Origin of the sequence: Neorhizobium sp. R1-B, from assembly GCF_004368875.1 — a bacterium.
GTDB lineage: Bacteria > Pseudomonadota > Alphaproteobacteria > Rhizobiales > Rhizobiaceae > Neorhizobium > Neorhizobium huautlense.
Map to the genome: position 1 here is coordinate 1 of NZ_SOEM01000019.1, position 96,209 is coordinate 96,209.

92 protein-coding genes and 1 pseudogene are annotated in these 96,209 nt (G+C 60.4%); 30 read left to right on the plus strand and 63 right to left on the minus strand.

The features are described from left to right. Positions 1-176: pseudogene (locus EDE05_RS27330) on the plus strand (IS110 family transposase); the annotation flags it as partial. Between the two features lie 37 nt (positions 177-213). Here the strand turns inward: EDE05_RS27330 and EDE05_RS20820 are convergent. The 4 genes from EDE05_RS20820 to EDE05_RS20835 form a co-directional block, all read right to left on the minus strand. Beyond that, positions 214-864, minus strand: coding sequence for a glutathione S-transferase family protein (locus EDE05_RS20820; RefSeq protein ID WP_112798215.1), 651 nt, complete (start codon positions 862-864; stop codon positions 214-216). A 326-nt stretch (positions 865-1,190) separates the two neighbouring features. Next, positions 1,191-1,514 (minus strand): MmcQ/YjbR family DNA-binding protein, encoded by a 324-nt coding sequence (locus tag EDE05_RS20825; RefSeq protein ID WP_112798217.1) that lies wholly within the window; start codon positions 1,512-1,514, stop codon positions 1,191-1,193. Positions 1,515-1,521: 7 nt separating this feature from the next. Further along, complete coding sequence (locus EDE05_RS20830) at positions 1,522-2,946, minus strand: extensin family protein (protein WP_132413030.1); 1,425 nt, start codon at positions 2,944-2,946, stop codon at positions 1,522-1,524. Positions 2,947-3,177: 231 nt separating this feature from the next. Further along, positions 3,178-5,013 carry a methyl-accepting chemotaxis protein gene (locus EDE05_RS20835; RefSeq protein WP_112798368.1) on the minus strand — a complete coding sequence of 612 codons (1,836 nt, stop codon included), beginning with the start codon at positions 5,011-5,013 and terminating at the stop codon, positions 3,178-3,180. Between the two features lie 193 nt (positions 5,014-5,206). Between EDE05_RS20835 and EDE05_RS20840 the strand changes: the two genes are divergently transcribed. Both EDE05_RS20840 and EDE05_RS20845 read left to right on the plus strand, forming a co-directional pair. Then, positions 5,207-5,596, plus strand: a complete 390-nt coding sequence (locus EDE05_RS20840; protein ID WP_105372563.1) for an acyl-CoA thioesterase — start codon at positions 5,207-5,209, stop codon at positions 5,594-5,596. Between the two features lie 3 nt (positions 5,597-5,599). After that, positions 5,600-6,187 (plus strand): hypothetical protein, encoded by a 588-nt coding sequence (locus EDE05_RS20845; protein WP_112798221.1) that lies wholly within the window; start codon positions 5,600-5,602, stop codon positions 6,185-6,187. A gap of 6 nt (positions 6,188-6,193) precedes the next feature. Here the strand turns inward: EDE05_RS20845 and EDE05_RS20850 are convergent, their stop codons facing one another. Continuing rightward, entirely contained in the window at positions 6,194-7,372 is a 1,179-nt protein-coding gene (locus EDE05_RS20850) for a DUF1501 domain-containing protein (protein WP_112798223.1), read from the minus strand. Positions 7,373-7,374: 2 nt separating this feature from the next. After that, positions 7,375-8,841: a DUF1800 domain-containing protein gene (locus tag EDE05_RS20855; protein ID WP_112798225.1), complete on the minus strand. Its 1,467-nt coding sequence runs from the start codon at positions 8,839-8,841 to the stop codon at positions 7,375-7,377. A 216-nt stretch (positions 8,842-9,057) separates the two neighbouring features. On the opposite strand from EDE05_RS20855, the gene EDE05_RS20860 reads away from it, so the two are divergent. Together EDE05_RS20860 and EDE05_RS20865 are read left to right on the plus strand one after the other, a co-directional pair. Further along, a complete protein-coding gene (locus EDE05_RS20860) occupies positions 9,058-9,915 on the plus strand; it encodes a hypothetical protein (RefSeq protein ID WP_132413028.1) in 858 nt (285 codons plus the stop codon). 52 nt (positions 9,916-9,967) lie between these two features. After that, a complete protein-coding gene (locus EDE05_RS20865) occupies positions 9,968-10,171 on the plus strand; it encodes a hypothetical protein (protein ID WP_112798229.1) in 204 nt (67 codons plus the stop codon). 133 nt (positions 10,172-10,304) lie between these two features. Here the strand turns inward: EDE05_RS20865 and EDE05_RS20870 are convergent, their stop codons facing one another. After that, entirely contained in the window at positions 10,305-11,036 is a 732-nt protein-coding gene (locus EDE05_RS20870; protein ID WP_112798231.1) for an SDR family oxidoreductase, read from the minus strand. Between the two features lie 81 nt (positions 11,037-11,117). Between EDE05_RS20870 and EDE05_RS20875 the strand changes: the two genes are divergently transcribed. The 3 genes from EDE05_RS20875 to uvrB all read left to right on the plus strand — a co-directional run bounded on the left by EDE05_RS20875 (position 11,118) and on the right by uvrB (position 16,892). Continuing rightward, the gene (locus EDE05_RS20875) at positions 11,118-11,510 is read left to right on the plus strand and encodes a helix-turn-helix domain-containing protein (protein WP_132413026.1); all 393 of its coding nucleotides are present in this window, start codon (positions 11,118-11,120) and stop codon (positions 11,508-11,510) included. 255 nt (positions 11,511-11,765) lie between these two features. Continuing rightward, a complete protein-coding gene (locus EDE05_RS20880) occupies positions 11,766-13,760 on the plus strand; it encodes an EAL domain-containing protein (protein ID WP_112798234.1) in 1,995 nt (664 codons plus the stop codon). Positions 13,761-13,841: 81 nt separating this feature from the next. Beyond that, positions 13,842-16,892 carry an excinuclease ABC subunit UvrB gene (gene uvrB, locus EDE05_RS20885; protein ID WP_132413024.1) on the plus strand — a complete coding sequence of 1,017 codons (3,051 nt, stop codon included), beginning with the start codon at positions 13,842-13,844 and terminating at the stop codon, positions 16,890-16,892. A gap of 178 nt (positions 16,893-17,070) precedes the next feature. Here the strand turns inward: uvrB and EDE05_RS20890 are convergent, their stop codons facing one another. From EDE05_RS20890 to EDE05_RS20900, 3 genes are all read right to left on the minus strand, one after another. After that, complete coding sequence (locus EDE05_RS20890) at positions 17,071-17,382, minus strand: antibiotic biosynthesis monooxygenase family protein (RefSeq protein ID WP_112798236.1); 312 nt, start codon at positions 17,380-17,382, stop codon at positions 17,071-17,073. Positions 17,383-17,667: 285 nt separating this feature from the next. Next, a complete protein-coding gene (locus EDE05_RS20895; RefSeq protein ID WP_134102882.1) occupies positions 17,668-19,353 on the minus strand; it encodes an NACHT domain-containing protein in 1,686 nt (561 codons plus the stop codon). Next, entirely contained in the window at positions 19,334-19,564 is a 231-nt protein-coding gene (locus tag EDE05_RS20900; protein WP_134102885.1) for a hypothetical protein, read from the minus strand. Before EDE05_RS20900 ends, EDE05_RS20895 begins: the two co-directional genes overlap by 20 nt. Before the next feature lie 206 nt (positions 19,565-19,770). On the opposite strand from EDE05_RS20900, the gene EDE05_RS20905 reads away from it, so the two are divergent. Together EDE05_RS20905 and EDE05_RS20910 are read left to right on the plus strand one after the other, a co-directional pair. Continuing rightward, positions 19,771-19,974, plus strand: coding sequence for a hypothetical protein (locus tag EDE05_RS20905; protein WP_112798240.1), 204 nt, complete (start codon positions 19,771-19,773; stop codon positions 19,972-19,974). Positions 19,975-20,666: 692 nt separating this feature from the next. Next, positions 20,667-21,053, plus strand: a complete 387-nt coding sequence (locus tag EDE05_RS20910) for a hypothetical protein (protein WP_132413020.1) — start codon at positions 20,667-20,669, stop codon at positions 21,051-21,053. Between the two features lie 106 nt (positions 21,054-21,159). On the opposite strand, the gene EDE05_RS20915 is transcribed toward EDE05_RS20910, so the two are convergent. From EDE05_RS20915 to cysG, 5 genes are all read right to left on the minus strand, one after another. Next, on the minus strand, positions 21,160-21,996 hold the full coding sequence (locus EDE05_RS20915; RefSeq protein WP_112798244.1) for a ferredoxin--NADP reductase: 837 nt from the start codon (positions 21,994-21,996) through the stop codon (positions 21,160-21,162). A 141-nt stretch (positions 21,997-22,137) separates the two neighbouring features. Continuing rightward, the gene (locus EDE05_RS20920; protein WP_105372552.1) at positions 22,138-22,641 is read right to left on the minus strand and encodes a DUF934 domain-containing protein; all 504 of its coding nucleotides are present in this window, start codon (positions 22,639-22,641) and stop codon (positions 22,138-22,140) included. Further along, positions 22,641-24,314: a nitrite/sulfite reductase gene (locus EDE05_RS20925; RefSeq protein ID WP_134102888.1), complete on the minus strand. Its 1,674-nt coding sequence runs from the start codon at positions 24,312-24,314 to the stop codon at positions 22,641-22,643. The genes EDE05_RS20920 and EDE05_RS20925 overlap by 1 nt, the downstream gene beginning before the upstream one ends. Positions 24,315-24,321: 7 nt before the next feature. Further along, on the minus strand, positions 24,322-24,636 hold the full coding sequence (locus EDE05_RS20930) for a DUF2849 domain-containing protein (RefSeq protein WP_112798248.1): 315 nt from the start codon (positions 24,634-24,636) through the stop codon (positions 24,322-24,324). 3 nt (positions 24,637-24,639) lie between these two features. Further along, positions 24,640-26,088: a siroheme synthase CysG gene (gene cysG, locus EDE05_RS20935; protein ID WP_112798250.1), complete on the minus strand. Its 1,449-nt coding sequence runs from the start codon at positions 26,086-26,088 to the stop codon at positions 24,640-24,642. Positions 26,089-26,321: 233 nt separating this feature from the next. Here cysG and EDE05_RS20940 point away from each other — a divergent pair, with 233 nt between their 5' ends. The 3 genes from EDE05_RS20940 to EDE05_RS20950 all read left to right on the plus strand — a co-directional run bounded on the left by EDE05_RS20940 (position 26,322) and on the right by EDE05_RS20950 (position 28,643). Next, a complete protein-coding gene (locus tag EDE05_RS20940) occupies positions 26,322-26,900 on the plus strand; it encodes a nucleoside deaminase (RefSeq protein WP_132413016.1) in 579 nt (192 codons plus the stop codon). A 19-nt stretch (positions 26,901-26,919) separates the two neighbouring features. After that, the gene (gene mazG / locus EDE05_RS20945; protein ID WP_112798254.1) at positions 26,920-27,804 is read left to right on the plus strand and encodes a nucleoside triphosphate pyrophosphohydrolase; all 885 of its coding nucleotides are present in this window, start codon (positions 26,920-26,922) and stop codon (positions 27,802-27,804) included. 179 nt (positions 27,805-27,983) lie between these two features. Beyond that, positions 27,984-28,643, plus strand: coding sequence for a hypothetical protein (locus EDE05_RS20950; protein WP_132413014.1), 660 nt, complete (start codon positions 27,984-27,986; stop codon positions 28,641-28,643). Positions 28,644-28,723: 80 nt separating this feature from the next. Here EDE05_RS20950 and hflX read toward each other — a convergent pair whose 3' ends face one another. From hflX to dusB, 9 genes are all read right to left on the minus strand, one after another. Further along, a complete protein-coding gene (hflX, locus tag EDE05_RS20955) occupies positions 28,724-30,064 on the minus strand; it encodes a GTPase HflX (protein ID WP_105372546.1) in 1,341 nt (446 codons plus the stop codon). A gap of 74 nt (positions 30,065-30,138) precedes the next feature. Continuing rightward, entirely contained in the window at positions 30,139-30,381 is a 243-nt protein-coding gene (gene hfq, locus EDE05_RS20960; RefSeq protein WP_056335505.1) for an RNA chaperone Hfq, read from the minus strand. A gap of 107 nt (positions 30,382-30,488) precedes the next feature. Next, positions 30,489-31,352 (minus strand): D-amino-acid transaminase, encoded by an 864-nt coding sequence (locus EDE05_RS20965; RefSeq protein WP_112798260.1) that lies wholly within the window; start codon positions 31,350-31,352, stop codon positions 30,489-30,491. A gap of 19 nt (positions 31,353-31,371) precedes the next feature. Next, the gene (gene trkA / locus EDE05_RS20970; RefSeq protein ID WP_105372544.1) at positions 31,372-32,748 is read right to left on the minus strand and encodes a Trk system potassium transporter TrkA; all 1,377 of its coding nucleotides are present in this window, start codon (positions 32,746-32,748) and stop codon (positions 31,372-31,374) included. 33 nt (positions 32,749-32,781) lie between these two features. Further along, positions 32,782-34,146: a sigma-54 dependent transcriptional regulator gene (locus EDE05_RS20975; RefSeq protein ID WP_105372543.1), complete on the minus strand. Its 1,365-nt coding sequence runs from the start codon at positions 34,144-34,146 to the stop codon at positions 32,782-32,784. Beyond that, positions 34,136-36,409, minus strand: a complete 2,274-nt coding sequence (locus tag EDE05_RS20980) for a PAS domain-containing sensor histidine kinase (RefSeq protein ID WP_112798262.1) — start codon at positions 36,407-36,409, stop codon at positions 34,136-34,138. Before EDE05_RS20980 ends, EDE05_RS20975 begins: the two co-directional genes overlap by 11 nt. A gap of 231 nt (positions 36,410-36,640) precedes the next feature. After that, positions 36,641-38,092 (minus strand): nitrogen regulation protein NR(I), encoded by a 1,452-nt coding sequence (ntrC, locus tag EDE05_RS20985; protein WP_112798264.1) that lies wholly within the window; start codon positions 38,090-38,092, stop codon positions 36,641-36,643. Beyond that, complete coding sequence (locus tag EDE05_RS20990; protein ID WP_112798266.1) at positions 38,089-39,234, minus strand: nitrogen regulation protein NR(II); 1,146 nt, start codon at positions 39,232-39,234, stop codon at positions 38,089-38,091. Before EDE05_RS20990 ends, ntrC begins: the two co-directional genes overlap by 4 nt. Further along, a complete protein-coding gene (dusB, locus tag EDE05_RS20995; RefSeq protein ID WP_112798268.1) occupies positions 39,231-40,250 on the minus strand; it encodes a tRNA dihydrouridine synthase DusB in 1,020 nt (339 codons plus the stop codon). The genes EDE05_RS20990 and dusB overlap by 4 nt, the downstream gene beginning before the upstream one ends. A gap of 168 nt (positions 40,251-40,418) precedes the next feature. Here dusB and EDE05_RS21000 point away from each other — a divergent pair, with 168 nt between their 5' ends. Both EDE05_RS21000 and EDE05_RS21005 read left to right on the plus strand, forming a co-directional pair. Next, positions 40,419-41,612, plus strand: a complete 1,194-nt coding sequence (locus EDE05_RS21000) for a bifunctional 2-C-methyl-D-erythritol 4-phosphate cytidylyltransferase/2-C-methyl-D-erythritol 2,4-cyclodiphosphate synthase (protein ID WP_112798270.1) — start codon at positions 40,419-40,421, stop codon at positions 41,610-41,612. Continuing rightward, positions 41,609-42,127: a CinA family protein gene (locus tag EDE05_RS21005; protein ID WP_105372537.1), complete on the plus strand. Its 519-nt coding sequence runs from the start codon at positions 41,609-41,611 to the stop codon at positions 42,125-42,127. Before EDE05_RS21000 ends, EDE05_RS21005 begins: the two co-directional genes overlap by 4 nt. Here EDE05_RS21005 and EDE05_RS21010 read toward each other — a convergent pair. Continuing rightward, positions 42,118-42,573, minus strand: a complete 456-nt coding sequence (locus EDE05_RS21010; protein ID WP_112798272.1) for a type II toxin-antitoxin system RatA family toxin — start codon at positions 42,571-42,573, stop codon at positions 42,118-42,120. The genes EDE05_RS21005 and EDE05_RS21010 overlap by 10 nt on opposite strands. Positions 42,574-42,582: 9 nt before the next feature. Next, positions 42,583-43,176, minus strand: a complete 594-nt coding sequence (locus tag EDE05_RS21015) for an AAA family ATPase (protein WP_112798274.1) — start codon at positions 43,174-43,176, stop codon at positions 42,583-42,585. A gap of 170 nt (positions 43,177-43,346) precedes the next feature. Here EDE05_RS21015 and EDE05_RS21020 point away from each other — a divergent pair, with 170 nt between their 5' ends. Further along, positions 43,347-43,532 carry a hypothetical protein gene (locus EDE05_RS21020; protein WP_105372534.1) on the plus strand — a complete coding sequence of 62 codons (186 nt, stop codon included), beginning with the start codon at positions 43,347-43,349 and terminating at the stop codon, positions 43,530-43,532. A 12-nt stretch (positions 43,533-43,544) separates the two neighbouring features. On the opposite strand, the gene lipA is transcribed toward EDE05_RS21020, so the two are convergent. The 9 genes from lipA to eno form a co-directional block, all read right to left on the minus strand. Then, complete coding sequence (gene lipA / locus EDE05_RS21025; RefSeq protein WP_105372533.1) at positions 43,545-44,519, minus strand: lipoyl synthase; 975 nt, start codon at positions 44,517-44,519, stop codon at positions 43,545-43,547. 38 nt (positions 44,520-44,557) lie between these two features. Further along, on the minus strand, positions 44,558-44,803 hold the full coding sequence (locus EDE05_RS21030; protein ID WP_112798276.1) for a GlsB/YeaQ/YmgE family stress response membrane protein: 246 nt from the start codon (positions 44,801-44,803) through the stop codon (positions 44,558-44,560). A gap of 73 nt (positions 44,804-44,876) precedes the next feature. Beyond that, positions 44,877-46,322: a dihydrolipoyl dehydrogenase gene (lpdA, locus tag EDE05_RS21035; RefSeq protein WP_112798278.1), complete on the minus strand. Its 1,446-nt coding sequence runs from the start codon at positions 46,320-46,322 to the stop codon at positions 44,877-44,879. A gap of 60 nt (positions 46,323-46,382) precedes the next feature. Then, positions 46,383-47,021 carry an SGNH/GDSL hydrolase family protein gene (locus EDE05_RS21040; protein ID WP_112798280.1) on the minus strand — a complete coding sequence of 213 codons (639 nt, stop codon included), beginning with the start codon at positions 47,019-47,021 and terminating at the stop codon, positions 46,383-46,385. Positions 47,022-47,037: 16 nt separating this feature from the next. Then, the gene (locus tag EDE05_RS21045; protein WP_112798282.1) at positions 47,038-48,393 is read right to left on the minus strand and encodes a pyruvate dehydrogenase complex dihydrolipoamide acetyltransferase; all 1,356 of its coding nucleotides are present in this window, start codon (positions 48,391-48,393) and stop codon (positions 47,038-47,040) included. Between the two features lie 15 nt (positions 48,394-48,408). Beyond that, positions 48,409-49,830 (minus strand): pyruvate dehydrogenase complex E1 component subunit beta, encoded by a 1,422-nt coding sequence (locus EDE05_RS21050; RefSeq protein WP_112798285.1) that lies wholly within the window; start codon positions 49,828-49,830, stop codon positions 48,409-48,411. A gap of 18 nt (positions 49,831-49,848) precedes the next feature. Beyond that, entirely contained in the window at positions 49,849-50,919 is a 1,071-nt protein-coding gene (pdhA, locus tag EDE05_RS21055; protein ID WP_105372527.1) for a pyruvate dehydrogenase (acetyl-transferring) E1 component subunit alpha, read from the minus strand. A gap of 195 nt (positions 50,920-51,114) precedes the next feature. Continuing rightward, positions 51,115-51,432, minus strand: coding sequence for a septum formation initiator family protein (locus tag EDE05_RS21060; protein ID WP_105372526.1), 318 nt, complete (start codon positions 51,430-51,432; stop codon positions 51,115-51,117). A gap of 156 nt (positions 51,433-51,588) precedes the next feature. Then, entirely contained in the window at positions 51,589-52,863 is a 1,275-nt protein-coding gene (gene eno / locus EDE05_RS21065; RefSeq protein ID WP_112798288.1) for a phosphopyruvate hydratase, read from the minus strand. A gap of 317 nt (positions 52,864-53,180) precedes the next feature. Between eno and EDE05_RS21070 the strand changes: the two genes are divergently transcribed. Then, the gene (locus EDE05_RS21070; RefSeq protein WP_112798290.1) at positions 53,181-55,016 is read left to right on the plus strand and encodes a methyl-accepting chemotaxis protein; all 1,836 of its coding nucleotides are present in this window, start codon (positions 53,181-53,183) and stop codon (positions 55,014-55,016) included. Between the two features lie 8 nt (positions 55,017-55,024). Here EDE05_RS21070 and kdsA read toward each other — a convergent pair whose 3' ends face one another. Beyond that, entirely contained in the window at positions 55,025-55,873 is an 849-nt protein-coding gene (kdsA, locus tag EDE05_RS21075; protein WP_112798292.1) for a 3-deoxy-8-phosphooctulonate synthase, read from the minus strand. 4 nt (positions 55,874-55,877) lie between these two features. Next, positions 55,878-56,750, minus strand: a complete 873-nt coding sequence (locus EDE05_RS21080; RefSeq protein WP_112798294.1) for a VOC family protein — start codon at positions 56,748-56,750, stop codon at positions 55,878-55,880. A 202-nt stretch (positions 56,751-56,952) separates the two neighbouring features. Between EDE05_RS21080 and lexA the strand changes: the two genes are divergently transcribed. Next, on the plus strand, positions 56,953-57,672 hold the full coding sequence (lexA, locus tag EDE05_RS21085) for a transcriptional repressor LexA (protein WP_112798296.1): 720 nt from the start codon (positions 56,953-56,955) through the stop codon (positions 57,670-57,672). Here lexA and EDE05_RS27335 read toward each other — a convergent pair. Together EDE05_RS27335 and EDE05_RS21095 are read right to left on the minus strand one after the other, a co-directional pair. After that, entirely contained in the window at positions 57,653-58,045 is a 393-nt protein-coding gene (locus EDE05_RS27335; protein WP_134102891.1) for a hypothetical protein, read from the minus strand. The genes lexA and EDE05_RS27335 overlap by 20 nt on opposite strands. 32 nt (positions 58,046-58,077) lie before the next feature. Next, positions 58,078-60,183, minus strand: a complete 2,106-nt coding sequence (locus tag EDE05_RS21095; RefSeq protein ID WP_134102894.1) for a ComEC/Rec2 family competence protein — start codon at positions 60,181-60,183, stop codon at positions 58,078-58,080. A 286-nt stretch (positions 60,184-60,469) separates the two neighbouring features. Between EDE05_RS21095 and gltA the strand changes: the two genes are divergently transcribed. Further along, positions 60,470-61,759 (plus strand): citrate synthase, encoded by a 1,290-nt coding sequence (gltA, locus tag EDE05_RS21100; protein ID WP_105372519.1) that lies wholly within the window; start codon positions 60,470-60,472, stop codon positions 61,757-61,759. Positions 61,760-61,787: 28 nt separating this feature from the next. Here gltA and lpxB read toward each other — a convergent pair whose 3' ends face one another. From lpxB to EDE05_RS21170, 14 genes are all read right to left on the minus strand, one after another. Then, positions 61,788-62,966 (minus strand): lipid-A-disaccharide synthase, encoded by a 1,179-nt coding sequence (gene lpxB, locus EDE05_RS21105; protein ID WP_112798300.1) that lies wholly within the window; start codon positions 62,964-62,966, stop codon positions 61,788-61,790. After that, positions 62,966-63,847, minus strand: coding sequence for an LpxI family protein (locus tag EDE05_RS21110; RefSeq protein WP_112798302.1), 882 nt, complete (start codon positions 63,845-63,847; stop codon positions 62,966-62,968). The genes lpxB and EDE05_RS21110 overlap by 1 nt, the downstream gene beginning before the upstream one ends. Positions 63,848-63,853: 6 nt before the next feature. Continuing rightward, positions 63,854-64,669: an acyl-ACP--UDP-N-acetylglucosamine O-acyltransferase gene (lpxA, locus tag EDE05_RS21115; protein WP_112798304.1), complete on the minus strand. Its 816-nt coding sequence runs from the start codon at positions 64,667-64,669 to the stop codon at positions 63,854-63,856. After that, on the minus strand, positions 64,666-65,133 hold the full coding sequence (gene fabZ / locus EDE05_RS21120) for a 3-hydroxyacyl-ACP dehydratase FabZ (protein ID WP_105372515.1): 468 nt from the start codon (positions 65,131-65,133) through the stop codon (positions 64,666-64,668). Before fabZ ends, lpxA begins: the two co-directional genes overlap by 4 nt. Next, a complete protein-coding gene (lpxD, locus tag EDE05_RS21125) occupies positions 65,126-66,193 on the minus strand; it encodes a UDP-3-O-(3-hydroxymyristoyl)glucosamine N-acyltransferase (protein ID WP_112798306.1) in 1,068 nt (355 codons plus the stop codon). Before lpxD ends, fabZ begins: the two co-directional genes overlap by 8 nt. A gap of 51 nt (positions 66,194-66,244) precedes the next feature. Next, positions 66,245-68,608, minus strand: coding sequence for an outer membrane protein assembly factor BamA (gene bamA / locus EDE05_RS21130; protein ID WP_112798308.1), 2,364 nt, complete (start codon positions 68,606-68,608; stop codon positions 66,245-66,247). Positions 68,609-68,806: 198 nt separating this feature from the next. Beyond that, the gene (gene rseP / locus EDE05_RS21135) at positions 68,807-69,928 is read right to left on the minus strand and encodes an RIP metalloprotease RseP (RefSeq protein WP_105372512.1); all 1,122 of its coding nucleotides are present in this window, start codon (positions 69,926-69,928) and stop codon (positions 68,807-68,809) included. Between the two features lie 36 nt (positions 69,929-69,964). Further along, a complete protein-coding gene (locus EDE05_RS21140) occupies positions 69,965-70,798 on the minus strand; it encodes a phosphatidate cytidylyltransferase (protein WP_105372511.1) in 834 nt (277 codons plus the stop codon). Then, complete coding sequence (locus EDE05_RS21145; RefSeq protein ID WP_105372510.1) at positions 70,798-71,541, minus strand: isoprenyl transferase; 744 nt, start codon at positions 71,539-71,541, stop codon at positions 70,798-70,800. The genes EDE05_RS21140 and EDE05_RS21145 overlap by 1 nt, the downstream gene beginning before the upstream one ends. A gap of 51 nt (positions 71,542-71,592) precedes the next feature. Then, positions 71,593-72,153 carry a ribosome recycling factor gene (frr, locus tag EDE05_RS21150; RefSeq protein WP_105372509.1) on the minus strand — a complete coding sequence of 187 codons (561 nt, stop codon included), beginning with the start codon at positions 72,151-72,153 and terminating at the stop codon, positions 71,593-71,595. A gap of 45 nt (positions 72,154-72,198) precedes the next feature. Then, on the minus strand, positions 72,199-72,921 hold the full coding sequence (gene pyrH / locus EDE05_RS21155; protein WP_105372508.1) for a UMP kinase: 723 nt from the start codon (positions 72,919-72,921) through the stop codon (positions 72,199-72,201). 212 nt (positions 72,922-73,133) lie between these two features. Further along, complete coding sequence (tsf, locus tag EDE05_RS21160; protein ID WP_105372507.1) at positions 73,134-74,060, minus strand: translation elongation factor Ts; 927 nt, start codon at positions 74,058-74,060, stop codon at positions 73,134-73,136. Positions 74,061-74,311: 251 nt separating this feature from the next. Continuing rightward, positions 74,312-75,079, minus strand: a complete 768-nt coding sequence (gene rpsB, locus EDE05_RS21165) for a 30S ribosomal protein S2 (RefSeq protein WP_105372505.1) — start codon at positions 75,077-75,079, stop codon at positions 74,312-74,314. 212 nt (positions 75,080-75,291) lie between these two features. Continuing rightward, positions 75,292-76,137, minus strand: a complete 846-nt coding sequence (locus tag EDE05_RS21170) for a cell envelope integrity EipB family protein (protein WP_112798310.1) — start codon at positions 76,135-76,137, stop codon at positions 75,292-75,294. Positions 76,138-76,246: 109 nt separating this feature from the next. Here EDE05_RS21170 and EDE05_RS21175 point away from each other — a divergent pair, with 109 nt between their 5' ends. The 4 genes from EDE05_RS21175 to EDE05_RS21190 are packed head-to-tail and all read left to right on the plus strand — an operon-like array spanning position 76,247 to position 79,106. Next, positions 76,247-76,717, plus strand: coding sequence for a RidA family protein (locus EDE05_RS21175; RefSeq protein WP_112798312.1), 471 nt, complete (start codon positions 76,247-76,249; stop codon positions 76,715-76,717). Next, positions 76,714-77,445, plus strand: coding sequence for a glycerophosphodiester phosphodiesterase (locus tag EDE05_RS21180; RefSeq protein WP_162712315.1), 732 nt, complete (start codon positions 76,714-76,716; stop codon positions 77,443-77,445). The genes EDE05_RS21175 and EDE05_RS21180 overlap by 4 nt, the downstream gene beginning before the upstream one ends. A 10-nt stretch (positions 77,446-77,455) precedes the next feature. Then, positions 77,456-78,649, plus strand: coding sequence for a GNAT family N-acetyltransferase (locus tag EDE05_RS21185; RefSeq protein ID WP_112798314.1), 1,194 nt, complete (start codon positions 77,456-77,458; stop codon positions 78,647-78,649). Between the two features lie 25 nt (positions 78,650-78,674). Continuing rightward, positions 78,675-79,106, plus strand: coding sequence for an HIT family protein (locus EDE05_RS21190; RefSeq protein ID WP_132413008.1), 432 nt, complete (start codon positions 78,675-78,677; stop codon positions 79,104-79,106). On the opposite strand, the gene EDE05_RS21195 is transcribed toward EDE05_RS21190, so the two are convergent. The 8 genes from EDE05_RS21195 to EDE05_RS21230 all read right to left on the minus strand — a co-directional run bounded on the left by EDE05_RS21195 (position 79,103) and on the right by EDE05_RS21230 (position 86,110). Further along, on the minus strand, positions 79,103-79,450 hold the full coding sequence (locus EDE05_RS21195; RefSeq protein WP_112798319.1) for an AzlD domain-containing protein: 348 nt from the start codon (positions 79,448-79,450) through the stop codon (positions 79,103-79,105). The two genes, EDE05_RS21190 and EDE05_RS21195, sit on opposite strands and share 4 nt — an antisense overlap. Further along, positions 79,447-80,196 (minus strand): AzlC family ABC transporter permease, encoded by a 750-nt coding sequence (locus EDE05_RS21200; protein ID WP_112798321.1) that lies wholly within the window; start codon positions 80,194-80,196, stop codon positions 79,447-79,449. Before EDE05_RS21200 ends, EDE05_RS21195 begins: the two co-directional genes overlap by 4 nt. A gap of 84 nt (positions 80,197-80,280) precedes the next feature. Next, complete coding sequence (gene clpA / locus EDE05_RS21205; RefSeq protein ID WP_112798324.1) at positions 80,281-82,818, minus strand: ATP-dependent Clp protease ATP-binding subunit ClpA; 2,538 nt, start codon at positions 82,816-82,818, stop codon at positions 80,281-80,283. 10 nt (positions 82,819-82,828) lie between these two features. Then, complete coding sequence (gene clpS, locus EDE05_RS21210; RefSeq protein ID WP_105372613.1) at positions 82,829-83,182, minus strand: ATP-dependent Clp protease adapter ClpS; 354 nt, start codon at positions 83,180-83,182, stop codon at positions 82,829-82,831. Positions 83,183-83,439: 257 nt separating this feature from the next. After that, positions 83,440-83,790 carry a phasin family protein gene (locus EDE05_RS21215; RefSeq protein ID WP_112798326.1) on the minus strand — a complete coding sequence of 117 codons (351 nt, stop codon included), beginning with the start codon at positions 83,788-83,790 and terminating at the stop codon, positions 83,440-83,442. A 262-nt stretch (positions 83,791-84,052) separates the two neighbouring features. Then, positions 84,053-84,256, minus strand: coding sequence for a DUF3126 family protein (locus EDE05_RS21220; protein WP_105372612.1), 204 nt, complete (start codon positions 84,254-84,256; stop codon positions 84,053-84,055). 116 nt (positions 84,257-84,372) lie between these two features. Then, complete coding sequence (gene cysE, locus EDE05_RS21225) at positions 84,373-85,197, minus strand: serine O-acetyltransferase (RefSeq protein WP_112798328.1); 825 nt, start codon at positions 85,195-85,197, stop codon at positions 84,373-84,375. 127 nt (positions 85,198-85,324) lie between these two features. Continuing rightward, a complete protein-coding gene (locus EDE05_RS21230; protein WP_112798375.1) occupies positions 85,325-86,110 on the minus strand; it encodes an alpha/beta hydrolase in 786 nt (261 codons plus the stop codon). Positions 86,111-86,278: 168 nt separating this feature from the next. Here EDE05_RS21230 and EDE05_RS21235 point away from each other — a divergent pair, with 168 nt between their 5' ends. Further along, positions 86,279-86,524: a zinc-finger domain-containing protein gene (locus EDE05_RS21235; protein WP_105372495.1), complete on the plus strand. Its 246-nt coding sequence runs from the start codon at positions 86,279-86,281 to the stop codon at positions 86,522-86,524. A gap of 16 nt (positions 86,525-86,540) precedes the next feature. After that, positions 86,541-87,704 (plus strand): FAD-dependent monooxygenase, encoded by a 1,164-nt coding sequence (locus EDE05_RS21240; protein ID WP_112798330.1) that lies wholly within the window; start codon positions 86,541-86,543, stop codon positions 87,702-87,704. Here the strand turns inward: EDE05_RS21240 and EDE05_RS21245 are convergent, their stop codons facing one another. After that, positions 87,705-88,892, minus strand: a complete 1,188-nt coding sequence (locus tag EDE05_RS21245; protein WP_112798377.1) for a cystathionine beta-lyase — start codon at positions 88,890-88,892, stop codon at positions 87,705-87,707. A gap of 363 nt (positions 88,893-89,255) precedes the next feature. On the opposite strand from EDE05_RS21245, the gene EDE05_RS21250 reads away from it, so the two are divergent. From EDE05_RS21250 to EDE05_RS21265, 4 genes are all read left to right on the plus strand, one after another. Then, entirely contained in the window at positions 89,256-90,278 is a 1,023-nt protein-coding gene (locus EDE05_RS21250) for an amino acid ABC transporter substrate-binding protein (protein WP_105372493.1), read from the plus strand. 100 nt (positions 90,279-90,378) lie between these two features. Continuing rightward, positions 90,379-91,572 (plus strand): amino acid ABC transporter permease, encoded by a 1,194-nt coding sequence (locus EDE05_RS21255; protein WP_112798332.1) that lies wholly within the window; start codon positions 90,379-90,381, stop codon positions 91,570-91,572. A 4-nt stretch (positions 91,573-91,576) separates the two neighbouring features. Continuing rightward, positions 91,577-92,734 (plus strand): amino acid ABC transporter permease, encoded by a 1,158-nt coding sequence (locus tag EDE05_RS21260; RefSeq protein WP_112798334.1) that lies wholly within the window; start codon positions 91,577-91,579, stop codon positions 92,732-92,734. A gap of 31 nt (positions 92,735-92,765) precedes the next feature. Continuing rightward, positions 92,766-93,539 carry an amino acid ABC transporter ATP-binding protein gene (locus tag EDE05_RS21265; protein WP_105372490.1) on the plus strand — a complete coding sequence of 258 codons (774 nt, stop codon included), beginning with the start codon at positions 92,766-92,768 and terminating at the stop codon, positions 93,537-93,539. 51 nt (positions 93,540-93,590) lie between these two features. On the opposite strand, the gene EDE05_RS21270 is transcribed toward EDE05_RS21265, so the two are convergent. Beyond that, entirely contained in the window at positions 93,591-94,247 is a 657-nt protein-coding gene (locus EDE05_RS21270) for a hypothetical protein (RefSeq protein ID WP_132413006.1), read from the minus strand. A 429-nt stretch (positions 94,248-94,676) separates the two neighbouring features. Here EDE05_RS21270 and EDE05_RS21275 point away from each other — a divergent pair, with 429 nt between their 5' ends. Next, positions 94,677-95,819 (plus strand): glycosyltransferase, encoded by a 1,143-nt coding sequence (locus tag EDE05_RS21275; RefSeq protein WP_132413004.1) that lies wholly within the window; start codon positions 94,677-94,679, stop codon positions 95,817-95,819. Positions 95,820-96,209 lie beyond the last annotated feature (390 nt).

The following is a 96,209-nucleotide window of genomic DNA, read 5'->3' on the forward strand; positions in this document are numbered from 1 at the left end:
TCTACATCGCAGCCCTGCCGGCAATCCGCTTCGATCCCGGCATCAGAGCTTTCTTCGAAAAGCTGAAATCGAAAGGAAAACCCGGCAAAGTCGCGCTCGTCGCCGTCATGCGAAAGATGATCATCATCCTCAACGCAAGAATGCGGGAACACCACGCTAACGCGATTGACACCTAACACCGTTGCTTCTTTTTTTGCCTGGAACGGATCCTCGTCAGCCGGAGGATGCGCCGGTGAAAACCGCCAGCTGAGCGTCGAAAGCACGCCTGTAGGCGGGCCGCGCTTCACCGCGCGCCACATAGGCGGAGAGGTTTGGATATTCCTGCAGTATATCCGATCCCTTCAGCCTGAGCAGCACTGATACCATCAGCAGGTCGCCGGCGCTGAAGGCGCCATCGAGCCACTCGGCATCGCCAAGGCGGCCGGAAAGTCCGTCGAGCCGGTCGCGGATGCTTTCCCCGAGGACGCGCAGGCGCTGCTCGTACCAAGGCTGGTCGCGCTCGAGGATTGTCGCGAGAGCGCGTTCGAAGATCGGCGGCTCTACAGTGTTGAGCGCTGCAAACATCCATGTGATGGCGCGCGCCCGCGCATTGGCATCGTCCGGCAGCAGGCCCGCATGGCGCTCGGCGATATGGAAGACGATCGCCCCCGACTCGAACAGGGCGAGATCACCTTCCTCATAGGTCGGTATCTGTCCGAAAGGATGAAGCGCGAGATGCGCCGGCTCCTTCATCGCCTTGAACGAAAGAAGACGAACGTCGTAGGGCTGGCCCACTTCTTCCAGCGCCCAGCGGACGCGCATGTCACGCGCCAGCCCCTTGCCTCGATCGGGCGACCGCTCAAAGGCGGTAATGGTAATCGTCATTTGTGCTCTCCCTAGCCTGTCTCCCTTGAAGACGACCGGCCAAACGGGGTTCCGACACGAATGGCCGAGATAATCTCCGCGTCCACTCTCGCACGGAGAACTTCGCCTCATGGATGCCGCGACCCTAAACCATTTGATTGAGTTGACTTGCAATCCCCCTGATGACCTCCTGTCGCGGCAGGAAGAGACTGGTTCCGACTCGGGCGAGATTCCGATCTCTTTTCGATGAAGCCGGCTGGTCTTGCGTATGGTGGGGACTCGCGTCTCGGCGGACCAGCGCGAGCCCCCGTCCTTCCGAAGGCGAAAGCCTATCCCGATTGGCGGCCCTAAGACCTGCGCTTTACCGGCAGCGCATGTTTCCAGGCCGTCTCCAGCGCATTGAGAAGATCGGCCTCGTTCAGTTCGGAAAGAATGGCCGTCGTCCAGCCCTGCCGCCCCCAGGCGTTGCCGACGGGAGAAAAGGCGGTTGGCAGGACCGTGCATTTCAGGCTTTGTTCGTCAGGTTTGAACTTGAAATTCGCCGTCAGGCCGTCTCCGGCGAGCGTCACGTAGATGCGTGCCACCTTGAAGGCCGCCCTGTCGAAATGTGGCGCCTCGACGGTTCCATCGAGAGAAAGGGCAAGGCGGCGGAGCATCTCGGCGTCTGCCATGGCAGTATCAGCTGCAGAAGCGCCGGCCGCTCTTGCGCGAGCGGAGATCGAAGTGGAAATGGTTCCAGTGTTCGGCATTGCTGCCGGGACCGAGAACCGTGCTGAAATATTTGCAGCTGTCGCTACGTACCGATTTCAGCAACCCGCCTTCGCGGAAGGAGAAAAGCCCCTTCTTCCGCACATCGATTTCGTGGCCGTTCTTCAGCACGATCTGGCCAATGTCGATGGCATTGCCGCGCGCATGTTCCGACATCGGGTTGTAGCGCTGGCGGCTGTTGTTCATACGACGGCAGGAATAACCTCCCATGGGCACGATTTTGCGCACACCCGTCAGGTAACGAGTGCGAGCCGAAACGGCGAGCTCGTTCTTCACCCATTTCGCAAAGGCAAGCGTCGTCTGGCAGTTCAGGGTAACGGCGGGTTTTACGTCGATATTGCCGGACAGTCCGGCAAGCTTGACAGGGTAGTTGATGCCGCAGCTCGGGCCGTTGGAAATGCGCGGCAGGTCGTTGAATTCCACGCCAAGGCGGCGCAGCTCCGTCCGGCAGCTGACTTCCGACTGCGGCATGGCGCCTCTGAGCCACGGCTGATCGCGCTGGCTCATCGGCCCGCTGTCGTTCATCGGGTTGTTGGGGCGCAGCATCGCCACTTCCTGGGTATCGGCGGCGGGCGCGCGGCTTGGCGGAACGATGCGGGATCCGTCGCCCCAGACCATGCCGCCGTTTGCGCCATCTCTCTGCAGTCCGGCCCCCTGGCGCTTCGGCGGAACGACGACACGATCATCCGACATCGGCTGGGAGATCGGCTGGCGGCGCGGCTGCAACGCCACCGGCTCGTCAGTGCCGATCCCGTCGACCACGGGCTGATCGCCGACGCCTTCGGCGATGTCGGTATCCTGTTCTTCGGCAAGGCCGGTGATATCGCTTTCGTCCGGTCCAAAACCCAGTTCGGCGTCCATGTTGACGCCTTCTTCCGGAATGACGTTCGACCCGCCGGACGGATAGGTGTTTTGCGCGGCGGATGCCTGCTGCAATGCCTCATCGCTGTCGATCATCGGCAAACGGCCCTGCCGCGGCGGAGAGCCGCTATGAGAGCCTGACCATGCCGGATTGAGAGGCGCCGACTGCACCTGGTCAGGCACCCGCAGATAATTGCCGCTGTCGCCGGTATAAGCATCCCCCGGCCCGGATGCACCGCGCGACGAATATCCGTAATCGACGGAACTGACCTGCGAAACCGGCGCCCGGCTCATCTGGTAGGCCTGCTGCGACATCGGCTCGGGCGGAAGGGATCGCGTCGGCTGGATCGCGCCGACGCTGGTAGCGCTGTCGATCGATGCCGGCGGCACTAGATCCCCGGAGGAACAGGCGACCAGCATCGACGACATCATCAGCGAGGTTACGACCCGCCGGGAAAGGGAAGCATACGCCATACCAGTTGCCACTCTTCCGGTGCCGAAATGACACACATGACGAGTTTAGGCAGTGTCGGTAAACGAAGGCTTGAGAGATCAAGGCCTTTTCAAGGCTTTTAACGGTCGGAGCGGTTCTCGGCCACCGTCTGAATGATGACCTTCCTGTCGGCAGGCGGCGCTCACCGTTTGATCGGCGTCAAAAAGCCGCCGGACTTTCATCCGGCGGCTCGGTTGATGATGGCGCGGCTGTCAGGCAGCGCGATAACGGGTGGTCGAGCCGTAGGCAGCGCCCCGACCGGCATTGTTGTCCAGCGTGAAGGCCGCGAGCAGATCCTGCAGGTGAAGGCTCTGGTCCGCAAGCGTCTGGCTCGCCGCCGTGGTCTCTTCCACCATGGCCGCATTCTGCTGGGTCATCTGGTCCATATGGTTGACGGAGGAATTGATCTCCTGCAGCCCGGTCGCCTGTTCGCGGGCGGCGGTGGCGATCGTGTCGACATGCGCGTTGACGCGCTCGACAAGCGTGGCGATCTCGACCAGCGCGTCGCCGGTCGAGCGCACCAGCGAAACACCGCCTTCGACCTCGCGTGCCGAATTGCTGATCAGCGTCTTGATCTCCTTCGCCGCATTTGCGGAGCGTTGCGCAAGCTCGCGCACTTCCTGGGCAACGACTGCAAAGCCCCTGCCCGCTTCCCCCGCACGCGCCGCCTCAACGCCGGCGTTCAGCGCCAGCAGGTTGGTCTGGAAGGCAATCTCGTCGATGACAGAGATGATCTGGTTGATACGGTTCGAGGATTCCTCGATACGGCCCATGGCGTCGATCGCGTTGCGGACGATCTGGCCCGAACGGCCGGCGCTTTCCTTCGTCTCGCTCACCATCTCGCGCGCCTCGTGCGCACGTTCCGATGCGGTACGCACCGTTGCGGTGATCTCGTCGAGCGCGGCGGCGGTTTCCTCAAGGGCCGCTGCCTGCTGTTCGGTGCGCTTGGAGAGATTGCCGGTGGCGCTCGAGATATCGGCCGCACTGTCGCGCACCACGAGGCTCGTCTCGGTGATCGCGCCGATCGCACGGTGCAGCGAGCCCACGGCGGCGTTGAAGTCGTCGCGAAGCTTTGCGTAGTCTTCGCCGATATCGCCGAGCGATACGGAAAGATCGCCGCCGGCTAGGCTTTCCAGGGCACGGCCGAGTTCGCCCATGGCACGCGCCTGACGCTCGGCCGAAGCCGAAAGCACACGCTCCCTGCCGGACCGCTCCTCGGCAAGCGCACGGCTCTGGTCTGCTTCGCGAGCCTGCAGCTGGCTGCGCTCCTCGACCGAGTTTCTGAGAACCACGACGGCGCGAGCGATGTCGCCGATTTCGTTCTTCTGTTCGGTACAGGGAACGGAGACGCCCACCTCGCCGGCCGCGATCGACTGCAGCACCTGCTTGACCTGGCCGATCGGCCTGGTGACGCTTCTGACCACGAAAGCTGCGCCGCCGATCAGGACCAATGCGCCGACGGCGAAGATCGCGCCGAAATTGATCGCGTCACGGCGGAACATGGCGTGCAGATCGTCCACATAAACGCCGGTACCGATGATCCAGCCCCAGGGCGCGAAGCCGGCCACGTGCGAATATTTCTCCTGCGGCTGCTCAAAGCCCGGCTTCGGCCAATAGTAGTCCACGAAACCCTTGCCCTGGGCCTTCACCGTGTTGGCGAACTCGACAAACAGGAACTTGCCGTTCGGGTCTTTGTCGCCGGTAAGATCCTTGCCGTTCATTTCCGGCTTGATCGGATGCATCACCATGCGCGGCGTCATGTCGTTGATCCAGAAATAGCCGGTCCCTTCGCCGTAACGCATGCCGGCGATGATGGCCTTGGCTTCGGTCTGGGCCTGCTCGCGTGTCATCGTGCCGGCGGCTTCCAGCCCCTGATATTTCTTCAGCACCGTGAGCGCGGCATCGTTCATCTGCGCAAGGCCCGCCTTGCGCTCCCGCTCCGACGAGGCATAGCTCTGGAACAGGCTGAATGTCATCGCCCCCCCGAGGATGACAAGCGACAACAGCACAAGACAGTAAAGCCGCCAGGAAATTGTAAGACGTTGCATGAGGTCCCCCTCCATTTGAAGTTCGTCAAATTCTAATGACCACTGGTTACTAGGGGGTGAAGGACGGGAAACCTTGCCGAGGGCGCGAATTGAGGAGCCGATAATTGCCTGCTGAACCGGATAGGCTTCCGGCCGCATCCGCCCTAATCTCTGCATGGAGGAATCAGAACGGACAAGAAAGGGAACAACAATCATGACCGACAATGCCAGGCCCACCGGGGAGCTGACGCTCCGCACTCTCGCCATGCCTGCGGACGCCAATGCGGCGGGGGATATCTTCGGCGGCTGGGTCATGGCGCAGATGGACTTGGCGAGCGGCATCCGCGCGGCCGAGCGCGCCCGCGGCAGGGTCGTGACTGCGGCGGTGAAGGAGATGGCGTTCCAGCTGCCGGTGAAGATCGGCGACACGCTCAACGTCTATACCGAGATCACCCGCGTCGGCCGCACATCGATTACGCTGAATGTCGAGGCATGGGCGCACAGGGCGCGCTATCGATTCCTGGAAAAGGTGACGGCCGGCACCTTCATCATGGTGGCGCTCGACGAAGACGGCAAACCGACGCCGGTTCCTGAGGAGGAATAAGCCATGGATGCCGCGACCACTGCCGAAACCTTCACGCATATCCGCGTGGTGATGGGCATGGTGGTCAGCCTTGGCCTGGCACGGCTGCTGAACGGTCTCGCCGGCATCGTGCAACATCCGAAAGCCGCCCGCGTCTACCTCATCCATCTCGGATGGGTGGCGTTCATGTTCCTCTTTCTGGTCCATTTCTGGTGGTGGGAACACCGGCTGCACGCCCTGCCCGTGATCGGCTTCGCGGCCTATCTGTTCCTGATCGGCTTCTGTGCGCTCTTCTTCTTCCTCTGTGCGCTACTCTTCCCCACCTCCATGCAGGACTATGACAGCTACGAAGACTATTTTCTTTCGCGGCGGAAATGGTTCTTCGGTTTCCTCGCCGGGTTGCTGATCACCGATATCGTCGACACCCTGATCAAGGGCCGCGACTATTTCCTGTCGCTCGGCTTCGAATATCCGGCACGCACCGCGCTCTATGTGGCGTTGAGTGCGATCGCGATCGCCACCGCGAACCGCCGTTTCCACGCGGCCTTCGTGGCGTTCGCGCTCGCCTACCAGCTCTACTGGATCTTCCGGGTCTACGATCTCCTCACCTGAGGGAGATCACCCTTTGAGATAGATCGAGGACCGGTCGAAGGCGAGGCCGGGAAAGACCTTGCCGGTCAGATTGTCCGGATCGATGCCGAACTGCCTGTAGAGCATGGCGGCGGCTATCTCCCGCACGTCGCCGGTCGGCATCAGGTCGCGCCGGTCGAGCAGATGATCGTCGCCAAGGCCCGGCCATTGGCCAAGAACCTTACCGCCCGAGATGGCGCCGCCGGCCAGCACCGCAAGCCCGCCGGTGCCGTGATCGGTGCCGTTGGTGCCGTTTTCGCGCACCGTGCGGCCGAATTCGGTGATCGCCAGCACGACCGTCTTTCCCCATGCCTCGTCGCCCAAAGAGGCTTTCAGCGTGGTTATCGCGGTCGAGAGATCGCCGGCGGCTTTTCTAAATTGCGCCTTCTGGCCGACATGGGTGTCCCAGCCGTTGATCGAGAAGCTGGCGATCCGGTAGTCCTCGCGAAGCATGCCGCCGGCAAGTCGAGCCATTTCGGCAATCCCTGACCCGCGCTTGGCGTCGCCATAAAGGGCATCCGCCGACATGTCGGTCTTCTTTGCCTCCTGCATCGCCCTGGCGAAGGCCTCGTCCCCTTCATAGAGGCGATCGAGAAAGGCGATCTCGTCTTCGGCAAGTGCGAAATTGCTCTGGGTCGACCAGGAGTCCACGTCGCTCGGACCGCTCAGGATGAGCTCCATCGAAGTGTTGATGTCGATCGCCTTGCGGGCGTCGGAGCGGGGGATCGCAGAAAGCGCGCGGTTCAGCCATCCGGTCCGCTCCGCCTTGTCGCTGCCGCCGGTCTCCAGCATGTCCTGCCCGTCGAAATGGCTGCGCTGGTCCCGATAGGGCGTCGAGACCGCGTGAACGAAAGACAGTTCCCCCGCCTGCCAGAGCGGCATCAGCGCGGAGGCGGCCGGGTTGAGGCCGAAGAAACCGTCGAGATCGAGAAGGCCGGTCTGGGGTGTCAGGCCGAGCTTCGGCCTCAGTGTCGCAAAAGCGGGATCGCCGTAGGGCTGCACGAGATCGAGCCCGTCCATTGCACCTCGCAGGACGATCGTCACGAACCGGTTGTCGCCCGGCGTGGCGGCCAGGGTAACCGGGGTCAGGATGGGCGCGGCGGCGGCGCAGCAGGCGCCTGCGAGAAAACCGCGCCGCGACAACAGGAAATTCTGCTGCAAGGTCATTTTCATCTCCTGTTGAATTCGGGTGAGGCGAGAACCATGGTGATGCCGTGCACCTTGTTCGGCGCCTGCGAGACGATCCTCTGGGTTTCGGGGCGGACGGCATCTCCCAGCGCGGCGGCGAGAAATTCGGACGGCTCCATCTTCTGCCCGAGGATCCGGGCGACCATCCGCGACCAGGTGATCCGCTCGCTCAGCTGGCTCGGTGACAGCCACACGCCGGCCTCGTCGGCAAAGCCCGCCGGGCTCGGCGGCTGCCAGACCGGCTGACCCATGCGCTGCAGCGCGCCGAACGTCAGCGCGTTTGCCCGCCCCGCTTTTCGCTTTGCGTTCTCCTTCGCCCTCACCCCCGCCATCTCCATGGCTTTTTCCACCGGCCCCTCGTCCTCGCCCTCCATATCGCGCAGAAGTTCGGCAAAATTCTTTTCCGGCAGGTCGAACGCCCGGAAACCGGAGACGAGAAACTCGAAGGGCTGCTTGATCTTCTGCCCGGGATCCGACCAGGCGCGCGGATGGGTCAGCATGGCGCGATAGACTTCGGTCAGGTTGCCCTGGCTCTTCGTCCAGGCGTCCACCATGGACGAGACCACCTCTTCCGGTGGATCGTCGGCGATGAAGTGGCGGGCAAGCTTGCGGGAGACGTGCAGGGCGGTCTTCGGATTGGCAGCGAGGTCTTCCAGCATCAGGATATGATCCTGACCGTCGCCTTCATCGTCTTCGTAGGAACGGCCGAGAAGCGAAACAGGGCCGGCTTCAGCCAGCCGCGGACGATAGACGACTTCCAGAGCCCGATTGTCGACCGAAAGGCCGGTGAGGATCAGCGCGGCAGCGCGAACGTCGTCCTGGGTATAGCCACTGCCGGCGCCGAGCGTGTGGAGTTCGAGCAGCTCGCGCCCCAGATTCTCGTTGAGCCCGCGGCTGTTCTTGCGGCCGGCGACCGAATCCGGCCCGACGCTCTGGTTCTGGTCGAGATAGATCAGCATTGCCGGATGCAGGATCGCGGCCTGGAGTAGCCCTGAGAAGGAACCGCCGATATTCGGACGGATCGACTGCGCCTCGTAAAGCGGCACGATCATGCGCATCGGCAGCGACTTCAGGACGCTCGTGGAGAAATGATCCACCCAGAAGGTCGCAAGCCTTTCATAAAATCCGAGCGGGGAATGGATGGCCTGGGCAATGCGGCCCATGGCGTCCTGTCGATAGATGCGTTGGGCCTGGCGCTGCGTCTCCTTGCGCAGATCCGCATTCGGATTCCCGGCCTTGGCGGCCTTCGCCTCCGCCGCCCTGACCGAAAGCACCCGGGTAGCGGTCTCGATCCGCCCCGTCAGCCCCTCGCGGGGGAAACGCGGCTTTTCCGCCACGCCTTCCTCGATCTGTGCCAGCAGCGCATCGGCGTCGGCGGGCAGTTCTTCCCCCGGGCGAAGACCATAACCGAAGCGGATGGCGGCCAAGGTCGGGATAGAAGGATTCATTCGATCATTTCCTCGTTGGACCATGATCAGGGTCCCCGACAATTGTGGTGGAAAGGTTCATAAATTGCGGCCATTTCGCGACATGGAGAATTTGTAATGCTGCGGACGGCATGTCGCCTTCAAACATCTACAACCCCCAACTCCCCTTTTGGTTGCAGGCGGTGCGTTTTCAATCGGCAATACCTGTGGTCTTATGTATTTCTCGGGGGAACTTGAATGATACGAAGAACTTGTCGTGCCGTTGTGATGATGACTGCAGCAACGGTTGCGCTTACTGGCTGCACTCCATCGATCGCCGGAGGCCCAAACCTCGCGCAACACAACAGGGTCACCGCAACTTATTTCGCTGGCGGCTACGCGCCGTCGCGCCTGGCGGCCTATCATTCCGCTGGTGATTTCGACAAAAAGGCGCTTCGCAATTCGATCGTCCTCAGCGCCATGGGTTCGATCGATGTGGAGTATGCGCGCTTCTCTTCCGAACTGACGCAGGAAGGCCAGGGCGTTCCCTTCGCCGCGACCATTGCCAGCCTGTCACTGAGTGGTGCGGGAACCCTCGCTGCAGCAAAGGCCACCAAGACCGCGCTGGCTGCCGTGGACACCGGCCTCAAGGGCGCGCATGCCGCCTATGACAAGAGCATCCTCTCGGAGAAGACGATCCAGTTCCTGCAGAAGCAGATGCGCGCCAACCGGAACCGGGTGCGCTCGTCGATCATCGACAAGCTGCAGCTGGATACTGCGGCCTATCCGCTCGAACTTGCGCTGATGGATGTCAATGACTACGCCTCGGCGGGTACGATTACTGCGGGATTGATCGGTATCGACGAGCAGACCTCGCAGGTTCTGGCCCTCACCGAGGCCACCAGGACCGAGGCCATCTACCCCTATGCCGCAGATGACGCGAGCGCCCTCATCAACAGCTATATCGACCGCAATCCTGACGACGCCCCCCGGACGCTCAAGAACTGGGTCGCCCGACACAACATAGCCAGGGTGACGGATTTCCTGAACGACGCGCGTTTTGCCGCGGCGCGCCGCCAGTTCGTCCGCGAATACGGGCTGAAAGCACCGGGCTGAGTCTTGGCTATCTCGAATGCCGCCCTCAACCGATTCCTGGGAGGAGAATCAGATGATAACGATCACGGGCGTGCCAGAACGGGAGCTGCCCAACGTCCTCCGCAGCATTTCGATCGACGGCCTGACCGTCATCTCGATCGAAAAGACCGCGGACGGCACCTACACCATCATCTATGGTCCGGACGCAGCTGCGACCCCATCCAATCCCACGGGGTCACCTCGCCAGGGAGCCGGGGCCAGGGGGATGAAGAAATAACCTGTTCGCTATCGGGAAGGACGATCCGGCGTAGAGCCCGGGCTGAGCGGCTTCAACTTAATTTCGGCCCGTCATCGAGCGCGTTTGCTGTACCCGACCTGCTCCGAGCGGGTACAGCATTTCGACCTAAACCTTAGACCTGCCGCAAGCCGCCGTCGACGCAGAGTTCGGCACCAGCGATGTAACTCGCGTCATCGCTCAACAGGAACAAGGCGGCCGCAGCCACTTCTGAAGGCCGCGCCATTCGCCCCATCGGGATGGGAGCGACAATGGCCGCACGCATGTCTTCCTGAACCGAAGCCATCATCTCCGTATCGGTTGGACCGGGTGCGACGACGTTGACGCGTATACCTCTGGGTGCGAGTTCCCCCGTCCAGGTTCGGGCATAGGAGCGCACGGCTGCCTTGGTAGCGCAATAGGTTCCGTATGACGCGTAGCCCGCGCTACCGGCGATGGAGCCGACGAGGACGACCGACCCACCTTCCGTCATAACGGGTAGCGCCGCCTGCAAGCCGAAAACCATTCCGCGGACGTTGACGTCGAAGTGGCGGTCGAAATGTTCAGGCGTTATGTCGGCAATCTGGGCAGGCTCGGAGAGGCCTGCATTCAGGACAAGCGCGTCGATACGCCCACAGGCTTGGCGCACCTGTTCGACGGTCTTCACCATATCTTCAGGCACACTGGCATCGGCGGCAATGCCAACCGCGTCATTGCCGATGCCCTTGGCCGCCTTCTCAGCATCGCCGCTTCTGCGACTGGTTATGAAGACCTTTGCCCCTTCAGCCGAAAGCCGCTCTGCAATTGCCAAGCCGATACCCTTCGCGCCCCCGACGACGAGGGCAACCTTGTTACTCATTCGAGCCATCGTAAATCCTTTCAAGTGATGGTCTCGCCATGATATACGTCAGATATCTGGTATCAATTACGCACCTTAAGTAGCCTAGATATGGACGAGTATACCGACCTGGAAGCACTTTCTCACCGCGCCTTGTGCGACATGGCGCAGGTTCGCCCCGTGCTCGACAAGATCGCTGACAAATGGACGATCCTGATCCTGACAGTGATCTGTCCCAAACCCTCGCGCTTCAACGAGATCAAACGGCGTCTCGACGGGATCACGCACAAGGCTCTTGCCGACGCTTTGAAGAGGCTTGAGCGGAACGGTCTTGTGACGAGAACCGTACTGCCAACGCAGCCGATCGGCGTGGAGTATGCAATTACTCCACTGGGTCATTCACTGCGGGAGCCGTTTGAAGCACTATGTTCATGGGCAGCCGCCAATGGCGACAAGGTCGAGGCAGCCACGCTGCGCTATGACAACACGGGAAATCGTCGCTGACGATGTTGCTATGACCTCATCTGGCGCGCGATTCAGCCACGATCTGCCGGCCGGCGGTACCGCTATCGAATTCCGTAGGAACGTCCAAATTCGTCGGTCGGGATTGCACCGATATGCCGGGCATCGGGAGATTCCTTTTTAAATGCGGGAACACTGATAAGTTTTATCGGGTTGGGGGTTACGGATCGCCTTTAAAGGAATCTTATAGGTGATCGGTGATCTTGCGATGTTGCCTGCGATTATCCGACGGAGCTTATGGAAGAGGATCTGAAAAACGACGGGGCTGACCGGTCTCTGGACATGGACGTCCGGCGGGCCCAGGCTTTCACGATCCTCGAGCGCCTGCGCTCGACACTCACGACCAATGCCGTGATCTCCGCTTCCGCGCTGTTCGTCTCGACACTCGGCCATGGTCTGGTGTTTTCCACAACCGTGTGGTTCGCCTCCGTCATCGGCGGGCTCTTCCTGCGCGCATTCCTGGGAGCGATCCTCAAACGTTGGCAGACGGCCGAACACGACCCCCAGCAGGCGCTCGACGTGCTGACGGTGGGGGCGCTGACTAGCGGCACCACCTGGGCCATGCTTCCGCTTTCGGTGCCCGACTTCAATCCCGTGGGCGGGGATAGCGGGCTCTATCTCATCATGTGCGGCATGGCGACCGGTGCCGTCATGATGGGCGTGGGATATAGTCCTGTATCGCTGGCATTCGCTTTGCCTCCCCTCGCCGCCGTCGTAATGTCGCTTGCAGCCCACGGCGATGCGAGCGGCTGGCTGGTTGCCCTCAACGTCGTGGCGCTGACGTTGGTTCTGATCCGCAGCAGCCGCATGAGCCAGGCCATCTTCGTCGATAACGTACGGGCCAAGCTCAAGGCGACGGCCCTGGCCGACTCCCTCTCCTCCGCCAATTCGGACATCCTGCGCGCCAATTACCGGCTGGAGGTGCTTGCCAATTGCGACCCCCTCACCGGCCTTGCCAATCGCGCCGCCTTCAACGCAGCCCTTTCCAACGGAATCTCCTCGGCGGCCGAAGACGGCACCCAGCTTGCTCTCCTCATTCTCGATCTTGACCGCTTCAAGTCCATCAACGATACGCTCGGCCATAGCGCCGGCGATACGCTGCTTGTGGAAGTGAGCGACCGGCTACGTTCGACGATCGACGGCAAAAGCATCATCGCGCGGCTCGGCGGCGACGAATTCGCCATGATCATCGGCGGAGCGGACGCAGCCGCCCAGGCGCGCGGCCAGGCGGAACGAATTTTGGAGCGGAGCCGTCAGCCTGTCATGCTCGACGGAAAGGCGACCGTCGTCGGCACCTCGATCGGCCTCGCCGTCTTTCCCGATCATGCAGACACAGCCGAGGATCTGTTCATCTGCGCAGACATGGCCCTCTATCGGGCAAAGGACGGGGGACGCCGCCAATGGCGTGAATTCGAACCCACCTTCCGCTCGCAGGCCGACCGCCAGCACCAGATCGAACAGGAACTCCGCGAGGCGCTGGCGAGCGGCGACATCCACGCCTGGTTCCAGCCGCAGGTCAACCTCGCATCCCAGGAGATTACCGGTTTCGAGGCGCTGGTGCGCTGGCACCACCCCTATCTCGGGCCGATCGCGCCGCCGGAGATCGTTCATGCGGCGCAGGCCACCAACCTCTGCGACAAGCTCACCGCCGCGGTTGCCGGGGCGGCCTGCCGGCTGCTGAACAGCCTGCCGGCGCTTGGCCTGCCGAAAGCCACGGTGGCGATCAACGTCTCGCCGCGCGAATTTGACCTCTACAGCGTCGCAGACGTGCTGGACCGCATCACCACGGCGCACCGGATCGACCCGACCCTGTTCGAGATCGAGATCACCGAGGAGGCGATTCTCGACACCCTGGTCGCCGGCGAGCAGCTGAAACGGATCGAGCGCTCCGGCTACAAGCTGGCGGTCGACGATTTCGGCGCCGGCCATTCCTCGCTCGCCTATCTGGTGCAGCTCAAGGTCGACCGGCTGAAGCTCGACCGCCGCTTCGTCACCGGCATTCACCGGAGCCGCCAGAACCAGGAGATCGTCGGTGCCATGATCGGGCTCGGCCGGGCGCTGTCCATGGACGTGGTGATCGAGGGCGTCGAAACCGAGGAGGAGGCGGATGCCCTGAAATGCCTCGGCTGCTCCTGCGCCCAGGGCTATTTCTTCGGCCGGCCGATGCCTGCCGACCGGATCGCCGGCTGGATCGAAAGACGACGCACGCTCGGCAACCGCGCCGTCGCCTGAAGGCCGCACCGTTTCCCTTTTGTACTCGTTTTGTGGCCGCGCCCCCTTTTCTTCGGCGCGATTCCTCTCCATATTCGCCGCATGGCCAGATCCCCGAAAAAGTCGCCCGCCTCGCCCCGTGAAAACAACGCAGGTTTCGAGGAAGCCCCGCACTCGTCCTTCGAAGGCGCTCCGCTGTCCGGCAGCGTTTCCGACTGGGTGAAGCAGCTCGAGGCGGAGGCGGAGGCCTCCTCCGTCGAAACGCAGCGCGAGATCGCCTCAAAGGCCGGCAAGCACCGCAAGAAGATCGAAATCGCGGCCCGCGAGGAAGCCATCCGGCAGGCCGCCAAAGACGCGCCGAAAACAGCCAAAAACACCACCGCGTCGAAGACCGCCCGCGGCGTGTCGATCGGCGCCTCCTCCGATCCGAAGACCCGCGCCGCAGCCGGCCTCAATCCGGTCGCAGGCCTTGACGTGTCGCTGGAGGAGGCCAGGAACTTGGCTCCGGGCGCCGTCACCGCCACGGTTGAGGCGCTGTCGAAGCTGATCGAGAGCGGCAATCCGCTGTTCAAGGACGGCAAGATGTGGACGCCGCACCGCCCTGCCCGGCCGGAAAAGTCCGAAGGCGGCATTCCGATCCGCATGGCGTCGGAATACCAGCCCGCCGGCGACCAGCCGACCGCCATCCGCGATCTCGTCGAGGGCATATCGTCGGGCGAGCGGTCCCAGGTGCTGCTCGGCGTCACCGGCTCGGGCAAGACCTTCACCATGGCCAAGGTGATCGAGGAAACCCAGCGCCCCGCCGTCATCCTGGCGCCCAACAAGACGCTCGCGGCGCAGCTCTATTCGGAGTTCAAGAACTTCTTCCCCGACAATGCGGTGGAATATTTCGTCTCCTATTACGACTATTACCAGCCGGAGGCCTACGTCCCCCGCTCCGACACCTATATCGAGAAGGAATCGTCGATCAACGAGCAGATCGACCGGATGCGCCACGCGGCCACCCGCGCCATCCTGGAGCGCGACGACTGCATCATCGTCGCCTCGGTCTCCTGCATCTACGGTATCGGCTCGGTCGAGACCTATACGGCGATGACCTTCCAGATGTCGGTCGGCGACCGGCTCGACCAGCGCCAGCTCCTGGCCGACCTCGTCGCCCAGCAATACAAGCGCCGCGACATGGATTTCCAGCGCGGTTCGTTCCGCGTCCGCGGCGATACGATCGAAATCTTCCCGGCCCACCTGGAGGATGCGGCCTGGCGCATCTCGATGTTCGGCGACGAGATCGACGCGATCACCGAATTCGACCCGCTGACCGGCCAGAAGACCGGCGACCTGAAATCGGTAAAGATCTACGCCAATTCGCACTACGTCACCCCGCGCCCCACCCTCAACGCCGCGATCAAGTCGATCAAGGAGGAGCTGAAGCACCGGCTCGCCGAGCTCGAAGCCGCCGGCCGGCTGCTGGAGGCCCAGCGGCTGGAACAGCGCACCCGCTACGATGTCGAGATGATGGAGGCGACCGGCTCCTGCGCCGGCATCGAGAACTATTCGCGCTATCTCACCGGCCGCCGCCCCGGCGAGCCGCCGCCGACCCTGTTCGAATACATCCCGGACAATGCGCTGATCTTCATCGACGAAAGCCATGTCACCATTCCGCAGATCGGCGGCATGTATCGCGGCGACTTCCGCCGCAAGGCGACGCTTGCCGAATACGGTTTCCGCCTGCCGTCCTGCATGGACAACCGGCCGCTGCGCTTCGAGGAATGGGACGCGATGCGCCCGCCGACCGTCGCCGTCTCGGCCACCCCCGGCGCCTGGGAGATGGAACAGGCCGGCGGCGTCTTCGCCGAACAGGTGATCCGCCCGACCGGCCTCATCGATCCGCCCGTCGAGGTTCGCCCGGCCCGCAGCCAGGTGGACGACGTGCTCGGCGAGATCCGCGAGACGGCCGCCAAGGGGTATCGCACGCTCTGCACCGTGCTCACCAAGCGCATGGCGGAAGACCTCACCGAATACCTGCACGAACAGGGCGTTCGGGTCCGCTACATGCATTCCGACATCGACACGCTGGAGCGCATCGAGATCATCCGGGATCTGCGCCTCGGCGCCTTCGACGTGCTGGTTGGTATCAACCTGCTCCGCGAGGGCCTCGATATCCCCGAATGCGGCTTCGTCGCCATTCTCGACGCCGACAAGGAAGGGTTCCTCCGCTCCGAAACCTCGCTCATCCAGACCATCGGCCGCGCCGCGCGAAACGTCGACGGCAAGGTCATCCTCTATGCCGACAAGGTCACCGGCTCGATGCAGCGGGCGATGGACGAGACCGCCCGCCGCCGCGAAAAGCAGATGGCCTATAACCAGGAACACGGCATCACGCCGGAATCGGTGAAGGCGAGAATTTCCGACATCCTCGATTCCGTCTACGAACGCGACCATGTGCGCGCCGACATTTCCGGCGTCTCCGGCAAGGGCTTTGCCGATGGCGGCCACCTCGTGGGCAACAACCTGCAGGCGCATCTCAACGCGCTCGAAAAGGACATGCGCAACGCCGCCGCCGACCTCGACTTCGAAAAGGCCGCGCGCCTGCGCGACGAGATCAAACGCCTCAAGGCCGCCGAACTGTCGGTCATGGACGATCCGATCGCCCGGGATGAGGCCCGCAGTCAGGAAGGTGGCAAAGGCGGAGCAAGAGGCCGCCGAGAGGCGATCTCCCCCCTTGAGGGGGAGATGGGCGGCAGCCCCTCCCTCTTCGCCAAACCGTCCCTCGACGACATGGGCCGCGACATCGCCGAACCAGCGAAAGCATCGCTCTTCCGGAAAAACACGCTGGACGAAATGACCGTCGGCCGCACGGAAAAACCGGTCGACAAGAGGCGTGGAGCGGCGGAGGCGCGACAGGGATCGGAAGAAGGCAAGGCTCCCGAAAAACCGCAAACCGAACCCGGCAAGCGCTTCTCGCCCCTGCTCGAAGGCCAGCCCGAGCGTGACGACGGCTCGTCATCCTCGGGCGAGCGCTCCTCGGGTTTAACCCGAGGGGAGACCCGAGGACCGCTCGTCAGAGGAAAAGTCGGCGCCGGCTCCTACGAAGATCCCGGCGAGCAGAAGCGCAAGAGCCGCACCAAAGGCAAGACCGGCCGGCCGGGACGGTGAGGCATATGCGACGCTATACCTCTCCCCTGGTGGGAGAGGTTACAAAATCACGATCTTAGCGCAGCTAAGTCGTAGATTTTGTTGGTGAGGGGTAAGCCCTTCGTGGTCGATCTTGATCCCCTCACCTGCGATTTCCAGCCCCTGACGAAAGCTGAGACACTGAAATCGCTTCCGCCCCTCACCCGAAGCTTTCATCGATATGCTGCACTTGCTGCGAGATCACGTTGTCGATCACCACATGCGAAAGCAGCGTCGGACCGACGGCCCAGAGCGCCCGCATATGGTCGGTATCCTCGTGACGCCGATGCGCCTCCTCGCTGGTAAAGGCTTCGGCCAGCAATATCCTGTCCGGATCGTCAGGCATGGGCACCAGCTCGATGTAAAGACAGTCCGGATCGAGCCGGCTCTTCTCCAGATGCTCCCGCGCCGCCTCCAGATATTCCGCCCGCTTTCCGGGCTTGGTGGTGAAGAACCCGACGATGATTTTCATGGCGGTGCTACCTCTCCTTCGTCATCCTCGTCCTCGGACTTGATCCGGGATCAGCCCGAGCACCCAACGACACCGCCCGTCCGGTCGTCGGCGACGGGGGCGGCGTCGGCAAGGGGCAGACGAAGGGGAAGACAGCCAGACCGGGCGGTAGATCGCCATACATCTACTCCCACACACGCTGTGATGGAAATTGGCACACTCGCGCCAAATTATACCTCGTTAAATTTATCCTCGCGAGATTAGAGCCGCGGTATTCCACGAATTCACTTTCGGCGGCGAGAGTCTTTACCGTCGGAAATCACTGCCGGTTTCTCCCTGAAATAACAGCTCACTGAACGACTTGGTCACGTTTTCGTGGCGCGCTGCTTCAGCGTTCACAAAATCAAAGAAATGCATCACCTCAAGCTCTAAATATTTCATCATACCTGTTTTGCTAAAAGCCTGCAGAAGTTCATGATTGTATTCAGTATTCACCCCTAAAAACGTCATTCGACCGTCAACAAATTTGCCATTTACAACATTTATCTCTCTCACCTCGAGAGATGAAGTAACAAAATCGAGAAAATCCTGATCAAGACGCCTAAATTCTTGAAAAAAACTGTCATCGTAATTTGGATGAGATATCCTTCTCATATTTTGATAGAAATCATAAATATCCCCATTCATTTTCCAGTGATAATCGCTAAATACTTTTGATTTGCGCTTCCTCTTTTCTTCCTCGACTGGGACCCTTGGATAGAGATCCACTTCCAGATTTGTGAGTCGAAGAAATTCGTTAAGAAGCGCCGACCGGCGCCGCCGGTCGAAGAAGGCAGAATATTTTTTCCGCATTGGCACCAGGTAGCCCCCTCTGAAGAGGTCGACATTAATATCGTAGACCATCTGTAATACGGAATCTGTATACCTTCCCGAAAACGACGCAAAAAGCTTTTCTAACCTTCGACTAGCAACACGAGCTATACAATTTGCCGCAAAATACTCCTGAAAACTTCGATGTGTAAAACTATAAGTTATACCTTCTCTTTTTAGAAGGCACAAACTCTCCAATAAGTCATTTATAAACGCCTCATTAGAAACAGAGCAATTCTCCATAGATTTCGAAGAATCTATAGTTTTATTCAGATCCTCATCGCTGAATTCAAAATTTTGCTCATAGTAACTTATCAAACAAAAGTAGGAAATAAGGCGGACAAGCTCTTGGCGCTCCATACCAGTATAAAGTTTTCGCTTGTACCCACCTTTTGTGAGGTCATGCCTCATATAAAGAGCTTCGAATGCCTGCTCGTAAAACAAGAACATTCTTTTTGGAATGTCTTGATTGTATGAGAATGTCAGCAACATCATGTAGGCCAACAGAGGAGTTGTAAGAAACGTCTCGTGCGTCTCATACAAAATATCCAGCTTTTTTAGGAATCTATTTATATGCTCTTCGTCATATGGTGCTTTGCTTATTAATTCAACCACCTGATTTCTATTCAAGGGCTTAACCGAATAGGTGTCAAACTGGTGCCAGCCCTTAAATCGCTCATCCGGGCGGCTTGTCACAATGATCGTAACAGCAGGATTTGACGATCTAAGCTGAAGGATCATCTCTTCAACTTTCGGGCGCTGATCATGATTTATCTCGTCAAATCCATCTAGAAACAATACAAACTCGCCAGCTTTCAGAGCTCGATTGAAGCTTGCTTGAGATATAGATGACCCTGATTTAATAATAGAATGAAATATAAAATCTGAGATATTATTATGAGTGTAAAAATTTAGTTGCCGTAACTCCAAAAAGAAAGGTATCTTTCCTCTAGAATCCTCAAAGAAAGAAAGCCACAAATAGCGCATAAACATAGATTTTCCGCCACCACCGGTTCCGGTTATAACAGCAGCACATCCCTTTTTTACTTTTTCCACCAAAGAATACTGATCTACGGAAACATCATCGACTTCAAAATTCTGATCAACATAGAGAGATAGCATTTTTTCTGTTTTTTTTGTCGCTAAGTATGGTTTTAATTTCCATACATTTATTGAATGTACTAAGCATATGGTCGCTTAAATCTGTCTTTATTTGCTCCGCATCCGAAGATAGGAGCTTTACTTTTTTTGAAAGGTAATCCACGGCAAGTTTCGTAATAAGACCGCTAAATCCTTTTTCTGCGATGGATAGCGCGAATGCTTCAATGGTCATAAAATCCTCCACAGGAATTCCCTCTAAAATTGCAGGGCGTTAGGTCTAAGTCCATAAAAAACTGTGATTGAATAAAACTGCGCACAGCTCAGTTTGATTTTTCTCTGCTTGTGTTCATCAGAACAGAATCTCAGCCCACCCCGCGTTAAACCTCCCTCAGCCGGCCGGTGGCTATATCTCCCCCGCGCGAACGGAAGGGAGAACCCATGGCGATGATCGGCTTCAAGAACACCCATAACCAGGATGTCTATGTCAATCCGGCGCAGGTGCTCTATGTCACGCCCTTCGAGGACGGCGTTTCGATCATCGCTTTCGCCATGGCCGGCAGCGGCGGCAAGCCCGTCCCGCTTTATGTCCGCGGCGGCGTCGATGCCGTGCAGCAGCGGCTGAACGGCAAGCCCGCCCGCTGAACCGTGCCACGTTTCCCGCAGAAGACCGGCTTTCCGGACGCTGCCCGCGCCCCCTCGGGCGGGGACGATCCTGCGCACCTGCTCCAATGTGATCAACCGCTTGCGCGAAATCTCGTCCGCGCCCATCCCCGTCCCCTCGCTCCATGCCTACACTCTCCCCGTCCCGCATCGGATACACCGGAAGGCGTTCCGGCGAGGCGGGGCCGGCGCCGGATGCAAGGAAACGACGTAAGTCCTTGCACCTGGGGTTCGCGGAAAATGGTCTCCCTCCGGCGACACGGGGAGAGATGAGCGGCTGCGGACCGGCCCTCGTCTCTTGATGCCCGAAGAAGCGCGCCGGGCGTGCCTGTGCGGCACACATGGTGGCCCGAAGGATGGTTTCGCCGGACTTTTTGAAGTCCGTCCGCCTCAAGTGCGGAAAGTTCGGCGGCGGCGTTCTGGATTGTTGGCGATAAGTCGTTTCGCCCGGGGTTCAGAAGACCAGACGAACACCATCCGGAAAGGCCACGGCAGAGGGACCGGAGTCGCGGATAAAAACCGCCGAACGGGGCGCTGAGAGGTGTCACCTAAAAACTAACTTACGAGGCAGCTCCCAGCGCCCCGTCCGCTCCTCGGGTCAAGCCCGAGAATGACTAAACATTCGTCCTCCTCGGGCGAACGAAGTGAGACCCGAGGATCACCAAGGGATTACCATGTCCAAAGACAAGCCGCGCACCATCGATACCTGGCTCGCCGCCCGCACGGCCGAAATGCTCGCGCTGCCCCATACGATCTGCCGCCGGCGCGACTGCCGCCGCAGGAACAGCTGCTACTGGCATTTCCGATCCAACAACGAACCCTGCTGCCTGCAGAATCTCTCCGCCGAGCAGCGCGAGGTATTCGATGCAATTTATAATCGGGCGCATTTCGCGCAGAGCTTTCTCGGCTCCGACAGCCATCTTTTCGAGGCCCGTCATGGTGAGCAGCGGCTGCTGGACGACGTGGCGATCGAGATCGCCCGCATGTCGCGCAGTCGCTGGAGACCCGAGATCTGGGATGCGGCGAGGCGCAGGCGGGAGAAGACGTTGCCGCCTGGGTAAAAGGTGGAGTACGACGAACCGCCCCCGGCCCTTCGCTAGGGCTCAGGGCGTTCGTCACTGCAATCGATTCACTGGATCGATTGCTCGGGCTTCGCCCGACCGTTCCTCACCCCACAAACGCCCGTTCGATGACGAATTCGGCGGGCTTGCTGTTGGCGCCTTCGGTGAGCCCCGCCTTTTCGAGCAGCGCCTTAGTGTCCTTCAGCATCTCGGCCGAGCCGCAGATCATGCCGCGGTCGGTCTCGGGGTTCAGCGGCGGCACGCCGAGGTCGGCGAAGAGCTTGCCGTTCTCGATGAGGTCGGTGATGCGGCCGGTGTGGGAAAATTCCTCGCGGGTGACGGTCGGGTAGTGCTTCAGCTTGTCGCCCACCAGTTCCGAGAGGAATTCGTGGTTGCGGATCTCCTCCACGAGGTCGAAGCCGTATTTCAGCTCGGCCACCTCGCGGCAGGTATGGGTGAGGATCACCTCGTCGAACTTTTCGTAGGTCTCGGGATCGCGGATCAGGCTCGCGAAGGGGGCAATCCCGGTGCCGGTCGAGAACATGTAGAGCCGCTTGCCCGGCGTCAGCGCGTCGAGCACCAGCGTGCCGGTCGGCTTCTTGCGCATCAGCACCGTGTCGCCCGGCTTGATCTTCTGGAGGTGGGAGGTGAGCGGGCCGTCCGGCACCTTGATCGAGAAGAATTCCAGCTCCTCGTCCCAGGCAGGGCTGGCGATCGAATAGGCGCGGTAGACCGGCTTTTCGCCGACCATCAGGCCGATCATCGCAAATTCGCCCGAGCGGAAGCGGAAACCGGCCGGCCGCGTCATGCGGAAGCGGAACAGGCGGTCGGTGTAATGCTCGACGGCAAGCACCGTCTCGGCATAAACGCCATCCGGCACCTTGGCCGCCGTCTGGGTTGGATTCTGGACCGCAAATTCGTCATTCTTCGCTGGAGCGTTCATGCCAATCCGTCTCTTCGTCTCAACTCTCGTCTTCGCAGGAGCGAAATATACCATAAGGCCGGGCATTTGAAGGCACCCGCGCGCCTATGTCGCGGGTGTCTTGAGAAAATATGTGCAGGAAGATCACCTTTCCCGCGCCGGTCAGGCGGAGCGGCGGCGCCAGCTGTAGCCGCCGGCCTTGTCCGCCTGTCGGGCCGTCGGCTGGTAATGCACCGCAATCCCCGGCAGGCGTCCCTCCTCCAGCCGCTTCAGCGCCGTCGCGTTCTTCACCGCAAAGCTGTCGACTCCACAGCGCAGCATCAGCGGGATCTGGTCGATCAGGACGTCGCCGACGGCCCGCAGCTCGTTCTTGTAGGCGAGCCGGTCGCGGAGCAGCGAGGCATGCGAAAAGGCGCGGCCGTCGTTGAAGGCTGGAAACTCCACCGCGACGATCTCGAGGCGGTAGAGATAGGGTTCCAGCTTGCGGATGTCGTCGGCCGGCTTGATCAGCACGCCGAGGCCGACGTCATTGCTGTTTTCGGCCCTCTCGATCAGCTGATCGAGCGGCAGCAGCACCTTGTCGTTTTCGCCCGCCTTCAGCTCCTCCGTCTCGATCACCCAGGGGTCGTTCTCGACGAAGCCGGTTTCTCTCCAAACCCTGGTCATCACGCAGCCTCCGCCTTGGCGTCGCCGTAGAGTGCATCCTTGAACGGCTGCGGCCCGACGCGGCGATAGGCCTCGAGGAAGATCTCCTCCTTCGAGAGGCGAAGGTTGAGGTAGGTGTCGACGATCGTCTCGATCGCATCGGTCACCTTGTTCGGCTCGAAGCCGCGGCCGATGATCTCACCGATCGAGGTATGCTCGTCGCCGGAACCGCCGAGCGTGATCTGGTAGAGCTCGGCGCCCTTCTTCTCGACGCCCAGGAGGCCGATATGGCCGACATGGTGATGACCGCAGGCATTGATGCAGCCGGAAATCTTGATCTTCAGCTCCCCGATCTCCGCCTGGCGTTCCGGCGAACCGAAGCGGGTGGAGATTTCCTGCGCCACCGGGATCGAGCGGGCATTCGCCAGCGCACAGTAATCCAGCCCGGGACAGGCGATGATATCGGTGATCAGCCCGGCATTGGCGGTCGCAAGGTTCTGGGCGATCAGCGCGCGGTAGAGCGGCTCGAGATCGGCGAGCGCCACATGCGGCAGGATGACGTTCTGCTCGTGGCTGATGCGGATTTCGTCGAAGCCGTATTCCTCGGCAAGGTCGGCGATCACATCCATCTGCACGTCGGAAGCATCCCCGGGAATGCCGCCGATCGGTTTGAGCGAAATCGTCACCATGCCGTAGTCGGGATGTTTGTGCGGCTGGACGTTCTGGCTCACCCAGCGGCCGAAGGCCTCGTCCTCCTTCTTCCAGCCGGCGAGCTGCGCCCAGCCTTCCGGCCGGTCGGGCAGCGCCGGCGGGGCGAAATAGGCGGCGATCGCCTGGATGTCGGCATCCGGCAGCTTGAGTTCGGTGCCTTGCAGATGCGAAAACTCTTCCTCGACCTGGCGGGTGATCTCCTCGACGCCTGTCTCGTGGACGAGGATCTTGATGCGCGCCTTGTACTTGTTGTCGCGGCGGCCGAACAGGTTGTAGACGCGCACGATGGCAGTCACGTAGGACAGCAGATCCTCTTCCGGCAGGAAGTCACGGATCTTCTTGGCGATCAGCGGCGTGCGGCCCTGTCCGCCGCCGACATAAACGGCGAAACCGAGTTCGCCCTGGTCGTTCTTTTTGAGATGCAGGCCGATGTCGTGGACCTGGATCGCCGCACGGTCTCGCTCGGCGCCGGTGACGGCGATCTTGAACTTGCGCGGCAGATAGGAAAATTCCGGGTGGACCGAGGACCACTGGCGCAGGATTTCCGCGTAAGGCCGCGGATCGGCAACCTCGTCGGCGGCAGCGCCGGCGAAATGGTCGGCGGTGACGTTGCGAATGCAATTGCCCGAGGTCTGCAGCGCATGCATCTCGACGGTCGCCAGTTCCGCGAGGATATCCGGCGTGTCCGACAGTTTCGGCCAGTTGTACTGGATGTTCTGGCGGGTGGTGAAGTGCCCGTAACCGCGGTCGTATTTGCGGGCGATATCGGCGAGCATGCGCAACTGGCGCGCATTCAGCGTCCCGTAGGGGATGGCGACGCGCAGCATGTAGGCGTGCAGCTGAAGATAAACGCCGTTCATGAGGCGCAGCGGCTTGAAGGCATCCTCCGCCAACTCGCCTGCCAGACGGCGCGTCACCTGATCGCGGAACTGCTCCACGCGGCTGGTGACGAATGCATGGTCGAACTCATCGTAACGATACATGGTTTCCTCAGACTGCGATAAAGGCCGGATCGGCAGGGCGGTAGCCGGCAGCATATTCCATTGTCGGGCCCTGGGCACGGATGCGTTCGCGCAGACGGATCGGCCAGAGCTTGCCGTCAACCTCCTGCACGTCGACAACGGCAACGTCAACGACCTTGTTCTCCGCAAAATCGCGCTTGCCGATCGCCTCGAGCGAAGCGACCGCTTCAGCATGCCGCGCAACGATCGCATCCTGCAGGCTTTCCACCCAGTAGCCATTCGCGTCGAGCCAGACGGCGATGCCGTCCGACAGGCGGTTGGCGGTGAGAACCTTGTCGGTCATTTTCTATTGTCCCATGTCTGCGTGAACCTTGCCAGCCTTCAGGGTCTTGAAGGCAGACAGCGGTTCGGACTTTTCGAAATTCGCACCGGCGACAGCCTCGCCGATGATTACCATAACCGGGCCGACGAGATCGTCGCGGGCCTCCAGATCCGGCAGTTCGCTCAATACGCCATGCAGGAGCTTGCGGTCGGCACGGCTGGCATTCTCGATGACGGCAACCGTGGTATCGGCGCTGAGACCGGTGCCCATCAGGCGCTCGGCAACGGAAGCCGCGACGGAGCTGCCCATATAGACGGCGATCGTCGCGCCGGAAACAGCAAGACTGGCCCAGTCCGGCAGAACCTTGCCGGCCAGGTCGTGGCCCGTGGTGAAGATCAGCGACGAAGCGACACCGCGCAGCGTCAGCGGCAATTCGAAATCGGCAGCCGCTGCAAAAGCCGACGTGATGCCGGGCACGATCTCATAAGCGATACCAGCTTCGCGCAATGCCGCCATCTCTTCGCCCGCACGACCATAAACCAGCGGATCGCCGGACTTCAGGCGAACGACGCGCTTGCCCTGACGGCCAAGCTCGACAAGCAGGTGGTTGATCTCTTCCTGAGATTTGGAATGGCAATTCTTCCGCTTGCCGACCGAAAGGCGCTCGGCATCGCGACGGCCCATATCGACGATCGCCTGCGGCACCAGCGCGTCATAGACGATCGCGTCGGCTTCCATCAGCACGCGCTGGGCGCGGAGCGTCAACAGGTCTTCGGCGCCAGGACCGGCACCGACCAGCCAGATCCTGCCTTCGGCTTGGCCACTGGTCGAAAGCAGCGCGTTGGCGGAACGGCGAGCCGCGCTGGTGTCGTTGGACGCCACGGCATCGGCGACGTCACCGGAAAAGAAGCGGCGCCAGAAGATCCGGCGTGAAACGCCGCGCGGCACGAGACGCTCGGCGGCGTCGCGATAATCTGCGGCAAGGCCGGCTAGGCGGCCAAGCGACGGCGACAGCATCTGGTCGATGCGAGCCCGGATCATCTGGGCAAGAACGGGGCCGGCGCCTTCGGTGCCGATCGCCACCGCCACCGGCGCGCGGTTGACTAGCGCCGGCGTGTAAAAATCGCAGAAGTCCGGCTGATCGACCGCATTGGCCGGGATCTTTTCGGCGCGGGCAGCGGAAACGATCGCCCGGTCGAGCGCAGCATTGCCGGTCGCGGCGAATACCATTACCGCGCCCTTGACCTGATCCGGCGAGAAATCCGACCGAACAGTCTCGATGCCCTGCGCGGCCAGCCAGCCGGCATAGTCCGGCTCTGGGGCCAAGGCGTAAGCGACGATCTCCGCCTCGGTGTTGCGCAACAGCCGAGCCTTGGCATAGGCTTCGTCACCATTGCCAAACACGAAAACGCTCCGTCCGCTGACGCGGAAGAAAGCCGGAAAAACCGACAGACGTTGTTGGCTTGGAGACATGCGGGTATCCTGAATCATATGACTGCAATATCCAGGAAAAGGCGCCGGAATTGAAGGAATGGATATGCGAAGTGGGTTGCGAGCCGGTATTTCTGTTTTACGATCAACCGGTTCTTGAGCAAAAGCCACCGCGACGATATTTCACTAGCACCTTGGTAGACTAAAGTGTTTTTGCCCTGATCCGCGCGTTCCACGCCATAAACTGCCTAGACATCCTGCAAAAAAGAGCTCTCATGACGATCGCCGCATGCCTTCTCGACGCCATCGAAAACGATATCCTGCCTCTCACGGAAAAGGGTGTCGCTGCCGGCAACAAGGTTTTCGGCGCTGCTGTCCTGAAGAAATCCGATCTGTCGCTGGTAATCGCCGAGACCAATAACGAGCTCGAAAATCCGCTCTGGCACGGCGAGGTGCATACGCTGAAGCGTTTTTACGAAACCACGCGAGATCTTCCCACCAAGGATTTGATTTTCCTTTCGACTCATGAACCATGCACCATGTGTATGTCAGCCATCACCTGGGCCGGTTTCGACAACTTCTACTCGTTCTTCAGCCATGAGGATTCAAGAGACGCCTTCGCCATTCCCCACGACCTGAAGATCCTGAAAGAGGTCTTCGGCCTGGAACCCGGCGGCTATCGGCGCAGCAATGCTTTTTGGAACTCCTACTTCATCACCGATCTCATCGAGACCGAGGCAGAGCCGTTACGCAGCGCATTAAGGTCGCAAACCGCCCGCATCAAGGCCGCCTATCAAAGGCTCTCGGACAACTACCAGTCGGGCAAGGGCAGCAACAGCATACCGCTCAACTGAGCGTCAGGGAATTTTTCCAATGAAACCATCGAAGGACATTTCGCGGCTGATCGAGATCATGGCGGCGCTGCGCACACCCGGCACCGGCTGCCCGTGGGATCTCGAGCAGAATTTCTCGACCATCAAGCCCTATACGATCGAAGAGGCCTATGAGGTCGCCGACGCGATCGAGCGCAACGACATGGACGATCTATGCGAGGAACTGGGGGACCTGCTGCTTCAGGTCGTCTTCCATGCCCGTATGGCGGAGGAAGCCGGGGAATTCTCGTTCGGCGATGTGGTCGAGGCCATCACGAAAAAGATGATCCGTCGGCACCCTCACGTCTTCGCCAGATCGGATGCCGACACACCCGATGCCGTGAAGGCGCAGTGGGACAACATCAAGGCGGAGGAAAAACGCGAGCGGGCCGAGCGGCACGCCAAACGCGCGCTCACCGCAGGGCCGAGGGCAACCGACGACTTCAAGCGTGGCTTTCTGAGCGGCGTACACCGCAGCCAGCCGGCACTGACGGAGGCGTTGAAGCTGCAGAGCCAAGCCGCGAAGGTGGGCTTCGACTGGTCCGAGGCCGAACCGATCCTCGACAAGATCGAGGAAGAGATCGGCGAGTTGCGCGAGGCGCTGCGCGGCGGAGAACGCGACAAGGTCGCCGATGAACTTGGGGACCTCATCTTTGCACTCGTCAATATCGGCCGCCATGTGAAAGCTGATCCGGAAGATGCACTGCGGGGCACCAACACGAAATTCCGACGCCGATTCAGTTACATCGAGACGGAGCTTGAAAAGTCGAGTCAATCGCTCGATGCGGCAACCCTGGAGCAAATGGAAGAGCTCTGGCAAGCGGCGAAAGCAATCGAGCGGGAATCGGGTGACGGAGGCCGCCCAAAGTCCTCAGGTCGGGCATGACTCCTCCCGCACCACATCGATTCCCGCCTCCCACCCGGGACCAAAGCCCTACGGCGATCTAGGACTTATGGGCTAGTCCACCCCGCATTGGTCCTAGGCCGGTAGCATTTTCCTGAAAACAACCGGAAGGTCCCTCTACAGGCAATCTCGGTTGCGATTCATAATGCGAGGAAATACCAATGAACAGGAACGGTTTTTTGGCGACTGCAGCGGTCGCTCTCATGCTGTCGACCGCTACGACCGGCGCTCATCTGACGGGTTTCTCCGACATGGTATGGGCCAAGGGTGGTGACGGCGGCGGCAATGGCGGCGGTGGAGGCAATGGCGGCGGCAACGGCGGTGGCGGCGGTCACGGAAACTCCGATCACGGCAACTCCGGCCATAGCAATTCCGGCAAGTCGGACGCCAAGGAGGACAAGGACGCCTCATCCACGAAAGGCCAGACGCAGAAGGAAAACGCCCGGCGGGATGCCGAAGACAAGCAGACGAAGAAGTCCGCAGCCGCGTCTCCGGCGCCATCCGAACTCAAGGGCCTCAATTCGCTGAAAAGAAACTACAACGCCTACCTGAACACCAGCGATCCGCGGATGACCGCGATATCCGCCTATGTTCGCGATTACGCACAATACGAGATCGACATGGGCGTGGCCCCGACGATCGACGATCCGGTTCTGGGTGACGAGGCGCTGCGCGATACGCTCGGCGAGTTCACCGGCCAGCCTGTCACCGACAAAACGCTCGATTGGGCAAAGGATGTGTTGGGCGTCGGGACGGCCGAGGGCAAGATCGACCAGGTCCGCGATACGCTCGACGAGCAGGCGGCAGTAGACAGCGAATAGTCCCGATCAAGAAGCTGAGACGCCGGGGAACTGAACTCCGGCGTGCAGAAGCATGCTCCCGCCGCCTCGGGAGCATGCTTTTATCTTTCCCAATCCTCTTTCGCCGGCTTAGGCCCGTTGCCGAGCTTGCGTTCCAGTTCGGCGGCCTGAGCCTCCGACATGCGCACGTCAAGCGTGACGGATCCGTCTTCGTTATCCTGCCGGTCATCGACGATGGAATTATTATAGACCCAAGAAACGACAGCAAGCTTTGCAGCGGGAATGGTGATCGTGGTTTCGGTGAGCACGCCGGAAAGACGCCTGGCGATCTCGGCCATCAGCGCATCGATGCCCTCTCCCGTGATCGCCGAGACGGCCATGACGTTTTCACGGCTTACGGCCCTGTCCGCAATCGCCTCATGGGCTTCCGGATCGAGCCGGTCGATCTTGTTCCAGACTTCGATGATGCGCTCGGCGCCTTCCTTCTCGTCGATCCCGAGATCGGAAAGAATGCGCAATACGTCGCCGGCCTGGGCCGCATTGTCCGGATCGGACATGTCGCGCACATGCAGGATCAGGTCCGCTTCCAGCACTTCTTCGAGCGTCGCGCGGAAAGCGGCGACCAGATGGGTCGGCAGATCGGAGATGAAACCGACCGTGTCGGAAAGGATCACCGTTCGGCCATGCGGCAGCTTCATACGGCGCAATGTCGGGTCGAGCGTTGCAAACAACATGTCCTCGGCCAGCACGCCGGCCCCGGTGATGCGGTTGAACAGCGTCGATTTTCCGGCGTTGGTATAACCCACCAGCGCGACGATCGGATGAGGCACCTTGCGGCGCTTGGCGCGGTGAAGCTGACGGGTCCGCACCACCTGTTCGAGCTCGCGCTCCAGCCTGACGATGCGCTCCTGCAGAAGCCGGCGGTCGGCTTCGATCTGCGTTTCACCGGGGCCGCCCATGAAGCCGGCGCCGCCGCGCTGGCGTTCGAGGTGGGTCCAGCTGCGGACGAGGCGGCCCTTCTGGTAGTTGAGATGCGCCAGATCGACCTGCAGCGTGCCTTCCTTGGTGGAGGCGCGACGGCCGAAGATTTCGAGAATGAGGCCGGTGCGGTCGATGACCTTGGCGCCGAGCTCCTTTTCGAGATTGCGCTGCTGCACCGGAGTGAGCGGATGGTCCACGATGACGAGGCCGGCATCCTTCTCGTCAAGCAGCGCCTTGATCTCCTCGATCTTGCCGGTGCCCATGAGGGTGGCCGGACGCGGCTGGCTGATCGGCACGATCAGCCCTTCCACGATCTCCAGATCGATGGCCCTGGCAAGGCCGATCGCCTCTTCGAGACGGGCTTCACTGGAGCGCTGCGGCGCGGGGGCAGCCGACGAATCGCCCTGTCCGCCTCGCGACCTCGCCTGTTTGAGGACCGGCACGATCACAGCCGCGCGCATATCGTCCCGGCGCTTTTCAGCTTCCGGGACAAGGGATTCGTTAGAAGTATCGCGATTAGAAATTATATCTGTCCTTAAGCCGCGCTCTCTTCGCTTTCGAACATCTGCATCGGTTGTCCCGGCATGATGGTCGATATCGCGTGCTTATACACCAGCTGAGAGTGGCCGTCACGGCGAAGAAGGACACAGAAGTTGTCGAACGACGTGACGACGCCTGTGAGCTTGACCCCGTTGATCAGGAATATCGTCAGGGAAATCTTCTGCTTGCGAACAGTATTGAGAAATAAATCCTGCAGGTTCTGAGAACGTTCCGCCATAGCGCCGCTTCTTTCTTTTTTGCCGGTCAATGAGCCGGGACATGATCAAGCTTTTAAGAGACGACCGGGAATGCCCTCGTATTCCCTTCCCCCTGATTGTCTGGTTATCAAATCGCCGTCTTTTCCGCAATGTCGAAAAAGGCGTCGCGAATGCTGCCTGAAACGGTACCGGGATGACCGTTGGCAATGGGCTTTCCGTCGACTTCGACGATCGGCACGCAGATGCCGGTCGCGGAGGTGAAAAAGACCTCGCGCGCAGCCATCATCTCGTCCACCCGGAACTCGCGTTCGACAACCTTCAATGCGAGCTTTTCCGCCACATCGATCAGCGTCGTGCGTGTGATCCCCTTCAGGATGCCGTGCTCTGCGGGACGGGTAAGGAGCTCGCCGTCCGGGGTGACGATCCAGACGTTGGAAGACGCCCCCTCCATAACGATGCCTTCGCGATCCACGAAAATCGCGTCCTGGGCGCCGGTTTCCTTCGCCTGCTGTTTGGCGAGCACATTCGGCAGGAGCCCAACCGTCTTGATGTCGACGCGATCCCAGCGGTTTTCCGGAACCGTGATCACCTTGATCCCATTGGCGTATTTCTTCGCTGCCGCGGCCGGATCGGTGCTTTTGGCGGTGATCGTGATGGTCGGCGGCGTGCCATCCGCCGGGAAATAGTGGTCGCGGCGGGCCGCACCGCGCGTGACCTGCAGATAGAAGATTCCGTTTCTGACCCGGTTGCGGCGGAGAACCTCGCGGATGACGAAGGTGAGTGCTGCGCGGCTCATCGGCTGCGCCATGCTCAATTCCCGCAGCGACCGGTCGAGGCGGTTCAGGTGCCGCGTCAGGTCGACGATCATCCCCTGGCGGACTTCGCAGACTTCGTAGACGCCATCCGCGAACTGGAAGCCGCGGTCCTCCACATGCACGGCCGCTTCGGAATGGCGGACATACTGGCCGTTCACATAGGCAATTCTCGACATTGGTCGTCCCCTCGAAAAATCAGAAATACTGGATCGAAACCCGGAAAAGCTGCTCCACGTCCCGCACCGCCTCGGCCGTCGCAAAGAGCACCACCCGGTCGCGCGCCTTGATCTTGGTGTCGCCGTTCGGGCGAATGACCGTGCCGCCGCGATAGATCGCCCCGATGCGGATTCCCTCGGGCAGATCGAGTTCCCGGAACGGCCGGCCGACGAGGGGCGAGGTTTCGAGCGCTTCCGCCTCGATCACTTCCGCAGCGCCCTTCTGAACCGCATAGACGGAGCGGATGCGACCCTTCCTGACGTGCTGCAGGACGCGGGAGATGGTGACCGCTCGCGGATTGATCTGCGCATCGATGCCCACCGAATCGGTAAGGTTGTGGAGGGACGTGGAATTGATCAGAACGAGGTTCGACTTGCAGCCAAGCGATTTTCCGAGCACCGCCCCCAAAATGTTGATCTGGTCGTTGTTGGTCAGCATCACCATCAGGTCGGTGTCCTGGATATCGGCCTGGGCCAGAATGTTCTGGTCGAGCGCCGAACCGTGCAGGACGATGGTGTTGCGCAGCTTTTCCGATACTGCCGCAGCCCGTTCGCGATCGCTTTCGATGATCTTCAGCCGCGTCCTCGGTTGATGCTCTTCGATCGTGCTGGCGACGAAGTGGCCGATATTGCCGCCACCGGCGATGATGATGCGGCGTGCCTCCTGCTCCTCATGGCCGAAGAGCCCGAGCGTCCGGCGGACATGTTCGCGCTGGCAGATGACATAGGCGAGGTCGCCGACGTTCAGCTCGTCCGATGACCGGGCGACCGCCAGGCGCCCATTGCGGAAGATGCCGGCCACTGTCGCCATCAGATCCGGAAAGAGATCGGACAGCTGGTGCAGCGGGGTGGCGATGACGGGGCAATCCTCCATGCATTCGATCGCCACCATGGCGATATGGTCCTCGGCAAACCGGGCGACATCCGTGGCGCCGGGGAAGGAGATGCGGCGCAGCACCATCTTGCCGACTTCGATTTCCGGCGAGATCGTCACGTCGATCGACATGTTCTGGCGGCTGAACAGATCGGCATATTCCGGCTTCAGATAACTCTGGGCCCGGATGCGGGCGATCTTGGTCGGCACCGAAAACAGGGCATGCGCGACTTCACAGGCGACGATGTTGACCTCGTCGTAAAGCGTGACGGCGATGATCATGTCGGCGTCTTCGGCCCCGGCCTTTTCCAGCATGTCCGGATGCGCGCCGTGGCCGACATAACCTTTCACGTCGAGGGTTTCGGTGATCGCCGCAATCAGCGACGCGGACGTGTCGATGACGGAGACGTCATTGTCCTCCTGCGACAGCCGTTCCGCGATGCCGTAACCCACCTGCCCCGCGCCGCATATGATGACTTTCATCGGTCACTAACTCTCATCGATCAGGACTTTCGGTCAGACGCCCAGCGACTTGAGCTTGCGGTGCAATGCCGAACGTTCCATCCCGACGAACTCCGCAGTACGGGAAATGTTGCCGCCGAAGCGGTTGATCTGGGCAATTAGATAATCGCGCTCGAACATTTCACGCGCTTCGCGCAGCGGCAGGGTCATGATGTGATAGTCACCCTTGCCCGCCACCTTGGGCAGCATGTCGCCGAGGTCGGTCGGCAGCATATCGGCCGAGATCGCCGTGTCCGGCCCGTCGGTGCGGGCGAGAATCATCAATCGCTCGATATTGTTTCGAAGCTGACGGATATTTCCCGGCCAGTCATGCGCCTGGAGAACCGCCATGGCATCCTCTCCGATCCTGCGCGGACGGATGCCGGCCTGTTCGGAAATCTGCCGCATGAACATATCCACCAGGAAAGGAATGTCTTCGCGACGCTCGGCAAGCGCCGGCACCTTGACCGGCACCACGGCAAGGCGGTGATAGAGGTCCTCGCGGAAGGATCCGTCAGCGATCAGGTTTTCGAGATTGTAGGCGGTCGAGGAGATGATGCGGACATCGACCTTGACACGTTTGGACCCGCCCACGCGCTCGAATTGCTGGTCGACGAGGACGCGGAGGATCTTGTTCTGCGTCTCACGCGGCATCTCCCCTATTTCGTCGAGATAAAGAATACCGCGATGAGCCTCTTCCAGGGCACCGATCTTGCGCGGTTGACCGGGACCGCCCTCCGTACCGAAAAGAGCGATCTCCATTCGATCCGGGGTAATCGTCGCGGCATTGAGCGCCACGAAAGGCCCGCCCGAACGGCTAGACTTCTTGTGGACCATGCGCGCGACCAGTTCCTTGCCGGAGCCGGACGGGCCGAGGATCATGATGCGGCTGTTGGTGGGCGATACCTTCTCGATCGTCTGGCGGAGCTGCGAAACGGCCACCGAGGTACCCACTAGTTCGGCCGCATCGCCGGCGCGCTTCTTGAGTTCTGTCACCTCACGTTTCAGCTTGGAGTTTTCCAGCGCCCGCTCGGCGATCAGGATCAAACGGTCCGCCTTGAACGGCTTCTCGATGAAATCGAAGGCACCGCGCTTGATAGCGGAAACGGCCGTTTCGATATTGCCGTGCCCGGAAATCATGACCACCGGCAGATCCGGGTGGCGGCTCTTGATCTCGTCGAGCAGCGCCAGGCCATCCAGCTTCGAGCCCTGCATCCAGATATCGAGGAAAACAAGCCGCGGCACGCGATCGGAAATGGTGGCAAGTGCACTGTCGCTGTCGTGCGCGGTACGGGTCTCGTGACCCTCGTCGGAGAGAATACCTGAAACGATTTCGCGAATGTCTGCCTCGTCATCCACGACCAGAATATCAGACGCCATATGCCAATTCCTTGCTATTATCTGTTCCGGGTACGACTGCCTGTTGGAGATGCGGCAGCAGGACCCTGATCATGGCGCCCTTGCCATGATCAAAATCGGCAGGCGCATCATGCAGTTCGAGCTGCCCGCCGTGTTCTTCAATGATCTTCTTGACGATCGCGAGTCCGAGGCCTGTGCCCTTCTCGCGCATCGTCATATAGGGTTCGAGAATGCGATGCCGGTTTTCAGACGGAAGGCCGCTGCCGTTGTCGATGATGTCGACGACATAGGCATCGCGGGCAGCATCGAATATCGAGCGCACCTTGACCTTGCGGCCGTCGCGCTCTTCGCTGCTCGGCACCGCTTCGATCGCTTCAACTGCATTCTTGATGAGGTTGCCGAAGGCCTGTCCCAGCATGCGCGAATCGAACATGCCCTTGAGCGGTTCGTCGCCGAGATCGCGAATGAAATCCACATGCGTGGTACCCATCTCCCGCAAGAAGATCGCGTCGCGCAGGATGTCGCGCAGATCCGCTTCCTCCTTGGCAGGCTTGGGCATGCGGGCGAAGGCCGAGAACTCGTCGACCATGCGGCCGATATCGCCGACCTGGCGAACGATCGTATCGGTGCACTGGTCGAAAACTGCGCGGTCGTCGTCGGCGATCTGTTTGCCGTAGCGGCGTTTCAGGCGCTCGGCAGACAGCTGGATCGGGGTCAGCGGGTTCTTGATCTCATGGGCGATACGTCTTGCCACGTCCGCCCATGCGGTCGAACGCTGGGCAATGACCAGATCCGTGATGTCGTCGAGCGTCACCACATAGGATTCCTGCGCTGCGCGCTGTTCCTCGCGCGTCACCTGCATGGAGAGCGTCCGTTCCTTGCCGCCGCGTATCAGGTTCACCTGCTTGCGGAAATCGCCGCGGGCGCGGCTTCTCGCCTCCGTCAGCACCTGATCGATCTCAGGAGCGATGTCTTGCAGCTTCTCGCCCATGAGAGCTTCGGCAGAAACGCCGAGCAGTTCTTCGGCGGAAGGATTGACGATCGTGATACGCCGATCCTCTTCGACGCCGATCACGGCCGCCGTGACACCGGAGAGCACCGCCTCGATAAACCGGCGGCGATCGTCCACCTCGTCCTTCGCCTCGAGGATTTCGTCGCGCTGGCTGCGGATCTGGGAAATCATCTTGTTGAAAGTGCGCGACAGGTTGCCGACGTCGCCATCCGCCGCACGCACCGGCACCACGACATTGAGGTTACCCGTTGCCACGCTGTCGGCTGCGCTGATCAGGAGCCGGATCGGCCGGACGATGCGGTCAGCGACGGCGATCGCCGTCCAGATCGCCGCCAATAACACGATCAAGGCGAAACCGAGATAGAGCACGGCGAAAGCGATCTGCAGCGAGGTGCGGCCGGCTTCCATCGCCTGATATTCGGCCGTGTTCTCCTCCATGAGTCGCATGGCTGCGATGACCTTCGGATCGACAGCGCGGATCGTATAGAGGAACGCGCCCTGGATGGAATCGAGCTTGATGACGGCGCCGACGAGGTTGGTGATACCCGGCGGAATGAGCGTCGGCTGGCCGGCCGCTGCGGTTTGCAGCGCGTCCGAAGGGATCGCCGGCAGCGGCTTTTCCGTCTTGATATCGGCCTGAACGATCGCCTGACCGTCCTCGCGCACCAGGAAAGCGCCCAACATGCCGCGGCCCCGCGCCTGGCGGGTCATCAGGTCCACAAAACCCGTGCGGTCGAGGTAAAACATGGCGCGGTTCCGCTCGAGGTCGTTCGACATCGAGACCGTCTGCCCTTGAAGATAGCTTGCATTTTCAAGCATATAGGCGCGGGCGACGTCCTGAGAGGATTGCACGATCGACTGGGTGCGTAGCGAAAACCAGCGGTCGAGACCGACATTCAACGTCAAGCTGGCGAAGATCGCCACGAGCACTGCCGGGGTGATCGCAACAATGGAAAAAAGGACGACGATGCGCACATGCAGACGCGCCGCAGCGCGGCCGCGATTACGTGCCTTTACCAGCCGCAGCACTTCGCGGCCGATCAGATACATCAATCCCAGAATGAAGAGCGAATTGATCACCGCCGACGCGATGACCACATTGGTGCTCGGCGCAATCGGTGTCAGCCCGAGCAGGACAAAGAGCGTCAAGGATGCACAGATGAGCGCGCCGCCGGCAAGCAGGAGGCCGGGAAGCGCGAATGAAGCACGCCGATCCTGCGCCGACATTGCCGGCTCGTTTTCGGCCATCGGCGCTGTCACGCCTTCCGTCATCGATAACTCCGATCTCCAAGTCCTCGCGGGAGATCGTTTCAGCCCGAAAACCGAGCGAAGCGACAGTACCTTCCCGAACCGGCCCGGCTACCCCATCAAGAGCCGCCGCTCCCAGAAGCAAACCCCAAGCCCTGCGTGGCCTTTAAGCAACGCAATGTGGCGAAAATGCAACGATGGACCGATCCTGTCAAGCAGCGGGAACAAAGTCCGGTCTTGCTTCAACAACTTAACTCAAGCGCCGCGGGAGCTGCGATAGACGGAGACGCCGAGTTCCCGAATCTTCTTGCGGAGCGTGTTGCGGTTGAGACCGAGCAAATCCGCCGCCTTGATCTGATTGCCACGGGTGGCGGTAAGGGCGGCGAGGATGAGCGGATATTCCATTTCGGTCAGGACGCGGTCGTAGAGACCGGGCGGCGGCAGATTGTCCCCGAAACCCGCGAAATAGGTGCGCATGTTTTCTTCCACCGCCTGGGCGATGGTGAGGGACCCAGTGCGGGCTCCCATCTTGTCGATCGGGCTGTCCGGCACCTCGGAACGCAGCTCCGACTCAATAATCTCCCGGGTGATGACGTCCTGCGGATATAGCGCCATCAGGCGGCGGACGAGGTTTTCCAGTTCACGCACGTTGCCCGGCCAGGCATACGCCTTCATCAGGTCCAAGGCCTCGCTATCGAACCGCTTGGCGTCCAGGCCTTCCTTCTCGGCCATCTGCATGAAATGGCGGACGAGGTCGGGGATGTCCTCGGCGCGATCGCGCAAAGGCGGCAGGCGCAGCGGAACGACGTTCAGGCGATAATAGAGGTCTTCGCGGAAGAGGCCCTGGTTGATGAGCTGCTTCAGATCCTTGTTGGTCGCCGCGACGATGCGCACGTCCGTGCGGATCGGCGTGCGACCGCCGACTGTGGTGTATTCGCCCTGCTGCAGGACGCGCAGAAGACGGGTCTGGGCATCCATCGGCATGTCACCGATCTCGTCGAGAAAGAGGGTCCCCCCCTCAGCCTGCTCGAAGCGGCCGGTCGAACGGCTCTGGGCTCCGGTGAAGGCCCCCTTCTCGTGGCCGAAAAGCTCCGACTCGATCAGATCGCGGGGAATGGCGGCCATGTTGATCGCCACAAACGGTCCGTTGCGACGCTTGCCGTAGTCATGCAGCGCGCGAGCCACCAGTTCCTTGCCGGTGCCGGACTCGCCGGTGATCATCAGCGTCAGATCCGTCTGCATAAGACGAGCCAGAACGCGGTAGATTTCCTGCATGGCGGCCGAACGGCCGACGAGCGGCATGCCGTCCTGAGTGTCGTCGTCGAGGCGGGCGGGCTTGCGCTTGGGTTCGGCGAGCGCGCGGCCGATGATGGCAATCAGCTCCGTGAGATCGAAGGGCTTAGGCAGGTAATCATAGGCACCCTTTTCGGACGCCTTGATCGCCGTCATGAAGGTGTTCTGGGCGCTCATGACGAGGACGGGCAGCTCCGGACGCGATTTCTTGATGCGCGGCAGGAGATCGAAGGCGTTCTCGTCCGGCATGACCACGTCCGTCACGACCAGATCGCCCTCGCCAGCCGAAATCCAGCGCCAGAGAGTGGCGGCATTCGAGGTGATGCGCACATCGTAACCAGCCCTGGTCAGAGCCTGGTTCAAAACCGTCCGGATGGCCGCGTCGTCGTCGGCGACAAGGATCGTGGCAGTCATTTTTCACTTCCTGTGGAGTTCAAAGAGCGGCCGTCCGTGGCCTCTTCCTTGTGCATGGGCATCAAAACGCGGAACGTGGTGCGGCGCGCCTGGCTGTCGCATTCGACGATGCCGCCATGCGCACCGATGATCTTGGCAACCAGGGCAAGGCCGAGACCGGACCCGTTGGTCTTGGTCGTGATGAAGGGATCAAAAAGATGCGGCAGCAGGTCGGTCGGCACGCCGGGGCCGTTGTCGATGACGCAGAATTCGAGCGGCAGCGAAATCTTCTCGCGGGTACCAGCGACTGAGAGTTTGATGCCCGGGCGATAGGCCGTCGTCAGCATGATTTCGCCGTCCGGCTGATCGCCGACCGCTTCCGCGGCGTTCTTGATGAGGTTCAAAAAGACCTGCACGAGCTGATCGCGGTTGGCATAAACCTGCGGCAACGACGGATCGTACATTTCGGAAATCTTGATCTCGCGAGCAAAACCGGCCTTGGCGATGGCTTTCACATGATCGAGGACCGAATGGATGTTCAAGGGCACACGGTCCACCGGACGCTCGTCGGAGAAGACTTCCATGCGATCGACCAGGGATACGATGCGGTCCGTCTCGTCGCAGATCAGCCGCGTCAACGCCCGGTCGTCGTCTGGGACCGAGGTCTCGAGAAGCTGTGCAGCACCGCGAATGCCCGAAAGCGGGTTTTTGATCTCGTGGGCCAGCATGGATGCCAGACCCGTCACCGATCGAGCGGCAGCACGATGGGTAAGCTGGCGGTCGATCTTGTCCGCCATGGAGCGCTCCTGGAAGACCACCACGACCGACCCCGGCTCGCTCACCACCGGCGCGACGTAGAGGTCCACCAGCTTTTCCTGACCAAGGCGCGGCGAAGAGAGGTCGACACGATATTCGTTGACCGGTGCCTTGCGCTCACGCACCTGGTCAATCAGCGCGAGAAGAGGGCTGCCGAAAGGGATGAAGGTGGAAATTTCGTTCTTGGCGAGCTGCGCGGCACTGGAGCCGAAAAAGGCCTCGGCCTCCCAGTTGGCGAAGGCGACCCTGCCCTCGGCATCAACAAGAATCACCGGGTTCTGGACGGAATTGAGGACGGCCATGGCAAGCGCATTGCCGCTTGCCGAATCCTGCACTTGCGAGCTCATGCAGCCTCCTTGCGCCCGACGGCTGTGTTTCCGGTCAGCGCTACAGTCATCCGGCGCGCGACGTCAGCCGGGTCCCTGGAAATCATGATGGCGGCCTTTTCTTCAGTCGGCAGGTCTGGCGCGAAGCGATCGAGATACCAGCCGAGATGTTTTCGTGCGTGGCGCAGCCCTGCCTCGCGGCCGTAAAGCTCCAGCATCGCCTGATAGTGTTCGACGACAAGAGCGGCGATTTCCGGCTGCGAAGGTGCGGCGTGACCGGCGAGCCAGCCAATGTGCCACGGACGCCCCTGGGCGCCCCTCCCGACCATGACAGCATCTGCACCGGAGCGCTCCAGAATGGCAACGGCGTCCTCCGGCGTTTCGACGTCGCCATTGGCGATCAGCGGGATCGAGACGGCGTCGCGCACAAGACGGATGGCGTCCCAATCGGCCCTGCCCTCGTAGAACTGCATGCGGGTTCGGCCATGGATCGTCACGAGCCGGATGCCGGCATCTTCGGCACGGCGGGCGATATCGGGCGCATTGATGGAATTTTCGTCCCAGCCGAGCCGCATCTTCAGCGTCACCGGGACATCGACGGCGTTTACGGTCGCCTCGATGAGCGACAATGCGAGATCTGGGTCACGCATCAGCGCCGAACCGGAATAGCCACCGGTGACCTTCTTGGCGGGGCAACCCATATTGATGTCGATGATGTCGGCGCCGTTATCGGCGGCAATCTTGGCAGCCTCGGCCATCCAGCGGGCCTCGCGACCGGCGAGCTGGACCATATGCGGAGAAATGCCGGCACCTTTCAGCCGGGCCCAGGACTCGCCGCGGTTCAGCACGAGTTCGCGGCTTGCGACCATCTCGGTCACGACCAGCCCGGCGCCGAAGCGCCATGCGAGCCGCCTGAACGGCAGATCCGTAACTCCCGACATCGGCGCCAGAACCACGCGATTACGGATGGAAACGGGCCCGATATGGAAAGGTTCGGCGAGATCTGGAAAACGCAAATGATGATCTTTCGGGCACATTGGATTGTTGCACTATTTTTATTCAGTCCCGAAGCATTTGCCAAGAGCAAATCGGGAACTGCGTTATTTTTGAGCGGCCTGCTGGAAAAGCCGCTTTTCATTCTATAGTTCTCGCCCTGTCAATCCTTCAGAACGCAGAAATGGGTACGGCGCGTGGACGACAACTCCATGACAATCGGCATCGTCATCGTCGCCGCAGGCCGCGGCGAACGGGCGGGATCGCCCGAAGACGGGCCGAAGCAATACCGGCGTATCGGGGGAAAGCCGGTGATCGCCCATACGCTCGAACGGTTTCTCAACTGGTCGCGTAGCGGCCCGATCGTGGTCGTCATCCATCCGGACGACGAAGCGCTGTTTGCGGCAGCGGCAGCGGAACTGCCCGGTGCGGCGAAGGTCGTCACGACTTTCGGCGGCGATACGCGGCAGCGCTCCGTTTACGAAGGCCTCAGAGCTTTGTCAGCGACCGAGGCCACCCATGTGATGATCCACGATGCGGCCAGGCCGTTCGTGGATCATGCGCTTCTCGATCGGATCGCCGAGGCGCTCGACCAGGGACAGGAAGGCGTGTTGCCGGCTATGCCTGTCACCGACACGCTGAAGCGAGGCGGACCGGATCACCTGGTTCACGAGACGGTGCCGCGGGCCGGGCTTTTTGCCGCACAGACGCCGCAAAGCTTTTCCCTCCCGTCGATCCGCACCGCCCATGAAAAGGCGGCAGCGCTCCGACGCGAGGATTTCACGGACGACGCCTCGATCGCCGAATGGGCTGGGCTGCCGGTCCTGCTGGTCGAAGGTTCCGTCGACAACATCAAACTCACCGTGAAGCGAGATATCGCCATGGCCGACGAAAAACTTTCGCACCATCCACTGCCCGACGTGCGCACCGGTAACGGCTACGACGTGCATCAGCTCGAGCCCGGCGACGGCGTGACGCTCTGCGGCGTCTTCATTGCCCACGACCAGCGGCTCGTTGGCCATTCGGATGCCGACGTCGTCATGCATGCGCTTACCGACGCGCTGCTCGCCACCTGCGGCGCCGGCGACATCGGCGACCATTTCCCGCCCTCCGACATGCAATGGCGGGGCGCGCCCTCCCAGATCTTCCTGGATCACGCGGCAAAGGTTGTACGAGAGCGCGGGGGCACGATCATGAATGCGGATATCTCGCTGATCGCGGAAGCGCCGAAGATTGCGCCGCACCGGCAGAAGATGCGCGAGAACCTGGCGGAGATCCTCGGTATTTCCCTGGACCGATGCTCGGTCAAGGCGACGACCAACGAGAAGATCGGTTTTGTCGGCCGCCGCGAGGGCATTGCCGCCATCGCAACCGCCACAGTGGTCTACCGGGGAGATGCCGGGTGAACCTGTTTCCCGCCGACATCGAAGACCAGGCAAGGCGGATCGTCGCCGACTTTTCCGCCTGCGGGCTGATGGTTTCAACGGCTGAGTCCTGCACAGGCGGGCTGATCGCCGGCGCGCTCACCGAAATTTCAGGCTCCTCGGCCGTCGTTGACCGGGGCTTCGTCACCTACACCAACCAGGCGAAGATGGATATGCTCGGCGTGACCGAAGCGACATTGGCAGCCTTCGGCGCGGTATCCCGGGAAACGGCGCTGCAGATGGCGGACGGCGCGCTGTTCCGTTCAAGGGCAAACCTCACCGTCGCCGTGACCGGCATCGCGGGACCGGGCGGCGGGTCGGCAGACAAGCCGGTCGGCCTGGTGCATCTTGCGGCAAAAACCCGCTCCGGCATCTCGCTCCATCGCGAGATGCGCTACGGCGATATCGGCCGAACGGCGGTGCGTCTCGCGACCGTCAGAACGGCGCTGGAGATGCTGACCGACGCCGCCAAAACGACGCTCGCAAATCAGGCGTAAATCTTGTCCGCCCGCGTCTCGAAAGCTTCGGCGAACATCCGGAAAGCGCGGTCGAACATCGATCCCATCAGTGCACCGAGAATCATGCTCTTGAACTCGTAGTCGATGAAAAAGTGCACCACGCAGCCGGCGGAAGAGCCATCAGAGGGCGGTTCAAAACGCCAGCGGTTGTCGAGATATTTGAACGGTCCTTCGATGTATTTGACATCGATGGCGCGTTCGGCAGGGTTGAGCAGAACCTGGGTCGTGAAAGTCTCGCGGATCGCCTTGTAGCCGACCGTCATATCGGCAAGCAGTAGCGTCTTGCCGTCGCGCTCCTTGCTGGACCGGATGACCAGCGCCTCGCAGAGCGGTAGGAATTCCGGATATTTCTCGACATCGGCAACGAGCGCGTACATCTGATCGGCGCTATGCTTCACGGGGCGGCGGATTTCGAACTTTGGCATGATCCGCAGTTAAGCGCGCGCTTCCAGAAGATCAAGAAGTTCGCGCATCCGTCGGCGGGATTTCAACACCAGGACAGGCTTCCCGCCCGCATGTTGTTCCAGCCCGGCGAGAACCCTCGGCGCGAATTCCCTCTCCCAGGTCCAGACAAACCGGAAAAACTCCCAATCCATTCTTTCCGGGCAGCCGGGCGCCATTTCCGGCCGAGTGCGTCCGATATATTTAAGCCAGCGGCTGAGGATACCCCAGACATTGACGGCACGCGGCATTCGCACCCAGATAACGATATCGCTTCGCGGAACGCGAATATCGAAGGTGGAGGTGCTGGTGCCATCCATGATCCAGCGCTCCTGCCGGATAAGCTCTTCGATGATCCGCCGCTGCTCACTTCCCTCCCGCTGAACCCAACCCGGCAGCCAAAGCACGTCCCGATCGTTGGAAATATAAGTAAGCGCAAACCGCTGGGCGATCTGCTGCGCCAGGGTCGATTTGCCGCCGCCCGAACAGCCGACGACCAGGATTCTCTCCGCATGGCGGATTTCATCGGCGGCTTCCGAGATTCCGACACAGCGAACCCCGGCTGGACCGGATTTGATATCCATCATGATCTCCCGACAACCGGATGTCAGGCGGCCACAGCCGCTCAACACAGCCCAAACAAATGCTGGTTAACGGAATTTAATGTGCTAATGCCAATTCAATTTGGTGCATTGCCGCAATCGCGGGTAAAATAAACACATCAGGTGACCCACTGGCGTAATCGGACGAAGCATACATGGACGATTTTTCTCAGATGATAAAGCTGCTGGAATCCGCAAAGCAGCTCGCCGACATGAACGAGCTACCCATGCTTGCCTATCTGATCGAAATGGCAAAAGGCGAAGCGCGCGGTCAGCGCTTCACGCTGCGGGGAAGACGGCGCGGCCAGAGCAAGAGCGAAAAGGTCGAGGCGGCAGAATAGCTCGGACGCCGCCTATTCGGCGGCAGCCAGAAGCTTCTTTTCGCGGGCAGCCTTCAGCCGCGCGAAATCGTCGCCGGCATGGTGCGAGGACCGGGTCAGCGGGCTCGACGACACCATCAGGAAGCCCTTGGTATAGGCGACGGTCTCGTAGGACTTGAATTCGTCCGGGGTTACGAAGCTCATCACCTTGTGATGCTTGCGGGTCGGCTGCAGATATTGGCCAATGGTCAGGAAATCCACATCCGCAGTTCTGAGATCGTCCATCAGTTGTAGCACTTCGTTGCGTTCCTCCCCGAGGCCTACCATGATGCCCGACTTGGTGAACATGGTCGGGTCGAGTTCCTTGACCCGCTGCAGCAGGCGGATGGAGTGGAAGTAACGGGCCCCGGGGCGGACCGTCAGATAGTTGCCGGCTACGGTTTCGAGATTGTGGTTGAAGACATCGGGCTTGGCGGCCACGACGCGTTCCAGAGCCCCGGGCTTCTTGAGGAAGTCCGGTGTCAGGATTTCGATAGTCGTCATCGGGGATGCGGCGCGGATCGCCCAGATCACCTTCTCGAAATGTTCGGCGCCGCCATCTTCCAGATCGTCGCGATCGACCGAGGTGATGACGACGTGGCTGAGCCCCATCTGCTTCACCGCCTTGGCGACGTTTTCCGGCTCGTCCATGTCAAGCGCGTTCGGCTTGCCGGTCGCCACGTTGCAGAAGGCGCAGGCGCGCGTACAGATCTCGCCCATGATCATGAAGGTGGCGTGCTTCTTGTCCCAGCATTCGCCGATATTCGGGCAGCCGGCCTCCTCGCAGACAGTGACGAGCTTGTTTTCCTTCACGATCGAGCGCGTTTCCGCGTAGCCTTTGGATACCGGCGCCTTCACGCGAATCCACTCGGGCTTGCGCATCACCTCCGTATCAGGACGATGTGCCTTTTCCGGATGGCGGACGCGCTTCTCTTCGTCGAGAGTGGTCCTGTCGAGGATGGTGACCATAAAAACCTGCTTTCAACCGCGACCGTCGCGGAATGTCGTCAGCGTCTGACGAGTTTGGCAACGAATAGCAAAATGCAGGAGCCCACGAAACCCTGCACCAGGTAACCCAGCCATCCGCCTGCGACATGGATGTTGGCGCTCTGGAAGATGGCATTGGCGAGCAAGGCGCCGACAATGCCGATGATGATGTTCATCAAGACGCCGAAGCGGAGATCCATCAAAATGCCGGCGAGCCAACCCGCCAGGCCACCAATGATGATCGCTGCAATCCAACCCACACCCATATGAATAGCCCCGTTTTAAAAAGATGTTCCAGAGATATGGGCGGCTGCGCGCCCTTTCGCAATGCCGGGAATGTCAGGCGTTCAGCGCCCGGCCGTAGGCGTCGAGCACGCTTTCCTTCATCGTTTCGGAAATGGTCGGATGCGGGAAGATCGTGTGCATCAGTTCTTCTTCCGTCGTCTCCAGGTTCATGGCAACAACGAAACCCTGAATGAGTTCGGTCACTTCCGCGCCGACCATATGCGCACCGAGGAGTTCGCCGGTCTTCTTGTCGAAGATCGTTTTTACCAGCCCCTGATCCTCGCCGAGAGCGATCGCCTTGCCATTGGCCACGAAGGGGAAACGGCCGACGCGGATGTCGCGGCCCTCGGCCTTCGCCTTGGCTTCCGTCAGACCGACGGAGGCGACCTGGGGGTTGCAATAGGTGCATCCGGGGATTTTCTGCTTGTCCATCGGATGGACGTTCGGCAGGCCGGCAATCTTTTCCACGCAGATGACCGCCTCGTGTTCCGCCTTGTGAGCGAGCAGAGGAGGACCCGCGACGTCGCCGATGGCGTAGATGCCCGGCACGTTGGTCTTGCCGTAGCCGTCGATGACGATGAAACCGCGGTCGGTCTTGACGCCGACCGCCTCGAGGCCGATGCCCTCGATATTGGCCTGCACGCCGACGGCGGAGATCATCCGGTCGGCCGTGATCTTCTCGACCGATCCGTCCTTCTTCTCGACATGGGCGGTGATCGAGTTTGCGCCCTTCTCCACCTTGGCGACTTTCGCCTCCAGATGGATCTTCATGCCCTGGCGCTCGAACTGCTTCTTGGCGACGGCGGAGATCTCCGCGTCTTCGACCGGCATGACCTGGCTCATGATCTCGACGACTGTGACGTCCACGCCCATGGTACGGTAGAAGCTCGCGAACTCGATGCCGATCGCGCCCGAGCCCATGACGAGTAGTGATTTGGGCATTTCCTCGGGCTTCATCGCCTCGAAATAGGTCCAGATCAGCTTGCTGTCAGGCTCGATGCCCGGAAGCGCGCGCGGACGGGCGCCGGTGGCGATGATGATGTGCTTGGCGGTATAGGTTCCCTCGCCGAGCGTATTTTTCGGCACCGGTCCGACCGGCTCGACCGGCTTCTTGGTGGGCTTGCCGACGACGACTTCGCCGGGCTTGGTGACCTTTGCCTCGCCCCAGATGATATCGACCTTGTTCTTCTTGAACAGAAAGCCGACGCCGTTGTTCATGCGATGCGCAATGCCGCGCGAACGGGCGACGATCGCCTTGACGTCCGGCTTGATCGTGCCTTCGAGCGTCAGGCCGTAATCCTTGGCGTGGCTCGCGGTGTGCATGACATCTGCGGAACGCAGGAGCGCTTTGGTCGGGATACAGCCCCAATTGGAGCAGATGCCGGCGAGATGTTCGCGCTCGACGACTGCAACCTTCATGCCGAGCTGGCTTGCGCGGATGGCGGCGATATACCCCCCTGGACCGGAGCCGATAACGATGACGTCGTAGGATTGAGCCATTGCTTTCCTGCCTTTTCATTGGGCGGCCAGCCTGACGCGACCCGCCTTTTGGAATTTTCTCTAGAGCCCAAGCATCATCCGGACGATCGGCTCGAGGCCGCGTCCGATCGCACGGGTATTTTCCGCAGTCAGATGTACGCCGTCGATCGGCGTCGTCTTGGCGACCGAGCCGGCATCGAAGAACCCGCAGCCGAGCTCGTCGGCCAGATCCCGATAGAGCGACGCGAGCATGGCGGACTGCTCGATGCCACCCCGGAAGATCGCCGAAAACACCGGATCGGCGGTTTCACAAAGCGGCGGCGGCGAGACGACCAGGATTTCCGGCACCTCGTATTCGAAGGAATAGTCGTGCCGGCGGATCAGCCCGACCAGCCGCTGGATGCCGGCACGCGCCGCATGCGCCGTCCCGGCGATCATGGGCTTCATGTCGTTGGTGCCGAGCATGACGATCACCAGATCGAGCGGCATGTGGGTATGCAGCACGGTCGGCAGGTTCTTCACGCCGTTGCGGTCGCAATCGGCGAGATGATCGTCATAACCCGTCGTGCGGCCATTCAGGCCTTCGGCAATCACCGTCACCTCAGGCCCGAGCGCCGTCTGAAGGACGCTCGACCAGCGGTCCTCAAAGGCATGCCGGCCCGGTCCTTCCGGGTCATAACCCCAGGTGAGTGAATCGCCGAAGCAGAGAACGGTCTTCACGACGACGCCCTCCCGCTCAGACGAGCATCGCCATCGGGTTTTCGATGTAGCGCTTGAACGCGGAAGCCAGTTCCGCACCAAGCGCGCCATCGATGACGCGGTGGTCGAAGGCGAAGGTTGCCGTCATCACCGTGCCCACCTCTATCTTGCCGTTCCTGACGACCGGCTTTTCGACGCCGGCGCCGATCGAGACGATCGAGGCCTGCGGCAGGTTGACGATCGAGGTGAATGAGGAGACGCCAAACATGCCGAGGTTGGAGACCGAGGTCGTACCGCCCTGGTATTCTTCCGGCTTCAGCTTCTTGTCGCGGGCCCGCTTGGCAAGATCCTTCACCTCGTTGGAGATGACGGAGAGCGTCTTTGTTTCCGCCTTGCGGACGATCGGGGTGATCAGACCGTCCGGGATCGAGACGGCGACGCCGACGTCGGAGTGCTTGTGCAGCACGCGGGCCGTCGACGTCCAGGAGGCGTTCGCCATCGGGACTTCGCGCAGCGCCAGCGCCATCGCCTTGATGATGAAGTCGTTGACGGAAAGCTTGAAGGCCGGGACCTCACCCTTCTCCGTCTTCTTCACCGGTGCCGATGCGTTGATCTCGGCGCGCAGCTTCAAAAGCGCGTCAATCTCGCAATCCATCGAGACGGTGTAGGACGGAACCGTCTGGGTCGACTCCGTCAAGCGCGCGGCGATCGTCTTGCGCATGCCGTCATGCGGCAGAAGCTCGTAGGAGCCTTCCGGGAAAAGCTTGAGCGTTGCATCATCCGACGGACCTTTGGCCATTGCCGGAGCTGCGGCGCCGGCAGGTGCTGCCTGCGGGGCTGCGGCCGGAGCAGCCTTGCCGGTGCCCGAGGCGACAGCCTTCTCGATATCGGACTTCACGACACGGCCGTGGGGGCCGGAGCCGGAAACTGCCGAGAGATCGAGACCGGCTTCCTTTGCGAGACGGCGGGCGAGCGGCGAAGAGAAGGGGCGAGCACCGGAAGCAGCCGGTGCCGGTGCAGCAGCGGCCGGAGCCGGCTCGGCAGCTTTTTGTGCCGGAGCCGCTTCCGCCTTGGGAGCAGGCGCAGCCTCGGCCTTCGGCGCAGGGGCAGCAGCCCCGCCCCCGGACGACGCAGCCGCCGACACGTCCTCGCCTTCGCCGGCGAGGATCGCGATGAGCGCGTTTACCTTGACCGCCTCGGTACCCGCCGGCACGACGATCTTGGCGACGGTGCCTTCATCGACGGCTTCCACTTCCATGGTCGCCTTGTCGGTTTCGATCTCGGCGATCACATCGCCGGACTTGACCTTGTCGCCTTCCTTGACGAGCCACTTGGAAAGATTGCCCTCTTCCATGGTCGGCGAAAGGGCAGGCATGGTGATGTTGATCGGCATCGAGACATCCTCCCCTTATTTGTAGCAGACGGTCTTCACCGCCTGGACGACCTCGCCGACATTCGGCAAGGCGAGCTTTTCGAGGTTCGACGCATAGGGCATCGGAACATCCTTGCCGGCGATCGTCAGGATCGGCGCATCAAGATAATCGAAGGCCTGCTGCATGACGCGGGTGGCGATTTCGGTGCCGACCGACGACTGCGGATAACCCTCTTCCACGGTAACGAGTCGACCGGTCTTCTTGACCGATTCGATCACCGTCGGCAGATCCATGGGCCGGATGGTGCGAAGGTCGATAAGCTCGACATCGATGCCTTCCTTGGAAAGCTCTTCTACCGCCTTCACCGCATAGGTCATGCCGATACCGAAGGAAACGACGGTGGCGTCCCTGCCCTGCTTGTGGATGCGCGCCTTGCCGATCGGCAGGACGAAGTCATCGAGCTTCGGCACTTCGAAGGACTGGCCGTAGAGGATTTCGTTTTCCAGGAAGATGACCGGGTTCGGATCGCGGATAGCCGCCTTCAACAGACCCTTGGCGTCGGCAGCCGTGTAAGGCATGACGACCTTGAGGCCCGGGATCTGGCTGTACCAGGCCGCGTAATCCTGGCTGTGCTGGGCCGCAACGCGGGCAGCCGCGCCGTTCGGGCCGCGGAAGACGATCGGAGCGCCCATCTGACCGCCGGACATGTAAAGCGTCTTGGCGGCAGAGTTGATGATCTGGTCGATCGCCTGCATGGCGAAGTTGAAGGTCATGAACTCGACGATCGGCTTCAGGCCGGCCATGGCCGCACCGACGCCGACGCCGGCAAAGCCGTGCTCGGTGATGGGCGTATCGACGACGCGGCGTGGGCCGAATTCCTGGAGCAGCCCTTGCGTGATCTTGTAGGCGCCCTGGTATTCGGCAACCTCTTCACCCATTACAAAAACGTCTTCATCGCGGCGCATTTCTTCGGCCATGGCGTCGCGCAGCGCTTCGCGCACGGTCGTCATCACCATTTCCGTGCCGGCCGGAATATCCGGGTCGGAGGCGACGTCCACCTTCGGCTGGGCCGGGACCTTGCTGTCAGCGGCAGCCGTCGGCTCTTCCGTCGATTGACGGGCCTTGCCCCCAGCGGCGTCGGACGCCGCAGCGGGCGTGTCCGCATCAGCCTTTGGCGCGGCCGGCGCGGAAGAACCGATGGAATCGGCGCTTTCGCCTTCGGCAAGGAGCACGGCTATCTTGGTGTTGACCTTGACGTTCTCGGTGCCGGCCGGAACCAGCAGCTTGCCGATCACGCCTTCATCGACAGCTTCCACTTCCATGGTCGCCTTGTCGGTCTCGATTTCGGCGATAACGTCGCCGGAGGTGACCTTGTCACCTTCCTGTTTCAGCCATTTGCTGAGCGTGCCTTCCTCCATGGTCGGGGAAAGGGCGGGCATAAGGATGTCGATAGGCATAAGGTTCCCTCCCCTCGATCAGAGCAGAATGTCGGTATAGAGCTCGGACACATCCGGCTCCGGATCGGCCTGGGCGAAATCGGCGGAATCGGCCACGATATCGCGCACGTCCTTGTCGATCGCCTTTAACTCGTCCTCGCTTGCCCAGCCCTTTTCAAGAAGGCGGGCCCGTACCTGTTCGATCGGATCATGCTCGGAGCGCATCTTCTGCACTTCGTCCTTGGAGCGATACTTCGCCGGGTCGGACATCGAGTGACCGCGATAGCGGTAGGTCAGCATTTCGAGGATGATCGGACCCTTGCCGGCGCGGCAATAGGCGACAGCCTCGTCCGCTGCCGCCTTGACGGCGCGCACGTCCATGCCGTCCACCTGATAGCCCGGAATACCAAAGGAGGCACCGCGCTGGGAGAAATCGGTCTGAGCCGAGGCGCGGGCAACGGAGGTTCCCATGGCGTAGCGGTTGTTCTCGATCACGTAGACGACCGGCAGCTTCCAGAGATTGGCCATGTTGAAGCTTTCATAGACCTGCCCCTGGTTTGCCGCACCGTCGCCGAAATAGGCAGTCGAGACATTGTCGTTGCCGCGATATTTGTTGGCGAAGGCGAGACCGGTACCGAGCGACACTTGCGCGCCGACGATGCCGTGGCCGCCGTAGAACTGCTTTTCCTTGGAGAACATGTGCATGGAGCCGCCCTTCCCCTTGGAATAGCCGCCCCTACGCCCGGTCAGTTCCGCCATGACGCCGCGCGCGCTCATGCCAGTCGCCAGCATGTGACCGTGGTCACGATAACCGGTGATGACCTGGTCCCCTTCCTTCAGCGCCATCTGCATGCCGACAACGACAGCTTCCTGGCCGATATAGAGGTGACAGAAACCGCCGATGAAGCCCATACCGTAAAGCTGGCCGGCCTTTTCCTCGAAACGGCGGATCAGCAGCATATCGCGATAGGCGGCAAGCTCCTGGCCCTTGTCGAACTCGGCGAAAATGCCGCCGTTGAAATCTTTCCTGGCTGGCTTGGAGCTGGTTTTGGTAGCAGACCTTGCCGCGGATTTGCGGCCGGATACAGACGCGGTTTTAGTCGGCGCCATTCATCCCTCCCTCTGTGCTGCGTTTTAGAACGGAACAGATGCCGAGACTTACGCCGCCCGGAATCCCATTCTGGTTTCGGGGCGTACCATAGGGAAGAAACCGCGCCCCAGCAATGCCATAAATGCATGGCTCACATTCCGTACAACCCACTGAAAAGATTGACGAAAGATAAAATTAACCGAATATTGGTTAATTCAGAAGTAGTTATTGAAGATGACGATCTCGTCCGGGCGCGAGACATTGAGCTGATAACGAGCGATTTCGTCCAGCATATCCTTTTCCAGCGAACCATCACTCATGAGCCGCACCTGGCGCTCGAGTGCCTCCCGTCTCGCGGTCAGTTTTGCGAGCTCTTCCGCACGCGCCTGCCGCTGACGTTCGAATTCCTCCGTGGCGATCAGCCCGAGATCACCATGCACGGAATGATAGCCGAAGTATGAAAGAAAGGCGACGGTAATGGCGGGAAGGACGAAACGGCCAAATTTTCTTTTTTTATGATGCTTGGTCCACATGCCGTTCAACGCCTTGCCACACTTGCCGGATCACGCGAACGATCCGAAACAGAAGGTAAAATTCGCAGAACTTGCTTAAGCAATCGTTTCCATTGCCGCGACGCAAAAAGCCCGCGCTTTCGGCGCGGGCTCTATAGACACATAAATGGAGCTGGTTCAGCCCTTCAGGACGGAGCGGCCGGCATAGGCGGCCTGCGGACCCAGCATTTCCTCGATGCGGATAAGCTGGTTGTACTTGGCAAGCCGATCCGAACGCGAAAGCGAGCCTGTCTTGATCTGACCGCAATTGGTGGCGACGGCAAGATCCGCGATCGTCGAATCTTCCGTCTCGCCGGAGCGATGCGACATGACGGCGGTGTAGTTTGCCTTATGCGCCGTTTCGACCGCATCCAGCGTTTCCGACAGCGAGCCGATCTGATTGACCTTCACCAGGATGGAATTTGCCACGCCCATCTTGATGCCGTCGCGAAGGCGCGCGGAATTGGTGACGAAGAGGTCGTCTCCGACGAGTTGGACCTTGGAGCCGATCTTGTCCGTCAGGGACTTCCAGCCATCCCAATCGTCTTCAGCCATGCCGTCTTCGATCGAGATGATCGGATACTTCGCCGCAAGCTCGGCGAGGTAATCCGCCATGGCTTCCGGCTCCAGCGTACGACCCTCGCCTTCCATCTCGTATTTGCCGTTCTTGAAGAATTCCGTCGAAGCGCAATCGAGCGCAAGGCAGACGTCGTCGCCCGGCTTGTAGCCTGCCTTCTCGACCGACTTCATGATGAAATCGAGAGCTTCCGGAGCGCTTTTCAGCCCCGGCGCAAAGCCGCCTTCGTCGCCGACATTGGTGTTGTGGCCCTGGGCCGCGAGTTCCTTCTTGAGAACATGGAAGATCTCAGATCCCATGCGCACGGCATCACGCAGCGTGTCAGCGCCGACCGGCATGATCATGAATTCCTGGAAGTCGATCGGGTTGTCGGCATGTGCACCGCCATTGATGATGTTCATCATCGGCACGGGAAGCACATGCGCATTCGGGCCGCCGACATAACGGTAGAGCGGCAGGCCGGTGGTTTCGGCCGCAGCCCTGGCGACGGCAAGCGATACGCCGAGAATGGCATTGGCGCCGAGGCGCGACTTGTTCGGCGTGCCATCGAGAGCGATCATCGTCTTGTCGATGTGGATCTGGCTCTCCGCATCGAAACCGCCGATCGCGTCGAAGATCTCTGTATTGACGGCTTCCACAGCCTTCTCGACACCCTTGCCGTGGTAACGCTTTCCGCCGTCACGCAGTTCAACTGCCTCATGCGCGCCGGTCGAGGCGCCCGACGGGACGGCCGCACGGCCAAAAGAACCGTCTTCGAGATGGACATCCACTTCGACGGTGGGGTTGCCGCGGCTGTCGAGGATTTCACGGGCGATGATATCGGTGATGGCGGTCATGGCTCTTCCTGCTGTGGTGGTTTGGTGGGACCTGTCTTAATGGAAGGCGTGCAAAATACAATCCGCGGACTGGCTCCTAGCGAAAGAGCGGTATCGGAAAAATATGTCATGGTTTTGAAGGCTGCCGGCTGGACAATCGTGATCATCAGCAAAGTCGACCTTATTTCGGAATTAACTATTGTATTTTACGGTTAATGGAAGATGAGGCAAGTATAGGCCGACGGAACACGCCGCACACAAGCCATCCTCGTCTAGATTTATTTGAAGGCAATTCATGCGGGCGATGGCCGCCCAGAGGGCTCTGTGGGGGAGCAACGATGAGACTCAATATCGCACGCAGCCTGGCAATCTTTGCCGCGGTGGTCACTACTGGACTTGTCATTTCGATCGGCATTCAAAATCACGCGTTCAACAAGCTTCGCGTCAACGGCGAGGTCTACCGGCAGATCATCTACGGCAAGGATCTCGTCGCCGATATCCTGCCGCCACCTCTCTATCTGGTGGAAAGTTACATGCTGGCGCTCGAGGCGGTCCAGAGACCAGCTGCCGCCAAACCCAATCTCGAACGTATTGCGGCCGTCCTGAAGCCGGCCTACGCGGACCGCCGGAAATACTGGCAGGAAACGGCGCTCAGTGCGGACCTCAAGCAGAAGCTTCTCGCGGACGTGCTTGTGAAAGGCGACGACTTCTGGAAGACGATGAAAGACGAGCTCTCGCCCGCAATCCTCGCCGGCAATACGCCAGTCGTCGGCGCCGCCTTCGAGAAGCTCGCCACGCAGTTTCATGTGCATGAAGCGGCGGTCAACGAGCTCGTGGAGATGGCGAACGTCTTCCTCGCGGATGCGGAGAAGGATGCGACCGAACAGACGCAGCTTCTTTCATCGATCACGCTTGCCGCAGCTGCCGCTTCCGTGCTTCTGCTGGTCGGAGGGCTCTATCTCTTCCGCCGCCGCGCCATCGTGCCGCTGTCTGTAATGCGCGACTACATGACAGTGCTGGCAGGCGGCGACTATTCGCGGGACGTGCCCTTCAGCGGCCGCGGGGACGAGATCGGCGAGATGGCGCAGGCCGTCACGATCTTCCGCCAATCGGGACAGGAGCGCGACAATATCCGGCTGCGGCAGGAAGCCGACCGGCAGGCGCAGGCCGAACGGGATCTGGCGCTGGCGAAGGACAAGGCGAGCGAAGAGGCCGAAAGAGAGAGCGTCATTTCGCATCTTCGGGCCGGCCTCTCCCGACTGTCGCAGGGCGACCTGACGGTGCAGATAGATCATCCTTTCCAGGCGGCCTATGAGGAGTTGCGGGAGGAATTCAACTCCAGCATCCGCACACTCTATTCCGTCATGCAGGAAATTTCCGGGGTAACGGAAACCGTGCGGACCGGTTCGGGCGTGATCGCTAACGGCACCGACGACCTGGCGCAGCGCACTGAGCATCAGGCAGCATCGTTGGAACAGGCCGCCTCGGCGCTCGACCAGATTACCGCCACCATGAGAAATGCGACGGCAAGAGCGCAAGAGGCGAATACCATGATGACGGCCGCTCAGCAGGGTGCCGCCCATTCTGCGGGTGTCGTGCGGGATGCCGTGGTGGCGATGGAGCAGATCGAGGCCTCCTCCACCCAGATCAGCAGCATCATAAACGTGATCGACGAGATCGCATTTCAGACGAATCTGCTAGCGCTCAACGCAGGTGTCGAGGCTGCGCGTGCCGGCGAAGCCGGCAAGGGTTTTGCGGTCGTCGCGCAGGAAGTCCGCGATCTCGCCGGGCGCTCGGCCAATCTTGCCCATGAAATCAAGCGGCTGATCGAAACCTCCGCGAGCCAGGTGGCGGCGGGGGTGTCACTCGTAAACCGCACCGGCGAGGCGCTGGGCGACATCGACGGCCAGGTCGCCAAGGTCACCGACCTCATCGGCTCGATCATGCGGGCCTCCTCGGAACAGTCGACGGCACTCCAGGAAGTCAATACCGCGATCAACCGTATGGACACGGTAACCCAGCAGAACGCTGCAATGGTGGAAGAAACAAGTGCTGCGTGCCATGAACTCGGCGAAGAGGCGGCCAAGCTCAACCGCCTTCTATCCCGCTTCAAGCTTCAGTCCACGACAGCCGGAAGTCACCGGCCGGCGACAGGCCTTCAAAAGGCTGGCTGAGAAATTTCTCAAGCCGCCTTTGCGATGGCGTCGAAGGCGAGAAGCTTTTCGAGCAGCCTCGGCATATCCTTCAGGTGCACCATGTTGGGGCCGTCGGAGGGAGCATTGTCGGGATCCTGATGGGTCTCGACAAAAAGACCGGCAATGCCGACCGCAACAGCCGCGCGCGCCAAAGTCTCCACGAATTCCCGCTGGCCTCCCGTGGAGCCTCCCTGCCCGCCCGGCTGCTGAACCGAATGGGTGGCATCGAACACAACCGGCGAACCCATGGCCGCCATGATCGGCAGCGACCGCATGTCCGAAACGAGCGTATTGTAGCCGAAGGAAGCGCCGCGCTCGCACAGCAGCACGTTCGGATTGCCGCTCTGGGTGAACTTGGCAAGCACGTTCTTCATGTCCCAGGGGGCGAGAAACTGGCCCTTTTTGACGTTGATGACGCGGCCGGTCCTCGCGGCGGCGACAAGCAAATCCGTCTGGCGGCAGAGGAAGGCCGGTATCTGCAGTATGTCCACAGTGCCTGCGACCATCGCACATTGTTCTTCGGTGTGGATGTCGGTCAGAACGGGGAACCCGAATTCCTTCTTCAGATCGGCGAAGATTTCCATGGCGTTTTCCAGCCCGATGCCGCGCTTTCCCGAAATCGAGGTGCGGTTTGCCTTGTCGAAGGACGACTTGTAGACGAGGCCGATGCCGAGCTTGCCGCAGAGTTCCTGGAGCGTGCCGGCGATCATGAAGGCATGGTCGCGGCTCTCCATCTGGCAGGGACCGGCGATCAAGGACAGGCGCGCATCCTGTGCAAAAACCACCTGGCCCTTTCCTTCGCCGACTAGGACGCGTGGATTGGCAGAAACTTCCATAAATCTATTCCTCGAAGCCGAACAAAACACCCTGGCCGGGTGCCGCCTGGACCAGAACGCGGCCTTCGCGGCGGACGAATGCCACGTCATTAGCAGCAAGGATGATCTCTGTCACGGCAAGATCGGCCGTCTTGAAGATGACGGCTCGGCCGTGCAAACCATCTGCACCAGCGACCGGCGGGAGCGCAAATTCCGCCTCCAGATCATCATTTCCCAAAATGCGAATCCGCGCGTTTGCGGCGGCCAATTTCAGAAAACCGGGCTCCACCTCCCCCCGGGCCATCAACACTTCCTCGACCAGAGGGGCGAAGTCGGACGGCGCTTGAGCGGACAGGATGACCTCGCTCAAACCGACAACCGTATTGGCGTGCCGCTCCAATTCGCCTCGGTCGGACGGCAGCGGAGCAAGGCGCTGAACGGAGAACAGGAAAAATTCGGGCGCCCGGTCATCGCCTGCAAATGCCAGCCGAAAGCTCGCCTCTGTCTCGGAACCGTCAGGCATCCTTACCGTGCGCGAAAACTCCAGAATGTCGCCGGCGGAAATTCCGCGCAGCCTGAACCGGGCATGATCGGCGACGGCATCCTGCGACGCGACGACCAGGGCAGAAAGCCCCTGCCTGTTGCGCCCTTTTCGAAAGGCGAGATCGCGCGCGGTAAAGACATTGCCCCGCTTGGCGGCAGCGCTCGCGTGACGGCGGTTGGTGATCGCCAGTGGCTCCAGATAGGTACCATCCGAGAAGAACACACAAGCATTGGCAGTGCCGAAAGGATGAAATGCATCCGGTGCGACAGTAAATCCGAGATCGGAGAGCCGCGAACGCGCGAACGCAAGGTCCGCCACCGGCAGTACGAGATGATCGATCGATCTTGCGTTCAAGCGAGGCCCCCAGGAATTTCAGAATCGCAAAGCTAAAATGGCAGCGGGCACGCCGTGCGCAAGTGGTAACGAAGCAGATATCTTGCAGACATCTATGAAGAAAAAATCATCATACTTCACGAAAATTTAGGGACTTGCGGAACACATATGGAACATATAGTGTCCGTTCTTGATTTGTTTCCGACTCTTGAGGGTGCCGAAAATGCTCACGCGCAAACAGCAGGAATTGCTTCTGTTCATACACGAACGGATGAAGGAATCCGGCGTACCGCCCTCCTTCGACGAAATGAAGGATGCGCTCGACCTTGCGTCCAAGTCGGGTATTCACCGGTTGATCACCGCGCTCGAGGAACGCGGCTTCATCCGCCGCCTGCCGAACAGGGCGCGCGCCCTGGAAGTCATCAGGCTGCCGGAAGCCTATGCGCCCAGCATTCAGCCGCGCCGGGGCTTTTCGCCCAGCGTCATCGAAGGCAGTCTTGGCAAGCCGCAACCGGCTGCCGCCTCTGCGAAGCCCCCCGCCAACGACGATAGTTCCAACTCAACCACGGTTCCCGTCATGGGCCGCATCGCGGCCGGCGTTCCGATCTCGGCGATTCAGAACAATACGCACGACATCGCCGTCCCTGCCGAGATGCTCGGGTCGGGCGAACATTATGCGCTGGAGGTCAAGGGCGATTCGATGATCGAGGCCGGCATCCTCGACGGCGATACCGTAATCATCCGCAACGGCAATACGGCCAATCCGGGCGATATCATCGTCGCATTGGTGGACGAGGAGGAAGCGACACTCAAGCGCTTCCGTCGCCGCGGGGCGTCGATCGCGCTGGAAGCCGCCAACCCGGCCTATGAGACGCGGATTTTCCCGCCGGACCGGGTCAAGATCCAGGGTAAGCTTGTGGGTCTCATCCGCCGCTATCATTGACCAGTTTGCCCAGCGGTTCCGGCAGGGATGAGCTGAAGATCTGGCGCCGCCAGTCGTAATGGCGATGGCGGGTCCATGGGCGGTCTTGGCCAAGGAGCGCTGCACGAAGCCGCCAGCGGTGGATGTCCGCGGAACCATCAAAAAACAGTTCGAGCGCTCCTGCGATCCTCAGCGCGTTGCCGTTGATCATCAGGGCTCCGGAACGGCAGCGGTCAAACCTGGCACGTGGAGCGACGACGATATGCGCAGCGTCGCAGGCGACGCCGGCATAACGCGCGTCCTCCACATGAACGACTACAGCGCCTGCGGCGGTTTTTGACGCGCACCAGGCTCGCGGGGTGCAGATGAACCGGCCGACCGGTACCTGCTTCATCCCGCGGCTTGACGTTTCTCTCTCCTCCGTCGTCAATTCAGCACGCTCGCCGAGACTGTTCGAAGGCAGCGGATTTCCTCCGGACTTTCCCTCCGGGAGCCTGTCTCCGGCGGAGACTTGTCTTTCGCTGGCAGCAATTCCGGTTTCACCGGGTCCCCCAGCAGAAGCGCCCGCTTCCATTGATCATAGACAAATTCCGCGGGACGGGTGCGATTGGTGGCGATGCCATTACCATCTGTCAGGGCAATCATGGTGCCATCCTCGGAGATCAGGAGATCCGGAAGGGATCTCGACCGCTCCTGCCATGACAGCAACAAGCCGGCCACCAATAGAGGAATACCCAAGTATCTGAGCCGGGTTCTCAGTAGCGTCAGCAGAAGAAAGCCTGCCGTCGAGACGACCAGGAACCAGGGATGCTGGCGGCCGATGCCTACATCGCCGCCCCAGGCCGCCACATGCCTGGCGATCGCAATCACCGCTTCCAGGCCGAGGCCCATGAGCTTCAGGAACGGCCCATCGAGCCCGAAGGGCATCAGCAGCATGCCGATCAATCCCGCCGGCATGACCACGAAGGAAATGACCGGCATGGCGGCGAGATTGGCCGCAAGCCCATAAGTCGCGATGCGGTGGAAATGCTCGACAGAGAAAATCGCGGTCGATATGCCCCCAATCAACGAGGTCACGAAGATGCCGGCGGTAAAATTCCAGACCGCCGTGATCGGCATGACCACCGGGTGACGAAACGGCAGAGGCTCCGGGTCATGTTTTTTCGACCGATGCTTCCAAAGCGCGTAACCAGCGACCAGCGCGGCGGTGGCGGCAAAGGACATCTGAAAGCTCGGCCCAAGGATTTCCGAGGGAGATACGGCGATAATGACCAGTGCGGAGAGGGCCACATTGCGCAAGCTTATGGACGGCCGGTCGAAGAGGACTGCAACGAGCATGACTGCCATCATGATATAGGCCCTTTCGGCGGAGACGCCGAAGCCGGAAATGAGATAATAGGCGGTCGCCATGGCGAGAGCACCCAAGGCGGCAAGCTTCTTTACCGGGAAGGACTGGGCAAATCGTGTGAACAGCGAGAGGATAGTGCGTACGCCGACGAAGAAGATACCCGCAGCCAGCGCCATATTGAGCCCGGAGATCGCGACGATATGGGCAAGGCCGGAAAGCCTCAGCGCTTCGACGGTCTCCTCGGAAATCGCCCGCCGCTCATCGGTGACGATCGCGGCTGCGAAGGCGCCCGCGTCGCCGGGCACTGTCGCGCGGATCTTACCGCCGATCATGCTGCGAAGATCGAAGAGCCAGCGCTCGATATCCGAGAACCATCCATGAGGATGTCCGGCGTCGCGGCTCCCTTTCGGGGCTCCATAAAAGAAACCGACGGCGCCAATCCCATCGAAATAGGAAGAGAAGGCGAAATCATTGAGGCCTGGAAGCGCCGGTCCCGATGGCGGCGATAAACGAACCCTGCCGCTGATCGTATCTGCCGTCTGCACCGGCTCGTGACGCGCCCGCGCAAGCAGCGAAACGCGCTCCGGAGAGCGCCGGATTTCAGGACCCGAGGTACGCTCGACACGTACGATATAACGCCACCGGCCGCGGGCATCGATCTCCCTTCGTTCGACCACACCCGTCAGCTCGGTCGTAACCGGGGAATCGAGAATAATGGTGCCTCTTCGCCAGGTCTCCAGTTCGGCAAGCATCATTCCGCCGAGAAAAAGCGCGACAGCGGGAGGAAGCACACGCAAGGCGCCGGACGCATGACGCATGACGACTGCGTGCGTCACACAGATGAAGAAGGCCGCGAGGAGAGACCAGAACGGAGGCGTGGCAGGCAGCGAGAACCAGACAGCCGCCCCGGCACCGACGAGGACCGGTACAAAAAGAAACCCATGCCCGTGTGCTGCCTCCTCCTCCAGCATGCCGGGGAGGCTGAGGCGCAGCCGGCGGATTCCCCGAGACAGCCAATAGCCGCGGGTATAGGTCGCGGGACGGTTCCCCAGACGCGGGCGACGATCCGGAAGAGGCTCCAAAACATGCGACCCGGATTTGCCCGCATCTGGCAAAAAGCGGGCCTGCCGGAAGATCGCTCCCCTGCTCTCCACCAATTTCGGAAACGCTGTGTCTTCCGACATGAAACGCCCGCCCCACCTTGCCCCGCATGAGCGACAATACAACCTGCGCGTTTCCTCAGGCGTCGTCAACTGGCGGCGAAAACCAAGTATTCCCAAAGGACTCAAGTGAGTTGCACCGGAAAGTTGGGCATCCAAGTATGTGCCGCTGCCTCTTATCGTGCCGCGCTGCACAAAATGCTACCAAGGACTGCTTGGCATGAGCTTTCGGATCATATAGCAAAGCATGGACGCTTAATTCTTGTGGCGCTTTTTAGGCGCCACGCCGCCAAAAGGTTGGAGGATCAGCATGACGGGCAAAAGCGCAAATATGGCACTCGGCGACAAGCATGTCGACCTGCCGGTAAAGTCCGGCTCGATCGGTCCTGATGTGATCGACATCGGCTCGCTTTACAAACAGACCGGTGCCTTTACTTATGATCCGGGCTTCACCTCGACGGCATCCTGCGAGTCCAAGATCACCTATATCGACGGCGATGCAGGCATTCTTCTGCATCGCGGTTATCCGATCGAGCAACTCGCCGAGCATGGCGACTTCCTCGAAACCTGCTACCTGTTGCTCTACGGCGAATTGCCGACGGCTGCCCAGAAGAAAGACTTCGACTACCGCGTCACCCATCATACGATGGTCCACGAGCAGATGAGCCGTTTCTTTACCGGCTTCCGTCGCGACGCGCATCCGATGGCCGTCATGTGCGGCTGCGTTGGCGCGCTCTCGGCTTTCTATCACGACTCCACGGATATCACCGATCCGCATCAGCGTATGGTTGCCAGCCTACGGATGATCGCCAAGATGCCGACGCTCGCGGCGATGGCCTATAAATACCATATCGGCCAGCCGTTCGTTTATCCGCAGAACAACCTGGATTACGCGTCCAACTTCCTGCGCATGTGCTTCGCCGTGCCCTGCGAGGAATATGTGGTCAATCCGGTGCTTTCGCGCGCCATGGACCGTATCTTCATCCTGCACGCCGACCATGAGCAGAATGCGTCCACCTCGACGGTCCGGCTCGCCGGCTCTTCCGGCGCCAACCCGTTCGCCTGCATTGCAGCCGGCATCGCCTGCCTCTGGGGTCCGGCGCATGGCGGTGCCAACGAGGCAGCGCTCAACATGCTGACGGAAATCGGCTCGGTCGACCGTATTCCCGAATACATTGCCCGCGCCAAAGATAAGAGCGACCCGTTCCGGCTGATGGGCTTCGGCCACCGCGTCTACAAGAACTACGATCCGCGCGCCAAGATCATGCAGAAGACAACGCACGAGGTTCTCGGCGAACTCGGTCACAAGGACGACCCGCTTCTGCAGGTCGCCATGGAGCTGGAACGCATCGCGCTCACCGACGAATATTTCATCGAGAAGAAGCTTTATCCGAATATCGACTTCTATTCGGGCATTACGCTGAAGGCGATGGGCTTCCCAACCACGATGTTCACGGTGCTCTTCGCGCTTGCCCGTACCGTCGGCTGGATCGCCCAGTGGGCGGAAATGATCGAAGATCCGGAACAGCGCATCGGCCGTCCGCGCCAGCTCTATACCGGCGAACCGCAGCGCGACTACGTGCCCGTCTCCAAGCGCTGAGCGAGGCGCCTCCCAAACAAAAAACCGGTCAGCGATGACCGGGTTTTTTCGTATCCAAGACTTGCAGAACGATGCCGGCCGCCGCTTCGCCGGGTGGGACCGGCACCTGCAGACGCTGCCAGGTGAGATCGAAACCCTCCATCATCGCCTGGCGTTGGGTGGTATCGGAGGCGAGGCGTTCGGCCCAGCGGCACAGACTGCCAGGACGTACGACATCGTTTATATATTCCGGCACCACCGGATAATCGGCAATCAAATTGGGCAGCGCGCCCGACCAGATCTTGATGCGCTTGGACATCAAGGTGATCAGCCAGTCGGCCTTGTAGGCGGACACGACCGGCACGTTCGACAGGCCAAGCTCAAGAATCACCGTTCCGGATGCGGCGATGGCGGCGTCCGCATCGGCGAAAGCGGCCCACTTGCTCTGCGCGTCGACCGTGATCTCCGGCTTGATCGGCAAGGTCGCGGCAATCTCGCGCACCAGCTTCTCCTGACGGGGTACCGTCGGCAACAGAAAACGCGCGGGACCGTTGCGGGAGACGAATTCACGGGCGGCCTCCCCAAAGACCGGCAAAAGCGCCTTGATCTCTGCAGAGCGCGAGCCGGGCAGAAGCAGGATTGTCTTTTCTTCGTCCTTCCCCTTCACCGGGCGTTCCGCGCGGATGCTCCGCACCCGCAGCAGCGCCGGATCGTCCGTCAGGCGGTGGCCGACGAAAGTCGTTTCCGGCCCGCCAAGCCTCTTCATCGCCTCCGGCTCGAACGGCAGGACAGCCAGAACGTGATCCACATAGGCAAGCATGGCGCTTGCCCGGTATTCCTTCCAGGCCCAGACGCTCGGGCAGACGTAATCCACGATCGGCATGTCAGGCAGAGCGGCTCGAACCTTCTTCGCAACCCGGTGGGTGAAGTCCGGACTGTCGATAATGACAAGCACATCCGGCCTGGCTGCAATGATCGCATCGGCGGTCTGATTGATCCGCTTGATCAGGTTCGGCAGGCGGGCAAGCACCTGGGTCAGTCCCATGATCGACAGTTCGGAGAAATCGAAAAGCGAAGCAAGTCCCTGCGCCGCCAGTGCGTCGCCACCGACGCCTACCAATTCGACCGGTCCCGCATGAGCCGCTTTCAGCGCGGCGACCAGATCGCCGCCCAGGAGATCGCCAGAGACTTCACCGGCGATGACGCCGATCTTCAAGCTCTTCACCATCACAGTCCTCCCTGCGGCAGACCAAGGTCGATGCCGCAGACGAAGATACCTGCAGCATCCGCAGCGGCAATCATCTTCTGTTCCTCGAGCACCAGAGCCCGCCCGGCCTCAACGGCTATGCCCGCAAGCCCTGCCTTCACAGCATTCTCCACGGTGGAAGGACCTATTGTGGGAAGATCGGCACGCATATCCTGCTGGGGCTTGCACAATTTCACAAGAACACCCTTGCGGCGGGCGGAGATTCGTCCCTCGGCGCGCAACGCGGCAACGCGCTCGAGCATCCGATCGGTTCCTTCGACACCTTCGAGCGCAACGACGCGGCCGCCGACACTCACGCTTCCCTGGCCAATATCGAGCTCACCCAGCCTACGTGCGGCTTCGGCCGCCTTTTCGATATCGCGAATATCGTCCTGCGAAGGAGTATAGGCCCCGAGCTTACCGGTTTTCGCCAGAAGCCCCGGCGCAACCTCATGGGCGCCGATGACGCGGCAGCCCTGCGCTTCGATAATGCCAATGGCCACCTGCAGCAGCGCGTCATCTCCACCGGAGACGAGGGTGCGGAGCAGGAGGGGCAGCTTGCGCAGCACCTTCCAGTTCGGACGGATATCGCGCCAATCGGGCCGTCGGGTCACACCGCCGGACAACACGACCCTATCGATGCCATTTTCCTGGAAGATCTGCTCGAAGCTTTTGATATCTGCAATGCTGGCCGTCGCCGTTTCGAAACCGTCGAAACGCTGATCGGACTCATTGCGCAGCGAGATGATGAAAGGGTTTTCTCCTCCCTCCCGCGCGGCTTCGGCAAGATAGATGGGAAGAAATCCGTTCCCCGCGATGATCGCGAGCCGCCCCTTTGGCGCAAGGCTCGGGACGCCCCGCATGGCCGCTCAGCTCTTGCTGCGGAAGGGAGACGAAAGGGCGCGTTCGCTGTCGGCAGCGATGAAATCAAGGATCTCCATCACTTCCTTGCAATCGGCATAATCCTCGCGGATTGCCGCCGCATTGTTGCGGATGTTCCCTGCGCCTTCAAAGATCTGCTTGAAGGCGCGGCGTACGGTATGGATCGTGGCACGCTCCACGCCCGCACGTGTCATGCCGACGACGTTCAGGCCGCCCAGGATACCGGGATTGCCGTTCAGCATTCCATAGGGGATCACGTCGTAGTTGACGGCCGAAAGCCCGCCGATGAAGGCCTGGCGGCCGATGCGGGTGAACTGATGCACCGCACAGCCGCCGCCGAGAATTGCCTTGTCTCCCACATGAACGTGGCCGGCCAGCATGACATTGTTCGACATGATGATGTCGCTGCCAAGCTGACAATCATGCGCCACGTGGGAATTGGCAAGAAAGAGGCAATTGCTGCCGACCACGGTCTTGCCGCCGCCCCCGACGGTGCCGCAGTTCATGGTCACCCCTTCGCGCATCGTGCAATTATCGCCGACGGTGAGCGAGGAATCCTCTCCCGCTTCGTGGAGGCTCTGCGAAACGCCGCCGATAACAGCCATCGGGAAAATGCGGCAATTGCGGCCGATCTCCGTATTGCCGGTCACCACAGCGTGCGAGGACAGTTCGACGCCATCCTTCAGCACCACGCGCGAGCCCACATGCGAAAACGGCCCGACAACGACATTCTCGCCGATCACGGCGCCGTCCTCGACCACAGCAAGGGGATGAATCCGCGCGCTGGCAGCAATCTTGCTCATTCCGCGTCCTTACGCACGATCATCGCGCCGATATCAGCCTCTGCGACGAGCGCACCGTCGACCTTGGCGTCGCAATGAAACTTCCAGATATTGCCACGCTGCTTCTGCTTCGTGACGTGGTACTCCACCCGATCCCCCGGTATCACCGGCTTGCGGAAGCGGGCGTTGTCGATCGTCATGAAATAGACCAGGTTGCCGCCCTCGCCTTCCTTGCGCGCGCAAATCGCGCCGGCCGTCTGGGCCATGCCCTCGACCAGGAGCACGCCCGGCATGATCGGTCGGTCCGGGAAATGGCCGGTGAAATGCGGCTCGCTGGCGGTCACGTTCTTGATGCCGATCGCGGAGTTGTCACCATCGATTTCGACGATCTTGTCGACCAGAAGAAACGGGTAGCGATGCGGCAACAGCTTCATGATTTCCTGAATATCGGCCGCGCCGAGCATCGGCTTGGTCTCATCAGTCATTTTTCTTCTCTCCTTTGCGCTTAGCGCGCTCGTCCGACTGTGCCATCTTATCCGCCATTTCGCGGAGGAAATCCTTCATCGGCCGGGCCGGAATGCCGCCATATATGGAGCCGGCGGGCACGGAACCAATCACTCCGCTGAACGCGGCGAGCTGAACGCCGTCACCGATCGAAATATGCCCGTTGATAGCGGCCGCGCCACCAATCAACACGCCATTGCCGATCTTCGTGGATCCGGCAATGCCAACGCCCGCCGCAATGCCGCAATGCCGGCCGATACGAACGTTATGCGCAATCTGCACCTGATTGTCGATCTTCGTGCCTTCGCCAATGACCGTATCGTCCATCGCGCCGCGATCGACGGTGGTGTTGGCGCCAATCTCCACATTGTCCTGAATAATGACGCGCCCGATCTGAACGAGCTTGAGCATGCCCCGCGGGCCGGGCGCATTGCCGAAGCCATCCTGGCCGATACGTGCGCCATTGTGAATAATGACACCGTTGCCGATCAAAGCCGCCAGGACACTGGCGCCCGCCGCGATCGTACAATCGCGGCCGATCTTGACGTCCGCGCCGATCACGGTGCCCGCACCGATCCGCGTGCCGCTGCCGATTTCGGCCCGCGCGCCAACCACAGCCATAGGCTCGACCTCGACGCCGGGCTCGAGCATCGCCGTCGGATCGACATAGGCCGCAGGCGAAATACCCGATGGTGCGGATGTCACAGGCCCCGGGCGCATCGCGGCGGGATGCAGAACAGCACCGGCCATGGCAAAGGCCGTCAAGGGCGCCTTGGAAAGCAGGATCGGAATATGGTCCGGAACGATCGGCCGGATCGCCGCATCACATAGGATGGCGGAGGCGTGACACGTTTCCAGTTCGTGCCGGTTCTTGCGAGAGAGAATATAGCTGAGCTGCCCCTCGCCGGCCCTGGCAACCGGGGCGATCGACCGGATCATTCGATCGCCAGCATTCCCGTCAAGCAGTTCCACCCCAAGACGGGTGGCCAGCTCGCGCAGGCTCACGCCATCATGGGGCGGGAAAAATTCATTGTGATCCATAAAGCCAGAGCTCCGGAACAGATTCCCGCCCGTCGAGACGGGCGGAAACGATCAGAACTGGTTCGCCATGCTGAACCGGAATTCCTGAGTCTCGTCAAAGTCTTCCTTGACGACCGGAATGGCATAGTCGAAGCGGATGTTGCCGAACGGCGAAGCCCACATAATGCCGGCGCCCACCGAAGCGCGCCAGGACATATCTGTGCCCTGCGCAGTGCTGGTGCCAAGCGGTACATCGTTTCCGTAGAGCGTACCGGCATCGGCGAAGACGGCGGCCCGAAGACCGAAATCCTCCGGGAAAACCGGCATCGGCATGGACATTTCCGCAGACGCCGTAAAGTAGGTCGTACCGCCAAGAGCGTCGCCATGATCGACCGTACGCGGACCGATACCATCGTTCTCGAACCCGCGGACCTGACGACCGCCCAGCGTGAACTGGTCAAAGACATGCAGGTTGTCGCCGGTGGAAACTACATGGCCGGCACCGACTGCGACGGAGCCGATCAGATCGGCCTCGGTCGACAGAAGATGGAAGTAACGGGCACGGCCGGATATCTTGTAGAACTCGGAGTCGCCGCCGAGCCCTGCATATTCATGCGTGATCGTGGCGTAGATCCCTTCGCGCGGCAGCGACTGGCTGTCGAGCGTATTGTAGGTCAGCGTCTGCGAAACGGAAGACTGGACGAACTTGCCCTGATCGATCATGGAAATGTAAGGCGACGAAAGGTTGTCGTCGCCCGTGCCAGGAACGCCGTCGGAGCCAAACGCGCCGTCATCTTCGTAGTTGATTTCCTTATAGGTGTAGCGGAACGTCGTCGCCAGATCCTCGGTGATTGGCGCGGTCACGCGCAGGGTAACGCCCTGCTCGTCGTAATCGTAGTAGCTGTTCGAGGACGTCTTGCTCTTGAACAGGTCGAAACCGGCTGCCAGACGGTAACCGAGGAAGTAGGGCTCGGTGAACGAAAGGTTGTAGCTGCGGGCCTCTTCGAGACCGCCGCCGACGGCAACACGGATGAATTGGCCGCGGCCCAGGAAGTTCTTTTCCTCGATGGAGGCTTCCAGCATGAAGCCGTCGCCGCCTGCGGAGTAGCCGGCACCGATACCGAACGAACCGGTGGACTGGTCTTCAACATCGACCACAACGACCACGCGGTCCGGAGCGCTGCCCGGAGCAGTGGAGATATTGACCGTGGTGAAGTAACCAAGGGCTTCCAGACGACGCTTAGCGCGCGAAATCATTTCCTGATTGAATGCGTCGCCTTCGCTGAAATCGAATTCGCGGCGGATGACGTAGTCGCGGGTACGGGTATTGCCGCGAACTTCGATACGCTCGACGTAAGCGCGCTCGCCCTGATCAACGAGATAGGTCACGCCGATCGTGTGCGTTTCCATGTTGCGGTCGCCCCGCGGCGTCACGCGTGCAAAGGGGTAACCTTTCGCTGCGACGCGCTTGGAGATCGCCTCCATGGTCTTCTGGACTTCGCGGGCGTCATAGGTACGACCTTCCCGCGTCTCGACCAGACCCTGCAGCTCTTCGCTGCTGACGCCTTCAACAGTCGATTCGACGCCAACGCCGCCGTAGGAGTAACGCTGACCTTCTTCCACGGTGAAGGTGATGTTGTACTTGTTGTTCGCCTCGTCGAGAACCGCTTCGGAAGAGATGATGCGGAAATCGGGATAGCCGTGATTGTAATAGAACTGGCGCAACGTTTCCTCGTCGGCGCGCAGCTTGTCCTCGCTGTAGACGTCCTTGCGGGTGAGGAACGACAGCGGGCTGGATTCCTTGGTAATGATGACGGACTTCAGGCGACCGTCGCCATAGGCCTGATTGCCCACGAAATTGATATCGGCGATCTTGGTGCGATCACCCTCGTTGACGACAAAGGCCAGATTGACGCGGCCCTGACCGACAGGAGCGGTCTGCGTCGTGATCTCGACGTCGCTGCGGCCGATCGCGCGATAAGCCTCGCGCAGCCGCTCGATGTCGGCATTGATCATCGTCTCGCTATAAGGACCGAGCGGCTGGGTCTGAACAACAGCCTGCAGCTTTTCATCGGTAATCTTGCGGTTGCCGTTGAAGACGACCTGATTGACGAGCTGGTTCTCATTCACCGTTACGACGAGCGTGCTGCCGGAAACGCTGATACGGACATCGGAGAAATATCCGGTCGCATAAAGCTTGCGCACGGACTCATCGATGTCGTTGTTCGAAAAACTGACACCAGGGCGAATGGTCAGGTTGGAACGAACTGCTTCTTCGCCCGTGCGCTGGGCACCGCGAACCTGGACGCTCCGGATCACCGCCGCTTCTGCGGACGGCGCGGAAGCAAGCACCAGCACACCCGCGCCCGAGGCAACAACACTAGCAGACAGCGCAAACGCCGACACTGCGTTCAAAAACCTTGAACCAGCCTTCATTTCAATTCTTACCTTTTCCCGTTGTCCCTCGGCGGGTGGAGCCCGACTCCGGCCACGTGTGTCGTTTTACCTTCTTTTGCCCTACAAGCAAGGTATCGTGTTAATTTCTATTTACTTCCTTCTCAGGCGTGACCCAATGGCCACGCAAGAGTTGAAAACATAGTAAATAAACAGTTTCCTTCAACGATTTTGAGGGCATCAGCCAATGAGATTGCTGATGTCGTTGAAGGTCGCGAATACCATCAGGCTGAGCACCATTGCGAGACCGATGCGAAAGGCAATCTCCTGTGCACCGGCTCCCAGCGGTTTGCCACGAACCGCCTCTATTGCATAGAAAACGAGATGTCCACCGTCCAAAACCGGAACAGGCATCAGATTGAGAAGACCGATGGAAACGGACAGAACGGCGGCAAGCTGCACGACGGCGGCAAAGCCCAGCGTTGCCATCTGACCCGAAGCCTGCGCAACGCGCACCGGTCCCCCCAATTGATCGGCCCTCATGCGGCCGGTTACGAGGTTTCCGATATAGCGGACCGTGCCCGTGACGATGTGGCCCGTCTCCTTTACGCCTTCAGCCACCGCCTGCAGCGGGCCAAAAGTCTCGACCCGGAATTTGCCGCGCTCTTCATTGGTGACGATGCCGATCAGGCCCAGCTCGACCTTGTTGCCGAACTGATCGGTGATCTCGGTGCGCTTCGGCAGCATCGGCAGATCGATTTCCTGGCCGTTGCGGTCGACGGTCACGACAATCGGCGTTTCCGGACGGATGCTGACGTAACGCCGCACGTCGTCAAAGGTCCTGATGCGTGTGCCATCCAGCGCCACCAGTCGGTCGCCAGGCTGAACGCCGGCGGCCTGGGCCGCGCTGTTTGCCTGGACTTCGGCAACGACAGGATCGGCAACCACTTTTCCATAGACGCTAAACAACACGGCAAAGATCGCGATCGCCAGCAGGAAGTTGGCGATTGGCCCGGCCGCTACCGTCGCCGCCCTTTTCCACAGTTTCGCGCCAGCCAGCGTCTGCGCCTTCTCCTCCTCCGTCATGCCGACGAGGCCGCTCGCATCCGGCAGGCTCGCAACATCGTCATCGCCGTAGAATTTGACGTAGCCGCCAAGAGGAATCGCTGAAATCTTCCAGCGTGTACCGTGGCGGTCGGTGAAGCCCAGGAGTTCGGGGCCGAAGCCTACGGAGAAGGCGGTCGATCGGATGCCGCACCAACGTCCGACGAGGTAGTGTCCCATTTCATGCACGAACACGAGCAGCGACAGAACGAGAATGAATGGGATGATATAGCCGGTGACGAAGCTGAGGATGGCCATCAAAGTTTCCGTTTCAAATGCGATGGCGGCGAGGTCTCAAAGCCCGAAAAGAAAACCAGCCACCGGTATATCAAGATGGCCTGTAGCGGCCGTATAGACAAGAGTTAGCAGAAACGCCGCGAAACAGGCAAAAACGAGGCCATCCACCCGATCCATAACACCGCCATGCCCGGGAATGAGATGGCTGGAATCCTTGACGCCGAACCGGCGCTTGATGAACGATTCGAAGAGATCTCCGACCTGGCTTGCCACCGACAACGCGAAGGCGATGACGACGGTCCAAAAGGACAGCCGGGAAAAGACAGCCAATGTTACCGCCGAACTCGCAACCACGCCGGCAATGGTGCCGCCGATCGCGCCGGACCACGTTTTTCCCGGCGAGATTTTTGGGGCCAGCTTCGGACCCTTGAGTGCCCGGCCGACGAAATAGGCCAGGATGTCGGTTGCCCAGACGACGGCGAAAATAAAGATCGTCGCCACGAATCCGGCCTGGTCGTCCGCCCGGATTGCCGAAAGCGAAATGCCACTCAATCCTGCATAAACGATGCCGCCCGGCGACCACCAGCTGCCCTTGCGCCACAGAACCAGAAGAATGGCGGTGATGACAGACCCGCCAAGCAGCGGAATCGCCAGATCCTTCTCTCCGAAGACGATATTGACCGCGATCAGCAGAACGGCGACCCAGCTGAAGGCATTGGTGTGAAAATCCCGTTCATCGAGCCGGGTAATCGTCGACCACTCGTAATAGATCAGGACAGCCATCACGGCAGCGACGAGGCGGAAGGAAAAGCCACCGAACCATGTTGCCGCCAGCACGATCGCCGCCAGAATCAAGGCGGAGATGATCCGAAGCCTGAGTTCACTGCTCATCAGCCAACCACCGCGGCCGTCTTGCTCGACAGACCGCCAAAACGACGGTCGCGGGACGCAAAAACCTTCAATGCGTCAAAAAACAGATTCCGATCGAAATCCGGCCAGTAGTCCGGCAGGAACACCAGTTCCGAATAGGCGGCCTGCCACAACAGAAAGTTCGACAACCGTTCCTCGCCGCTTGTGCGTATAATAAGATCGGGATCCGGAATGTCGGCGGTGTCCAAATTCCTGCTGATCATGTCGGCGTCGATGTCCGAGGCCTTCAGAACGCCCGCCTCGACATCACGGGCGAGTTTTACGACGGCTCTGACGATCTCGTCTCTGGCGCCGTAGTTGAAAGCGATCACCAGCGTCAGAGCGGTGTTGTGTCGCGTCGTCTCCTCGGCCTCCACCAACAAGGGCAGAATGTCGCCTCGCAGGTTGTCTCGATCGCCGATCACCCTGATACGTACGTTTTCACGGTGAAGTTCCGCCAGATCACGACGGATGAAACGCCTGAGAAGACCAAGGAGATCGTTCACCTCCGAATGGGGGCGGCTCCAGTTCTCCGAAGAAAAGGCAAAAAGCGTCAGATATTTGACGCCCGCCTCGCCAGCGGCACGCACCGATTCCCGAACCGCCTCCACGCCTTTGCTGTGACCGATCGTACGGGGAAGCCCACGCTTGTTTGCCCAGCGGCCGTTGCCATCCATGATGATCGCAACGTGTTGAGGAATGATCGCAAGTTCGGGATTCGCCATATTTGATGCGGGTCCTTTAGCGGCCAAGATCAGGCTCAAGAGACGCCTGCGCTAGACCTGCATGATTTCCTTTTCTTTGTCGGCAAGCAAGCGGTCGACTTCGGAAATCGTATCGTCCGTCATCTTCTGCACCTTTTCCGACTGCGACCGGCTGTCGTCCTGACCGATTACGCCGTCCTTTTCGGCCTTTTTCAGGCCGTCCATCCCGTCACGCCGTACGTGGCGGATCGCGACCTTGGCTTTTTCGGCATAATCATGCGCGACCTTGACCAGCGACTTACGGCGCTCTTCGTTGAGTTCCGGAAGCGGAATGCGCAGATTCTGCCCGTCGACGATCGGGTTGAGACCGAGATGCGATTCGCGGATCGCGCGATCGACGGCGTTGACCATGGACTTGTCCCAGATAGACACGCCCAGCATTCGCGGCTCCGGAACGGTGATGTTGGCCACCTGGTTGAGCGGCACGCGCGAGCCATAGGCTTCGACCGTCACCGGATCGAGAATGTTGGCCGAGGCCCGGCCGGTCCTGAGCGATGCGATATCGCTCTTGAAAGCGGCAATGGCGCCGTCCATCCGGCGCTTGATGTCGTTGAGATCAACTGCTCCACTCATCCGTCTACTCCCGTATCATTATCTGGCGGCCTTCAGCGCCGCGCCTCAGTTGTCCGTTACGATGGTCTTGCGGCCGCCGCCGGTCAAGATTTGAGCGAAACCGCCCTTCTCGTGGATCGAGAACACGATGATCGGGATGGAGTTTTCGCGGGCAAGCGCGACCGCCGCCACGTCCATCACCGCCAATCCCTTGCCGAGCACCTCGCCATGGGTCAATGTCTCGAAACGCGTCGCGGCCGGATCCTTTTTCGGATCGGCCGAATAGATGCCGTCGACCTGCGTGCCTTTGAAGATGGCCTCGGCGCCGATTTCCGCGGCGCGCAGCGCCGCAGCCGAATCGGTGGTGAAAAAGGGGTTTCCCGTGCCGCCGGCGAAGATGACCACCCTGCCCTGGGCCATGTGGTGCACGGCGCGCCGCTGCGAAAAGCTCTCGCAGATTTCCGGCATCGAGATCGCCGACAGGACAACGGTTTCGACATCCAGCTTGCGAAGGGACGTGGCCAGCGCAAGAGCGTTGATGATCGTCGCCAGCATGCCCATGTGGTCGCCGGTCACCCGGTCGCCCCCCTTGGACGCCACGGCAACGCCCCGAAAGATATTGCCGCCGCCGACGACCACACCGACCTCTACGCCCATGGCGCAGGCTTCGGCGATATCCGAAGCGATGCGGTCGGCGACATTAACGTCGATCCCGAACCCTTGGCTGCCCATCAGGGCTTCTCCGGAGGCCTTGAGCAATACGCGCTTATAGATTGGCTTGGGCGACATGAAGGCTCCTTGAAATGAAAACTGCCTGCGGAGAACACAAACGGCTTGCGGATACACGAAGGGCACCGGCTTGTCACCCGGTGCCCTTCCGTTTTTAATCGCTTTAGAGACGGCCGCTCATCTTTTCACCGAATTGACGAGCGACCCTATCTCCTTGTTTTCCCGATGCTCCGGCAGGCCGCAAAGGCGCTCCCGAGGTCTATCGGCGGATATCAGCCCTTGGCGACTGCCGCGACTTCCGCCGCGAAATCCGTCTCTTCCTTTTCGACGCCTTCGCCGAGCAGCAAGCGGGCCATGCCGGTTACTTCGATCGGAGCGCCGACTTCCTTTTCGGCAGCCTTCACGGCGGCGCCGACGGTGAGGTCAGGATTGATGACGAAAGCCTGCGAAAGAAGAGCAACTTCTTCGAAGAACTTGCGCATGCGGCCTTCGACCATCTTCTCGATGATGTTGTCCGGCTTGCCGGAGGCGCGGGACTGCTCGATAAAGACGTTCCGTTCGCGCTCGGCTACAGCGGCATCGACTTCTTCCGGGCGAATTGCCAGCGGGTTGGTCGCAGCGATGTGCATGGCAACCTGACGGCCGATTGCGTTCAGCGCGTCCTTATTGCCGGTCGACTTCAAGGCCACCAGAACACCCAGCTTGCCGACGCGATCGGCAGCAGCATTGTGGATATAGGTCGCCACAACGCCGTCCTCGACGGAGAGCAGTGCCGAACGGCGCAGGCTCATGTTTTCGCCGATGGTAGCAACCGCGTCCTTGATGGTGTCGGTGACCGACTTGCCGGTCGCCGGAACGGTTGCCGCGCCGACGGCATCAACCGCGCCGTTGGTGCCGAGTGCTACATCGGCAACGCTGCGAACCATGGTCTGGAAGGCATCGTTGCGGGCCACGAAGTCGGTTTCGGAATTGATTTCGACGACGACTGCCTTGGTGCCGGCGCTGGCAACGCCGATCAGACCTTCGGCAGCGGTGCGGCCGGACTTCTTGTCGGCCTTTGCAATGCCCTTAGCGCGCAGCCAGTCGATCGCTGCTTCGATGTCGCCGTTGGTTTCAGCAAGCGCCTTCTTGCAGTCCATCATGCCTGCGCCAGACTTTTCGCGCAGTTCCTTGACCAATGCAGCGGTGATTTCAGCCATTTTCATGCCTCTTGTCGGTTTAAGTTGGGTATTGCCGGAAAACCATCGGCGACACCAAAGTTTTGGGACGAATGTACCCGGAAGTATGACAGCGTGATGAAGGACATCACGGCAGAGATTGTCTCAACGATTGGCGCAAGGCCGGCGGAGACCATCGTCTTGATCTTAAACGACTGAGGCCAGGGATAGCGGTATCTCTGGCCTCGGTCGAACTCGTACAGCAGAGCGGCAGTCACCGCTCCAGGCAAGCCTTAGGCTTCGGCTTCGCCTTCGAGCGCCGGCTCGATCGGAGCTTCAGCGGATGCGCCGATGTCACGGCCCGAGGCGCCCTGCTGACGGGCGATACCGTCGATGGCGGCGCGAGCGATCAGGTCGCAATAAAGAGCGACGGCACGCGAAGCGTCGTCATTGCCCGGGATCGGATAGTCGATGAGGTCCGGATCGCAGTTGGAGTCGATGATGGCGACGACCGGGATGCCCAGGCGCTTCGCTTCGTCGATGGCGATCTTTTCCTTGTTGGTGTCGATGATGAACATCAGATCCGGAACGCCGCCCATGTCGCGGATACCGCCGAGAGCCTTTTCCAGCTTCTCGCGTTCGCGCTCGAGGTTCAGGCGCTCCTTCTTGGTGAAGCCCGAAGCTTCCGAACCGAGGATCTCGTCGAGCTTGCGCAGACGCTGGATCGAGTTCGAAATGGTCTTCCAGTTCGTCATCATGCCGCCGAGCCAGCGGGAATTGACGTAATACTGAGCCGAACGCTTGGCGGAATCAGCGATGAGTTCCGAAGCCTGGCGCTTGGTGCCGACGAACAGGACGCGGCCGCCGCGAGCGACGGTGTCGGACACGACCTGCAGGGCGCGCGACAGCATCGGAACGGTCTGAGCCAGGTCGATGATATGGATATTGTTGCGATCGCCGAAAATATACGGCTTCATCTTCGGGTTCCAGCGATGGGTCTGGTGGCCGAAGTGAACACCAGCTTCCAGAAGCTGGCGCATGCTGAAATCAGGCAATGCCATGCCTTTTTCTCCTTTTCCGGTTGAACCTCCGCAAGGCGAACAGCAAACCCTTCGGGAATGCCACCGGCGGAAAAGCCCGGATTTCTCCCGGACGATCCCATGCCTTACGTGTGGAATGCCGGTGCCCATACATGCGATTTGGCGCAAAAGCAAGGGTATCGGCAAAAAAGTCTCGGATCATCGTCGAGCCGGGCCCTAACGGTAAGATCAGATCACTTTGCCGGCGCCGGGCACGGATCCTGCTGTTTCAGAAGCTCCAACCGGGTGAGGCTGCCCGACAGGACGAAGTCGCCATAATCCATGGTCAGATCGCGGGTGACGCCGTTTTCATAGAGCTTGAACGACATATTGTAGACGGGTGTCGGATCGCCCTGGGCCGTTTCGTTGAAATAGGCGATCGTCACCGGCCAGAACGGCGCCCGGGAAAATTCGCCGGCTTTGTCGGCGTCGACATCGCCTTTTTCCGGCTCCTGCTGCTTGCCGATGACGGTCGTCGTGAGCAGCGCCTGGTCGCCGTCCTCGGAACCGTCGAAGACGCGCGCTTCGAAGAAATTCTTGCCGTCCTTGGCATTCTGGATGACGTCAAGCATATGGCCGGTCGGAAAGACGCTCGCCGGCAGATCAACTTCGCGGCCGTCCGGCTGGGTGATTTCCACCTTCACGCCGTTTTCCGCCACGCTCGCCTCACCACTGATCTGTTTGTCGAGCTGCTCGTCGGTGAAGGACTTGGTCTCGAAATGGAACTGGCGGGCGGCCATGTCCTCGAAAGTCGTGGTCTGCTGGTCGCTGAGCCGCGTCTCCTCTCCCGTATTGATCTTTGTGACGAGCCGGAAGTTGGTCGAGAAACCGGTACAGGGCGAGCCGGTGAACTCGTAGACCATGCGCCCGACCATGCCTTCGATGCCGGAGCGTTCCGAGGCGTCCTTGAGCTTCAGGTCGTAAATTGCGCGATGCGGCACCAATGCGCGGGAGGCGCTATCGGTGTTGGCGTCCGCGGAAGCGCAAGCCACAAGGCTGACGCCGCCGGCAAGGATCACCCTTAGGCTTATGCGCAACATTCACAATCTCCTGTTGGACTCAGTCCGGGTGTTATAAGAACGCCATGGGTTGAGGTTATGGCCTTGATGCAAGATTTTTGAAGAATTTACAACAAAACGGGAGTCGAAAATGACCGAAGCCATCGAAGGCCGTTTGAAGGAACTGGGAATCACTCTCCCCGTAGCCGCGGCGCCTGCGGCCAATTATGTGCCTTATACGATCAGCGGAAATACGCTTTATCTTTCAGGCCAACTGCCCATCGAAGGCGGCAAAGTGGCGGTGACCGGTCTCGTCGGCCGCGACGTGGACGTGCCGGCTGCACAGCGGGCCGCCGAACTCTGCGCCATCAACATCCTCGCCCAGGCGAAGGCGGCCCTCGGGGGCGACCTCGGCAAAATCCGCCGCGTTCTCAAGCTCAACGGTTTCATCGCCTCGACACCGGATTTCGTGGAACAGCATCTCGTCATGAACGGCGCTTCCAACCTCATCGCCAATGTTCTCGGTGAAGCAGGCAAACATGCCCGCGCCGCCGTCGGCATGGCCGCCTTGCCGCTGAATGCCTCCGTCGAAGTCGACGCCATCATCGAGATCGAAGCATGAGCGCCGTTTCCTGGATCAAGAACCTTCCCGTCGCCCATCGCGGCTATCATGACATGAACCAGCAGATCTGGGAGAATACGCTTTCGGCCTTCGAACGCGCCGCCGAAGCCGGTTTCGCAATCGAATGCGACGTTCAGCTCGCCGCGGACAGCGTGCCGGTGATCTTTCACGACCACGACCTGGAACGCCTCTGCGGCATCAAAGGCGATGTGCGGGAACGGACATCGGCCGAGCTAGGAATGCTTGCCGTCGGCGGCACGAAGGACAAAATTCCGACGCTGAAGCAGATGCTCGACCTGGTGGCCGGACGGGTGCCGCTGGTCATCGAGATCAAGGGGCGCGTGGGTGAAGGCGAAGACGACGGGTTTGCAGAAGCGGTGCTGGAGGTGCTGGAAGACTACCAGGGAAAGGTCGCTCTGATGAGCTTCGACCACCACATCCTGCGTGATCTGAAAAGGGCCGGCTCACCTTATCCGCTCGGCCTCACTGCCGAAGGCAGCAAGCCGGGGGAATTTTTCGCGCATGACGAGGCGATGCAACTCGGCCTGGATTTCATTTCCTACCGCTATTCCCATCTGCCGAACACGTTCATCACCGCCCAGAGACAAACAGGAATTCCCGTCATCACCTGGACCGTAAGGGATGTAAACGGCCGCGAACATACCTATAAATACGCAGACCAAATGACGTTTGAAGGTTTTGATCCGCGGGAGGCTCCCGCCGCTTAAATTTGAGAATATGACCGGCAATCTCACCATCCGCATCGAAAAATCCTTCTGCGCGATCAGCCCACAAAGCTGGTCGCGCCTTTCAGGCGCTTCGAAAGCTCCGACCTCGGACACCCCCTATAATCCCTTCCTGTCGCATGCCTTTCTCTCGTCGCTGGAGGAATCCGGGTCAGCCACCGCCCGGACCGGCTGGCACGGTCACCACCTGCTCCTTGAGGACGACCGCGGCGCTCTGATCGGCGCGGTTCCGGGATATCTCAAAAGCCACAGCCAGGGCGAATATGTCTTCGATCACGGTTGGGCGGACGCATTCGAACGGGCCGGCGGGCGATATTATCCGAAGCTGCAGTGCGCGGTACCCTTTACCCCGGCGACCGGGCCGCGACTGCTCGTCGCCGAAAGCTATGACAAGGATACGACGGAGCTGACGCTTGCAGCCGGTCTTCAAGAGGTGACACGTCAGCTCGGAGTTTCGTCCGCGCATGTCACGTTCATTCCGGAAGACCAGCTTGCCGCCTTTGAGGACGCTGACTACCTGCACCGGACGGACAAGCAATTCCACTTCATCAACGAAGGTTATGCCGATCACGAGGCCTTCCTGGAAACGCTCGCGTCGCGCAAACGCAAGGCACTGAGGAAAGAGCGGCGTGCGGCATTGGACAACGGCATTTCGATCGACTGGCTGACCGGGCGAGATCTCACCGAGGAGATCTGGGACCAGTTCTTCAACTTCTATATGGACACGGGAAGCCGCAAATGGGGACGCCCGTACCTGACCCGCTCATTCTATTCCCTGGTCGGCGAGCGCATGCGCGATGACATCCTGCTGGTGATGGCCAAGCGCGAGGGCAAATATATCGCCGGCGCGATCAACTTCATCGGCGGGGACGCACTCTACGGACGGCATTGGGGCTGCATCGAAGACCATCCCTTCCTGCATTTCGAGGTCTGTTACCACCAGGCGATCGACTTTGCGCTCGCCAAGGGCCTCAAACGGGTCGAGGCCGGCGCGCAGGGAGAACACAAGCTGGCACGCGGATATCTGCCTGTCACCACTCATTCCATGCACTATATCGCCCATCCAGGGCTTCGCCGCGCGGTTGCCGATTATCTGGAACGGGAGCGGCAGGACGTGGAATACATGAACGAGTATCTGTCCGAGCACAGCCCGTTCCGCAAGGGCGAGCGCCAGCATGAAGATTGACGAGAACTCAAGGAGAGGATTCAGGATGAGCGGCCAGATCTACGACACCAACAACATCTTCGCAAAGATCCTGCGTGGCGAGATCCCTTGTCACCGGATTTATGAGGATGACGATACACTGGCGTTCATGGATGTCATGCCGCAGTCGCCCGGTCACCTGCTGGTGATCCCGAAAGCGCCGTCCCGCAACATTCTCGATGCCGATCCGGCGGTGCTTTCGAAGCTGATACCGGTCGTTCAGAAGCTTGCCAAAGCCGCGAAGGAGGCTTTCGAGGCGGACGGCATCACGGTGATCCAGTTTAACGAACCGGCATCCGGCCAGACGGTCTACCACCTGCACTTCCACGTCATACCGCGCTACGAAGGGCTGGCGCTGAAGCCTCATTCGGGCAAGATGGAGGACAATGAGGTGCTTGCTGCCAATGCCGAAAAGATCATCGGCGAGCTCGGCAACTAACGGTCTCCAAAGCCGGTCCACCAGAGGCCGGCGATCAGGAGCGCCATCGGCACCGCGACACCGACCGCAACCTTGCGTCCGGTCGCCAGAAAGACGGCAAAACCGATGCCGGCAGCGCCCAGCCGAAGCCAGAGCGGCGATTCCGCCAGCGTGCCGTTCGGAAAGACGATCAGCTTCGCCGTAACGGCCATCACGAGCGATGTCGCCACCGCCCTTACCCAATAAAGCGCCTCGGACTCCTCGTTCAACCGATTGCCGGCGACGACGCCGAGCCAGCGCCAGACGTCCGTTGCAAGGAAACCGGCAACAAAGATAACGATAAAGGTCCAGTACTCGTCGATCATCGTGAACCTGCCTTCGTGCCGCGCCTTTTCTTCCGCCTCCACCTATCGATGAGGTAGGCGGCAGTCCCTCCTCCGATTCCGGCATACAGTACGTCGAATTCAGGTGTGACCAGCGCAAGAAGCGGTCCGAGAACCACGCCCATGACGAAGGCCAGTTTTACCACAGGCTGGCTTGCGCTCGCCCAGATCGACGCGTTGAAATAGACCGGCGTCAGAAAGAAAAGCACGCCAGCGATCAGCGGCGGGAAGCTTGCAGCAATTCCGTAGAAAATCGCGACCACCAGTGTGCCGCTCGTCGTCAGGGTGACGCCAAAGCCTGCGAAATAGACTGCACGATGCTCGCGTGGCACGTTGCGCAACGTCGTGATCGCAAAGACCCACGCCGTGATCGCGACGAAATGCGACAGGATCAGAAGGAGCCATGTCGGCGTCCGCTTCGTCCGCATCTCCGGGATGACCGAGGCCACCATCGGCATCATCCGGATCGAGGACAGTGTGACCGCGAGAAAGCAGGCGGCTATATTGGCGCCGCTGGCCATGGTGCCGACCAAAATCACCTGTGCCGGAAGCGCCCAGATCGCGAACGACATGAAAACCGCCTCTGCGCGCGTCAAGCCGGATTCAAGTGCGAAGGCGCTGAACCCGACGATCGAAGTCATGAGGATCAGCGCCGGCAGCGAAAACATGCCCCGCATGCCGGTCAGGAACCAAGACAAGGCGCTGCGGTCGTCGCTATCTGGAGACATCGGCATTCCGGCGGTATCGGAGAGACTCACAAAAAAGACGATGCCGGGGCAAGCCCGGCATCGCAATGGCTAGATCTAAGAGCCTTATTTACTCTTCGGCACGCGCGGCACCGTCGAGCCCTTGCGCGCAGGCGCCTTGTGAGCACCCGGCGGCGTGGTCTCGGCGATCACGTCGGCATCGACCATGGCACGCGCCTTTGCGGAACCGCCATCCTTGTCCTTCGGCGCCGACTTCTTCGGTGCCTTGGGCTTCGAGACCTTCGCTTCGGTCTCTTCGACGGCCTCTTCCACCTCTGCCTCAGGCTTCGGCTTCACAGGCGTCGCCTCCGGAATGGCATCCAGGACAAGCTTGTCCTTGCCGTCCTCGCCCTTGCCGACCGTGACGTTCACCACACCACCCTTGCGCAGCTTGCCGAACAGGATCTCGTTTGCAAGCGGCTTCTTGATGTGTTCTTGGATGACCCGCGACAACGGGCGTGCGCCCATTCTCTCGTCGTATCCCTTGTCTGCCAGCCAGGCGATGGCATCCTGATGCAGGTCGAACGTGACGTTGCGTTCGGAAAGCTGCGTTTCGAGCTGCATGACGAACTTCTGTACGACTTGATGGATGACCTCCGTCGGCAGCGGCGCGAACGGGATGACGGCATCGAGACGATTGCGGAATTCGGGTGTGAACAGGCGATTCAGCGCCTCCTCATCCTCACCGGTGCGTTTCGACGAACCGAAGCCGATCGCGGCCTTGGCCATTTCCGATGCGCCCGCATTGGTCGTCATGATCAGGATGACGTTGCGGAAATCGATCTTCTTGCCGTTATGGTCGGTCAGCGAACCGTGGTCCATGACCTGCAGCAGGATATTATAGATATCCGGATGCGCCTTCTCGATCTCGTCGAGCAGGACGACGCTGTGCGGATGCTGGTCGACGCTGTCGGTCAGGAGACCGCCCTGGTCAAAGCCGACATAGCCGGGAGGTGCGCCGAGCAGCCGCGAGACCGTATGGCGTTCCATATATTCGGACATGTCGAACCGCAGCAGCTCAACACCGAGCGATGAAGCGAGCTGCTTGGCCACTTCCGTCTTGCCGACGCCCGTCGGGCCGGAGAAGACGTAAGAGCCAATCGGCTTGTTCGGCTCGCGAAGGCCTGCACGGGCGAGCTTGATCGCCGTCGAAAGGGCCTCGATCGCCGCGTCCTGTCCGTAGACAACCGAACGCAGTTCCTTCTCAAGGTTGGCGAGAACCATCTCGTCATCCTTCGACACGGTTTTTGCCGGAATCCGCGCCATCGTAGCGATCGTGGCTTCGATCTCCTTCTCGGTGATCAGCTTGCGGCGTTTGGAGGCTGGCAGAAGCATCTGAGCCGCCCCGGTCTCATCGATCACATCGATCGCCTTGTCCGGCAGCTTGCGGTCGGAGATGTAGCGCGCCGATAGTTCCACGGCGGACTTGATCGCCTCGTTGGTGTAACGCAGCTTGTGATAATCCTCGAAATAAGGCTTCAGGCCCTTCATGATCTCGATCGCATCATCGATCGAGGGCTCGTTGACGTCGATCTTCTGGAAGCGACGAACCAGAGCCCGGTCCTTTTCGAAGAACTGGCGGTATTCCTTATAGGTGGTAGATCCGATGCAGCGGATCGCACCCGAAGAAAGCGCGGGCTTCAGGAGGTTGGAGGCATCCATCGCGCCGCCGGACGTGGCGCCGGCGCCGATGACGGTGTGGATCTCGTCGATGAAGAGAACCGCGCCCGGATAATCCTCAAGCTCCTTGACGACCTGCTTCAGCCGCTCCTCGAAATCGCCGCGATAACGGGTGCCGGCGAGCAGCGTGCCCATGTCGAGCGAAAAGATGGTGGCATCTGCAAGCGCTTCAGGCACCTTTCCTTCGATGATCCGCTTTGCAAGGCCTTCGGCGATTGCCGTCTTGCCGACGCCCGGATCGCCCACGTAGAGCGGGTTGTTCTTGGAGCGGCGGCACAGGACCTGGATCGTCCGGTTGACCTCGGCGTTACGGCCGATGAGAGGATCGATGCGGCCCTCGCGGGCTTTTTCGTTCAGATTGACGCAATAGGCCTTTAAGGCATCCTGCGGCTTCTTGGCCGAACCCTCTTCCTGGTCGCGCGCAGGCTTGGCGTCGGATTCGCTTTCCTCGGCACCGCGCGGCGTGCGGGTCTGGGAGGAACCCGGACGCTTGCCGATACCGTGAGAAATATAGTTGACCGCATCGTAGCGGGTCATTTCCTGCTCCTGCAGGAAGAAAGCAGCATGGCTTTCCCGTTCTGCAAAGATCGCGACGAGAACGTTTGCTCCGGTCACCTCTTCGCGACCCGAGGACTGCACATGAATGACGGCGCGTTGAATGACGCGCTGGAAGCCGGAGGTCGGCTTCGAATCCTCGTCGTAACCGGTGACGAGATTGGCAAGCTCGTTATCAACATAATCCATAACGGTCTTGCGAAGAGCTTCCAAATTGACGTTACAAGCGCCCATAACCGCCGCCGCATCGGCATCGTCTATCAATGCCAGAAGCAGGTGTTCGAGCGTGGCATATTCGTGATGCCGCTCGTTCGCGAAGGTCAGTGCCTGATGCAGCGCCTTTTCAAGACTAGGCGAAAATGTTGGCACGTCGGGTTCCTCACTTCTTTTCCATGACACATTGCAGCGGATGCTGGTGTTGCCGGGCGAAGTCCATAACCTGGGACACTTTGGTTTCCGCTACTTCGTATGTAAATATTCCGCATTCGCCCACCCCGTGATTGTGGACATGGAGCATGATGCGCGTCGCGGCTTCCCGATCCTTCTGAAAGAAACGCTCCAGAATGTGAATGACGAATTCCATGGGAGTGTAGTCGTCATTCAGCAGGAGGACACGATAAAGGTTGGGCCGTTTGGTTTTAGGTTTCGTGCGTGTGATGACCGAGGTCCCGCGGCCCGCGTTATCTCCGTCTCCACCTTTTTCTCGTTGCATAAAGATCGGCAGTGCGATCATCTTCATTCATTCCCCAGGAATCCGGCGGCGGTTCAGTGAAGGGCCGATCAGCCGAACTTCAGTCTTCCTAACGTAGTTCACTGAGTAACGATTTTAAGCCCCCTTTGCGCCCACGCAATCACTATTCCGCTAGAGAGGCCGTGAAGATGCGGAAAAACGGGGTTTTCCGCTCGCGGTCGGAATCAAAAAAGGCCGGCAACGCGAAACGCCGCCGGCCTTCGATCATAAAGGCGTCGTTAAAAGGGCCTTGCCCGTCGTCAGGCCGCGTTTGCGGTGGCGACGGCGGTCGATTTGGCAACCGGAGCCTCGTAGGGCTTATAGGCCAATTTCGCGAGGTCCGCATACATGTCGCTCATCTTGGTCGCCTCGACGATGAAGCCATCGTAGGTCGACTTGATGTACTTTGTCTGGAGTTCGTAGGCCGCCTCGATGCTGCGCACCGACCTGAACGCCTCCATGAAAGAAGTCATGTCCTGGAATGACTTGCGGGAATAGTCGTTCGCCTCGGTCGCGATCGCCTGGAACCCCCTGGCGACCTCGGTATAGCTTTTCAGCACACCGTCCATCGCTTCCTTGCTCTTCTTGCTGGCTTCATCGAAGTTGAACATAGTCTGATCCCTTGTTCTATTCGGAGAAGCTCATACAACCGGCCTACCCGGCAAAAGTCAAGGCTGATTTGTGCAATGCAAAATAACCGACAGCCATACCTTGGTCTAGGTCGGAGCGAAAACTGATTCGATGCGATGATTTAGCAGAAATAGCTCATGTGCAGAAAAAGGGCTCTCGGTGCGGCGGCAGGTGTTTCCCTCCGCGGTTGCAATAGCCCTGAATCAAGAAGCAGACCAGAAAGCCTCCCTTAAAGGCAGGCGATCAGAGATCGACGTCGAGAATCGCCATCGAGAAGTTGTAAGAACGGTCGCCGTCCTCATCGTCTACATACACGACGCCCAGGAATTCCTCGCCCAGATAGACCTCGGCCGAATCATTCTTGCGCGGACGCGCCTTGACGACCGCCTGCGGATTGATCACGCGCTTAAAATAGGCGTCGAGCTTCTTGATTTCGTCCGGTTTCACCATTCTCTCCGTCAGCGATTCAAGTTGCGGCGCTTTTGACATGGGACAAAGGCGAAAGTAAAGCGGCCAGAACGTGTGGCCGCTCTTTCTGCTGTCGAGCAAGACGCTGGAACTCTTCAGATGTCGGCGCCCAGGAGCTGATCCATCAGGCGGGCCGGTTCGGAACACCCCGCTTCCCCGACCACCTTGGCCGGAACGCCGGCAACGGTGGACTTCGGCGGAACGGCCTTCAAGACCACCGAACCCGCAGCGACACGCGAGCAGGAGCCCACCTCGATATTGCCGAGGATCTTTGCCCCTGCTCCGATCAGCACGCCATTGCCGATCTTCGGGTGACGGTCTGCACCTTCCTTGCCGGTGCCGCCAAGCGTGACGCCATGGAGGATCGACACGTTATCACCGATCACGGCAGTCTCGCCCACCACGAGGCCCGTCGCATGGTCCAGGAATATGCCCTTGCCGATGCGGGCGGCCGGATTGATATCCGTCTGGAAGATGCTCGACGACCTGCTCTGCAGATAAAGCGCGAAATCCCGCCGACCGCGATCAAAGAGCCAGTGCGCCAACCGATGCGTCTGGATCGCATGGAAGCCCTTGAAATAAAGCACCGGCTCGAGGAACCGCAGGCAAGCGGGGTCGCGGTCATAGACGGCCTGAATGTCGACACGCAAGATTGCGCCCCATTCCGGCCAGTCTTCAAGCATTTCCATAAAAGTCTGACGCAGAAGCACAGCCTGCAGATCCGGGTGATCCAGGCGTTCGCAAATGCGGTGCACCACGCATTCTTCGAGAGAACGATGGTTCAGCACCGTGGAATAGAGAAAGGCAGCGAGCAGCGGATCCTGTTCGGCTGCCGTGCGCGCCTCTTCCCGCAGCGTATCCCAGATGGGATCCACCGTCGCGACCTGCTCCTTCTGGCGAGCTTCAGTTCTCGCGGCCATGGCCGTCTCCTCGTTCTATCGTCGGGCTCATTATATAGAATAACTTTACCGGAAGACCAACGGCCTCAAAATCGCATTCCGTTGATCGTTAGTATGAGGAAACCTGCGGCCTTTCCCCAGGCGGAGATCATTTCTCTGAAAGCTCTCCATAAAAATCGAGGACCGCTTTCTTGAAGACCCTATCGCCGACGGCGAGCATATGATCGCGGCCAGGAATGTCGAGAGCCACGGCATGCGGCATCAGGGCCGCCAGTTCCTGAGGCGACCCTGCAATATCGTCGGTAGTGCCCACTCCGATCAATGTCGGCGCGTCGATCTTGCCCATGTCGGCGCGCGAGACGAGGTCGCGTGAGCCGCGGATGCAGGCGGCAAGAGCTTCCCTGTTGCTTCTGGTCTGATCCGCGAAAGTGCGGAACGTGCGGCCGCGTGCATGGCTGACGTCATCGAGCGAAGGGGCAAGAAGGGCGTCGGCGATCGGGTCCCAATCCCCTACCCCGTCCGTCATGCCGATACCGAGACCACCGAGCACCAGCGAGCGGACCCGATGCGGATGGGCAAGCGCTGCGAAGACCGAGATCCGCGCGCCCATGGAATAACCAAACAGATGGGCTTCGGGAATGCGCAGGTGGTCGAGCAGCGCGATTGCGTCGTCCGCCATCACCCAGGGGCGATAGGCTTCCGGATCCATCGGCTTGTCGCTCGAACCGTGGCCACGGTTATCTATGGCAATCACTCGATAGCCTGCATCCCCCAGCGTCTTCAGCCAGCCCGGATGGACCCAATTGACCAGCGCGCTGGAGGCAAACCCATGAATGAGCAGGACCGGATCGCCCGAAGGATCACCCTCGTCGAAATAGGCGAGCTTCAGCCCGTTGTGGTGGAAAGAGGAAAAGGCTGGAGCATTGAGGTTCATCGAGGCATCCTTTTTTGGCGGAACATAGGCGATCCGCTCCGCGCTTTGAAGCCATGCATCAGGTGAAATCAGAAAGCCTGCGGCGGTTTTCCCACTACACATTTGGGATCGGGAACGATATTGTCCGCCGCAAATCAGACGCGCCTTCTGTTACGCATGGAGACTATCATGGCCGGGCACAGCATTCCCCATTTCCAGAACGACGGCGGACATCGCTTGGTCCAGATCGGCGTAAAGGAATTCATGTGCACCGGCGCATCCGTGCCGTTCGATCATCCGCATATCTTCATCGACATGGGCGACGACAACGAGAAAGTCTGCTCCTATTGCTCGACACTCTATCGCTATAACCCGTCGCTGAAGCCCGAACAGACGGATCCGCCCGGTTGCGTCTTCCACGTCAAGGCCGCCTGAGGCGCCGGCCCCGGGGATGCCAATCGAAAGGGTAGCAATCATCGGCGCCGGCGTGGCCGGGCTGACCGCTGCGCTGTCCTTCGCCCGCCACGGCATAGCCAGTGACATTTTCGAAGAAGCGTCCGAGCTGGTGGAAGTCGGCGCGGGGCTGCAGATTTCGCCGAATGCGTCCCGGGTTCTCGCCAGACTTGGCGTGCTTGCCTCGCTTGAAGCAATCTGGGCCGAACCGGAGCGGATCGCGCTGGTATCGGGGACCTCGCTGAGGCCCCTGGCACATGTCCCCGTCGGCCGTTTTGCCCGCGAACGTTGGAGGGCGCCCTACGGCGTTCTCCATCGGGCAACGCTGCAGAAAGCCCTGCTTGCGGCGGTCGAACGAAACCCGCTCTGCACGCTCCATCTCGATGCGCCGGTCCGGGATGACGTCCATCGGGCATTGGCGGCGATGACGGACCGAGACTACCCGTTGATCGTCGGCGCGGACGGGGTCTGGTCCAATCTTCGCGCTGCTATTCCCGGCGCTCCGGAGCCGGATTTTTCGGGCAACATCGCTTGGCGTTTCACCATTGCCCGCAGCGACGTACCCACGTGGCTGACCCCCAATCAGGTTACCGCCTTTCTCGGGCCTTCCACGCATCTCGTCGCCTATCCGCTGAAGGAGATGGACGGCTTCAACATCGTCGCGATTGCCTCGGGCGTGACACCTGGCGAAACATGGGACGCGGAGGCAAGCGAGGCCCAGAGGCACATGCTGACGTCGCAATTTTCCCGTTGGAACCGACGTATCGCCGGCCTGCTGAACCGGGCTCCAAGTCCCACATTCTGGCCGCTCTACGAGGTCAGCGCTGGACGCTGGCACAACGGAAGGGACAAGGTGCTGATCGGCGATGCGGCACATGCGATGATGCCGTTTGCGGCACAAGGCGCGGCCATGGCGATCGAGGATGCATTCGTGCTCGCAAATCGCGTCGCGGGCACCCTTACCCTCAGCGAGGCACTGGCGGCGTTTGAGGGCGTGCGGAGGGAACGGGCTGCGAAGGTTCGCGCCCGCGGCCTGTTCAACCGCTTCGCCTATCATGCCCGCGGCCCTATCCGGCTCGGACGGGACATTGTCCTGTCCCTGCGTCCGCCGCAATCGCTCGCGGCGGATCTTGACTGGCTTTACGGCTTCACGGCCGAATGATCAGACGGCTGCGGCGGCTGCGAAACCGGCCTCCAGGTCTTTTTTCAGATCCGCAACGTCTTCAAGCCCGATCTGCAGGCGGATCACCGGGCCTTCCGGCGGCGCCGTTCGGATGGTGCGATCGGAGAGATTGACCGCGACGGCGAGGCTTTCGTAACCACCCCAGGAATAACCGAGACCGAAGAAGGAAAGCGCATCCAGGAAGGCATGCGCCTTCGCCTTGGCCTTATCGGTTTCCGCCTTCAGAACGAAGGAAAAGACGCCGCTCGCGCCCTTGAAGTCACGCTTCCATATGTCATGTCCCGGGAAACTCGGCAAAGCCGGATGCAGGACACGGAAGACATCATCGCGAGTCTCCAGCCATCTTGCGATGTCGAGAGCGCTTTTCTGATGATGTTCGAGGCGGATGCCCATGGTGCGCAGACCGCGCAGGATCATGTAGGAATCATCCGGCGCCCCGCAGATGCCGAGGGTTATGCGTGCCTCTTCAAGCTTCGGCCAGTGTTTGGCATTCGCGGAAACCGAGCCCATGATGATGTCCGAATGTCCGGACGGGTATTTGGTCGTCGCGTGGATGGATACGTCGACCCCGAAATCCAGGGGGCGAAAAAAGAGCGGGGTCGCCCAGGTATTGTCCATGGTGACAACGCAATGATGCTTGTGCGCAGCATCCGCGATTGCCCGGATATCCTGCATCTCGAAGGTATTTGAACCAGGTGCCTCTGTGTGGACCAGTCTCGTGTTGGGCTTGATCAACGCCTCGATGCCGGCGCCGATTTCCGGGTCGTAATATTCGATCTCCACGCCCAGCCGCGTCAGCATCATGTTGCAGAAATTGCGGCATGGCGTGTAGACCGAATCGACGATCAGAGCATGGTCACCGGCAGAAAGATAAGCCAGGAACGGCACCGAGATTGCGGCCAGACCCGACGGGACGAGAATGGTGCCTGCCGACCCCTCCAGTTCGTCAAGAGCCTCGCAGAGGGCATCGGTCGTCGGTGTCCCGCGGGTCCCGTAAGTATATTTTTGAGAGCGCTTCTCCATGGTCGCGGAGTTCGGGAACAGGACCGTCGAGGCGTGCACAACGGGCGGATTGACGAAGCCATGGTATCCCAAGGGATCATGGCCCAGATGGGCGAGGCGCGTGTTGGCGCCAGCGCCGTTGAGCAGGGTTTCTTTCTTCTTCATATCCGGGAATGCTTTCGGTTGGCGATAGAGGCGCAGAGTTTTGCCGCCGGAACAATGCCCGGTCAACCCCGCCTTCGGGCCCCCAAACCGCCGGGTCAAGATTCTGGCGTTGGGGAGCGGCGCTTGCGTTTTGATCAAAGGCTGCTCAAACTTTGGGTATCTGATCGTTTAGCGGGCCGAGTTAACGAATTTACCTTATTTCGGTCGCAATTCGAAACTGCGACACTTGACCCTGCGTTGTTTTGCGAATGAGATAGGAAAGTCCGCACCGGGAGGTTGGCGGACGACCCGCCGTATTCGAAGGAATCGGGGAGCGGCGCGGTGTAACCAAATCACAAAGCCACAGATAAAAAGGTTGGGAAAATGAAAAAGACGCTTCTGTCAGCCGCTATTGGCGCAGCGGTCCTGGGGTTTGCCTCTGCTGCATCGGCTGCCACATTGGACAACGTGAAGGCCAAGGGTTTCGTCCAGTGCGGCGTCAACACCGGTCTTGCCGGTTTTGCCGCTCCGGATTCGGCTGGTAACTGGACTGGCTTCGACGTCGATTATTGCAAGGCTGTCGCAGCTGCGGTCTTCGGCGATGCCAGCAAGGTCAAGTACACGCCGACCACCGCGCAGAGCCGCTTCACCGCGCTCCAGTCCGGCGAAGTCGACCTTCTTGCCCGTAACACCACCTGGACCATCAGCCGCGACACCTCCCTCGGCTTGAACTTCCGCTACGTCAACTACTATGACGGCCAGGGCTTCATGATCCCGAAGAGCCTGAACGTGAAGTCGGCGCTTGAGCTCTCCGGCGCCGCTGTCTGCGTCCAGTCCGGCACCACGACGGAACTCAACCTTGCCGACTACTTCAAGTCCAACAATCTGCAGTACAACCCGGTTGTCTTCGAAAAGCTCGAAGAAGTGAACGCGGCCTATCAGGCAGGCCGTTGCGACGTCTACACGACCGACCAGTCGGGCCTCTACTCGCTGCGCCTGTCGCTTTCCAACCCGGACGACCACATCATTCTGCCGGAAATCATCTCCAAGGAGCCGCTCGGCCCGGCCGTCCGTCAGGGCGATGACCAGTGGTTCGACATCGTCACCTGGGCAGGTTACGCAATGGTGCAGGCCGAAGACTTCGGCATCACCCAGAAGAACCTCGAAGAGATGAAAAACTCGACCAACCCGGATATCCGTCGCTTCCTGGGCGTCGAAAAGGACACCAAGATCGGTACCGACCTCGGTCTCACCAATGAATGGGCCTACAATATCATCAAGAACGTCGGGAACTACGGCGAAGTGTTCGAACGCAACATCGGCGCAAACACACCTCTCAAGATCCAGCGCGGCCTGAACGCCCTGTGGTCGAAGGGTGGCTTGCAATACGCACCGCCGGTGCGCTAATCGCACATGCGAAATCGGGTAAGGCGGCAAAAGCTGCCTTACCCTCAATAACAAAAAATATAAAAAAGGCCTGAAACAGGCCGCAGGGGAAAAGGCCAGCATGACAGATCACGCTGTAATTGCGTCTACGGAGGCTCGTACGCTGAGGTCTTATGCGTATGACCCGAAGTTTCGCGGTATTTTCTACCAGGTACTCACTCTCCTTATCGTCCTGGTGGTCGGCTGGTGGATCTTCGATAACACCACCGAAAATCTTGCCCGTTCCGGAACGGCGTCCGGTTACGGCTTCCTGAGAGGTCGAGCCGGATTCGATATCGGCCAGTCGCTCATCGCCTATACGAGCGATTCCACGTATGGCCGCGCGATCGTTGTCGGCTTTCTGAACACGATGCTTGTGGCCATTCTCGGCATCTTCACGGCAACCGTCGTCGGCTTCATCATCGGTCTCGGTCGTCTGTCGCGGAATTGGCTCATTGCAAAGCTCTGCACGCTCTATGTCGAGATCTTTCGCAACATCCCGGTGCTGCTGATCATCTTCTTCTGGTACAAGGGAGTGCTGGATTCGCTGCCGCAGGTGCGGGATTCGATTGCGCTGCCCTTCAACATCTTTCTCAACAATCGCGGTCTCGCATTTCCGAATCCGATCTGGGGAGAAGGCGCCTGGCTGATCCCCGTCGCTTTCCTGGTCGGGGTCGTCGCGACCATCGTCGTCGCCAGGTGGGCCAGGCAGCGTCAGGCGGCGACCGGCAAGCAGTTCCATACGATCTGGACTGGCATCGGCCTCATCATCGGATTGCCGATCCTTGCATTTCTGATCATGGGCGCTCCGCTCACGTTCGATTCCCCGATCGCCGGCCGCTTCAACATGACAGGGGGCGCGCGCATCCTGCCGGAATTCGTCGCACTCTATGTGGCGCTTTCGCTTTATACGGCATCGTTCATCGCGGAAGTGATCAGGGCCGGCATCCGGGGCGTGGCCAAGGGACAGAGTGAGGCCGCCTTTGCGCTCGGTCTCCAGCCTTCGCATACGACACGGCTCGTCGTCGTGCCGCAGGCCATGCGCATCATCATTCCCCCGCTCACCAGCCAGTATCTCAACCTGACGAAGAATTCATCGCTCGGCGTTGCTATCGGCTTTCCCGAGCTCTTTTCCACGACCAGTACGACGCTCAACCAGACGGGCCAGGCAGTGGAGGCGATCTCCATCATGCTGACGGTCTATCTGGCGATCAGCATCGCGACATCGATCTTCATGAACTGGTTCAATGCCAAGATGGCGCTGGTGGAAAGATAAGCTCATGAATACCCAAAACCTCTCTTATGTCCGCAGCGACATGCTGAAGGCCCAGCCCGCCCCAATCAGTACCAGGACGGTCAGCGGCTGGGTCCGTACCAATCTTCTCGCCACTCCGAAGGACACCGTGCTGACGCTTTTGGCCGTCGTCCTGTTGATCTGGGCACTGCCCGGCATATTAGACTGGCTCTTCTTCAACGCCGTTTGGTCCGGTAGTGATCGCAGCGCCTGCACCACCGTCGCGCAGGGCGGCATACAGCCGGAGGGCTGGAAAGGCGCCTGCTGGGCATTTGTGGGCGACCGGTTCCAGCAGTTCATGTTCGGCCGGTATCCCTTGGACGAGCGCTGGCGGCCAATGCTCGTTGCCGCACTCTTCGTCGTGCTGCTCGTGCCTCTGCTGGTTCCCAAACTGCCGCGCAAGGGGCTTACCGCCCTCCTCTTCTTCGTCGTTTTTCCGGTTGTCGCCTTCTTCCTGCTGCATGGCGGCGTCTTCGGTCTTGAGGAAGTCGAGACCCCTCTCTGGGGCGGCCTGATGGTGACGCTCATCCTCTCCTTCGTCGGCATCGCCGTCTCTCTGCCCGTTGGCATCCTGCTTGCTCTCGGGCGCCGGTCGAAAATGCCTGTCATCCGGATGCTGTGCGTCGGCTTCATCGAAATCATCCGCGGTGTGCCGCTGATCAGCGTTCTCTTCATGGCGAACGTGATGCTGCCGCTCTTCCTGCCGACAGGCTGGACGATCGACAACTTTCTCCGTGCCTTGGTGGGGGTCGCGATCTTTGCGTCGGCCTATATGGCCGAAGTCATCCGCGGCGGTCTCCAGGCAATTCCCAAAGGCCAGACAGAAGGTTCCGAGTCCCTTGGCCTCAGCTATTGGCAGACGATGCGGCTGGTCATCCTGCCGCAGGCGATCAAGCTGGTTATCCCGGGCATCGTCAACACCTTCATCGGCCTCTTCAAGGATACCTCGCTCGTGTCGATCATCGGCATGTTCGATCTGCTCGGTATCGTGCGGCTCAACTTCACCGACACGACCTGGATCACGCCGGTGACGCCGATTACCGGACTCATCTTCGCAGGCTTCATCTTCTGGCTGTTCTGCTTCGGCATGTCGCGCTATTCCGCATTCATGGAACGGCACCTCGACACGAGCCACAAGCGCTAAACGCCGCAAAACGATAACAAAGGGGAAAAAAATGGCTGACGCCCAACCCAAGAAACTGACTGTCTCCGCTACCGACGTCGCCGTAGAGATCGTCGGTATGAACAAATGGTATGGCGACTTCCACGTGCTGCGCGATATCAACCTGAAGGTGATGAAGGGCGAGCGCATCGTCATCGCCGGGCCCTCCGGCTCCGGCAAATCGACGATGATCCGCTGCATCAACCGTCTTGAGGAGCATCAGGCCGGCACGATTATCGTCGATGGAATCGAGCTGACTAACGACCTGAAGAAGATCGACGAAGTGCGCCGAGAAGTCGGCATGGTGTTCCAGCACTTCAACCTCTTCCCGCATCTGACCATCCTGGAAAACTGCACGCTTGCGCCCATCTGGGTCCGTAAGATGCCGAAGAAACAGGCCGAAGAAATCGCGATGCATTACCTGAAGCGCGTGAAGATCCCGGAACAGGCCAACAAATATCCGGGCCAGCTTTCCGGCGGTCAGCAGCAGCGCGTGGCGATTGCCCGCTCGTTGTGCATGAAGCCGAAGATCATGCTGTTCGACGAACCGACCTCTGCGCTCGATCCTGAAATGGTCAAGGAAGTGCTGGATACGATGGTAAGCCTTGCCGAAGAAGGCATGACCATGCTCTGCGTCACCCATGAAATGGGCTTTGCCCGCCAAGTGGCCAATCGGGTCATCTTCATGGACCAGGGCCAGATCGTCGAACAGAACTCGCCTGCGGAATTCTTCGACAATCCGCAGCATGAGCGCACCAAGCTCTTCCTCAGCCAGATCCTGCATTGAGCAACGGGCAAACTGCGGTTTTCCAAGGGGCGCCAGACGCCCCTTTTCATTTTACCACCTGAAGAAATAGCGAGCCTTGATACTCGCCGCGGGTTCTGCGGAGTCCGATGAGCGGTCGATCGAGCCGCTCACCGTCATCCGCGTGCCGAGCTTCTTTTCCATGACCACCCCGGCAGTCACCGTCCTGAAGCCATCGCGGCCGGTAGCACGGCCGATCAGCGCGGTGCCGCTTGCGGCATGCGAAAGCCGCACCGACTGGCTGGCGTCGAGGCCCCGCCACTCGCCCGAAGCGCCGTCATAATGAACGCCGTAGCTGCTGCGCCTCTCGATATCGATCTGGGGCGTCGCAATTTCCTTGTCGTAATAGTTCATGGTGATCCCGGCGCTGCCTGTATTGCCGTCGAGATCGACACCGATGTCGCGACCAAACTGGCCCGCCGGGGTCTTGATTTTCTCGGCGGTAAAATTGCTCCAGAATCTGAGGGGCGTATCGACCGGTGCTCCGCTGCTTGTGGTATTGACGCCCATGGATATGCCAGCCTCGGTCTCGATCCGGGTGGGCAGTTTAAGGCCGAGCTTGACCGAATAGCTCGTATCGGAGGTTTTGGAAGGCTTCCAGATCAGCGGGTTGTCGTCCGCAAAACCCGGACCAGGTACAAAGACAGCCACAAAGACGCATACCGCTGCGGCATAGGACATCCTATTCATGCGATCCCCGCTAAAAGCGTAAAAACGATGCGAAGCGTGCGAGCAACCATCAGGCCGCCCGGACAAAAGTGATTTGAAGTGTATTGGAAGCGCGTCCGCGACCCTTGGGCCGGCGCTGCGCCAATTTGCTCTCCGCTCACCAAATCATGGCGGAGCCGACCTATCCGATGATACGAAACAATGCGGCTTTTCAGAATCCGCACTATGGCAAGAGTGGGATTTTGAAGATGCTGTTCTTCGGGCCAGCGCCTCCATTGAGCCCGACATTCGGATACATCCGGCAAGGACGTTCAAAACAGCTGGCGAACCGGCGCCTACGCCGTCATCCACCTGTCACATGACGATGCTGTGTTCATAATCGGACGCTGAATCGAAGCCTTACCGGAGCTGCGGCCAGAAACAGCGTTCGGGGCCATCGGGATCATAGTCATGGAATATTACTTCGCCTTCGCCGCAGCAGCCCTCCTGCTTGTCAACCTGATCAGCCTGGCCATAGCAATGTGGAGGTTGTCGCCCCGCGGCACACCGGCTCCCGGCATCTCCGATCGGCCGGCTGTTTCAATCGTCATCCCCGTCCGCGGCGTCGAAAACTTCACGGCATTGACCCTGGCGCGCGCCTTTGAGCTCGACTGGCCCCAACACGAGTTGATCTTCTGTGTTGCCGACGAGAGGGATCCGGTTGTCGGCAGGATCGAAGAAGCAATGGCTGCCCATCCCGAGATTGCTTCCCGCATTCTGGTGGGCGATGACCGCATAAGCGCCAATCCGAAGCTGAACAACTGCGTCAAGGGATGGCGGGCCGCCGAAAACGACTGGGTCATTCTCGCCGACTCCAATGTGCTCATGCCCGCCGACTACGTGGAGCATCTGATATCCGCCTGGAGGGATGATACCGGCCTGGTCTGCTCCACGCCGCTCGGCTCCCGGCCAGCCGGATTTTGGGCCGAGACCGAATGCGCCTTTCTCAATGGTCATCAGGCGCGCTGGCAATATGCCGGCGAGGCTCTCGGCTTCGGTTTTGCCCAGGGAAAAAGCATGCTCTGGTACAAGCCGATGCTCGATGCAGCAGGGGGAATCGAAGCGCTGGCCGCGGAAATCGCCGAGGACGCAGCTGCCACGAAGCTCGTCAACAGGCTGGGACGCAAGGTGCATCTCGTTTCCTCGCCGTTCGAGCAACCGCTCGGCCGGCGCGACCTTAGAGAAATCTGGGCGCGGCAGAGCCGCTGGGCAAGGCTTCGCCGTGTGACCTTCCCGATCTATTTTGCTCCCGAGATATTGCTCGGCGGCGTACCGCCGCTCACGCTGGGAGTTCTGGCCGCCCTGACCGCGGACATCAGCCCGGTCGCGCCGGCAGCAGCGATTCTCCTCATTACCTATCTTCCGGAGCTGGGCTTGGCATTTGCCAAAAACTGGCCCGTGTCATTTCGACTGTGCCTCGCCATGATCGTACGCGACCTTCTGATGCCTGCAATCTGGCTCAGAAGCTGGATCGGCGGATCGTTCGAATGGCGAGGCAATACGATGACAATCGGCACGGAGAGCAGCGAATTGAACGAGCCATCCGTGGCATGAGCCGCGGATGACGCTCATCCTACCGGGCGAGTGAGTTCTCTAATCAGGCTTATGTAGAGATTGATTGCGCGCTCGATCTCGCCAATGAGATCCTCGTTTGAGCCAGCTTCGGTCCAGAATCCGGTGTCCCGCAGCCACTCCTTATCCTCCCGCAAGCGAGCGATCGTTTCCTCGTGGCGTCTGATTCTCTCTTCAGGGACCATAGCGCTCTCCGTTATTGAAGAGACGATAGGGCCGAAGAACCGGCGGACAAGAGGTCGTCAGCCATGTCATAGGTACATTCTGTCACCCATGACTTCTCTATTCGGCGTGTTGAGGTCAAGCGCTTACGAGCGTCTCCGCCTCGTCGGAACATGACATCTTCCGCAGGTCCTCGCTTCTCTTCGGGAT

Excerpts from the sequence above, each read along its gene's own strand:
- EDE05_RS20965 (WP_112798260.1), bottom strand. The coding sequence starts at position 31,352 with ATGTCGAGAATTGCCTATGTGAACGGCCAGTATGTCCGCCATTCCGAA.
- EDE05_RS21020 (WP_105372534.1), top strand. The coding sequence starts at position 43,347 with ATGGACGATTTTTCTCAGATGATAAAGCTGCTGGAATCCGCAAAGCAG.
- EDE05_RS21200 (WP_112798321.1), bottom strand. The coding sequence starts at position 80,196 with ATGTCTCCAGATAGCGACGACCGCAGCGCCTTGTCTTGGTTCCTGACC.
- lpxD (WP_112798306.1), bottom strand. The coding sequence starts at position 66,193 with ATGGATCACAATGAATTTTTCCCGCCCCATGATGGCGTGAGCCTGCGC.
- EDE05_RS20905 (WP_112798240.1), top strand. The coding sequence starts at position 19,771 with ATGGCGATGATCGGCTTCAAGAACACCCATAACCAGGATGTCTATGTC.
- EDE05_RS21230 (WP_112798375.1), bottom strand. The coding sequence starts at position 86,110 with ATGAACCTCAATGCTCCAGCCTTTTCCTCTTTCCACCACAACGGGCTG.
- EDE05_RS20925 (WP_134102888.1), bottom strand. The coding sequence starts at position 24,314 with ATGTATCGTTACGATGAGTTCGACCATGCATTCGTCACCAGCCGCGTG.
- mazG (WP_112798254.1), top strand. The coding sequence starts at position 26,920 with ATGAAACCATCGAAGGACATTTCGCGGCTGATCGAGATCATGGCGGCG.
- fabZ (WP_105372515.1), bottom strand. The coding sequence starts at position 65,133 with ATGACTGATGAGACCAAGCCGATGCTCGGCGCGGCCGATATTCAGGAA.
- EDE05_RS21070 (WP_112798290.1), top strand. The coding sequence starts at position 53,181 with ATGAGACTCAATATCGCACGCAGCCTGGCAATCTTTGCCGCGGTGGTC.
- EDE05_RS20880 (WP_112798234.1), top strand. The coding sequence starts at position 11,766 with ATGGAAGAGGATCTGAAAAACGACGGGGCTGACCGGTCTCTGGACATG.
- EDE05_RS20890 (WP_112798236.1), bottom strand. The coding sequence starts at position 17,382 with ATGAAAATCATCGTCGGGTTCTTCACCACCAAGCCCGGAAAGCGGGCG.
- lipA (WP_105372533.1), bottom strand. The coding sequence starts at position 44,519 with ATGGTCACCATCCTCGACAGGACCACTCTCGACGAAGAGAAGCGCGTC.
- lpxA (WP_112798304.1), bottom strand. The coding sequence starts at position 64,669 with ATGAGCAAGATTGCTGCCAGCGCGCGGATTCATCCCCTTGCTGTGGTC.
- EDE05_RS20835 (WP_112798368.1), bottom strand. The coding sequence starts at position 5,013 with ATGCAACGTCTTACAATTTCCTGGCGGCTTTACTGTCTTGTGCTGTTG.
- uvrB (WP_132413024.1), top strand. The coding sequence starts at position 13,842 with ATGGCCAGATCCCCGAAAAAGTCGCCCGCCTCGCCCCGTGAAAACAAC.
- EDE05_RS20900 (WP_134102885.1), bottom strand. The coding sequence starts at position 19,564 with ATGACCATTGAAGCATTCGCGCTATCCATCGCAGAAAAAGGATTTAGC.
- EDE05_RS21050 (WP_112798285.1), bottom strand. The coding sequence starts at position 49,830 with ATGCCTATCGACATCCTTATGCCCGCCCTTTCCCCGACCATGGAGGAA.
- EDE05_RS20845 (WP_112798221.1), top strand. The coding sequence starts at position 5,600 with ATGGATGCCGCGACCACTGCCGAAACCTTCACGCATATCCGCGTGGTG.
- frr (WP_105372509.1), bottom strand. The coding sequence starts at position 72,153 with ATGAGTGGAGCAGTTGATCTCAACGACATCAAGCGCCGGATGGACGGC.
- EDE05_RS21170 (WP_112798310.1), bottom strand. The coding sequence starts at position 76,137 with ATGTTGCGCATAAGCCTAAGGGTGATCCTTGCCGGCGGCGTCAGCCTT.
- trkA (WP_105372544.1), bottom strand. The coding sequence starts at position 32,748 with ATGAAAGTCATCATATGCGGCGCGGGGCAGGTGGGTTACGGCATCGCG.
- EDE05_RS20840 (WP_105372563.1), top strand. The coding sequence starts at position 5,207 with ATGACCGACAATGCCAGGCCCACCGGGGAGCTGACGCTCCGCACTCTC.
- EDE05_RS20910 (WP_132413020.1), top strand. The coding sequence starts at position 20,667 with ATGTCCAAAGACAAGCCGCGCACCATCGATACCTGGCTCGCCGCCCGC.
- EDE05_RS21110 (WP_112798302.1), bottom strand. The coding sequence starts at position 63,847 with ATGCGGGGCGTCCCGAGCCTTGCGCCAAAGGGGCGGCTCGCGATCATC.
- EDE05_RS21265 (WP_105372490.1), top strand. The coding sequence starts at position 92,766 with ATGGCTGACGCCCAACCCAAGAAACTGACTGTCTCCGCTACCGACGTC.
- EDE05_RS20940 (WP_132413016.1), top strand. The coding sequence starts at position 26,322 with ATGACGATCGCCGCATGCCTTCTCGACGCCATCGAAAACGATATCCTG.
- EDE05_RS20915 (WP_112798244.1), bottom strand. The coding sequence starts at position 21,996 with ATGAACGCTCCAGCGAAGAATGACGAATTTGCGGTCCAGAATCCAACC.
- EDE05_RS20930 (WP_112798248.1), bottom strand. The coding sequence starts at position 24,636 with ATGACCGACAAGGTTCTCACCGCCAACCGCCTGTCGGACGGCATCGCC.
- EDE05_RS20875 (WP_132413026.1), top strand. The coding sequence starts at position 11,118 with ATGGACGAGTATACCGACCTGGAAGCACTTTCTCACCGCGCCTTGTGC.
- EDE05_RS20920 (WP_105372552.1), bottom strand. The coding sequence starts at position 22,641 with ATGACCAGGGTTTGGAGAGAAACCGGCTTCGTCGAGAACGACCCCTGG.
- EDE05_RS21255 (WP_112798332.1), top strand. The coding sequence starts at position 90,379 with ATGACAGATCACGCTGTAATTGCGTCTACGGAGGCTCGTACGCTGAGG.
- clpS (WP_105372613.1), bottom strand. The coding sequence starts at position 83,182 with ATGATCGCACTGCCGATCTTTATGCAACGAGAAAAAGGTGGAGACGGA.
- lpdA (WP_112798278.1), bottom strand. The coding sequence starts at position 46,322 with ATGGCTCAATCCTACGACGTCATCGTTATCGGCTCCGGTCCAGGGGGG.
- lpxB (WP_112798300.1), bottom strand. The coding sequence starts at position 62,966 with ATGGTGAAGAGCTTGAAGATCGGCGTCATCGCCGGTGAAGTCTCTGGC.
- lexA (WP_112798296.1), top strand. The coding sequence starts at position 56,953 with ATGCTCACGCGCAAACAGCAGGAATTGCTTCTGTTCATACACGAACGG.
- gltA (WP_105372519.1), top strand. The coding sequence starts at position 60,470 with ATGACGGGCAAAAGCGCAAATATGGCACTCGGCGACAAGCATGTCGAC.
- EDE05_RS20870 (WP_112798231.1), bottom strand. The coding sequence starts at position 11,036 with ATGGCTCGAATGAGTAACAAGGTTGCCCTCGTCGTCGGGGGCGCGAAG.
- EDE05_RS21195 (WP_112798319.1), bottom strand. The coding sequence starts at position 79,450 with ATGATCGACGAGTACTGGACCTTTATCGTTATCTTTGTTGCCGGTTTC.
- dusB (WP_112798268.1), bottom strand. The coding sequence starts at position 40,250 with ATGTGCCCGAAAGATCATCATTTGCGTTTTCCAGATCTCGCCGAACCT.
- tsf (WP_105372507.1), bottom strand. The coding sequence starts at position 74,060 with ATGGCTGAAATCACCGCTGCATTGGTCAAGGAACTGCGCGAAAAGTCT.
- EDE05_RS20850 (WP_112798223.1), bottom strand. The coding sequence starts at position 7,372 with ATGACCTTGCAGCAGAATTTCCTGTTGTCGCGGCGCGGTTTTCTCGCA.
- EDE05_RS20990 (WP_112798266.1), bottom strand. The coding sequence starts at position 39,234 with ATGAGCTCGCAAGTGCAGGATTCGGCAAGCGGCAATGCGCTTGCCATG.
- kdsA (WP_112798292.1), bottom strand. The coding sequence starts at position 55,873 with ATGGAAGTTTCTGCCAATCCACGCGTCCTAGTCGGCGAAGGAAAGGGC.
- EDE05_RS20865 (WP_112798229.1), top strand. The coding sequence starts at position 9,968 with ATGATAACGATCACGGGCGTGCCAGAACGGGAGCTGCCCAACGTCCTC.
- EDE05_RS21190 (WP_132413008.1), top strand. The coding sequence starts at position 78,675 with ATGAGCGGCCAGATCTACGACACCAACAACATCTTCGCAAAGATCCTG.
- EDE05_RS21235 (WP_105372495.1), top strand. The coding sequence starts at position 86,279 with ATGGCCGGGCACAGCATTCCCCATTTCCAGAACGACGGCGGACATCGC.
- EDE05_RS21185 (WP_112798314.1), top strand. The coding sequence starts at position 77,456 with ATGACCGGCAATCTCACCATCCGCATCGAAAAATCCTTCTGCGCGATC.
- ntrC (WP_112798264.1), bottom strand. The coding sequence starts at position 38,092 with ATGACTGCCACGATCCTTGTCGCCGACGACGACGCGGCCATCCGGACG.
- EDE05_RS21250 (WP_105372493.1), top strand. The coding sequence starts at position 89,256 with ATGAAAAAGACGCTTCTGTCAGCCGCTATTGGCGCAGCGGTCCTGGGG.
- EDE05_RS20825 (WP_112798217.1), bottom strand. The coding sequence starts at position 1,514 with ATGGCAGACGCCGAGATGCTCCGCCGCCTTGCCCTTTCTCTCGATGGA.
- EDE05_RS20950 (WP_132413014.1), top strand. The coding sequence starts at position 27,984 with ATGAACAGGAACGGTTTTTTGGCGACTGCAGCGGTCGCTCTCATGCTG.
- EDE05_RS21060 (WP_105372526.1), bottom strand. The coding sequence starts at position 51,432 with ATGTGGACCAAGCATCATAAAAAAAGAAAATTTGGCCGTTTCGTCCTT.
- EDE05_RS21140 (WP_105372511.1), bottom strand. The coding sequence starts at position 70,798 with ATGAGCAGTGAACTCAGGCTTCGGATCATCTCCGCCTTGATTCTGGCG.
- EDE05_RS27335 (WP_134102891.1), bottom strand. The coding sequence starts at position 58,045 with ATGAAGCAGGTACCGGTCGGCCGGTTCATCTGCACCCCGCGAGCCTGG.
- EDE05_RS21095 (WP_134102894.1), bottom strand. The coding sequence starts at position 60,183 with ATGTCGGAAGACACAGCGTTTCCGAAATTGGTGGAGAGCAGGGGAGCG.
- cysG (WP_112798250.1), bottom strand. The coding sequence starts at position 26,088 with ATGTCTCCAAGCCAACAACGTCTGTCGGTTTTTCCGGCTTTCTTCCGC.
- hfq (WP_056335505.1), bottom strand. The coding sequence starts at position 30,381 with ATGGCGGAACGTTCTCAGAACCTGCAGGATTTATTTCTCAATACTGTT.
- EDE05_RS21180 (WP_162712315.1), top strand. The coding sequence starts at position 76,714 with ATGAGCGCCGTTTCCTGGATCAAGAACCTTCCCGTCGCCCATCGCGGC.
- EDE05_RS21175 (WP_112798312.1), top strand. The coding sequence starts at position 76,247 with ATGACCGAAGCCATCGAAGGCCGTTTGAAGGAACTGGGAATCACTCTC.
- EDE05_RS21015 (WP_112798274.1), bottom strand. The coding sequence starts at position 43,176 with ATGATGGATATCAAATCCGGTCCAGCCGGGGTTCGCTGTGTCGGAATC.
- EDE05_RS20980 (WP_112798262.1), bottom strand. The coding sequence starts at position 36,409 with ATGACGGAAGGCGTGACAGCGCCGATGGCCGAAAACGAGCCGGCAATG.
- EDE05_RS21260 (WP_112798334.1), top strand. The coding sequence starts at position 91,577 with ATGAATACCCAAAACCTCTCTTATGTCCGCAGCGACATGCTGAAGGCC.
- EDE05_RS21030 (WP_112798276.1), bottom strand. The coding sequence starts at position 44,803 with ATGGGTGTGGGTTGGATTGCAGCGATCATCATTGGTGGCCTGGCGGGT.
- bamA (WP_112798308.1), bottom strand. The coding sequence starts at position 68,608 with ATGAAGGCTGGTTCAAGGTTTTTGAACGCAGTGTCGGCGTTTGCGCTG.
- EDE05_RS21000 (WP_112798270.1), top strand. The coding sequence starts at position 40,419 with ATGACAATCGGCATCGTCATCGTCGCCGCAGGCCGCGGCGAACGGGCG.
- EDE05_RS21045 (WP_112798282.1), bottom strand. The coding sequence starts at position 48,393 with ATGCCGATCAACATCACCATGCCTGCCCTTTCGCCGACCATGGAAGAG.
- EDE05_RS21215 (WP_112798326.1), bottom strand. The coding sequence starts at position 83,790 with ATGTTCAACTTCGATGAAGCCAGCAAGAAGAGCAAGGAAGCGATGGAC.
- EDE05_RS20830 (WP_132413030.1), bottom strand. The coding sequence starts at position 2,946 with ATGGCGTATGCTTCCCTTTCCCGGCGGGTCGTAACCTCGCTGATGATG.
- eno (WP_112798288.1), bottom strand. The coding sequence starts at position 52,863 with ATGACCGCCATCACCGATATCATCGCCCGTGAAATCCTCGACAGCCGC.
- EDE05_RS20855 (WP_112798225.1), bottom strand. The coding sequence starts at position 8,841 with ATGAATCCTTCTATCCCGACCTTGGCCGCCATCCGCTTCGGTTATGGT.
- EDE05_RS20895 (WP_134102882.1), bottom strand. The coding sequence starts at position 19,353 with ATGCTATCTCTCTATGTTGATCAGAATTTTGAAGTCGATGATGTTTCC.
- pdhA (WP_105372527.1), bottom strand. The coding sequence starts at position 50,919 with ATGGCGCCGACTAAAACCGCGTCTGTATCCGGCCGCAAATCCGCGGCA.
- EDE05_RS21145 (WP_105372510.1), bottom strand. The coding sequence starts at position 71,541 with ATGGCGAATCCCGAACTTGCGATCATTCCTCAACACGTTGCGATCATC.
- EDE05_RS21270 (WP_132413006.1), bottom strand. The coding sequence starts at position 94,247 with ATGAATAGGATGTCCTATGCCGCAGCGGTATGCGTCTTTGTGGCTGTC.
- rseP (WP_105372512.1), bottom strand. The coding sequence starts at position 69,928 with ATGGCCATCCTCAGCTTCGTCACCGGCTATATCATCCCATTCATTCTC.
- rpsB (WP_105372505.1), bottom strand. The coding sequence starts at position 75,079 with ATGGCATTGCCTGATTTCAGCATGCGCCAGCTTCTGGAAGCTGGTGTT.
- EDE05_RS21275 (WP_132413004.1), top strand. The coding sequence starts at position 94,677 with ATGGAATATTACTTCGCCTTCGCCGCAGCAGCCCTCCTGCTTGTCAAC.
- EDE05_RS21245 (WP_112798377.1), bottom strand. The coding sequence starts at position 88,892 with ATGAAGAAGAAAGAAACCCTGCTCAACGGCGCTGGCGCCAACACGCGC.
- EDE05_RS20820 (WP_112798215.1), bottom strand. The coding sequence starts at position 864 with ATGACGATTACCATTACCGCCTTTGAGCGGTCGCCCGATCGAGGCAAG.
- EDE05_RS21240 (WP_112798330.1), top strand. The coding sequence starts at position 86,541 with ATGCCAATCGAAAGGGTAGCAATCATCGGCGCCGGCGTGGCCGGGCTG.
- EDE05_RS20975 (WP_105372543.1), bottom strand. The coding sequence starts at position 34,146 with ATGGCGTCTGATATTCTGGTCGTGGATGACGAGGCAGACATTCGCGAA.
- cysE (WP_112798328.1), bottom strand. The coding sequence starts at position 85,197 with ATGGCCGCGAGAACTGAAGCTCGCCAGAAGGAGCAGGTCGCGACGGTG.
- EDE05_RS20860 (WP_132413028.1), top strand. The coding sequence starts at position 9,058 with ATGATACGAAGAACTTGTCGTGCCGTTGTGATGATGACTGCAGCAACG.
- hflX (WP_105372546.1), bottom strand. The coding sequence starts at position 30,064 with ATGCGCGCGGCTGTGATCGTGCCGGTCCTCAAACAGGCGAGGTCGCGA.
- EDE05_RS21010 (WP_112798272.1), bottom strand. The coding sequence starts at position 42,573 with ATGCCAAAGTTCGAAATCCGCCGCCCCGTGAAGCATAGCGCCGATCAG.
- pyrH (WP_105372508.1), bottom strand. The coding sequence starts at position 72,921 with ATGTCGCCCAAGCCAATCTATAAGCGCGTATTGCTCAAGGCCTCCGGA.